This window comes from Streptomyces sp. NPDC088747, from assembly GCF_044751025.1.
Lineage (GTDB): Bacteria > Actinomycetota > Actinomycetes > Streptomycetales > Streptomycetaceae > Streptomyces.
Map to the genome: position 1 here is coordinate 1 of NZ_JBIVKZ010000014.1, position 82,121 is coordinate 82,121.

72 protein-coding genes and 1 tRNA gene are annotated in these 82,121 nt (G+C 70.7%); 42 read left to right on the plus strand and 31 right to left on the minus strand.

What is annotated here, in order from left to right:
- The first annotated feature begins 290 nt into the window (after window positions 1-290).
- Complete coding sequence (locus tag ACIP79_RS28675; RefSeq protein ID WP_401227726.1) at window positions 291-1,646, plus strand: pyridoxal phosphate-dependent decarboxylase family protein; 1,356 nt, start codon at window positions 291-293, stop codon at window positions 1,644-1,646.
- Window positions 1,643-3,076 (plus strand): lysine N(6)-hydroxylase/L-ornithine N(5)-oxygenase family protein, encoded by a 1,434-nt coding sequence (locus ACIP79_RS28680; RefSeq protein WP_401227728.1) that lies wholly within the window; start codon window positions 1,643-1,645, stop codon window positions 3,074-3,076. The genes ACIP79_RS28675 and ACIP79_RS28680 overlap by 4 nt, the downstream gene beginning before the upstream one ends.
- 4 nt (window positions 3,077-3,080) lie before the next feature.
- On the opposite strand, the gene ACIP79_RS28685 is transcribed toward ACIP79_RS28680, so the two are convergent.
- The gene (locus ACIP79_RS28685; RefSeq protein WP_401227730.1) at window positions 3,081-4,886 is read right to left on the minus strand and encodes a bifunctional metallophosphatase/5'-nucleotidase; all 1,806 of its coding nucleotides are present in this window, start codon (window positions 4,884-4,886) and stop codon (window positions 3,081-3,083) included.
- 137 nt (window positions 4,887-5,023) lie between these two features.
- Here ACIP79_RS28685 and ACIP79_RS28690 point away from each other — a divergent pair, with 137 nt between their 5' ends.
- Together ACIP79_RS28690 and pyk are read left to right on the plus strand one after the other, a co-directional pair.
- Window positions 5,024-5,737 (plus strand): SIMPL domain-containing protein, encoded by a 714-nt coding sequence (locus ACIP79_RS28690; RefSeq protein ID WP_401227732.1) that lies wholly within the window; start codon window positions 5,024-5,026, stop codon window positions 5,735-5,737.
- A gap of 176 nt (window positions 5,738-5,913) precedes the next feature.
- Entirely contained in the window at window positions 5,914-7,350 is a 1,437-nt protein-coding gene (pyk, locus tag ACIP79_RS28695; RefSeq protein WP_383684271.1) for a pyruvate kinase, read from the plus strand.
- Window positions 7,351-7,391: 41 nt separating this feature from the next.
- Here the strand turns inward: pyk and ACIP79_RS28700 are convergent, their stop codons facing one another.
- Together ACIP79_RS28700 and ACIP79_RS28705 are read right to left on the minus strand one after the other, a co-directional pair.
- Complete coding sequence (locus ACIP79_RS28700) at window positions 7,392-8,156, minus strand: transcriptional regulator (RefSeq protein ID WP_401227734.1); 765 nt, start codon at window positions 8,154-8,156, stop codon at window positions 7,392-7,394.
- A gap of 106 nt (window positions 8,157-8,262) precedes the next feature.
- Window positions 8,263-8,335, minus strand: a tRNA-Leu gene (locus ACIP79_RS28705).
- Window positions 8,336-8,436: 101 nt separating this feature from the next.
- Between ACIP79_RS28705 and ACIP79_RS28710 the strand changes: the two genes are divergently transcribed.
- Complete coding sequence (locus ACIP79_RS28710; RefSeq protein ID WP_387188496.1) at window positions 8,437-9,093, plus strand: ANTAR domain-containing response regulator; 657 nt, start codon at window positions 8,437-8,439, stop codon at window positions 9,091-9,093.
- A 79-nt stretch (window positions 9,094-9,172) separates the two neighbouring features.
- On the opposite strand, the gene ACIP79_RS28715 is transcribed toward ACIP79_RS28710, so the two are convergent.
- The 7 genes from ACIP79_RS28715 to ACIP79_RS28745 form a co-directional block, all read right to left on the minus strand.
- On the minus strand, window positions 9,173-9,889 hold the full coding sequence (locus ACIP79_RS28715) for an ABC transporter ATP-binding protein (RefSeq protein ID WP_401227736.1): 717 nt from the start codon (window positions 9,887-9,889) through the stop codon (window positions 9,173-9,175).
- Entirely contained in the window at window positions 9,886-10,794 is a 909-nt protein-coding gene (locus ACIP79_RS28720; RefSeq protein ID WP_401227737.1) for an ABC transporter ATP-binding protein, read from the minus strand. The genes ACIP79_RS28715 and ACIP79_RS28720 overlap by 4 nt, the downstream gene beginning before the upstream one ends.
- Before the next feature lie 5 nt (window positions 10,795-10,799).
- The gene (locus tag ACIP79_RS28725; RefSeq protein ID WP_401227739.1) at window positions 10,800-12,626 is read right to left on the minus strand and encodes a branched-chain amino acid ABC transporter permease; all 1,827 of its coding nucleotides are present in this window, start codon (window positions 12,624-12,626) and stop codon (window positions 10,800-10,802) included.
- A gap of 5 nt (window positions 12,627-12,631) precedes the next feature.
- Window positions 12,632-13,564 (minus strand): branched-chain amino acid ABC transporter permease, encoded by a 933-nt coding sequence (locus ACIP79_RS28730; protein ID WP_401227741.1) that lies wholly within the window; start codon window positions 13,562-13,564, stop codon window positions 12,632-12,634.
- 118 nt (window positions 13,565-13,682) lie between these two features.
- Entirely contained in the window at window positions 13,683-14,915 is a 1,233-nt protein-coding gene (locus ACIP79_RS28735) for a branched-chain amino acid ABC transporter substrate-binding protein (RefSeq protein ID WP_401227743.1), read from the minus strand.
- A gap of 276 nt (window positions 14,916-15,191) precedes the next feature.
- The gene (locus tag ACIP79_RS28740; RefSeq protein WP_401227745.1) at window positions 15,192-15,824 is read right to left on the minus strand and encodes a Tat pathway signal sequence domain protein; all 633 of its coding nucleotides are present in this window, start codon (window positions 15,822-15,824) and stop codon (window positions 15,192-15,194) included.
- Between the two features lie 94 nt (window positions 15,825-15,918).
- A complete protein-coding gene (locus ACIP79_RS28745; protein WP_401227747.1) occupies window positions 15,919-16,359 on the minus strand; it encodes a hypothetical protein in 441 nt (146 codons plus the stop codon).
- Window positions 16,360-16,449: 90 nt separating this feature from the next.
- Between ACIP79_RS28745 and ACIP79_RS28750 the strand changes: the two genes are divergently transcribed.
- The gene (locus ACIP79_RS28750) at window positions 16,450-17,196 is read left to right on the plus strand and encodes a ceramidase domain-containing protein (protein ID WP_401227749.1); all 747 of its coding nucleotides are present in this window, start codon (window positions 16,450-16,452) and stop codon (window positions 17,194-17,196) included.
- 388 nt (window positions 17,197-17,584) lie between these two features.
- Here the strand turns inward: ACIP79_RS28750 and ACIP79_RS28755 are convergent, their stop codons facing one another.
- Together ACIP79_RS28755 and ACIP79_RS28760 are read right to left on the minus strand one after the other, a co-directional pair.
- Complete coding sequence (locus tag ACIP79_RS28755) at window positions 17,585-18,046, minus strand: PaaI family thioesterase (RefSeq protein WP_401227751.1); 462 nt, start codon at window positions 18,044-18,046, stop codon at window positions 17,585-17,587.
- 84 nt (window positions 18,047-18,130) lie between these two features.
- Complete coding sequence (locus ACIP79_RS28760; RefSeq protein WP_401227753.1) at window positions 18,131-20,410, minus strand: FdhF/YdeP family oxidoreductase; 2,280 nt, start codon at window positions 20,408-20,410, stop codon at window positions 18,131-18,133.
- Window positions 20,411-20,554: 144 nt separating this feature from the next.
- Between ACIP79_RS28760 and polA the strand changes: the two genes are divergently transcribed.
- Together polA and ACIP79_RS28770 are read left to right on the plus strand one after the other, a co-directional pair.
- On the plus strand, window positions 20,555-23,284 hold the full coding sequence (gene polA, locus ACIP79_RS28765; protein ID WP_401227754.1) for a DNA polymerase I: 2,730 nt from the start codon (window positions 20,555-20,557) through the stop codon (window positions 23,282-23,284).
- A 366-nt stretch (window positions 23,285-23,650) separates the two neighbouring features.
- A complete protein-coding gene (locus tag ACIP79_RS28770; RefSeq protein WP_401227756.1) occupies window positions 23,651-24,613 on the plus strand; it encodes a serine hydrolase in 963 nt (320 codons plus the stop codon).
- Here the strand turns inward: ACIP79_RS28770 and ACIP79_RS28775 are convergent.
- A complete protein-coding gene (locus ACIP79_RS28775; protein WP_401227758.1) occupies window positions 24,534-25,388 on the minus strand; it encodes a DUF4184 family protein in 855 nt (284 codons plus the stop codon). The genes ACIP79_RS28770 and ACIP79_RS28775 overlap by 80 nt on opposite strands.
- A gap of 217 nt (window positions 25,389-25,605) precedes the next feature.
- Between ACIP79_RS28775 and ACIP79_RS28780 the strand changes: the two genes are divergently transcribed.
- The 3 genes from ACIP79_RS28780 (at window position 25,606) to ACIP79_RS28790 (ending at window position 28,682) form a co-directional block, all read left to right on the plus strand.
- Entirely contained in the window at window positions 25,606-27,339 is a 1,734-nt protein-coding gene (locus ACIP79_RS28780; RefSeq protein WP_401227760.1) for a lytic transglycosylase domain-containing protein, read from the plus strand.
- Window positions 27,340-27,484: 145 nt separating this feature from the next.
- A complete protein-coding gene (locus ACIP79_RS28785; protein WP_401227762.1) occupies window positions 27,485-27,619 on the plus strand; it encodes an SPW_0924 family protein in 135 nt (44 codons plus the stop codon).
- 70 nt (window positions 27,620-27,689) lie between these two features.
- Window positions 27,690-28,682, plus strand: a complete 993-nt coding sequence (locus ACIP79_RS28790) for a DUF3068 domain-containing protein (protein WP_401227764.1) — start codon at window positions 27,690-27,692, stop codon at window positions 28,680-28,682.
- Here the strand turns inward: ACIP79_RS28790 and hrpB are convergent.
- Complete coding sequence (hrpB, locus tag ACIP79_RS28795; RefSeq protein WP_401227766.1) at window positions 28,672-31,188, minus strand: ATP-dependent helicase HrpB; 2,517 nt, start codon at window positions 31,186-31,188, stop codon at window positions 28,672-28,674. The two genes, ACIP79_RS28790 and hrpB, sit on opposite strands and share 11 nt — an antisense overlap.
- 4 nt (window positions 31,189-31,192) lie before the next feature.
- Window positions 31,193-32,101 carry a class I SAM-dependent methyltransferase gene (locus tag ACIP79_RS28800; protein WP_401227768.1) on the minus strand — a complete coding sequence of 303 codons (909 nt, stop codon included), beginning with the start codon at window positions 32,099-32,101 and terminating at the stop codon, window positions 31,193-31,195.
- Between the two features lie 337 nt (window positions 32,102-32,438).
- On the opposite strand from ACIP79_RS28800, the gene rpsA reads away from it, so the two are divergent.
- The 5 genes from rpsA (at window position 32,439) to ACIP79_RS28825 (ending at window position 37,981) form a co-directional block, all read left to right on the plus strand.
- The gene (gene rpsA, locus ACIP79_RS28805) at window positions 32,439-33,944 is read left to right on the plus strand and encodes a 30S ribosomal protein S1 (protein WP_383689150.1); all 1,506 of its coding nucleotides are present in this window, start codon (window positions 32,439-32,441) and stop codon (window positions 33,942-33,944) included.
- 303 nt (window positions 33,945-34,247) lie between these two features.
- The gene (locus ACIP79_RS28810; protein WP_401228129.1) at window positions 34,248-35,774 is read left to right on the plus strand and encodes a flavin monoamine oxidase family protein; all 1,527 of its coding nucleotides are present in this window, start codon (window positions 34,248-34,250) and stop codon (window positions 35,772-35,774) included.
- 114 nt (window positions 35,775-35,888) lie between these two features.
- Window positions 35,889-36,827, plus strand: a complete 939-nt coding sequence (locus ACIP79_RS28815; RefSeq protein WP_383683865.1) for a PAC2 family protein — start codon at window positions 35,889-35,891, stop codon at window positions 36,825-36,827.
- Between the two features lie 66 nt (window positions 36,828-36,893).
- Complete coding sequence (gene coaE / locus ACIP79_RS28820; protein WP_401227771.1) at window positions 36,894-37,550, plus strand: dephospho-CoA kinase; 657 nt, start codon at window positions 36,894-36,896, stop codon at window positions 37,548-37,550.
- Between the two features lie 50 nt (window positions 37,551-37,600).
- The gene (locus ACIP79_RS28825) at window positions 37,601-37,981 is read left to right on the plus strand and encodes a tetratricopeptide repeat protein (RefSeq protein WP_383683868.1); all 381 of its coding nucleotides are present in this window, start codon (window positions 37,601-37,603) and stop codon (window positions 37,979-37,981) included.
- 92 nt (window positions 37,982-38,073) lie between these two features.
- Here the strand turns inward: ACIP79_RS28825 and ACIP79_RS28830 are convergent, their stop codons facing one another.
- Window positions 38,074-38,340: a DUF6343 family protein gene (locus ACIP79_RS28830; RefSeq protein ID WP_401227773.1), complete on the minus strand. Its 267-nt coding sequence runs from the start codon at window positions 38,338-38,340 to the stop codon at window positions 38,074-38,076.
- An 86-nt stretch (window positions 38,341-38,426) separates the two neighbouring features.
- Between ACIP79_RS28830 and ACIP79_RS28835 the strand changes: the two genes are divergently transcribed.
- Together ACIP79_RS28835 and ACIP79_RS28840 are read left to right on the plus strand one after the other, a co-directional pair.
- Window positions 38,427-39,413, plus strand: a complete 987-nt coding sequence (locus ACIP79_RS28835; RefSeq protein WP_401227775.1) for an acyltransferase domain-containing protein — start codon at window positions 38,427-38,429, stop codon at window positions 39,411-39,413.
- A gap of 100 nt (window positions 39,414-39,513) precedes the next feature.
- Complete coding sequence (locus tag ACIP79_RS28840) at window positions 39,514-39,975, plus strand: DoxX family protein (RefSeq protein WP_401227777.1); 462 nt, start codon at window positions 39,514-39,516, stop codon at window positions 39,973-39,975.
- A 132-nt stretch (window positions 39,976-40,107) separates the two neighbouring features.
- On the opposite strand, the gene ACIP79_RS28845 is transcribed toward ACIP79_RS28840, so the two are convergent.
- Window positions 40,108-40,638, minus strand: a complete 531-nt coding sequence (locus ACIP79_RS28845) for an RNA-binding S4 domain-containing protein (protein WP_401227779.1) — start codon at window positions 40,636-40,638, stop codon at window positions 40,108-40,110.
- Between the two features lie 153 nt (window positions 40,639-40,791).
- On the opposite strand from ACIP79_RS28845, the gene ACIP79_RS28850 reads away from it, so the two are divergent.
- The 3 genes from ACIP79_RS28850 (at window position 40,792) to ACIP79_RS28860 (ending at window position 44,574) form a co-directional block, all read left to right on the plus strand.
- Window positions 40,792-42,144, plus strand: a complete 1,353-nt coding sequence (locus tag ACIP79_RS28850) for a M20/M25/M40 family metallo-hydrolase (RefSeq protein WP_401227781.1) — start codon at window positions 40,792-40,794, stop codon at window positions 42,142-42,144.
- The gene (locus ACIP79_RS28855; protein WP_401227782.1) at window positions 42,141-43,670 is read left to right on the plus strand and encodes a YfcC family protein; all 1,530 of its coding nucleotides are present in this window, start codon (window positions 42,141-42,143) and stop codon (window positions 43,668-43,670) included. Before ACIP79_RS28850 ends, ACIP79_RS28855 begins: the two co-directional genes overlap by 4 nt.
- Before the next feature lie 118 nt (window positions 43,671-43,788).
- Complete coding sequence (locus ACIP79_RS28860; RefSeq protein ID WP_401227784.1) at window positions 43,789-44,574, plus strand: uracil-DNA glycosylase; 786 nt, start codon at window positions 43,789-43,791, stop codon at window positions 44,572-44,574.
- Window positions 44,575-44,586: 12 nt separating this feature from the next.
- Here the strand turns inward: ACIP79_RS28860 and ACIP79_RS28865 are convergent, their stop codons facing one another.
- Window positions 44,587-45,246 carry a GntR family transcriptional regulator gene (locus tag ACIP79_RS28865; RefSeq protein WP_401227786.1) on the minus strand — a complete coding sequence of 220 codons (660 nt, stop codon included), beginning with the start codon at window positions 45,244-45,246 and terminating at the stop codon, window positions 44,587-44,589.
- Between the two features lie 160 nt (window positions 45,247-45,406).
- On the opposite strand from ACIP79_RS28865, the gene ACIP79_RS28870 reads away from it, so the two are divergent.
- Window positions 45,407-46,870, plus strand: a complete 1,464-nt coding sequence (locus ACIP79_RS28870; protein ID WP_401227788.1) for an NCS1 family nucleobase:cation symporter-1 — start codon at window positions 45,407-45,409, stop codon at window positions 46,868-46,870.
- A 2-nt stretch (window positions 46,871-46,872) separates the two neighbouring features.
- Complete coding sequence (locus tag ACIP79_RS28875; RefSeq protein ID WP_401227790.1) at window positions 46,873-47,712, plus strand: aspartate/glutamate racemase family protein; 840 nt, start codon at window positions 46,873-46,875, stop codon at window positions 47,710-47,712.
- 102 nt (window positions 47,713-47,814) lie between these two features.
- Here ACIP79_RS28875 and ACIP79_RS28880 read toward each other — a convergent pair whose 3' ends face one another.
- Window positions 47,815-48,237 (minus strand): RidA family protein, encoded by a 423-nt coding sequence (locus tag ACIP79_RS28880; RefSeq protein WP_401227792.1) that lies wholly within the window; start codon window positions 48,235-48,237, stop codon window positions 47,815-47,817.
- 71 nt (window positions 48,238-48,308) lie between these two features.
- Here ACIP79_RS28880 and ACIP79_RS28885 point away from each other — a divergent pair, with 71 nt between their 5' ends.
- From ACIP79_RS28885 to ACIP79_RS28910, 6 genes are all read left to right on the plus strand, one after another.
- Window positions 48,309-49,040: a hypothetical protein gene (locus tag ACIP79_RS28885; protein ID WP_383683886.1), complete on the plus strand. Its 732-nt coding sequence runs from the start codon at window positions 48,309-48,311 to the stop codon at window positions 49,038-49,040.
- A gap of 1,015 nt (window positions 49,041-50,055) precedes the next feature.
- Window positions 50,056-51,507, plus strand: a complete 1,452-nt coding sequence (locus ACIP79_RS28890; RefSeq protein ID WP_401228131.1) for an FUSC family protein — start codon at window positions 50,056-50,058, stop codon at window positions 51,505-51,507.
- 78 nt (window positions 51,508-51,585) lie between these two features.
- Entirely contained in the window at window positions 51,586-52,977 is a 1,392-nt protein-coding gene (locus ACIP79_RS28895) for an amidohydrolase (RefSeq protein ID WP_401227794.1), read from the plus strand.
- Between the two features lie 23 nt (window positions 52,978-53,000).
- Window positions 53,001-54,185: a cytochrome P450 gene (locus tag ACIP79_RS28900; RefSeq protein WP_401227796.1), complete on the plus strand. Its 1,185-nt coding sequence runs from the start codon at window positions 53,001-53,003 to the stop codon at window positions 54,183-54,185.
- Window positions 54,186-54,348: 163 nt separating this feature from the next.
- Window positions 54,349-55,035, plus strand: a complete 687-nt coding sequence (locus tag ACIP79_RS28905; RefSeq protein WP_401227798.1) for a DUF899 domain-containing protein — start codon at window positions 54,349-54,351, stop codon at window positions 55,033-55,035.
- A gap of 157 nt (window positions 55,036-55,192) precedes the next feature.
- Window positions 55,193-55,366: a hypothetical protein gene (locus ACIP79_RS28910; protein WP_387186217.1), complete on the plus strand. Its 174-nt coding sequence runs from the start codon at window positions 55,193-55,195 to the stop codon at window positions 55,364-55,366.
- A gap of 26 nt (window positions 55,367-55,392) precedes the next feature.
- Here ACIP79_RS28910 and ACIP79_RS28915 read toward each other — a convergent pair whose 3' ends face one another.
- From ACIP79_RS28915 to ACIP79_RS28925, 3 genes are all read right to left on the minus strand, one after another.
- On the minus strand, window positions 55,393-57,255 hold the full coding sequence (locus ACIP79_RS28915) for an ABC transporter ATP-binding protein (RefSeq protein ID WP_401228133.1): 1,863 nt from the start codon (window positions 57,253-57,255) through the stop codon (window positions 55,393-55,395).
- Window positions 57,256-57,541: 286 nt separating this feature from the next.
- Complete coding sequence (locus ACIP79_RS28920; protein ID WP_401227800.1) at window positions 57,542-57,991, minus strand: hypothetical protein; 450 nt, start codon at window positions 57,989-57,991, stop codon at window positions 57,542-57,544.
- The gene (locus ACIP79_RS28925; protein WP_401227802.1) at window positions 57,988-58,713 is read right to left on the minus strand and encodes an ATP-binding protein; all 726 of its coding nucleotides are present in this window, start codon (window positions 58,711-58,713) and stop codon (window positions 57,988-57,990) included. Before ACIP79_RS28925 ends, ACIP79_RS28920 begins: the two co-directional genes overlap by 4 nt.
- 175 nt (window positions 58,714-58,888) lie before the next feature.
- On the opposite strand from ACIP79_RS28925, the gene ACIP79_RS28930 reads away from it, so the two are divergent.
- Complete coding sequence (locus ACIP79_RS28930; protein WP_401227804.1) at window positions 58,889-59,749, plus strand: helix-turn-helix domain-containing protein; 861 nt, start codon at window positions 58,889-58,891, stop codon at window positions 59,747-59,749.
- Window positions 59,750-60,013, plus strand: coding sequence for a DUF397 domain-containing protein (locus ACIP79_RS28935; RefSeq protein ID WP_383683900.1), 264 nt, complete (start codon window positions 59,750-59,752; stop codon window positions 60,011-60,013).
- A 348-nt stretch (window positions 60,014-60,361) separates the two neighbouring features.
- Here ACIP79_RS28935 and ACIP79_RS28940 read toward each other — a convergent pair whose 3' ends face one another.
- A complete protein-coding gene (locus tag ACIP79_RS28940) occupies window positions 60,362-61,771 on the minus strand; it encodes a PLP-dependent aminotransferase family protein (protein WP_401227806.1) in 1,410 nt (469 codons plus the stop codon).
- Between the two features lie 119 nt (window positions 61,772-61,890).
- On the opposite strand from ACIP79_RS28940, the gene ACIP79_RS28945 reads away from it, so the two are divergent.
- A complete protein-coding gene (locus tag ACIP79_RS28945) occupies window positions 61,891-62,376 on the plus strand; it encodes a carboxymuconolactone decarboxylase family protein (protein WP_401228135.1) in 486 nt (161 codons plus the stop codon).
- A 136-nt stretch (window positions 62,377-62,512) separates the two neighbouring features.
- Here the strand turns inward: ACIP79_RS28945 and ACIP79_RS28950 are convergent, their stop codons facing one another.
- Window positions 62,513-64,003 (minus strand): glutamate synthase subunit beta, encoded by a 1,491-nt coding sequence (locus tag ACIP79_RS28950; protein ID WP_401227808.1) that lies wholly within the window; start codon window positions 64,001-64,003, stop codon window positions 62,513-62,515.
- Between the two features lie 441 nt (window positions 64,004-64,444).
- Entirely contained in the window at window positions 64,445-64,924 is a 480-nt protein-coding gene (locus tag ACIP79_RS28955) for a DUF1772 domain-containing protein (protein WP_401227810.1), read from the minus strand.
- A 274-nt stretch (window positions 64,925-65,198) separates the two neighbouring features.
- Between ACIP79_RS28955 and ACIP79_RS28960 the strand changes: the two genes are divergently transcribed.
- From ACIP79_RS28960 to ACIP79_RS28970, 3 genes are all read left to right on the plus strand, one after another.
- Window positions 65,199-65,840, plus strand: coding sequence for a uridine kinase (locus ACIP79_RS28960; protein WP_401227812.1), 642 nt, complete (start codon window positions 65,199-65,201; stop codon window positions 65,838-65,840).
- Window positions 65,840-65,977 carry a hypothetical protein gene (locus ACIP79_RS28965; RefSeq protein ID WP_401227814.1) on the plus strand — a complete coding sequence of 46 codons (138 nt, stop codon included), beginning with the start codon at window positions 65,840-65,842 and terminating at the stop codon, window positions 65,975-65,977. Before ACIP79_RS28960 ends, ACIP79_RS28965 begins: the two co-directional genes overlap by 1 nt.
- A 125-nt stretch (window positions 65,978-66,102) precedes the next feature.
- Entirely contained in the window at window positions 66,103-66,543 is a 441-nt protein-coding gene (locus ACIP79_RS28970; protein ID WP_401227815.1) for a CBS domain-containing protein, read from the plus strand.
- A gap of 134 nt (window positions 66,544-66,677) precedes the next feature.
- Here ACIP79_RS28970 and ACIP79_RS28975 read toward each other — a convergent pair whose 3' ends face one another.
- Window positions 66,678-67,805 carry a magnesium and cobalt transport protein CorA gene (locus tag ACIP79_RS28975; RefSeq protein ID WP_401227817.1) on the minus strand — a complete coding sequence of 376 codons (1,128 nt, stop codon included), beginning with the start codon at window positions 67,803-67,805 and terminating at the stop codon, window positions 66,678-66,680.
- A 200-nt stretch (window positions 67,806-68,005) separates the two neighbouring features.
- On the opposite strand from ACIP79_RS28975, the gene ACIP79_RS28980 reads away from it, so the two are divergent.
- A complete protein-coding gene (locus tag ACIP79_RS28980) occupies window positions 68,006-68,800 on the plus strand; it encodes a methyltransferase domain-containing protein (protein WP_401227819.1) in 795 nt (264 codons plus the stop codon).
- A gap of 165 nt (window positions 68,801-68,965) precedes the next feature.
- On the opposite strand, the gene ACIP79_RS28985 is transcribed toward ACIP79_RS28980, so the two are convergent.
- The 3 genes from ACIP79_RS28985 to fdhA all read right to left on the minus strand — a co-directional run bounded on the left by ACIP79_RS28985 (window position 68,966) and on the right by fdhA (window position 72,291).
- A complete protein-coding gene (locus tag ACIP79_RS28985) occupies window positions 68,966-69,925 on the minus strand; it encodes a carbohydrate kinase family protein (RefSeq protein ID WP_401227820.1) in 960 nt (319 codons plus the stop codon).
- Window positions 69,922-70,830: a pseudouridine-5'-phosphate glycosidase gene (locus ACIP79_RS28990; protein WP_401227822.1), complete on the minus strand. Its 909-nt coding sequence runs from the start codon at window positions 70,828-70,830 to the stop codon at window positions 69,922-69,924. Before ACIP79_RS28990 ends, ACIP79_RS28985 begins: the two co-directional genes overlap by 4 nt.
- A 234-nt stretch (window positions 70,831-71,064) precedes the next feature.
- Window positions 71,065-72,291, minus strand: coding sequence for a formaldehyde dehydrogenase, glutathione-independent (fdhA, locus tag ACIP79_RS28995; protein ID WP_387186184.1), 1,227 nt, complete (start codon window positions 72,289-72,291; stop codon window positions 71,065-71,067).
- Window positions 72,292-72,460: 169 nt separating this feature from the next.
- Here fdhA and ACIP79_RS29000 point away from each other — a divergent pair, with 169 nt between their 5' ends.
- A complete protein-coding gene (locus ACIP79_RS29000) occupies window positions 72,461-72,823 on the plus strand; it encodes a cupin domain-containing protein (protein WP_383682247.1) in 363 nt (120 codons plus the stop codon).
- A gap of 118 nt (window positions 72,824-72,941) precedes the next feature.
- On the opposite strand, the gene ACIP79_RS29005 is transcribed toward ACIP79_RS29000, so the two are convergent.
- Together ACIP79_RS29005 and ACIP79_RS29010 are read right to left on the minus strand one after the other, a co-directional pair.
- Window positions 72,942-73,496, minus strand: a complete 555-nt coding sequence (locus ACIP79_RS29005; RefSeq protein WP_383682248.1) for a methylated-DNA--[protein]-cysteine S-methyltransferase — start codon at window positions 73,494-73,496, stop codon at window positions 72,942-72,944.
- A 62-nt stretch (window positions 73,497-73,558) separates the two neighbouring features.
- Window positions 73,559-74,446 carry a glycerophosphodiester phosphodiesterase gene (locus tag ACIP79_RS29010; protein WP_401227824.1) on the minus strand — a complete coding sequence of 296 codons (888 nt, stop codon included), beginning with the start codon at window positions 74,444-74,446 and terminating at the stop codon, window positions 73,559-73,561.
- Between the two features lie 345 nt (window positions 74,447-74,791).
- Between ACIP79_RS29010 and ACIP79_RS29015 the strand changes: the two genes are divergently transcribed.
- The 5 genes from ACIP79_RS29015 (at window position 74,792) to ACIP79_RS29035 (ending at window position 81,998) form a co-directional block, all read left to right on the plus strand.
- Window positions 74,792-75,658, plus strand: coding sequence for an MHYT domain-containing protein (locus ACIP79_RS29015; RefSeq protein ID WP_401227826.1), 867 nt, complete (start codon window positions 74,792-74,794; stop codon window positions 75,656-75,658).
- A 40-nt stretch (window positions 75,659-75,698) separates the two neighbouring features.
- Window positions 75,699-77,828: an excinuclease ABC subunit UvrB gene (uvrB, locus tag ACIP79_RS29020; RefSeq protein WP_387186173.1), complete on the plus strand. Its 2,130-nt coding sequence runs from the start codon at window positions 75,699-75,701 to the stop codon at window positions 77,826-77,828.
- A 165-nt stretch (window positions 77,829-77,993) separates the two neighbouring features.
- Window positions 77,994-78,608 (plus strand): TerD family protein, encoded by a 615-nt coding sequence (locus tag ACIP79_RS29025; RefSeq protein WP_383682253.1) that lies wholly within the window; start codon window positions 77,994-77,996, stop codon window positions 78,606-78,608.
- 47 nt (window positions 78,609-78,655) lie between these two features.
- Entirely contained in the window at window positions 78,656-80,680 is a 2,025-nt protein-coding gene (locus tag ACIP79_RS29030) for a TerD family protein (RefSeq protein WP_401227829.1), read from the plus strand.
- Between the two features lie 286 nt (window positions 80,681-80,966).
- Window positions 80,967-81,998: a TerC family protein gene (locus ACIP79_RS29035; RefSeq protein ID WP_401227831.1), complete on the plus strand. Its 1,032-nt coding sequence runs from the start codon at window positions 80,967-80,969 to the stop codon at window positions 81,996-81,998.
- Window positions 81,999-82,121: the final 123 nt, after the last annotated feature.

Genomic DNA, 82,121 nt, shown 5'->3' on the forward strand with positions numbered 1-82,121 from the left:
CCCCAGACCCCCGCATCGCGCTGACGCGCTCGTCCTCAATCGCCGGACGGGCTAGAAATAGCCCCTCCGGCGTTTGAGGAGCGGGGGTTCGGGGGCGGAGCCCCCGAGAGACGGGACGGGAAGGGGCGGAGGGGGCGAAGAACCGCCTAGCACCTGCGCCGCTCCGACACATTTCCTCCGTACGGCAGTACCCCCTTTTGGGTCGGATCGTTGGGCTTCACGGGCGCGGCGGGTCGCGTCGCGTACAGGGTGGGAGTCCATCCAGCCGCGCGCCCACCGGAGGACACCCCATGAGTACGCCGCCCCTCGCCTCAGGCCCCGAAGGCCCGGACGCACTGCGGCCATTGCTCGACACCGTCCTCGACGCCCTGCACGAGGGCGCCGAGGCGAGAGGCGGCCCCCTGCCGGCCGGGGGACCGGAGGAGGTGGCCCGGCGGGTACGGGACGCGGTCGGGGACGTACTGCCGGAGCGCGGGAGCGAAGAGGCCCTGCACATTCTGGTGCGGGCACTGGCCGAGGGCGCCGCGGACCCCGCGCACCCCTTGTGCGCGGCCCACTTGCACTGCCCACCCCTCGCCGTGGCCGTCGCCGCGGACCTCGCCGCCTCCGCCCTCAACCCCTCCCTGGACTCCTGGGACCAGGCCCCGGCCGCCTCCGAACTGGAGTCGCTGGTCACCCGGGCGCTGGCACGGGAAACCGGCGCGGCGGACGCCCTCGTCACCACCGGCGGCACCGAGTCCAACCAACTCGCCCTGCTGCTGGCCCGGGAGGCCCACGGCGGGGTACGGCTCGTGCACGGGGCCAACGCCCACCACTCGCTGCCCCGCGCCGCCTGGCTGCTCGGCCTCCCCGACCCGGTCGTCGTCCCCGCGCCCGCCGGCACCATGGACCCCGCGGCGCTCTGCGAAGCCCTCACCGAAGTGCACGGACCGCTGCTCGTCGCCGCCACCGCCGGCACGACCGACGCCGGGCTCATCGACCCGCTGCCCGAGATCGCCGACCTGTGCGCCGGCCGCGGCGCCCGCCTCCACATCGACGCCGCCTACGGCGGAGGCCTCCTCTTCAGCGACCGGCACCGCGGAAAACTCGACGGACTCGACCGCGCCGACACCGTCACCCTCGACCTGCACAAACTGGGCTGGCAGCCCGTCGCCGCGGGCCTCCTCACCGTCCGCGACAGACATGACCTCGCCGCAGTGGCCCACCACGCCGACTACCTCAACGCCGACGACGACACCGAGGCGGGACTCCCCGACCTCCTCGGCCGCTCCCTGCGCACCACCCGGCGGCCCGACATCCTCAAGATCGCCGTCACCCTCAGGACCCTGGGACGGGCCGGGATCGGTGAACTCGTCGACCAGGTCTGCGCGCACGCCGCCGAGTTCGCCGAGCTCATTGCCGCCCACCCCCGCTTCGAGCTCTACGACCGGCCAGTCATCAGCACCGTACTGTTCCGGCCCGCCGAAGCCACCGACGACGACGTCGCCGCCGTACGCCGCACCCTCCTGCACGAAGGACGCGCCGTCCTCGGACGCGCCACCCTCGACGGCCGGCGCTGGCTCAAAGCCACCCTCCTCAACCCCCACACCCGGCAGGGCGACCTGGCCGAACTCCTGAAACTGGTGGAAGGACACACCCCCCGATGAGCGCGACCCCCCACCCCCCACGCCCAGCCGCCGAAGCACCCCGCGACCTGGTGGGCATCGGCATCGGCCCCTTCAACCTCTCCCTCGCCGCCCTCGCCCAGCCCCTCGCCGAACTCGACGCCGTCTTCTACGAACAGCGCCCCGGCTTCGACTGGCACCCCGGCCTCCTCATCGACGGCACCACCCTCCAAGTGCCCTTCCTCGCCGACCTGGTGACCCTCGCCGACCCCGCGAGCCCCTGGTCCTTCCTCAACTACCTCAAGGCCCGCGACCGGCTCTTCCCCTTCTACTTCGCCGAGCGCTTCCACATCCAGCGCGCCGAATACGACGCCTACTGCCGCTGGGTCGCCGAGAGCCTGCCCGGACTCCACTTCGGCCACCAGGTCGACGCCGTCCGCTGGAACCCCGAACGCGCCCTGTTCGAGGTCGACTTCAGCCGGCTCGACACCGACGGAGAAGCCGAGTCCCTCGGCCGCACCTACACCCGAAACATCGTCCTCGGCGTCGGCACCGCCCCGCACATCCCCGAACCGCTCAAACCCCTCGTCGCGGCCCCCGGCGTGCCCGTCATCCACGCCGCGGACTACCTCGAACACCGCGAGCGGTTCCTCACCGCCGAACACATCACCGTCGTCGGCGCCGGACAGTCCGGCGCCGAGGTCTTCCTCGACCTGCTGCGCAACCGGCCCGTCGGACAAGAGAAGATCCACTGGCTGGCCCGCTCCGAGGCCTTCGCGCCCATGGAGTACTCCAAACTCGGCCTGGAACACTTCACGCCCGACCACACCCGCTACTTCCACGCCCTCACCGAACCCGTACGCGACCGGCTCGTCGCCGCCCAATGGCAGCTCCACAGAGGCATCGACGCAGGCACCATCGCCGCCATCCACGACGAGCTCTACCGCCGCAGCCTGCAAGGCGGCTGGCCCGACGCCGTACTCACCCCCGCCGTCACCGTCCGCACCGCCGGACGCGTCGCCACCACCAAGGTCGAACTCCACCTCGAACACGTCCAGCAGGGCGTCCGCTCCCGCCTCACCACCGACGCCGTCGTCCTCGCCACCGGCTACCGCGAACGCCCCCTCGACCGCGTCCTCGCCGGCCTCGACCCCTACCTCCGCCGCGACAGCGCCGAACGCCCGCGAGTCGACGACCAATTCCGCCTGGTCCTGGACCCCTCCGTCACCGGCCACGCGCACGTCCAGAACGCCGAACTCCACAGCCACGGCGTCGGCGCCCCCGACCTCGGCCTCGCCGCCTGGCGCAGCGCCACCATCCTCAACTCCCTGACGGGCAAAGCCCCCTACCCGCTCCCCGAGCGCACGGCCTTCACCACCTTCGGACTCGAACAACGGGCCAAGATCCCGTCCGCCCGCCAGGAACGCGTCCTGACCCCCCTGACGGACGGGATCCGCAACAGCCCAGCCTGACCCGTCAGAAGACCGGCGTGCCCTCGCGCGTCAGCTTCCAGTCCACCGACGCGAACTCCGCCGGGTCCAGCGCGCCCTTCGCCGTCACCCACTCCGCGATCCGCGTCCGGATCTCCGTCGACTCCGCCCACAGCTCCGTCGCGGACGCCACGTGCGGGAACGCGCCACCGCCATTGGCCCGGTAGTTGTTCACCGCCATCACGAACTGCTGCGCGTCGTCCAGCGCCGCACCGTTGTAGGTCAGGTTCTTGATCCGCGAACCCTCCGCCTGCGCGATGTCGATGTCGTACGCCAGCCCCGACACATAGTCGTAGTTGTAGTCCGGCCGGTTGTTCGCGTTCGTCAGCTTCTCCGTGTCGATCGCCGCGCCCGCCGCCGTCCGCACGAAGTAGTTCGCCGAGTACTCCAGGTACGCCCGCACCTGAGCACCCGTCAGCAGCTTCGCCACCAGTGTGTTGTCGTACACGTACAGGCTCGACAGGTCCCGGATCGTCACGTTCCCGGCCGGGATCTCCGACGTACGCGAGAACGGCGAAGCCTGCGCGATCACCGGCAGCGACGCGTACTCCGTCCCCACCAGTGCCGCCTTGACCACGTCCTCCTGCACCTTGGTGATCAGGTCGATGATCGGAGCGTCCTTGTACCGCGCCTCGACCGTCGTCAGGGTCTCCGTCGCCGTACCGACCACCTGGTTGACGTACGCCACGACCACGTCGTGCTCGGCCTTCAACAGCCGGGTGATCTTCGGGTCGTCGGCGACCGAGTTCGAGTTGCGGACCGACGCCGCTACCGACTCGACCGTCCACTTCCCCTTCTCGAAGACCAACTCGAAGTCGAACAGCGACAGCCGCTCCGCGTAGGCCAGCGGCTCCGAAAGGACCACCGTCCTGCCCGTCGCCGTGTTCGTGACCTTCAACTCCGGTATCTCCACGTGCGCGTGCCCGACCAGAATCGCGTCGATACCGGGCACCTGCTGCGCCACCAGCGCCGCCGAGTTCTCCACGTACGGCAACTGGTCACCGTACGACGACGTACCCGACGAACCGGAGTGCGCCGACACCACGACGACATCCGCGCCCATCGACCGCAGCTTCGGCACCCACTTCGCGGCCTGCTCCTCCAGACCCGGGAACACCAACTTGCCCTGCACGTACGCCTTGTCCCAGATCGCGATACCCGGGTTCGTCAGACCGAGCACCGCCACCTTCACCGGCGGCGCACCCCGCACCTGGAACTTCTTGATGAAGTACGGCGGGAAAGCCGGCTTCAGCGTCTTCGCGTCCAGCGCGTTCGCGCCCAGCAGCGGGAAACGGCACTGCTCCTCGAACTTCCGCAGCGTCTCGATGCCGTAGTTGAACTCGTGGTTGCCGAGCGCCACCGCGTCATAGCCGATGGCGTTCATCGCCTGCGCCATCGGGTGGACCGGACCGTGCTTCGCGGTGATCGGGTCGACCTTCGCGTAGTAGTACGTCAGCGGAGTGCCCTGAATCGTGTCACCCGCGTCCAGGAGCAGCGTGTTCGAGCGGCCCTTCTCCTTGCGCACCGCGTTCACCAGCGTCGAAATCCGGGCCAGGCCCTGCGCGTTGCCCGCCGTGTCCTGGTACTCCGCGTCCTTGAAGTAGTCCCAGTTGAAGACGTGGCCGTGCAGGTCCGTCGTGCCCATCACCGTCAGCGAGTACCGCTTCACGTGCTTGCCGCCCTTCTTCGACTCGGCGGCCTGCGCGGCCGGAGCCGCCACCGCCCCGGCGAGCGCGACCCCCGCCCCCGTCACGGCGGACTTCTTCAGGAACTTGCGGCGGTTCAGCGACATCTCAGCGACTCCTCAGGAAACGGTCCACAACGCGCGTAGATTCTGGCCCACGCGCCACCACCGCAACAGGTCCAGGACGTTTCGATCTGGTGACCTGTGGACACCACAACAGGGTCCCCGGTGACAGAGTGGGACGTATGGCACCCACCGCAGAGGAACCCGCCCCCGCCCTCCCCTACGGCACCCCCGACTCGCCCCGCATCGCCGTCCGCGGTGAGGCGCACCTGGAGGTCGACCCCGAGATCGCCCGCATCGGCATCACCGTCAGCGCCCGCGGCACCGACCGCCGCGACGCCCTCGCCGACCTCACCCGCCGCAACAACACCGCACTCGACCTCGTCAAGACCTACGGCGACGCCGTCGAACGCCTGGAGACCGGCGCCTTCTCCATCAGCCCCGAACTCACCAAGCACGGCCGGGGCGAACGCGTCCGCGCCTACCACGGCAGCGTCCACATCACCGCCGAACTCACCGACTTCACCGCACTCGGCGAACTCACCACCCGGCTCGCCGACCTCGACCTCACCCGCGTCGACGGCCCCTGGTGGGCCCTGCGCCCCACCTCCCCCTCCCACCGCCAGGCCCGCCAACAGGCCGTCCGCGAAGCCGTCCAGCGCGCCCGCGAATACGCCGAAGCCCTCGGCACCACCCTCGCCGCCCTCGTCGAACTCGCCGACATCGGCGCCGAGAACGCCCAGCCGTACCCCCAGGCCCCCGGCCGCGCCATGCGCTCCATGGCCTACGCGGAAGCCGCCGCCGACGAAACCGCCGCCCTCGACCTCGAACCCCAACGCCAGCACGTCTACGCCCAGGTGAACGCCCGGTTCACCATGGCGCCGCCCCGGCTCTAGCCACCGCGAGGACCTATTCGGAATTGTGCCCGAGGGGGCACGGAAAGCGACCTTCCGCGCTCATCGGAGCACCCCCGCGCACAATTCAACGTTTGGCAATAACCCTTCACGCAAAGGTTGTTGAGTAGTCATGCGGCGCCAATTACCTACCCGTCGGTAAGGCCTACGCTCGAAACATGCGCCGAGCAAAAATCGTCTGTACATTGGGCCCCGCCACCGACTCGTACGACCAGATCAAGGCACTGGTCGACGCCGGAATGGACGTAGCCCGCTTCAACCTCAGCCACGGCACCTACGCCGACCACGAGGAGCGCTACCACCACGTACGCAAGGCCTCCGACGAGTCGGGCCGCAGCGTCGGCATCCTCGCCGACCTTCAAGGCCCGAAGATCCGACTCGGCCGCTTCGCCGAAGGCCCCGTACTCCTTGAACGCGGAGACGCCTTCACCATCACCGTCGAAGAGGGCGTGCAGGGCGACCGCCAGACCTGCGGAACCACCTACGAGGGACTCGCCGGCGATGTCACCACCGGCGAACGCATCCTCGTCGACGACGGCAAGGTCTGCCTCGAAGTCACCTCCGTCGACGGCCCTCGCGTCCACACCACCGTCATCGAAGGCGGCATGGTCTCCGACAACAAGGGCCTCAACCTCCCCGGCGTCGCCGTCTCCGTCCCCGCCCTCTCCGAGAAGGACGAAGCAGACCTCCGCTGGGCCCTGCGCATCGGCTGCGACGTGATCGCGCTGTCCTTCGTGCGCAGCGGAAGCGACATCGAGGACGTCCACCGCATCATGGACGAGGAGGGCCGCCGCCTCCCCGTCATCGCCAAGGTCGAGAAGCCGCAGGCCGTCGACAACATCGACGGCATCGTCGCCGCCTTCGACGGCATCATGGTCGCCCGCGGCGACCTCGGCGTCGAGATGCCCCTGGAGCAGGTGCCGATCGTCCAGAAGCGCGCCGTCAAGCTCGCCAAGCGCAACGCCAAGCCGGTCATCGTCGCCACCCAGATGCTCGACTCGATGATCGAGAACTCCCGCCCCACCCGCGCGGAGGCCTCCGACGTCGCCAACGCGGTCATCGACGGCACGGACGCGGTGATGCTCTCCGGCGAGACCAGCGTCGGCAAGTACCCGATCGAGACGGTCCGCACGATGAGCCGCATCGTGGAGGCGGCCGAGGAGGACATCCTCGACAAGGGTCTCCCGCCGCTCACCGACCGCAACAAGCCCCGCACCCAGGGCGGCGCCGTGGCCCGTGCCGCCGCCGAGATGGGCGACTTCCTCGGCGCCAAGTTCCTCGTCGCCTTCACCCAGTCCGGCGACACCGTCCGCCGCCTCTCCCGCTACCGGTCGCCGATCCCTCTCCTGGCCTTCACCCCGGCGCCGGAGACCCGCTCCCAGCTGAACCTCACCTGGGGTGTGGAGACCTTCCTCGGCCCGCACGTCGACTCCACCGACGCCATGGTCGAGCAGGTCGACGAGCTCCTCCTCAAGTACGGCCGCTGCGAGAAGGGCGACATCGTCGTCATCACGGCCGGCTCCCCGCCCGGAGTCTCCGGCTCGACCAACCTCGTACGCGTCCACCACATCGGCGAGGACGACAGCCCGAAGTAGCCGCCGGGGCCCCTCTCGATCGGGAGTCAGAGGGGCCCTGTTCAGTACTTGGGGCCTACGTGGGTGTCCATGAGGGCCACGGACACGCGGCGGGCGACTGAGATGTTTTTCGAGTTCGCCTGTTTCCAGTCGACGCCGACTGCGTCGAGGGTGGCCGTGCAGAGCCGGATGATGTCGGGCGACTTGTTGGTGAAGAAGTACCGGGGGTACTCGTAGCGCTTGCGCTCACCGCCGACGAGACGGGTCGTCCAGTTGGTGACGCGGCAGCCGTCGGAGTGGATGAGCCCGCGGATGAACTCCCAGGGCTGTGCGTCGACGATCTCTTGCTGCCAGGGTTCGAGGACGATCCGCCGCTCGTGCTTCTTGCCGGGACCGTGCTGGGGGAAGAGGCAGGGCCAGTGTCGGCTGTAGCCGACGACCGAGACGTAGCCCACTGCCTGAACTCGGTTCGACCTCTCGCTGGGGTTGATGGCCTCGATGGCGGCAGCGCAGGCTTCGATGAGGCCCGGCCAGTCGTTGGCGCACGCGATACGCAGGACGTACGTCGTGCGCAGGCCACGGCTGATGCAGCCGTCGCCGAGGTAAAGCCCCAGGAGGTAGCTGTACGCCGCCTGATCGGCAGGCGGCTCGGCCACTGGACCGCATCTCGCGCACGGCTCGTGCTGCATGCGCGGTGACGGGTCGATCTGCGACTGCCAGGAACGGATCGCTGCTCGGGAGACCCCGGTCTCCTTGCTCACCGAGTTCATGCTGCGCCCTTGGACGATCAGGGCCAGCGCCCGCTTACGTGTACCCATGTCGTACATATGGCCACCCTGCGCGACTGATCGTCACGGGGTGCAGCAAAAAGCGGATGTTCACGAGAACGGGAACATCCGCTTTTCGATGGTGACCTTGGAATGTAAGGAAAAGTGCCCCGAGTCGGATTCGAACCGACGCTGTATGGGTTTTGAATCCATCGTCTCTACCGCTGGACTACCGGGGCATCCTCTGAAACAAAGGCTGGCGGTCACCCGCCGTGTCCTTACTTTACCGCAGCTAGGTAGGCTCTTGTCAGCAGTACCCCGCCCCGAACGAGGAGCCCCCGTGACCGCCCCCGAGTCGCCCCAGCCCGTAGACGCGCCCGACGACGACAAGTCGCACGTGCCTCCGCTGACGACCCGTGTCGTCATCGCCGAGGACGAGGCGCTGATTCGTCTTGACCTCAAGGAGATGCTGGAGGAAGAGGGTTACAGCGTCGTGGGCGAGGCGGGCGACGGTGAGCACGCCGTCGAGCTGGCCCGGGAGCACAAGCCGGACCTCGTCATCCTCGACGTGAAGATGCCCAAGCTCGACGGGATCTCCGCCGCCGAGAAGATCGCCCAGGAGGGCATCGCCCCCGTGCTGATGCTGACCGCGTTCTCCCAGCGCGACCTGGTCGAGCGGGCCCGCGACGCCGGCGCGATGGCGTACCTGGTGAAGCCGTTCAGCAAGAGCGACGTGGTGCCGGCCATCGAGATGGCGGTGTCGCGGTTCACCGAGCTGAAGCAGCTGGAGCAGGAGGTCGCGGACCTCAGCCAGCGCCTGGAGACCCGGAAGCTGGTCGACCGGGCGAAGTCGGTTCTCCAGACGCAGTACGGACTGACCGAGCCCGCCGCGTTCCGGTGGATCCAGAAGACGTCGATGGACCGCCGCATGTCGATGCAGCAGGTCGCCGAGGCGGTCATCCAGGACGCCGAGGAGAAGAAGTCCGCGAAGGGCTAGAGACCGGCCCCCACGTACGAGAAGGCCCGCGGCCCCTGACGGACAGGGGGCGCGGGCCTTCTCGTACACGCGGCGAGGGCTAGTCCTCGCCCAGGTACGCCTTCCGGACGGACTCGTCGTGCAGGAGGTCCTGCCCGGCGCCGGACAGGACGATGCTGCCGACCTCCATGACGTGGCCGTGGTCGGCGAGGGAGAGCGCCGCCTGGGCGTTCTGCTCGACGAGGAGGATCGTCGTGCCCTGGGACTTGAGCTCGGCGATGGTCGACATGATCTTCTGCATCATGATCGGCGAGAGGCCCATGGAGGGCTCGTCGAGCATGAGCAGTTTCGGCTGGGACATCAGCGCGCGGCCCATGGCGAGCATCTGCTGCTCACCGCCGGAGAGGGTTCCCGCGGCCTGCTTCCTGCGTTCCCCGAGGATGGGGAAGAGGTCGTAGGCGCGCTGGATGTCCTTCTCGATGCCCGGCCTGTCGTCGCGGAGGAAGGCACCGAGCCGCAGGTTGTCCTCGATGGTCATGCGGGGAAAGATGTGCCGGCCCTCGGGGGAGTGGGCCAGTCCCAGCGAGACGATCTGGTGCGCGGGGATCTTCTTCAGCGACTTGCCCTGGAACTTGATCTGGCCGCCGACGGGTTTGAGGAGGCCGGAAAGGGTGCGCAGGGTGGTGGTCTTGCCGGCGCCGTTGGTGCCGATGAGGGTGACGACCTCGCCGGCCTCGACCTTGAAGGAGATGCCCTTGACGGCCTCGATCTTGCCGTAGGCGACCCGGAGGTCCTCGACTTCGAGCAGTGCGGTCATCGGTCGGTCTCCTTGCCGGGCGCGTCCTTCGTGGTGTCGGCGTTGGCCTCGGCCGCTTCCACTTCGGCGACCTCTTCGTCGCCCGGGGCGTCCTCGAAGGGCTCGCCGAGGTAGGCGGCGATGACGCGTTCGTCGCCCTGGACGGTCGCGCTGTCGCCCTCGACGAGCTTCTCGCCCTGGACGAGTACGGCGACGCGGTCGCAGAGGTTGAAGATGAACCGCATGTCGTGCTCGATGACGAGTACGGCGATGCCCATGTCGCGGATGGCGAAGACGAGTTCCTCGGTGGCCCTGGTCTCCTGCGGGTTCATGCCGGCGGTGGGCTCGTCGAGGAGCAGCAGGCCGGGCTCGCTGGCCAGGGCTCGCGCGATCTCGAGCTTGCGCTGCTCGCCGTAGGGGAGGTTCCTGGCGAGGTGGTCGCGCTTGGCGGCGAGGCCGATGAACTCCAGGAGTTCCATGGCGCGTTCCTCGGAGGCCTTCTCGGCCTTCTTGAAGCCGGGGCCGCGCAGGAGTGCGGACCAGAGGCCTTCCTTGGTGCGGGTGTGCCGGCCGACGAGGACGTTCTCCAGGACCGTCATGTTGGCGAAGAGACGGATGTTCTGGAAGGTGCGGGCGACGCCTGCCGCGGTGACCTTGAAGGACTTGGGCGGCAGGACGGTGCCCTTGTAGCGGACCTCTCCCTCGGTGGGGATGTAGAGGCCGGTGAGGCAGTTGAAGAAGGTCGTCTTGCCGGCGCCGTTGGGGCCGATGAGTCCGACGATCTCGCCGCTGTTGACGGTGAGGTCGACGTTGCGTACGGCGGTGAGGCCGCCGAAGCGCATGGTGACGCCGCGGGCGTCGAGGACGACCTCGCCGGGGGCGTTGGCGCCCGAGGAGGCTGCGGGTGTGGTGGTCTCGGTGGTCATGGTGGTCAGACCCCTGCCTTGCTGAGGACTGTGGGTGCTTCGGCGTCTTCGTGGAATTCGAGCTGGCGGCGCCGGTTCGGGATGAGGCCTTCCGGGCGGAAGCGCATCAGCAGGACGAGTGCGAGGCCGAAGGCGAGGAGCTGGTAGTCGTCCAGGAACTGGAGCTTGGCGGGGATGAGGTAGAGCAGTGCGGCGCCGATGAGCGGTCCGCTGATGGTGCCCATGCCACCGAGGACGACCGCCGCGAGCAGGAACGCCGAGTTGGGCGGGACGACGTTGGCGAAGGTGTACTGCTCGGGGGTCACGGTGTAGGTGACGTGTGCCTGGACCGTACCGGCGAGGCCGGCGAGGGTGGCGCCGAGGGCGAAGGCGATGAGCTTGACCTTGAAGCCGTTGATGCCCATGGCGAGAGCGGCGGTCTCGTCCTCGCGGATGGCGACCCAGGCGCGGCCGATGCGGGAGTCGCTGCTGCGCCGGAAGACGACCACGACGATCAGCGTGATGATGAGCATCAGCAGGAAGTAGTTGGCGAAGCGGGCGATGGTGAATCCGCCGAAGCTGTGTTCCGCGCCGAAGTCGAAGCCGAAGATGTTGAGGTTCGGGATCGACGCGATGCCGTTGGAGCCGTTGGTGATGTCCGGGCCCGAGGTGCCGTCCATGTTCAGGACGCCGATGCGGAAGATCTCACCGAAGCCGAGGGTCACGATGGCGAGGTAGTCGCCCCGGAGCCGCAGGGTGGGGGCGCCGATCAGGACGCCGAAGACCATGGCGACGGCCGCGCCGAGCAGGGCGGAGGCCCAGAACGGGAACTGGACGTCGAACGGGGAGGACGGGGAGCCGGAGACCATGGCCGCGGTGTAGGCGCCGACGCCGAGGAAGGCGACGTATCCGAGGTCGAGGAGGCCGGCGAGGCCGACGACGATGTTCAGGCCGAGGGCGACGGTGGCGAAGATCAGGATGTAGACGCCGATGGTCGCGTACTGGTCGTCGGACTGGGTGAAGGGGAAGGCGGCGGCGGCGACGAACGCGCCGAGCATCGTCACGTTGCGGTGCTTCGCGGTGATGGCGGAGATCCTGCTGACGAGGCCGGCCTTGGCGGCGGCGGCGAAGCCGAAGCCCGTGATGATGAGGAAGCCGACGAAGAGCTCGTCGTACTCGGTGCCGATGCCGTAGGTGAAGACGATCAGGCCCAGGGCGAGCGCCGCGACGATGATCAGGATCTCGGCGTAGGCGGGCAGCTTGCGGGTCGGGGCGGCGGTGCCGGAGGCGAAGGCTCCCTTGACCACGCTGACGCGGTTGCGTATGTCGAGGAGGAGCCGTTCGCGGGGGGTGTCCTCGGGGTCGCCGATGTCGGGCTCCGGCCGCTGGAACGGCAGGGCGAGGGCGCCGAGGAGGGCGCCGAGGGTGGCGACGGCGGCGATGTAGCCACCGGGTTCGAGGTTGACGACGCCGCCGAGCTGGACGGTGATCGCGATGACCGTGAACCAGGCGGTGGCGAAGGCGCCGAGCGCGGAGAGCTTGAGGGCACTGTCGGCGCCCGCGGGTACCAGCCAGCCCAGACCCTTGACGCCGTAGGAGGCGAGGCCGAACAGGGTGGTGAGGGCGCCGCCGATGAGGACAAGGACCTGGAGGCCGCCCGGGTAGCCGTAGACGGTGAGGTCACCGGGGAACTCGGAGGTCCAGGTCCAGGCGAGGAAGGCGGAGACGACGGTGAGGGCGCCGCCGCCGGTCGCGAGGGCGCGGCCGATGGCCGGAGGGATGGCGACGAGGCCCGTCGGCTTTCCCTGGGTGGGGGTGCCGGGCGTCTCGGGAGCGGTGGTCTGTGTGGTCATCGGTGTCACGCCCTGTCCGCCACGCGCTCACCGAGCAGGCCCTGTGGCCTGAACAGGAGCACGAGGATGAGGAGTACGAAAGCCCAGACGTTGGCCCAGGACTGGCCGCCGAGCTGCGACATGCCGGGGACGTCGGCGATGTAGGCGGTGGCCATGGTTTCGGCGAGGCCGAGGACGAGGCCGCCGATCATGGCTCCGTAGATGTTGCCGATGCCGCCGAGGACGGCGGCGGTGAAGGCCTTGAGGCCGAGGAGGAAGCCCATCCGGAAGTCGATCTGGCCGTACTTGAATCCGTAGGCCACGCCCCCGATGGCGGCGAAGGCGGCGCCGAGGGCGAAGGCGACCACGATGATGCGGTCGGTGTTGATGCCCATGAGCTTTGCCGTGTCGGGGTCCTGGGCGGTGGCCTGCATGCCGCGGCCGGTGCGGGTCTTCATCACGAAGTAGGCGAGGATCGCCATGCTGATCGGGGCGGCGACGAAGAGGAACACGTCGCCCGTCTGGATGGTGACGCTGCCGATCTCGAAGGGTCCGCCGGGGATGGCCGGGAACGTGATGGCGGACTTCGCGTTCGGGTACCAGGCCCAGACCGCCTGCTGGAGGGCGAGCGAGAGACCGATCGCCGTGATGAGGGGGGCCAGCCGTGGTGCGCCGCGCAGAGGGCGGTAGGCGAACCGCTCGGCTCCCACGGCGACCGTGGTGGAGACGAGGATCGCGCCGATGAGCATGAGGGGCAGCGCCAGCCACATCGTGGTGCCGTCGGGCAGGATGTAGAGGTAGACCGTGAGAGCGCCGAAGGCCCCGGTCATGAAGATCTCGCCGTGGGCGAAGTTGATGAGCTGGACGATGCCGTAGACCATTGTGTAGCCGATGGCGACGAGCCCGTACATGGATCCCAGTAGCAGGCCGTTGACCAGCTGCTGCGGCAGTTCGTTCACCGCATGTCCTCCGAGACGTTCGGATGTCGGATGTTCCACGGATGTGGCCGGATGCGAGTCCGCGCGGGGCGCCTGTGGTGCGGCGCCCCGCGCGGCTCGTTCGGTGTGCGGGTGGGGATCAGCCTGTGTAGGTACCGGACTTCACGGGCTTCCAGGCACCGTTCTCGACCGCGTACACGGTGAGCTGCTTGTTGGTCGCGTCACCGAACTCGTCGAAGGAGACCTTGCCGGTCACGCCGTCGAAGGAGACGTTCTGCATGGCCTCGGTGACCTTGGCGCGGGCGTCGTCCGGGAGCTTGCCGTCGTTGTCCTCGACGACCTTCTTCACGGCTTCGATGATCGCCCAGGCCGAGTCGTAGGAGTAGCCGCCGTACGCCTCGTAGGCGTCCTTGTAACCGGCTTCCTTGTAGTTGGCGACGAACTCCTTGGCCGAGGGCAGTTCCTCGACCGGGGCGCCGACGGAGGTGGCGAGGTCGCCGGTGGCGGTGGCGCCGGCGAGCTTGATGAAGTCGGCGCTGTAGATGCCGTCACCACCGACGACGGGGATCTTGGCACCCGCGGCCTTGATCTGCTTGCTGAGCGGGCCGGCCTGCGGGTACTCGCCGCCGTAGTAGACGACGTCCGCGCCGGAGCTCTTCACCTGGGTGGCGACCGCGGAGAAGTCCTTGGTGTCGGGGTCGATGTGCTGGGTGCCGACCACCTTGCCGCCGAGCTTCTCGAACTCCTCGGTGAAGGTGGCGGCCAGACCGGCGCCGTAGGTCTTCTTGTCGTCGATGACGAAGACCTTCTTCTTCTTGGAGTCGTTGTAGACGTACTGCGCGGCGAACGGGCCCTGGATGGCGTCCGTGGTCGCGGTGCGGAAGTACGACTTGTACGGGCGGACCTTGGTGCCGCCGTTCCACTCCGTGCCCTGGGTGAGCGCCGGGTTGGTGTTGGCGGGGGAGACCTCGACGAGCTTGGCGTCGTCGAAGACCTTCTGCATGGACTCGGCCACGGAGGAGTTCAGCGGACCGACCACGCCGAGGACCGCCTTGTCGGCGACGAGCTTGGTGGCGTTCTGCTGGCCCGAGGCGGGCTGCGCCTGGTCGTCGAGGGCCTCGATCTTGAAGGTGACACCGTCGACGAACTTCTGCTCGTTGGCCTGCTTGGTGGCGAGGTCGACCGAGTTCTTGATGCCCTGACCCAGAGCGGTCAGGTCGCCGGTCAGCGGGGCGTCGACGCCGATGGTGACGGTGATGCCACCGTCACCGGAGCTCGAGTCGCCGTCGTCGTCGCGCGAGCCGCAGGCGGTAAGGGTCAGTGCCCCCGCCGCCAGCGCGGCGGTGATGGCGATGAACGAACGTTGACGCACGGTCAGTCCTTTCCCTGGCGCGGCCCTCCCCCATGGAAGCGGCCGAGTCGAGCGCTGAGCCGAAATAGTTTCGAATCCTTGGCGCGGTGACTGGGCGTGACTCTAAGCGGGTGATGGGAACAACGAGGAGGGTCTGGGGAAGGCTGTGACGCTCTTGTTATGACACGAGGTAATGCAGAGCGGTACTGAGTGGGTGGAACAGTTGAATTCAGGCTGATTCGCCCTGTCCGCATGCTGAGAACGCGCAGGACTCGGCGGGGTGTGTTCAGGAGTGTTTCAGGACTTTGGTGATGACCCGGAATTGTTGCCGCAGGCTACCTGGAGGGCTTCCGAGAGGTCTTGGGCGTATAGCTCACCCAGGATGAAGCTGTGCACTTGTATTGCGCTCGTATTACGCAGAGTTACGTCCAGGAAAGGGAGTCCGGCGTTCCGGGGCACTTTCGCGCATTCGCCCACGTGCACCGTGAGCGTGATCCGGCGGGGAAATCCTGTCCTCGTCCGGAACGGCGGGCGCGGAACCGAGGTGAGGGAGAGGCCGGCCGAGGGCTGTCCGATCCGCGTCACGGTGACCGCGGGGCCGGAACTCACGGTGAGCTCCACCGCGAAGGTGAACGCTCCGAGCGGCCCGTTCCGCGGCGGCTCCGCCCTGCCCGCGTAGGCGACATCGGTCACCTGGGAGGGGAACGGCGGTGCGGGTGGCGGTGGTTGGCGGGGCCGGGTGACATACAGGTACCCGCCGCCGGCGAGGACGGCGCCGGACACCGCTACGGCGAGTACGGCACGGCGGTGCCGGACGTACCACTGGGTGAGCGGGCCGTGCGGGGCCTTGGCCGGCGGCGGGACGCCCGGTGCGGGGACGTCCCGCGCGCGGGTGCCCTCACCCGGCTCGACGGGGCCGATGCCGGTCACGGCCAACCGCCTTGGGTCGGGGGGCCGTTCACCGCGGTGGGCGCTTGGTCCGGCCGGCTGTCCGCTGCCGTGGGTCTCTGTTCCGGGTGGCCGTTCACTGCCATGGACCTCCGCCGGGGGTGCCGTCGCGATAGCGCTCCGCGCACAGGTCGTGTGCCCGGCGGTCGATCAACTGCTCGGCCGCTTCGGCACCTTGGTGCTTCTCCTCGGTCCGGGCGGCGTCCACGACCTTCATCAGGATCTCGTACTGCCCGTTGGACAGGCCCATCGACTGGTAGTCGCCGTAGGTGTCCTGGTCCAGCGCCTCCCGCGACCAGTGCGCGACGAGCCGGGCGCACAGTTCCTCGGAGGGCGTGGACGCCGACGGCGTGGCGGTGGCGGTGGCGGGGCGGGCGGCACTGCCCGCGCCCTCGGCTCCGGGCTCCCCGCAGCCGGTGAGCGGGCCGACGGCCAGGAGCGTCAGCCCGATGCCGAACCCGAACCCGAGCCGGAACCCGCGCGCCGTCCGCGCCCAAGGTGCTCCCGCCGTTCGCATAGGTTGACGCTAGGCCGCCGGGTGCCCGGGATCAACGGATGCGGCCGTCAAAGGGCGAGGACGGGACGGGACGAGGGCGGGGCGCGGACGGTGAACTGGGGCGAGCACCTCGACGAGTACTGCGAGCGGAGTTCGGCCGCCTTCTGGGCCGAGCCCGTCAACGCGGTGAGCAACCTCGCCTTCCTCGTGGCGGCGCTGGCAATCTGGCGCGCCCTGCGCCCCTTCCCCCGGGTGCCGACGAGCATCGCGCTGCTGGCCCCGGGTATCGCGCTCATCGGCATCGGCAGCTTCGCCTTCCACACGCTGGCGACGCGCTGGTCCCAGGTACTGGACGTCCTGCCCATCACCGTGTTCGTGCTCTTCTGCCTCGCGGGCTTCCTGCGCTGGTTCCACGGTCTCGGGTGGCGGCGGTGCGCGCTGGGCGTGGCCGCCTTCGTGGCTTTCACCGCCGTGTTCGGCGCGCTGGTCGGCGACTTTGTCCCGAACCGCTCCGGCATGTACGTGCCGGTGCTGCTGCTGTTGACCGGGCTGGCGGTGACCCTGCGGGCGTCGAGGGAGCCGGGTCGGGCCCGGCAGTGGCGGGAGTTCGCCGCGGCGGCCGTGGTGTTCGCGGTCGCCCTGTGCGCCCGCACGGTGGACGAGGCGATCTGCACCCCGTTCCCCCTGGGCACCCACTTCCTGTGGCACACCCTCGACGCCGTACTGGTCTTCCTGGTGTCCCACGCCCTGATCCACCGCTGGCGCCACCTGACGGACCCCGACGGCGCGACGGCCGTGGGGGAGCGCCGGGCGGGGGCGGGGGCTGAGGAACCTCGGGCTCCGAGGGGGAGCGGTTGAGGGCTTCGGGGTGCCGGGGGGTGGGTGGTTGAGGGCTTCGGGGTGCCGTGGGGCGGGTGGCTGAGGTCTGAGGGCTCCGCGGGGTGGTCGGATCCTCGGCAGGGGCGACCCGCCGGAGCGATCCGTCTCCTCGGCTCACCGGCCCCTGGCCTCCGGTCTCCGGCCCCCGGTCCTTGGTCCGCGAGTTGCGGCCTCGCCCCCCGGCACTCAGCCGGTAGGCGCGTCCATGGGTCCGTGGGACGGGCGGCTGAGGTCTTGGGGCGCTCCGCGGGGCGGCCGGATCCTCGGAGAACCGGCCCCTGGCCTCCGGTCTCCGGCCCCCGGGCTCCGGCGTCCCCCCTCAGGTCCCGGGCCCCGGCCTCTCGCGTCCGGTCCCCGCCCCCCACCCTCACCCAGCCGGCGCGTCCTTAAGCATGCACGTCAGCCGTGCGGTGCAGACGCGCTTGTCCGTCTCGTCGGTGATGACGATCTCGTACGTCGCCGAGGACCGGCCCCGGTGCACAGGCGTGGCCACGCCGGTCACGAGACCGGAGCGGACCCCGCGGTGGTGTGTGCAGTTCAGGTCGACGCCCACGGCGATCTTGGAGATGCCGCCGTGCAGCATCGCCCCCACGGACGCCAGGGTCTCGGCGAGGACCGCGGAGGCGCCGCCGTGCAGGAGGCCGTAGGGCTGGGTGTTGCCCTCGACCGGCATGGTGCCGACCACGCGGTCCGCGGAGGCCTCGACGATCTGCACGCCCATCCGGGAGCCGAGGTGGCCCGCGGAGAAGAGGGCGGCCAGATCGATGCCCAGCGCGGCGTACTCGGCGATGACCTCTTGCGGGAACTTCACGGTGTGCTGCTCGCCCATGGGGCCCGACTCCGTCCGTCGTGGATCACTGTGGGGTGGCCGGTCCCTGTGCGGACCGGGCTCACCGACTCGCTGAGCGAACGCTCAGTCGGTCGCCGATTGTTCCAGACGCACGACGACGGATTTGCTGGCGGGGGTGTTGCTGGTGTCGGCGGTCGCGTCCAGCGGGACCAGGACGTTGGTCTCCGGGTAGTAGGCCGCCGCGCAGCCCCGGGCGGTGGGGTAGCGCACGACACGGAATCCGGGGGCGCGGCGCTCGACGCCGTCCTTCCACTCGCCGACCAGGTCGACGTAGGAGCCGTCCGCGAGGCCGAGCCGCTGGGCGTCCTCGGGGTTGACGAGCACGACCCGGCGGCCGTTCCTGATGCCCCGGTAGCGGTCGTCGAGGCCGTAGATCGTGGTGTTGTACTGGTCGTGCGAGCGCAGGGTCTGCAGGAGCAGCCGTCCCTCGGGGAGCTTCGGGTACTCGACGGGCGCGGCCGTGAAGTTGGCCTTGCCGGTGGCCGTCGGGAAGCGGCGCTCGTCGCGCGGGGCGTGCGGGAGCGCGAAACCGGCGGGGTTCGCCACGCGGGCGTTGAAGTCCTCGAAGCCGGGGATCACGCGCGCGATCCGGTCGCGGACGGTCGCGTAGTCCTTCTCGAACTCCTCCCAGGGCGTACGGGATTCGTGGCCGAGGACACGGCGCGCGAGACGGGCGACGATGGCGGGCTCGGACAGCAGGTGCTCGCTCGCCGGCTCCAGTCGGCCGCGTGAGGCGTGCACCATGCCCATGGAGTCCTCGACGGTCACGAACTGTTCGCCGCTGCCCTGGAGGTCACGCTCGGTGCGGCCGAGGGTGGGCAGGATCAGGGCACGCGCGCCGGTGACCGCGTGCGAGCGGTTCAGCTTCGTCGACACGTGCACGGTGAGGCGGGCGCGGCGCATGGCCGACTCGGTCACCTCGGTGTCGGGCGACGCCGCCACGAAGTTGCCGCCCATCGCGAAGAAGACCTTCGCGTCGCCGTCGCGCAGCGCGCGGATGGCCCGTACGACGTCGTAGCCGTGCTCGCGCGGCGGAGTGAACCCGAACTCCCGCTCCAGGGCGTCCAGGAAGGCCGGTGCGGGCCGCTCGAAGATGCCCATCGTGCGGTCGCCCTGCACGTTCGAGTGACCGCGGACCGGGCACACGCCGGCGCCGGGACGGCCGATGTTGCCGCGCAGCAGCAGGAAGTTGACGACCTCGCGGATCGTCGGCACGGAGTGCTTGTGCTGGGTGAGGCCCATCGCCCAGCACACGATGGTGCGTTCGGAGGCGAGTACCAGACGGAGGGCCTCCTCGATCTCCTCCCGGGTGAGGCCGGTCGCGGTGAGCGTCTCCTCCCAGTCGGCCGCGCGGGCGGCGTCGGCGAACTCCTCGTAACCGTGGGTGTGTTCGCGGACGAAGTCCTCGTCGACCGCGCCCTCTGTGTCGAGGATCAGTTTGTTCAGGAGGCGGAAGAGAGCCTGGTCGCCGCCGAGCCGGATCTGCAGGAACAGGTCGGTGAGGGCGGCGCCCTTGAGCATGCCCTGGGCGGTCTGCGGGTTCTTGAAACGCTCGAGTCCCGCCTCCGGCAGCGGGTTGACCGTGATGATCTTCGCGCCGTTGGCCTTGGCCTTCTCCAGCGCGGACAGCATGCGGGGGTGGTTCGTGCCGGGGTTCTGCCCGGCGACGATGATCAGGTCCGCCTGGTACAGATCGTCGAGCAGGACGCTGCCCTTGCCGATGCCGATGGTCTCGTTGAGCGCGGAACCCGACGACTCGTGGCACATGTTGGAGCAGTCCGGCAGGTTGTTCGTGCCCAGCTCGCGGGCGAACAGCTGGTAGAGGAAGGCCGCCTCGTTGCTGGTGCGCCCCGAGGTGTAGAAGAGCGCCTCGTCGGGGGAGCCGAGCGCGGCGAGCTCCTCGGCGACGATGTCGAAGGCGCGCTCCCAGGTGACCGGTTCGTAGTGGTCGGCACCCTCCGCCAGGTACATGGGGTGGGTGAGGCGGCCCTGCTGGCCCAGCCAGTAGCCGCTGCGGGTGGCGAGGTCGGCAACGGTGTGCGCGGCGAAGAAGTCCGGCGTGACCCGGCGCAGGGTGGCCTCCTCGGCGACCGCCTTCGCGCCGTTCTCGCAGAACTCCGCCGCGTGCCGGTGCTCGGGCTCGGGCCAGGCGCACCCCGGGCAGTCGAAGCCGTCCTTCTGGTTGACCCGGAGCAGGGTGAGCGCGGTGCGGCGCACGCCCATCTGCTGCTGGGCGGCGCGCAGGGTGTGCCCGATGGCGGGCAGTCCGGCCGCGGCGTGCTTGGGCTCCGTGACCTGCGGCGCGTCCTGAACCGGATCGCTCGTGGGAGGCTTGCTGGCCATCGCGGGGCCCCTTCGGACGCATGTGTGATGTGCGTCTCCGATCTTCGCACGCGGGACCGACAGCGCCTCCGCCGACCCGTGCGGGCTCTCACCGCCGGGCCGTGCGGGCTCTCACTGTCAGTGCCACGTGGCAGGATCGGGGTCGTGGCAGAGAAAGCAGCGAAGAAGACCGACAAGACCTCCGGCGAGACGCGTCCGCGGCTGATGCTCATGGACGGGCACTCGCTGGCGTACCGCGCGTTCTTCGCGCTGCCCGCGGAGAACTTCACGACGGCGACGGGCCAGCCGACGAACGCGATCTACGGCTTCGCGTCGATGCTGGCGAACACGCTGCGCGACGAGGCGCCCACCCACTTCGCGGTGGCGTTCGACGTCTCGCGCAAGACGTGGCGCTCCGAGGAGTTCACCGAGTACAAGGCGAACAGGTCGAAGACCCCGGACGAGTTCAAGGGGCAGGTCGAGCTGATCGGCGAGCTGCTCGACGCGATGCACGCGGACCGGTTCGCGGTCGACGGCTTCGAGGCGGACGACGTCATCGCGACGCTCGCCACCCAGGCCGAGGCCGCCGGCTTCGACGTGCTCATCGTCACCGGTGACCGGGACTCCTTCCAGCTGGTCTCCGAGCACACGACGGTGCTCTATCCGACGAAGGGCGTCTCGGAGCTGACCCGGTTCACTCCGGAGAAGGTCTTCGAGAAGTACGGGCTGACGCCGGCGCAGTATCCCGACTTCGCGGCGCTGCGCGGCGATCCGTCCGACAACCTGCCGGGCATTCCCGGGGTCGGCGAGAAGACCGCGGCGAAGTGGATCAACCAGTTCGGTTCGTTCGCGGAGCTGGTCGAGCGGGTCGACGAGGTCAAGGGCAAGGCCGGGCAGAACCTCCGCGACCACCTGGAGGCGGTGAAGCTCAACCGCCGCCTCACCGAGATGGTGAAGGACGTGGAGCTGCCGAAGGAGGTCACCGACCTGGAGCGCGTCCCGTACGACCGCAAGGCGCTGGCGATGGTCCTGGACACCCTGGAGATCCGCAATCCTTCGCTGCGCGAGCGGCTCCTCGCCGTCGACCCGGGGGCCGAGGTGCCCGAGGAGGCCCAGCCGGTCACGGCGGGTGTCGAGCTCGACGGCACGGTGCTGGGCGCCGGTGAGCTGAAGCCGTGGCTCGCCGGACACGGCACGGAGATCCTGGGGCTGGCCACGGTCGACACCTGGGCGCTCGGCGTGGGCTCGGTGACCGAGGTCGCGCTCGCCGCCGCCGACGGCACCGCCGCCTGGTTCGACCCGACGACTCTCGACGAGGCCGACGAGAACGCGTTCCGGAAGTGGCTCGCCGACCCCGGCAGCCCCAAGGTCCTGCACAACGCCAAGGGCGCGATGCGGGTCTTCGCCGAGCACGGCTGGACCATCGAGGGCGTGTCCATGGACACCGCGCTCGCCGCCTACCTCGTCAAGCCGGGGCGCCGTTCCTTCGCCCTGGACGCGCTGTCCCTGGAGTACCTGGGCCGGGAGCTCGGGCCCGCCGCCGCGGCGGCCGACGGACAGCTCGCCTTCGGTACCGACGACCGCGCCGAGGCCGACGCGCTGATGGTGCAGGCCCGCACGATCCTCGACCTGGGCGAGGCGTTCGGCGAGAAGCTCGCGGAGGCCGGCGCCGCGGATCTGCTGCGTGACATCGAGCTGCCGACGTCCGCGTTGCTGGCCCGCATGGAGCGGCACGGCATCGCGGCCGACCGGGCGCACCTGGAGGCCATGGAGCAGATGTTCGCGGGCGCCGTGCAGCAGGCGGTGAAGGAGGCGCACGCCTCCGTCGGGCACGAGTTCAATCTCGGCTCGCCCAAGCAGCTCCAGGAGGTCTTCTTCGGGGAGCTCGACCTGCCCAAGACGAAGAAGACGAAGACGGGCTACACGACGGACGCGGACGCGCTGGCCTGGCTGGCCAAGCAGACCGACCACGACCTGCCGGTGATCATGCTCCGCCACCGTGAGCAGGCGAGGCTCCGGTCGACGGTCGAGGGCCTGATCAAGACGGTCGCGGTGGACGGCCGTATCCACACCACCTTCAACCAGACGGTGGCCGCGACGGGCCGTCTGTCGTCCACGGACCCGAACCTCCAGAACATCCCGGTCCGCACGGACGAGGGCCGGGCGATCCGCCGGGGGTTCGTGGTCGGCGAGGGCTTCGAGTCGCTGATGACGGCGGACTACAGCCAGATCGAACTGCGTGTGATGGCCCACCTCTCCGAGGACGAGGGCCTGTTGGAGGCTTTCACGTCGGGTGAGGACCTGCACACCACGGTCGCCTCGCAGGTGTTCTCCGTCGAGGGGTCCGCGGTCGACGCGGAGATGCGCCGCAAGATCAAGGCGATGTCGTACGGCCTGGCGTACGGACTGTCGGCGTTCGGCCTCTCCCAGCAGCTGAACATCGACGCGGGCGAGGCACGCGGGCTGATGGACACGTACTTCGAGCGTTTCGGCGGCGTACGCGACTATCTGCGCCGTGTCGTCGACGAGGCCCGTGCCACGGGTTACACGGAGACGATGTTCGGCCGCCGCAGGCACCTCCCCGACCTCAACAGCGACAACCGGCAGCGGCGTGAGACGGCCGAGCGGATGGCGCTCAACGCCCCCATCCAGGGCACCGCCGCCGACATCGTCAAGATCGCCATGCTCGACGTGGACCGCGCGCTGACCGAGGCCGGCCTCAGGTCGCGGATGCTTCTCCAGGTCCACGACGAAATCGTGCTGGAGATCGCCCCGGGGGAGCGCGACCGCGCCGAGGAACTGGTCCGCCGCCAGATGGCGTCCGCCGTCCGGCTCCGGGCTCCGCTGGACGTCTCCATCGGTTCCGGGGACGACTGGGAGTCGGCGGCGCACTAGGTCCTGTCGTTTGGATCACGCCGCGGACGCGGGGCCTGGCACGCACGTCTGCGGCGTTGTCGTCAGTCGCCGACGCTCCGCGTCGACTCCCTCCTCCGCCTTGCAGCCGCACGCACCAGGCCCCGCTCAGGGCGCAGACAAGGCACCGTCGATGCCCTGCGACCTGATCCAAACGACAGGCCCTAGTCGTCCGCAGCTCCGCCGGGCCGGGGGCCCCGGGTCCGTGCGAAGGGGAGGCCGGGAGCGAGGGGAGGCCGGGAGCGGTTCACCCCGGGCGCGGGCGCGACGAAGGTCCCCGGAACGGCCGTCACCCGCGTGGCCCACGCAAAGACGCCCGTGCCCGGGGGTGCCCGCAAGGATTCGGGCATGGGTATACGCATGCTCGACCGACGCACGGTCATCGCCACGGCCGTCGTCTCGGCGCTGCTGGCGCCGATACCCCCGGTCGCCGCGCAGGCGAGCACCGCTCAGGTCCCCGCGGCCTGCCGTTCCGTCCGTGACCCCGACCTCGCCGCCCGGATGTCCCGCGACATCCGGGCGGCGCTGTCGTCACGCGAGGGCACCGTCTCCGTCGCGGTGCGCGACGACGACACCGGCCTGACCTGCGCACTCGCCAGCACACGCAAGTACGACTCGGCGAGTGTCGCCAAGCTCGTGATCATGGAGGGTGCGCTGCGCCGGGCGGAGGAGCTGGGGCGCGGACTCACCAAGTGGGAGCGGACCAACGTACGGCCGATGATCATCAGGTCCGACAACAGGTCCGCGGTGCGGCTGTGGAGCGACCTCGGCCACGCCCGGCTGAGCCGCTTCCTGAGCCGCGCCGGAACGACGAGCACCGCCCTGGGCCCCAAGGGCTACTGGGGTCTGACCCGCACCACGGCCGCCGACCAGATGCGGCTGCTGGGGGTCCTCACCGACACCCGCTCCTTCCTGAAGAGCCGCGCCTACGGCCTGAAGCTGCTCAGCCAGGTCCGCCGCGACCAGCGCTGGGGGGTGCCCGCGGGCATGCCGAGAGGCATGAAGGCGCACGTCAAGAACGGGTGGCTGCCGCGCGCCACGCACGGCTGGCGGGTGCACAGCGTCGGCGCGTTCACCGGCCGCGGCCGGACGTACCGCATCGTCGTCCTGTCGCACGACAACCCCACCATGGCGTACGGAGTCCGCACCATCGAGCGCATCGCGCAGGCCGTGCACCGGGGCCTGGGCCGTGGGCACGGTCCGGTGCGGAGTCTCACGCCGGAGAGCGCGGTCAGCGAGGTGCCGGACGGCTCGGCTCCGAGTGAACCGCTGCCGGGCCGGGACGAGCCGGAGCCGGACGCCATGTCCTGACCCCGGCCGCGTACAGCGCGAGGCCGAGCACGAGCCCGGCGCCCGCACCGAAGCACAGCGTCGGAATCCACTCCCAGGGCCGCGCGTCGGCTCCCTGGTGGGACAGCCGGTACGAGGCCCGCTGCACCGCGCCCGCGAGCGCGCACCCCCCGATGACGGCACCGGCCGTCCACCGGTCGGAACGGGACAGCGCGGGCACCCCCACGGGCTCGCCCGGAGGAGTCCGCCGCAGCGCGACGGCCACGAAGAGGACAAGGACGACGGCCGCCACCGCCGAACTGCCGTACTGCGCGTACCGGTACACCGGCGAACCGGCCATCTCCCGTCCCAGCACGGGCAGCAGCTCCACACCCCAGCGGTCGTGGTGCGTGAACGCGTCCCACACGACATGGGTCAGCGCGCCGAGCGCCGCCGAGAGGTACCACCACGCCGCGGTCGACGGGCGCGGACGCGCACGTGCCGCCCCGCACCGCAGCTGACCCGCGACCCGTCCCTGCCGGGCCCGCGGCAGCAGCGCCACCAGCGGCTCGCGCGCCACCAGCCACGCGCCCACGAGCGCCCAGGCGGCGAGCACGTCGAAGGTGAGGACCCCGGTGAAGGAGTGGGTGAAGGCGCCGAACTCCATGGCGCCCGGCACCACATTCGCCGCGTAGTAGGTCAGATCGGGAGCGAACGAACCGGCCACGAGAACCGCCGGCACCAGCCGGCCGCGCCCGCTTCCGTCGCCGCGCACGGCGGGAAGCACGGCGGCCGCGTGGCTGAGAGTGAAGGGCAAGTCGACCTCTTGTGGCTAACGTTGGCCGGGTACGGCCGACTACCTGCCGCACAAGCGGACATGGCCAACTGGTGAAAATGGGGCACGAACGGGTGCCCGCGTCACAGGAGTTGTCGTAGGGTCGCCTGGGTCGTCGTGACGGGGAAACGGTCGGACGCCAGAAGGAAACCACAGCACCAAGTCGCGTAAGCGGTCGTCCACGGGAGGGACTCACTCAATGGTGGCGCATTTCGGCACGAGGCTGCGCAAGGGGGCGATGACCACGGCTGTCGCCGCGGTCGCGGTCGCGGCTCTGTCCGCCTCCCAGGCCCCTGGAGCGACCACCGACGACGCGGGCAGACAGACCACCGGCGCCGACGCCGAGTCCACGCCCGACGCGAACAGCGACGGCAGCGCGACCGGCAACTCGCCGTACTACACGGACCTTCCGCCGCTGAACACCCCCAGCCCGGCGCCGACCATAGGCACCCCGGTCTCCGTCGGGGAGGCCGAGGCGGGCATACCCGCGACCGTCCTCGCCGCCTACAAGCAGGCCGCGGCCTCGCTGCGCGCGTCCAAGGCCGGCTGCAACCTCCCCTGGGAACTCCTCGCCGCCATCGGCAAGGTCGAGTCGGGCCAGGCGCGCGGCGGCAACGTCGACGCCCAGGGCAACACGATCACCGCGATCCTCGGCCCGGTCCTGAACGGCGAGGGCTTCGCGAACATCGGTGACACCGACGGCGGCGCGTACGACGGCGACAGCACCTACGACCGCGCGGTCGGCCCGATGCAGTTCATCCCCTCCACCTGGGAGTGGGCGGGCCGCGACGGCAACGGCGACGGCAAAAAGGACCCGAACAACATCTACGACGCGGCGCTCGCCGCGGGCGGCTACCTCTGCCGGTTCAACTGGGACCTGGCCGACGAGGCCGACCTGCACACCGCGATCCTCAGCTACAACAACTCCACCGAGTACCTCAACACGGTCCTGTCGTGGCTGGAGTTCTACCGCGAGGGCACCCACGAGGTACCGGACGGCACCGGCACGCTGCCCTCCAACCGCAGCGACAGCTCCGACGGGGTCACCACCACGCCGAGCGCGACTCCCACCACACCGAACACCCCGTCGCCGAACACCCCGTCGCCGAGCACACCGCCGAAGGGCGACAGCTCCCCGGGGACCAAGCCGACACTGCCCGCCACGCCCATCCCGAGCCCCACGCCCACCGAGACGGTGGACCATCTGGAGGACGCGGGCACCGGGACGCTCACCGCGACGGCGGGCGACGCCTTCGGCGAGCGGGTCGCCGTGCGCACCGAGACCTCGGCGGGCAAGGCCGTCGCGAAGGTCCGAGTGCGCTTCACGATCGTCGGCGACGCCACGGACGCCACCTTCACCGGCGGCGAGAGGGTCGCCACGGTCGTCACCGACAGCAAGGGCACGGCCACCGCGCCCGCGCTCGTCGCGGGCGAGAAGACCGGCTCCTTCGTCGTGCGCACCAGCGTCGTGGGCCGCACGCTGACCGGCCTCGACTTCACCGCGAACGTCACCGCCCGTCAGGCCGACGCCCTCGCGCGCACCACCACGACCGCGCTGACCTGCGTGCCGGGCGGCGCGTTCGCGGAAGCGGTCGAGGTGAAGGCCACCCTGAACGGCGCCGTCGCCGACAAGGTCGCCGCCACCGCCACCCTGATCACCTCGGCGGACGACGCGACCGTGAACGACAAGGGCCCGTACTTCAAGGACGCGGCCGGCAACCCTGTGCGCACCCTCACGGACCTCACCACGGACGCCGACGGCCTGCTGAAGCTCCCGGCGCTCTTCGCGGACGACACCACCGGCACGTTCCTGCTCCGCGTCACCACCACGGGCGGCGCGACGCTCACCGTCGAACTGACGGTGGCCGCGGCGACCACCCCGGAGCCGACCCCCTCGACCACCTCCGAGCCGACGGCCTCGGCCACCCCGTAGCGGACACCCGCACTGCCTTGGCGCCCCTCCGCTTCCCGCGGAGGGGCGCTTTCGTTGTGTGTGCGACGTGTTCTCATCTCGCCCCGCCGTTGCTACGGTGCCGGACCTGACGATGTATCAGCTCCTGGCCCCCGGGGAGGCCCGCATGCGCGCCCTCATCGCCGCCGCGACCGGTCTCGCCGCGGCGCTCGCCCTGGTGCTCACCGTCACGGCCATGGGCTCCCCGGCCGGCGAGACCTCGCCGAAGCCGCTGCTCACCACCGTGCCCTCGCACCCGTAACGCACCGGTTCCACGCCACCGGAAACGCACCCGCCCCACGCACCCGGCCAGGCACAGGGAGGACGCCACCATGCGCCGCAAGGTCAGCCTGATCCTGCTCGCCTTCGCCGTGTTCTTCGCGGCGATGTCCCCCCTGCTGCGCTGGTACGCCTTCCCGCGCGTCGCCAAGGTCCCCGCCGACCAGTACCAGGACATGGTCCTGGAGGCGAAGGACGCCACCCTCCTCGACTACGGCACCATGACCGCGAAGAAGGTCCCCCAGGTCACCGTCGTACAGACCCTGAAGGGCAACGTCGAGGCCTCCGAGAAGATCGAGAGGACCGCCGGCCGGGACGTCGTCGTCTGGGACTCCCTCTCTTACATCCAGGGCCCTGACGGCGAGATGGTCTCCAAGCTCCCCGAGCGGTACATCTTCGACGCGCACACCCAGGAGCCCGTCCACGCCACCGGTGAGTCGGTCGACGGCGAACCCGTCACCCGTGAGGGCATCGAGTTCAAGTGGCCCTTCATGACGGAGAAGAGGGACTACGAGTACTTCGACGCCCAGACCCGCACGTCGGCCCCCATCCACTACGAGGGCACCCAGGACTTCCGGGGCGTGGACGTCTACTACTTCGAGCAGACCATCCCCTGGACCGAGGTCGAGTTCCCGAAGATCCTGCCCGTGGAGGGCGTCACCCTGGACTCGATCGCCGAGTCGGGCACCACCCGCTGGTACACCACGGTCCGCAGGTTCTGGGTGGAGCCGGTCACCGGCGCACCCGTGTACGGCGAGGAGATCCACCGGGAGGAACTGCGCGGCGGCACCCTCCTCGGGGACCGCGACAAGGTGACCGCCTTCTCCGGGCACGTGAAGATGCGCGAGGACTACATCGATCACACCGTCGACCTGGTCAGGTCGAACCGCACCCTGGTCCTGCTGATGACGACGTACCTCCCCTGGGGCTTCCTGGTCCTGGGCGCCGGCCTCCTGACGCTCTCCCTCTACCTGGAGGCCCGCGGTCGTCGCCCGCGTGACCCCGCGCGCGCGGACGCGGTGGAGCCGGATCCGGTCAGCGCCTGAGCCGCGCGTTCGTGAACCGCGTCGGCTCGGCGGTCGCCGGGTCCTCGGGCCACGGATGCTTCGGATAGCGCCCGCGCAGTTCGGCTCGCACGGCCTTGTAGCCGTCCCGCCAGAAGGACGCCAGGTCGGCGGTGACGGCGGCGGGCCGCCCCGCGGGCGACAGCAGATGCACGAGCACGGGCACCCCGGCGACGGCCGGGGAGGCGTGCAGGCCGAACATCTCCTGCAACTTGACGGCGAGGACCGGCTGTTCGGGGTCGCTGTAGTCGATCCGGATCCGCGATCCGCTGGGTACCCCGATCCGCTCGGGCGCGAGTTCGTCGAGACGGGCCGCGTCCCCCGTCGCCCAGGGCAGCAGCCGGTTGAGCGCCTGTCCGGCGTCGACGCGCGCCAGATCGGCCCGCCGCCGGGCGCGGCTCAGCTCCGGTTCCAGCCACTCGTCCACGCGCGCGTGCAGCGCGTCGTCACCGACATCGGGCCACGGGGCGCCGAGGTGCAGCCGCAGGAACGCGAGCCGCCGCCGCAGGACCTCCGCGTCCTGCGACCACCGCAGCAGACCGAGCCCGTCCTCCCGCAGCCCTTCCAGCAGCGCTTCCCGTACGAGACCGGGGTCGGCCTTCTTGAGCGGCCGCACCGCCAGCTCGACCGCCCCGAGCCGCTCGACGCGCCGTGCGACGACGTCGCCGTCGGCCCAGTGGACCTCCTCGCCCGCCGAGCGCAGGGGCGCCGCGGCCCGTGTCGCCGTCTCCTCGTCGATGACGGCGGCGAGCCGCACGCGCGCGTGCCCGGCGCCCACCGGACGGTCCGCCACGGCCACCGCGAGCCAGGGCGCGCCGCGCAGGGCCGAGCCGTCCGCCGGCTCGGCCCGGGTCCCCGACACCATGAGGTAGGAGCCGCCCTGGGCCCGCGCGACCCGCTCGGGGAACGCCAGGGCCGCGACGAGCCCGGCCGCCTGGTCGTCCCCCGCGACCGGGCGTGGGCCGGCGGCGGGCGGACCCGAGACGGAGGCGGACGACGTGCGCAGCCGGCGGGACTCCGTGCGCCAGCGGGCCGCGTAGGAGTCGCCGCCGCGCCGGGCGGTCCGCCAGGCCGCCGCCAGATCGTCGCCGTACTCCCGCGGCGGTTCCTCGCTCAGGAGGGCGACCACCTCGGCCGCCCGGCCGGCGCCTACCTCGGGCGCCGCGTCCAGCAGGGCCCTGGCGAGCCGCGGGTGCAGGCCGAGCCCGGACATCCGCACACCCCGCTCGGTCGCCCGGCCCGCGGGGTCGACGGCGCCCACCGCCGACAGGACCGAGCGCGCCGCGGCCATCGCCCCGGCGGGCGGCGGGTCCAGGAGCGCGAGTCCACTCGCGTCCGGATCGCCCCAGCAGGCCGCCTGGAGGGCGAACGCCGTCAGGTCGGCCACCTTGATCTCCGGCGCGGGAAAGCGGGTGAGGCGGGCGTCCTCCGCCTCGGACCAGCAGCGGTACACCCGGCCCGGCGCCTCACGCCCGGCCCGCCCCGCCCGCTGCCGCCCGGCCGCCTGCGAGGCCCGTACGGTCGCCAGCGCGCTCAGCCCGCGCGCGTGGTCCACCCGCGGCTCCCGGGCGAGCCCGGAGTCGACGACCACCCGCACCCCGGGAACCGTCAGCGACGACTCGGCCACCGAGGTCGCCAGGACCACCCGGCGTCCAGCACCGCCCGACAGCACCGCGTCCTGCACGGCGGCGGGCGCCCGGCCGTGCACCTGGAGCACCTCGGCACCGCCGAGATCCCCCAACTGCCCGGCGACCCGCGCGATCTCGCCGACCCCGGGCAGGAAACACAGGACGTCCCCCTCTTGCTCGGCCAGCGCCCGGCGCACCACCGACGCCACATGGGCGAGCAGCACGGGGTCCACCCGCATCCCGTGCGGCGGCCGCACCGGGCGCGCGGGCGGCGCCCACACCACCTCCACCGGATACGAGACCCCCTGGGCCTCGACCACCGGCGCCCCGCCCATCAGCCGCGCCCACCCCTCGGCGTCGGTGGTCGCGGACGCGGCCACGAGCCGCAGCTCGGGGCGGAGCGCGGCCCGTACGTCCAGCAGGAAGGCGGCCACCGTGTCGGCGTCCAGGTGCCGTTCGTGGCACTCGTCGAGCACGACCACGTCGACGCCCGCCAACTCCTGGTCCCGCTGGAGCCGTTGCAGCAGCACGCCGGTCGTGACGACCTCCACGCGCGCGCGTGGACCCACCACCCGCTCACCGCGCACGGTGAAGCCGACGCTCTCGCCGACCTTCTCCCCGAGCAGCCACGCCATCCGCCGCGCGGCGGCGCGCGCTGCGATGCGGCGCGGCTCGGCGACGACGACACGGCGCCGCGGACCCTCGTCCAGCAGCCCGGCGAGCGCCAGCGGCACGAGGGTCGTCTTGCCGGTGCCGGGAGGCGCGACGAGGACCGCCGTGCCGTGCGCCTCCAGGGAGTCGCTCAGGGCCGGCAGCGCGCCGCGTACGGGCAGGGGGTCCAGGGCGTCGTATCGGATCACCCGCTCAGTCTCTCCCCCGGCCTCCGGCCGGGGGTGCCCCCGTCTCGCTCCGCTCGCACACGAAGATCGCCGTGCCCGGGATCAGGTTCCCGCGCAACGGCGACCAGCCGCCCCATTCCTGGGTGTTCCAGGCGGGCCACTCCGGTTCGACGACGTCGAGGAGACGGAAACCGCCCGCCACGACGTCGCGGACCCGGTCGCCGACCGTCCGGTGGTGTTCGACGTAGACCGCGCGGCCCTCGTCGTCCTGCTCCACGTACGGGGTGCGGTCGAAGTAGGACGAGCCGACGGTCAGACCGTCGGGGCCCGGTTCGTCGGGGAAGGCCCAGCGGACCGGGTGCGTCACGGAGAAGACGAAACGGCCGCCGGGGCGCAGCACCCGGCGCACCTCGCGCAGCACCCGGACCGGCTCGGCGACGAACGGCAGCGCGCCGTACGCCGAGCACGCGAGGTCGAAGGAGCCGTCCGCGAACGGCAGGGCGCTCGCGTCGGCCTCCACCAGGGGCACGGTCCCGCCGATCCGCAGCGCGTGCTGGAGCTGGCGGTGGGAGAGGTCGAGGGCCACCGGGCGCGCACCCTGGCCGGCCAGCCAGCGCGAGCACTGGGCCGCGCCCGCGCCGATCTCCAGGATGTCCTTGCCCTTGAGGTCCTCGGGCGGGCCCAGGAGCTCGGCCTCCACCTCGTCGAGGCCCTCGGGGCACCACACGAAGCGGTCGTCCCCCAGGAAGGTGCCGTGCTCGGTCTGGTAGTCGTCCGCGTTCCGGTCCCACCAGCCGCGATTGGCGCGGGAACTCTCCGTGCCGTCCGCGTCGCGTCGGGTGGCTTCGGGTTCGAACGGTTCGGGCTCTTGGATGATCGGCTCCCTCGTATTAGTCTGCGGGCTCTTCCGCCCAACCGGTCTCGGGAACGTCACGGCAGGGGCCGATTACGGCCCGCGTGGCCTCGTGAGACAGGTCTTGTGCCGGGTATGCGGCGATCCGCCCCGGGTGTGCGCCTTCGCGCATTGACCCTGTCCGGCTGCCCCCGTATGCTACAAGTTGCGCTGCGGGCCTGCGCACCTCAGACGTAGCAGGTCGCGCTCGCATCTGTATGAATGACCCCTCGGTTGTCGAGGCGCCACCGGCGGTGTTTGTCACAAACACTCTCCGGATTCGGCGCTTCCTTGGCTGTCCGGCCGTCTGCAGAGCGAAACGGGCTCCCGGCGCAAGCAGTACCTACGACTCACTGTCCGTACCGGAGCCCTTTCCCACATGACGAGCAGCACCGAGACCACCTCTACCACGCCGCAGGTAGCGGTCAACGACATCGGTAACGAGGAAGCCTTCCTCGCCGCGATCGACGAGACGATCAAGTACTTCAACGACGGCGACATCGTCGACGGCGTCATCGTGAAGGTCGACCGGGACGAGGTCCTGCTCGACATCGGTTACAAGACCGAAGGCGTGATCCCGAGCCGCGAGCTCTCGATCAAGCACGACGTCGACCCGAACGAGGTCGTCGCCGTCGGCGACGAGATCGAGGCCCTGGTTCTCCAGAAGGAGGACAAGGAAGGCCGCCTCATCCTGTCCAAGAAGCGCGCTCAGTACGAGCGGGCCTGGGGCACGATCGAGAAGATCAAGGAAGAAGACGGCATCGTCACCGGTACCGTCATCGAGGTCGTCAAGGGTGGTCTCATCCTCGACATCGGCCTCCGTGGCTTCCTGCCGGCCTCCCTCGTCGAGATGCGCCGCGTCCGCGACCTCCAGCCGTACGTGGGCAAGGAGCTCGAGGCCAAGATCATCGAGCTGGACAAGAACCGCAACAACGTGGTCCTGTCCCGCCGTGCCTGGCTCGAGCAGACCCAGTCCGAGGTCCGCCAGACGTTCCTCACGACCCTGCAGAAGGGTCAGGTCCGCTCCGGCGTCGTCTCCTCGATCGTCAACTTCGGTGCGTTCGTGGACCTGGGTGGCGTCGACGGTCTGGTCCACGTCTCCGAGCTTTCCTGGAAGCACATCGACCACCCCTCCGAGGTTGTCGAGGTCGGCCAGGAAGTCACCGTCGAGGTTCTCGACGTCGACATGGACCGCGAGCGTGTCTCCCTGTCGCTCAAGGCGACGCAGGAAGACCCGTGGCAGCAGTTCGCCCGTACGCACCAGATCGGTCAGGTCGTCCCGGGTAAGGTCACGAAGCTCGTTCCGTTCGGTGCGTTCGTCCGCGTGGACGAGGGCATCGAGGGTCTGGTCCACATCTCCGAGCTGGCCGAGCGCCACGTGGAGATCCCGGAGCAGGTCGTCCAGGTCAACGACGAGATCTTCGTCAAGGTCATCGACATCGACCTCGAGCGCCGCCGCATCAGCCTCTCGCTGAAGCAGGCCAACGAGGCCTTCGGTGCCGACCCGGCTTCGGTCGACTTCGACCCGACGCTGTACGGCATGGCCGCGTCGTACGACGACCAGGGCAACTACATCTACCCCGAGGGCTTCGACCCCGAGACCAACGACTGGCTCGAGGGCTTCGAATCCCAGCGCGAGGTGTGGGAGACCCAGTACGCCGAGGCGCAGCAGCGCTTCGAGCAGCACCAGGCGCAGGTCATCAAGTCCCGTGAGGCGGACGCGCAGGCCGAGGCCGAGGGCGCTGCCGCCCCCGCCGCCGGTCCTGCCGCGGGTGGCGTCTCGGGTGGTTCGTACTCCTCGGAGTCGGACGACACCTCCGGCGCCCTGGCGTCGGACGAGGCGCTGGCCGCCCTCCGCGAGAAGCTGGCCGGAGGCCAGAGCTGATCGCTTGATTCGGCTTCAGCCGAATACCGCGGGCCCGCACCCTTCTGGGTGCGGGCCCGCGGTGCGTTCGCCGTGCCCCGGATTCCGCGGCGCTCAGCGGCGCGATACCTGCCGCGCCGCTGAGCTCACGGAAACGTGGTGGATACACCAGCAACGGACCCGCCGTAACGGGGCGTTGGGAGGCTTCCTCGGTCGTTCAAGATCGAAAGAGGAGGCGGAGTCATGGCAGAACCTCTCGGGGGGCCGGGCGCGAGCCGGCGTTCGTTCCTGCGCAACGTGGGTCTCACCGGTGGCGCGGGCGCGATGTTCGCGACCATGGGAGCCCTCGGCCTCGCGCCCACCGCGCAGGCCGCCCAGCGTGAACAGCCCTTCCGTGCCCCGAAACCGAGCGACTTCACCCTCACCGGACGCGGCGCCGCCAAGGTCGTCATCGTCGGTGGCGGCATCGCCGGACTCGCGGCAGCCTACGAACTCGGCAAAGCCGGCTACGACTGTACGGTCCTGGAGGCCAGGGACCGCACCGGCGGCCGCAACTTCACGGTCCGCGGCGGCGACTCGACCACCGACCTCTACGGCAACACCCAGAAGGCCCGGTTCAGCGAGGGCCAGTACATGAACGCCGGGCCCGCCCGGCTCCCGCAGTGGATGGTCACCCTCGACTACTGCCGCGAACTCGGCGTCCCCGTCGAGGTGTTCACCAACACGAACGCCGACGCGTACATCTACAACGAGTCGGCCGGCATGACCGGGCCGACGCGGTACCGCACCGCGAAGGCGGACGTCTACGGCTATGTCTCCGAACTCCTCGCCAAGGCCACCGACAAGGGCGCCCTCGACAAGGAGCTGACCGCCACCGACCAGGAGCGGCTCGTCGAGTTCCTCAAGGACTTCGGGGAGTTGGGCGACACGCTCGCCTACGAGGGCGGTGAACGCCGTGGCTACACCACCGTCCCGGGCGCCGCCGGCACCCCCGGCGTGATCCTCGGCGACGTCCCCACCGCCTCCGAGGTCTTCGCCAGCGGGGTGGGCCGCTACTTCTCCTTCGAGTTCGGCTTCGACCAGGCGATGCTGATGTTCCAGCCGGTGGGCGGCATGGACCGGATACCGCGCGCGCTCACGAAGGCGATCGGCGCCCACCGCATACGCACCGGGGCGGCCGTTTCCAGAATCACCGACAAGGGGAGCGGCGTCACGGTCACCTACACCCAGGGCGGCCGCACCAGATCCCTCGACGCCGACTACTGCATCGGCGCCCTGCCGCCCAACATCCTCGCCAAGATCCCGCACAACCTCGGCACGGGAGTGCAGACGGCCCTGGAGGCGATCACTCCCTCGTCGGCGGGCAAGATCGGACTTGAGTACCGTTCCCGCTGGTGGGAGCTCGACCACCGGATCTACGGCGGCATCACTGAGACCGACCAGGACGTCTCGCACATCTGGCATCCGTCGTACGGCTTCCACGGCGAGCGCGGCGTGATGATCGGCTACTACAACTACGGCGGCGACGCGGACTCGTACGCGAAGCTCACCCCCAAGGGGCGCGAGGAGCGCGCGGTGGCGGTGGGCGTGAAGATCTACGGCGAGAAGTACCGCACCGAGCTCGCCTGCTCCTTCTCGCACCACTGGCGCCAGACACCCCACCTGGAGGCCGCCTGGCACAGCACCCCGGGCGGCCCCGACCACGTCCGCTACAAGCCCCTCACCGAGCCGACCGGACGCGTCCTGTTCGCGGGCGACTGGCTCAGCTACACCGATGCCTGGCAGCACGGCGCGTTCACATCCGCCAGGAACGCGGTCACCGCGCTGCACGCGCGCGTGCTGTCGGCCTAGGGGATGTCGAAGGGGCTGAGAAGTCGGTAAGAGGTCCCCGTGTGGAGCGCGAGCGGGGAATGCCCGCGCTCCACACCATGTTGTGAAGTACGAACACGAGGAGGAGCGGTCACAGTGCTTGATCCGCAGGGTTTGTACGCATGGGAGCCGAAGGGCTTGGCTGTTGTCGACATGGCGCTCGCCCAGGAGTCGGCAGGACTGGTCATGCTCTACCACTTCGACGGATACATCGACGCGGGCGAAACCGGCGACCAGATCGTCGACCGGCTGCTCGACTCGCTGCCCAACCAGGTCGTGGCCCGCTTCGACCACGACCGGCTCGTCGACTACCGGGCCCGGCGTCCGCTGTTGACGTTCAAGCGCGACCGCTGGAGCGACTACGAGGAGCCGACGCTCGACGTACGGCTCGTACAGGACGCCACCGGCGCGCCCTTCCTGCTGCTGTCCGGCCCCGAGCCCGACGTCGAGTGGGAGCGCTTCGCCGCCGCCGTCCAGCAGATCGTGGAGCGGCTGGGCGTGCGCCTCGCCGTGAACTTCCACGGCATCCCGATGGGCGTTCCGCACACGCGCCCCGTGGGCCTGACCCCGCACGGCAACCGCACCGACCTGGTGCCGGGCCACCGCAGCCCCTTCGACGAGGCGCAGGTGCCCGGAAGCGCCGAGGCGCTGGTGGAGTACCGCCTCATGGAGGCCGGACACGACGTCCTCGGCGTCGCCGCCCACGTGCCGCACTACATCGCACGCTCCGCGTACCCCGACGCCGCGCTGACCGTCCTGGAGTCGATCACCGCCGCGACGGGTCTGGTGCTCCCCGCGATCGCGCACTCGCTGCGCACCGAGGCGCACCGCACGCAGACCGAGATCGACCGGCAGATCCAGGAGGGCGACGAGGAGCTCGTCGCCCTCGTCCAGGGCCTTGAGCACCAGTTCGACGCCGCTGCGGGCGCCGAATCGCGCGGCAACATGCTCGCCGAGCCGGTGGACATCCCGTCCGCGGACGAGATCGGGCAGGAGTTCGAACGGTTCCTGGCGGAGCGGGAGGGTGAGGGCTGATCTCGCGCTCGGGGGCCTCGCAGCCCCTCTGCCCTGCTGTCAGAGGCAGGCCCTAAGCTGCTCGGCATGCTGAAGGTGGGCCTGACCGGTGGAATCGGCGCCGGCAAGAGCGAGGTGTCGCGGCTGCTCGTCGAGCACGGCGCGGTGCTGATCGACGCGGACAGGATCGCGCGTGAGGTCGTCGCGCCCGGAACTCCCGGGCTCGCGGCGGTCGTCGACGCCTTCGGCGCGGACGTGCTCGCGCCGGACGGGAGCCTGGACCGCCCCAAGCTGGGCTCCATCGTCTTCGCCGACCCGGAGAAGCTCGCCCTCCTCAACTCGATCGTGCACCCGCTGGTGGGCGCCCGCTCCAGAGAGCTGGAGTCCGCCGCCTCCGAGGACGCCGTCGTCGTGCACGACGTGCCACTGCTCGCCGAGAACGGCCTCGCGACCCTCTACGACCTCGTGATCGTCGTCGACGCCGCCCCGGAGACCCAGCTCGACCGGCTCGTACGACTGCGCGGCATGACCGAGCAGGACGCCCGCGCCCGCATGGCCGCCCAGGCCACCCGCGGCAAGCGCCTGGAGATCGCGGACGTCGTCATCGACAACGACGTACCTTTGGAGGAGCTGGAGCGGCGCGTACGGGAAGTATGGGCCGACCTCGTGCGACGAGCTGAGGGGTGCACGGGAGTGACGTCACCACCGCGGGCCGACGACCAAGGAATGACGACCATGGAATAGGGTCCGCCGATCCGCGCGTTGAAACCGTGTAGTGAGGGAAGGACTCAGCCGTGCCCGAGACCAGCGGTTCCGCCGGACGTACTCCGGAGACGCATGTCATCGACTTCCGTGCCGCCGAGCAACTGCTCGCCGCCCGTGACCCGCGGGGCGCGGTGAAGCTGCTCGACTCCGTCATCGACGCGCATCCGGAGAACACCGCCGCGCGGCTGCTGCGCGCGCGAGCCTTCTTCGCCGCCGCGCAACTGCGCCCCGCCGAGCTGGAGTTCACGATCGTCCTGGAGCGCGAGCCGGACAACGCGTTCGCGCACTTCGCGCTCGCCCGTACCTACGAGCGTCAGCTCCGCCCCGAGCAGGCGAAGCGGCACTTCAGGCTGGCGGCGGCGCTCGACCCGAACCCGCAGTACCTGGAAGCGGCGCGTTTCGACTCGTAGGCAGCCTCGTAGGCAGCCTCGTAGGCAGCTCGGACTCCTCGGCCCGCTCGGACTCGTGGACAGGGCATGGGGCACGGATCACGGATCTCGGATCACTGATCGCTGTGGTCCGGCGGGCGGTACGGGGGTACGTCGCGGCCCGGCTGGTAGTGCGGTCCCTGGCGGATGTGCCGCAGGACCACGACCATGTCCACGGTGACGATCAGCCACAGCACGCCGCACGCGGCCGCCCAGCCGGGGCGCCCGGCGAGAGCGAACCCGGCGGTCCCGGCGGTCGCCCAGATCAGCCCCCAGGCACTCAGCCAGAACCGCATCCGCAGCGCACTGCGCGCGGTCGTCGGTTCACTGCCTGTACGCATTCCGATCACCACTCCTATCGGAAAAACGTACTCTTCGTCGTGCATGTTCACCATGGGACAGCGGTCGGAGGGCGGGAGAGGCGGAGATGCTGCTGGACGCGCTGCGGGCGGACGCGAGGCTGTCCGAGTGGCTGAGGGACCTGGATAACGAGAACGCGCCACAGGTGGAGGTGCTGCTCCCGGACGCGGACGAACTGCCGGACGTCCTGCTCGACCTCACCGTGGCGCACGAGCACATCAACGAACTCGTGGCCCTGCGTGCCCGGTTGGTGACGGACGCGGACGCGATGGCGCTTCTCACGCGGTGCGTCAGCCGCCTCGTACGGAACCTGGGGGAGGTCGGCAGCGCGTGGGCGCCGCCCCAGTTCCCGGCGTCGGCGGGTGCGCTGGGGCGTTGTTTCCAACTCTTCGTCTTCGTCGCGGCGTTGCCGTTCGTGCGCGCCCACCACCGTTCCCGCGGTGTCCCGGACGACGTGTCCCGGCGTACGCTCGCCGACCTCGGACGGCAGGTGGCCGTGCATCACCGGAGACTCGGTACGCCTGGACTGCTCTTCCCGGAGTGGATGGCCCTGCACTTCCACGGTGAGCTGTTCCAGCTGGGGCGGCTCCAGTTCGAGCGGGCTCGGCTCGGCCGGCGGATGGGACGGGCCCTCGCGGCGGCCGGTTCGGGATCCGGGCCGGGCGATCCCTGTCTGAGCCTGCACATCAGCGACTTCCGCGGCCCCTTGTCGCCCGCCGCCTGTGACCGTTCGCTCGCCCTGGCGCGGGAGTTCTTCGCGCTGCACTACCCCGACGAGCGGTACGAGGTCGCCGTCTGCCACTCGTGGCTGCTCGACCAGCAGCTCAAGCGGTATCTGCCGCCGTACTCCAACATCGTCCGTTTCCAGGACCGGTTCGACGTCGCCTACCAGGAGACCACCCCGGACGACGGGATGCCCGTCGGCTTCGTCTTCGGCGATCCGGAGCTGCCGGTCGCGGAACTGCCGCGGCGCAACGGCGTCGAGCGGGCGGTGGGGGACCATCTGCGAGCGGGCGGGCACTGGTACGGAGGGCATGGCTGGTTCGCGCTGTGACCGGGGTGGGTCAAACCCCGTCCGGCGCCGATGAGTTCCGAACCGCGGCTCGGTCTACCTCTGTGAAAGCAACAGCGACCGCTTCACACAGGAGACCCCGATGTCCGAGACCGCCATCCCCGCCGCCTCCGCCACCTCCGTCCCCCGCACCACGTCCGCCGCAGCCGGCACGCCCCGCAGCCGTGACGCCCGGATCTCCCTCGGCGCCCTGCAGATCACGCTCGCTCTCTTCTACGCCTTCGCGAGCGCGCTGCCCAAGCTGATCGCGCACCCGTCGGCGGCCGAGAGCTTTGACAAGCTCGGGTGGGGCAGCACGGGGATGTACACCATCGGCGCCCTCGAACTCGCCGGAGCCATAGCGCTGTTGATCCCGCTGCTGTCCTCGGTGGGGGCGGTGGCGCTCAGCGCGTTGATGGTCGGCGCCTTCATCGTGAACGTCACCGTCGTACAAGGGTCGTACGTGGCGACACCCCTCATCCTGATCCTGCCCCTCGCGCTGATCGCCTGCGCCCGCAGGAGTCACACCACGGAGCTGCTCCGCCTGGTGCGACGACGGGCGTGACCGGCTGGTCGCTCGGCCGTCCGCGGTCCGTTCGACCGACCGACCGCCGCCGTACGACGCCGAGGGCGCCCCAGCACGACCGGGGCGTCCTCTTCCCGGTGCTCGGTCCGGACCTCGGTGCCCGTCCGGAGCTCAGTGCCCGTCCGGGCCGGGCGGTGGGCCGGGGAAGCCGCGGAGGCGTTCCAGCTCGCGGCGGTCGCGCTTGGTGGGGCGGCCGGCGCCGCGGTCCCGGATGCCCGCGGGGGCGACGGCCTCGCGCGGCGGTGGCGGCGGGCTGTTGTCGACGAAGCACTCGGCGGCGACGGGCGGCCCGACCCGTTTGCGGATCACGCGCTTCACGATGACGACCCGTTCCCGGCCGGCGTGCCGCAGGCGCACCTCGTCACCGACGTGCACGGCGTAGGCGGGCTTGACGCGCTCGCCGTTCACCCGCACGTGCCCACCGCGGCAGGCCGCGGCGCCCATGGAGCGGGTCTTCACGAGACGTACCGACCAGATCCAGACGTCGACCCGCACGCTCTCGCCAACGCGAGGACCGGCGGCCCTGGCCTCGGCGACGACGGCGTCGCCCGAGTCGCCCGAGGCGCTCGCACTGCCCGTCCCACCCGCGCTTCCCGTACCGCCCGCGCCGTCCGTGTCGACATCCGCACCCTCAACAGCCATACGTCGACTTTAGTCCCCCGAGCCCGGTGGCCCCGGGGGAATATCCGTCGCACGGCTCACCCCGGATGCGACCGCCCCACCGAGCCGAGAGGCTGATCCCTGTGGTCGTCCGGGGAGCAGCAGGCAGACAGAACTACAGGTGAGGGGCCCGTCGTGGAGACAGCAGCCAAGGTCGACGCCCTGATGGACGGCCTCCGCGCCGACCTGGTGAGGCTGGCCGAGATCCCCTCCGTGGCGTTCCCCGGATTCCCGGGGGAGCCGGTCCAGGAGGCCCACGATCTCCTCGTACGACTGCTGCGGGAGGCCGGTGTCGAGCGGATCGACCGTATCGACCTTCCCGGCACCGCCCCCGTGATCCTCGGTGAGATCGCGCCGCCCACTCCGGACGCGCCGACCGTGCTCCTCTACTCGCACTACGACGTCCAGCCGCCCGGCGACGAGAAGCTGTGGCTGTCGCCGCCCTTCGAGCCGACGCCGGTCGAGGGCGGCCTCAGGGCGCGCGGGATCGCCGACGACAAGGCGAACGTGATCGCGCATCTGGGGATGCTGCGGGCGTACGAGGGGCGGCCGCCGGTCGGGGTGAAGATCGTGTTCGAGGGCCAGGAGGAGTACGGCAGCCCTTTCGACGATTATCCGCCGAGCGATCCCGAGCGGTTCGCCTGCGACGCGATGGTCATCGCCGACCTGGGGAACCTGCGGCCCGGCACGCCGACGCTGACCACCGGGCTGCGCGGCGCCTGCGAGGTGATCGTCGAGGTCCGCACCCTCGAAGAGCCGCGCCACAGCGGGGAGTTCGGCGGCGCGGCACCGGACGCGCTGCTCGTCCTGCTGAAGGCCCTGGCCACGCTGCACGACGTGCACGGCGACGTGGCCGTGGCGGGACTCAGGCGGGAGGAGTGGACGGGGACGACTTACACGGAGGAGGAGTTCCGCGGCCTCGCCGGTGTGCGGGAAGGGCTGCCGCTGATCGGGAGCGGGAGTCTCGGCGAGCGGTTGTGGAGCGGGCCCGCGATCACCGTGATCGGACTGGACGCGCCGAGCGTGGAGCACGCGGCGTCGGCCGTCGTCCCCTACGCGCGTGCCAAGCTCAACCTCCGTTTCCACCCCCGGCAGGACGCCGAGGAGGCGCGGGCGAAGCTCGTCGACCACCTGTGCTCGCTGCGGCCCTTCGGTGTCCCGCTCACCGTCACCCCGGGCGACACCGGCCCCGGCTACGAGGCCTCGACCGGTGGTCCCGCCTACCGCGCCGCCCGCACCGCGCTGCGCGAGGCCTGGGGCGAGGAAGCGTCGTACGTGGCCACGGGCGGCTCGATCCCGCTGGTCAACGGGCTCGCGCGGGCCGCCCCGAACGCCGAGGTGCTGCTCTTCGGCGCGCAGGACAGCATGTGCAACCTGCACGCGCCCAACGAGCGCGTGCTCCTGTCGGAACTGCGCAACACGGTCGTGGCGATGTGCGCGTTCGTACGGGAGTACGCGGCCGACTTCCGGGCCGAGGGGGCGTCTTGACCGCCGGCACGACCGAGGAAGCGCGGCACGAAGAGCCGCCGCCCAAAAGGAAGTTCACCTTTCCCAGCGCGCTGACCGTGCTCGCCGTCGTGACGATCGCGGTCTGGGCGCTGGCGTTCCTGATCCCGGCCGGGCAGTACGACCGCGACGAGGCCGGCGCGCCCGTCCAGGGGACCTACCACCGGGTCGACTCCGGCCAGAGCTTCGTCGACCGGCTCAACGACCTCTTCCTCTCCCCGGTCAACGGCCTCTACGGCATCCAGGACGACAGGAGCGGCCAGGTCGGACCCGACCTGAGCGGTGAACTGTACGGCAGCGCCGGGGTGTTCCTCTTCGTGCTGGCGATCGGGGCCTTCATCACCGTCGTCTTCGCCACCGGCGCGCTCGACCGGGGGATCGGACGGCTGGCGCACCGGCTCCGGGACCGCGGGGCGTTGCTCATCGCGGGCGTGATGGTGGTGTTCTCCGTGCTCGGCACGGTGGAGGGCTTCGCCGAGGAGACGCTGGGCTTCTACGGGCTGATCGTGCCCCTGATGCTGGCACTGGGGTACGACCGGATGGTGGCCGTCGGCACGATCATCCTCGGCGCCGGTGTCGGGGTGCTCTGTTCGACGGTGAACCCGTTCGCGACGGGCGTGGCCTCCTCCGCCGCCGACATCTCGCTCGGTGACGGCATCGTGCTGCGGTTCGTGATGTGGGTGGTGCTGACGGCGGTGACGGTCGCGTACGTGGTCCGCTACGCGCGGCGGGTGCGGCGGAATCCCGAACGGTCGCTCACCGGGTTCCTGCCCGGGGACCGTGAGCACGCGAGTGAGGCCGCGGGCGAGGTGCCCGAACTGACCGGCCTGCACAAGGCGGTGATCATCGCGACGGCGCTGGTCTTCGCCTTCATGATCTTCTCGGTGGTGCCCTGGGCGAGCGCGCTCACCGGCGACGCGGACGCGACGCCGTACGGCTTCGAACTCGGCTGGTCCTTCCCGCAGTTGGCGGCGCTTTTCCTGTGCGCGGCGGTGCTCGTCGGGCTGGTGGCGCGGATGGGCGAGCAGAAGCTGAGCGCGACGATCATCCAGGGCGCGGCTGACTTCATCTCCCCGGCGCTGGTGATCGTGCTGGCGCGCGGAGTGACTGTGATCATGAACAACTCGAAGATCACCGACACCGTGCTGCATTCCATCGAGGGCGTCGTGAAGGGCACGTCCTCCAGCGTCTTCGCGATCATCGTCTTCCTCGTGAACCTGCCGCTGGCCTTCCTCATCCCCTCCACTTCCGGCCACGCGACCCTCGCGATGCCGATCCTGGCGCCGCTCGCCGACTTCGCCGGGGTCTCCCGCGCGGTCGTCGTCACGGCCTGGCAGTCCGCCAGCGGCTGGATGAACCTCTGGGTGCCCACCACCGCCGTCACCATCGGAGGCGTCGCCCTCGCGAAGGTCGGCTACGACAAGTACCTCCGCTTCGTCTGGCCGCTCCTCGCCATCCTGCTCCTGCTGATCTGCGGGTTCGTGGCGGCGGGCGCGGCGATGACGTAGCCGTTTCCGGGGGTGCGGCAGCCTTCCCGGCCGTGCGGAAGCCGTCATGGCTGTCCGGGAGCCGCCCGGGAGCCGCCCGGGAGCCGCCCGGGGGCCGTCCCGGTCGTACGGTGGGGGCATGGACAGCGGCGGCCTGGCGGAACTGGACGGGCGGATCACCGAGTGCCGGGCCTGTCCGCGGCTCGTCGAGTGGCGCGAGGAGGTGGCCCGCACCAAGCGCGCGGCCTTCGCCGATCAGACGTACTGGGGCCGGCCCGTCCCGGGGTTCGGACCCGCCGACGCGTCCCTGCTGATCGTCGGACTGGCCCCCGCCGCGCACGGCGCCAACCGCACCGGGCGGATGTTCACCGGCGACAGGTCGGGCGACGTGCTGTACGAGGCGATGTACGACGTGGGGCTCGCGTCGCGGGGTACGGCCGTGAGCGCGGACGACGGACTGACCCTGTACGGCGTACGGATCACCTCGCCGGTGCGCTGTGCCCCGCCCGCCAACAAGCCGACCCCGACCGAGCGGGACACCTGCCGACCCTGGCTCGTACAGGAGTTGGAGCTGCTGCGGCCCTCGCTGCGAGCGGTGGTGGTGCTCGGCGCGTTCGGATGGCAGGCCCTGCTGCCGGCGTTGGCGGGTGCGGGGTGGGCGGTTCCGCGGCCCCGGCCGGTGTTCGGGCACGGAGTGCGGGTGGTGATCGGTTCGGAGTCGGGCCGCGCGAAGTCGGGCCGAGTGGAGTCGACCCGCGTGGTGGGGGCCGACTCGACCCCCGCCACCCCCATCGACCTCTTCGGCTGCTTCCACGTCAGTCAGCGCAACACCTTCACCGGGCGCCTCACCCCCGCGATGCTGCGGGACGTGCTGAGTACGGCGGCGCGGGCGGCGGGGCTGCCGACGAGGGCGTACGGGGGATAGCGCGGCGCCCGCTCAGAGGGTTCCCCGTTCGTCGCCGAAGAGGTGGCGCACCGTCGAGCGGTAGTTGGCCTGGACGTGGGCGAGGGCGTGCGCGCGGGCGCGGTCCGGGTCGCCGGATGCGATGGACTCGTACAACTCGCGGTGTTCGGTGAGGAGTTGTGGCCACTCCTCGTTCTGCCGGGTGAGCCAGCGCAGCCGGCCGTCGACCGGTTCCATGACCGAGATCAGCAGGCTGTTGCCGGCCATGGCGAGGATGCGGTCGTGGAAGCGGGTGTTGATGTCCGTGATCGCTTCGGCGTCGTCCGCCAGGGTCGCGGCCTCCGCCAGGTCCAGCAGACCCGCCAGTTCGGCCAGGGACTCCGGCGTGGCGCGGGTCGCGGCGAGCCCGGAGGCGTACACCTCCAGTGCCTCGCGCAGCTCGAAGAGTTCCGCGACGTCCGTCGGGGTGAGCCGGCGCACCACCGTGCGGCGCGGTGTCTCGAAGTGCACGAACCCCTCGCCGACCAGGGAGCGGATCGCCTCACGCACCGGGACCCGGGAGACCCCGAAACGCTCGGCGAGTTCACGCTCGACCAGCCGGTCGCCGGGGCGCAGCCGGCCGGCGATGATCTCCTGCCGCAGCGTGGCGAGAACCCGCTCCCGTACCGCGCCCAGGGGTTCGATCTTCGTCATGGGTCCATGTTCGCCGATTCCGGGGGCGGTTTACGGAGTTGTAACTGCGAGGACATGGCGGTGCGTCATCGGCGGCGGGACCATGACGTCAGTTTGGTATACCAAAGATGCCGAACGAGTCCGCAAGGCCGCCCTCCGTCCCCTCGCCCATGGAGGCCCCGTGTCACTCGCCGACCGTGCCGAAGCCACCGGCGCCACCGAGTTCGTCCCCGATCCCCGGCTCACCAACGAAGACCTCGCGCCCGCCGAGAAGCGCAACTGGAAGGTGTTCGACCTCTTCGCCATGTGGATGTCCGACGTCCACAACCTCGGCAACTACACCTTCGCCGCGGGCCTGTTGGTCCTCGGCATGAACGTCTGGCAGATCTTCACGTCGCTGCTCGTCGGCTTCGTGATCATCTACGTCGGCATGAACCTGATGGGCCGGATCGGGCAGCGCACCGGCGTGCCCTTCCCCGTCGTCAGCCGCATCAGCTTCGGGGTCTGGGGCGCCAACATCCCCGCGCTGATCAGGGCGGTCATCGCCATCATGTGGTACGGCATCCAGACCTACCTGGCGTCGGTCGCGGTCAACGTGATGCTGCTCGCGGCCTGGCCCGGCCTGGAGTCCTGGACCCACCACTCCTTCCTCGGCCTGGACGCGCTCGGCTGGCTGTCGTTCGTCGCGCTGTGGCTGGTCCAGGCGATGATCATCAGCCAGGGCATGGAGTCGGTCCGCAAGTTCCAGGACTTCTGCGGTCCCGCCATCTGGCTCGTGATGATCGCGCTCGCCGTCTGGGTGCTGTCCAAGGCGGGCTGGACGATCTCCCTCACCTCGACCCCGCACCCGGTCTCGGTCGGCGAACAGTGGCGGCAGTGGTTCGGCGCGATCGGGCTGATCCTCGCCACGTACGGCACCCTGATGCTCAACTTCTGCGACTTCTCCCGCTTCGCACCCAGCTACAAGACCGTCAGGCGCGGCAACTTCTGGGGCCTGCCCATCAATTCGACGGCCTTCGTGATCGTCTCGGTCATCGTGACGGCCGGTTCCATCGAGGTGTTCGGCGAGGCCATCACCGACCCGGCGCTGCTGGTGGCCAAGGTCGGCAACACCTGGGTCCTGGTCCTCGGCGCCCTGACCTTCGCCATCGCCACCATGGGCGTCAACATCGTCGCCAACTTCGTCTCACCGGCGTACGACCTCGCCAACGTCTGGCCGCAGAAGATCACCTTCAAGATCGGCGGCATGATCAGCACGGTCGCGGCGCTGCTGGTGACCCCGTGGAACCTCTTCTCCAACCCCACGGTCGTCAACTACTTCCTCGGCGGCCTCGGCGCCTTCCTGGGACCGCTGTTCGGCGTGATCATGCTCGACTACTACTGGGTCAAGCGCGGCCGGGTCGACATCGACCAGCTCTTCAACGCCCGGCCGGGATCGCCCTATTACTACCGCAAGGGTGTCAACCCCAAGGCGCTGTGGGCGTTCCTGCCCTCCGCGGCCGTCGCGGCGGTCCTCGCGCTGGTGAAGGACTTCCACGACGTGGCCCCGTACTCGTGGTTCATCGGGACGGCGCTGGCGGCCGGTCTCTACGCCGCTCTGTGCCGCTCGGAGCGCGCGGCCGTCCCCGCGTCCGCGGCGGTCTGAGCGTGCGGATCGTCGTCACCAACTGCAACACCACGCGGGAGATGACCGAGGAGATCGTAGGAGGTGCCCGGGCCGCCGCTGGCCCGGGCACCACCGTGACCGGACTGACCCCGGCCTGGGGGCCCGAGTCCGCGGAGGGCTGGCTCGACAGCTACCTCTCGGCCGCGGCCGTCCTCGACACGCTGCGGACGTACGAGGGCCCGTACGACGCCGTCGTCATGGCCGGGTTCGGCGAACACGGCCGCGAGGGTGCCCGCGAACTGGTCGACGTACCCGTCGTCGACATCACCGAGGCCGCCGCCCATCTCGCCTGCCTGCTCGGCCGGCGGTACGGCGTCGTCACCACCCTGGAGCGCTCGCGCGGCCAGATCGAGGACAGCCTCCACACGGCCGGGGTCGCGGCGCACTGTGCCGCCGTCGTCGGCACCGGCCTCGGCGTCCTCGACCTCGGCGACGCCCGCCGCACCGAGGAAGCCTTCGTGACCGCCGCCGAACGTGCCCGGGAGGCCGGGGCCGAGGTCCTCGTCCTGGGCTGCGCCGGCATGACCGGCTTGCAGCGCGCGGTGGGGGAGAGGCTGGGGATGCCCGTCGTGGACGGGGTCGCCGCCGCGGTCAAGCTCGCGGAGTCGCTGGTCTCGCTGGGGCTCGGGACGAGCCGGGTGGGGGGTTACGCACGGCCGTTGGGGAAACGGCGGGTGTGGGGGTCCCCGGGGTCCCCGGGTCCTGTGGGGTCCCCGGGTTCTGTGGGGTCCGTGGGTTCCGTGGGTTCTGGTTCTGTGGGTTCCCTGGGATCCTCCGCCGAGACCGCCCCGGGGACCTCGCCCCCGGCCCGCCCTCGGTGATCACGGCAGGGCTCATCCGGGTCCTGCCTCCGTGATCAGGCCCGGGGCCTCTCCCGGTCCGCCGTCCGTGCTCAGGGCGGGCCCCTCCGGGCACTCCCATGATCACGACGGGGACCCCTCGGACCGCTCGGGCACCACCGCGGTCGCCGTGATCTCCACGAGCTGGCCGGTGTACCCCAGGCAGGCCACCCCGAGCAGCGTCGAGGAGTGCGGGCCGAGGCTCAGCCCGGAGGCCTCGACCACCGCCCAGACCGCGGACAGCACCGCGGGTTCACTGCCCACGACGTACACGTCGGTCGACACGACGTGCCCCATGTCGCTGCCGACGGCGCGCAGTTGCTCGTCGAGGTTGGCGAGCACCTGCGCGGTCTGCCGTACGGGGTCACCCTCGCCGACGATGTTCCCCGCGGCGTCGAGCGGCACGGACCCGGCGAGGAACGCCAGCTTCGCCCCCGCTTCCACCACGGACGCGTGGGAGTAGCGCGGCGGGGTGAAGAGGCCGGGCACGGTGGAACGCTGGATCATGGGAACTCCTGTTGCACGGTTGTCGAATAACCCTTCGAGATCGCCCAGTTGACACTGCTAGCGTTCGTGACGTGGCGAAACTCAATCAGATCATCGCAGTGGAGAAGGGCATCAAGTCCAAGTCCCACCAGGACCTGACGTCCGCGCATCACGGGCTGCAGAAGCCCGCGTTGCTGGCCGGAATCTCGCGGACGTACCAGCCGAAGGACGAGGAGGGCGAGCAGTTGCCGCCCGAGTCGACCCGGGTGCAGGTGCAGGCCGAGGACGTGCTGCGGGACACGGCCGCGACCCTTACGCGGCTGTTCGATGTGACCGCCACCAAGGACTGGGCGAACTGCACGGCGCGGGCGGACGTGACGGTCGACGGGCGGGTGCTGGTTCCCGAAGTGCCCGTGGCCTACCTGCTGTTCCTGGAGAAGCAGCTCACCGACCTCAACACCTTCGTCCGCAAGCTGCCGCTCCTCGACGCTTCCGAGTCGTGGGTGCAGGACCCCTCCACCGACGCGTGGAAGACCGAGCCGGTACGCACCCTCCGTACGAAGAAGGTGCCGCGGAACCACGTGAAGGCCGAGGCCACCGAGAAGCACCCCGCCCAGGTCGAGGTGTACTACGAGGACATCCCGGTCGGTTACTGGACGACCGTGAAGTTCTCCGGAGCCCTCCCCGCCCGCCGCGTGAACGAACTCCTCGACCGGGTCGAGAAGTTGCAGCAGGCCGTCAAGTTCGCCCGCGAGGAGGCGAACGGCGCGGAGGTCGTCGACCAGCGCGTCGGCGACGCCGTGTTCGGCTACCTGTTCGGGTAGCCTCAAGAACTCCCCGGCCACCACGAGACACGGCCGGGGTGCGCGAGGAGCGCAAACTGAAACTGAAGCTTGTCGTGACGGATCGGTCAGGACCCTCAATCCTGCCGTGATCAATCTCAGACTCTCGCTCCAGACTCAGTATTCGCCGCCGATCGCCGGATCGACCGGACTCAGGCCCCGGGACGTCGAAATGCCGGTTCAAGTCCGGCCCGCACAGCTCGATGTGTGGTGGTCCAAAGGCAGGACGCGGCGACATGACGACTGACCTGGGTCCTCAAGCGTGCCGGCGTGTGATTTCGGTGGCTTCACAGGGTCCGGGGGCAGGCTACGCCCTCGGACCCGCTCCCTTTCCCGCTCCCTTTCCCGGCCTCTCCGATGTCGGGCGGCATCCACCCGGGTGAGCCCGCTACGGATGGCGGCCCCCGCTCCGCACACCCGTTGCGTTCATGAAGAACCCCGCGCCCCGGAGAAGCGTCACACCGCTGAAACCCTCGCGTTCCCTTCCCCACAGCAATCCGATCTACGCTGGAGAACACCACAGCCCGGCCGATGTCGCCCGAAGGCAGCCCCGCCCTCGCCCGACAGGAGCCCCGTGCCGCAGCTTCCCAGCTTCGCCGTACCGCCCTGGCTCGCCCACGCCCTCCGTACCCAGCGCGGCCCCGTTCCCTGGAACGCCGTGCTCCGGGGCGCGCTGGCCGCCGGACCCCTGCTGCTCGTGGCGGTGCTCGCCGGACAGCCCTCCGTCGGAGTGGTCGCCGCGCTCGGGGCCATGTTCGCCGGGATCAACGACCGGCCGGGGAGCCGCCGGGCCGCGGTCAGGAGGCTCGGGGCACCAGCCCTCGCGGGGGCCGGCGGGCTGCTCGTCGGGTCGTACGCCGGACAGCACGTCGGGGCGGTGACGCTCACGCTGCTCCTCACCGGGCTCGGGCTCGTCGCGGGCGGCGTGAGCGCGGTGGGACCCGTCGCCTCGGGAGCCGGGACCCAGCTGCTGGTGGCCACGGCCATCGGCGCCGGGATGCCGCTCCCCGAGCCCGGCTGGCAGCGCGCGCTCTTCTACCTCGTCGGAGCCGGTTGGCTGCTCGCCCTGCGGCTGGCGCTCCCCACCACCGCGCCCACCGCCGGTGACTACCGCTTCGACGGGGAACGGGACGCCGTCGGCGCCGTGTACGACGCGATCGCCGGGCTGCTGGCCGCCGCCGGGGGACCGGACGCGACTGCCCGCCGGGTCGCCCTGACCGCCGCCCTCGACCACGCGCAGGACGCGCTGGCCGGCCCGCGGCTGCGGAGGTACGCCAGTTCCGGGGCCGAACGCCGGCTGCACGCGCGGTACGCCGCCGCGCTGCCGCTCGCCGAGGCCGCGACCGCCCTGGCCTGGGCCGGAGAGGCGGTGCCCGCGCGGGCCGCGGAAGGACCCCGGCTGCTCGCCGTCGCCGTACGGACCGGTGCGCACACCGGCCCCCTGCCCGCGCCCGCCCGCTCCGCCCCCGCCCTGCGCGCCCTCGACGACGCCCTGCTGCACGCCGCCGCCGCGTTCGACGGCGGCGGCACCGGGAAGGCCCTGCACACCCGGCGCCGTACCGCCCTGTCCGTCGCGCGCACCGCCTTCGGCGCCGGAGGCCGGGAGTACGGCCTCCGGGTCGCGCTCTGCTTCGGCGCCAGCGCGGCCGTGGCGCAGGGACTGCTGCACGCCCAGTGGTACGGGAACCACTCCCACTGGTACTGGCTCCCCGCGACCGCCGTCTTCCTCGTCAAGCCCGATCTCGGGCCGCTCGCCTCACGCGTGCTGTGCCGGGCGGCGGGAACCGTGCTGGGCGCCGTCGTCTTCGCCGGGCTCGCGCTGCTGCTGCCCCAACCGGCCGGGCTCGTCGCCGTCGTGGCCGTCTGCGGCGCCCTGATCCCCGTCGCCACCCGGCACTTCGCCGCCCAGACCGCCGTCGTCACCGTGCTCGTACTCGCCCTCGTCATGGTGGCGGGGGAGCCGCCGGCCGCCTGGAGCCGGATCGGCGAGACCCTGCTGGCCTGCGCGATCGTGCTGCTCGTCGGTCATCTGCCGGCGATCGGGCAGCGCGGCGGAACGGTACGGGCCCGGCTCACCCGCGCCGTGGAAGCGGCGGACGTCTACCTCACCCACGTACTGAACGACGCCACCACGGACGACCGGCCGGGCCGGTGGGCCCTGCGGCGCGAGGCCTACCGCGCGCTCGCCGAGGCCCGCGCCGCGATCGATCTCGCCGCCGCCGAACTCCCCGCTCTCGCCCGGCACACGGAGGGCACCGGCGAGGTCGCGGCCACCCTCGGCCGACTCGTCGACACGACCACCGCCTGCGCCGTCCAACTCGACGACTCCGGACGGCTCACACCCCGCCACACCGAACGGATCGCCGAACTCCTCGACGAACTGGCCGAGCGGCAGGGACGCACCCGGCCACGCGGGGGACAGCGGCGGGGAGTCGCCGTCCCCGTATGACGGCCGGGCGACACCTCGGCGGCCACGGTTCCCCGTTACCTACGACCCGGCGCCGCGACCCCGTCGTACGGTGACGCCATGACGCCGCCTCCCGCGATCCCGTCCCCGCCGCCCGCCCCGTCCGAGCGGGGCCCCGCGGACCTCGTCATCACCGGGTGCACGGCACTCGTGCACGACGAACACGAGGTGGCCGCCTTCGTCGAGGACGCCTCGATCGTCGTACGGGCAGGGGTCATCGAGGCCGTCACCGGCGGCGGGACGGAGGTGGACGCCGTCGAGCGGATCGACGGCCGCGGGCAGGTGGCGATGCCCGGCCTGATCAACTGCCACACCCACTCGCCGATGGTCGCGCTGCGCGGAATCGCGGAGGACCTGCCCGCCGAGGAGTGGTTCAACGACGTCGTCTGGCCGATCGAGTCCAACCTCACCGAGAAGGACGTGGAGTTGGGCGCGCGGCTCGCCTGCGCCGAGATGATCAGCGGCGGGGTCACCTGCTTCGCCGACCACTACTTCTCGATGGACACCGTCGCCGCCGTGGTGGCGGAGTGCGGGCTGCGCGCGCATCTGGGAGAGGCGTACTTCTCCTCGCAGGGTCCCGAAGGCCGGGAGAGATCAGTGGAGTTCGCCCTGCGGCAGCGGGGTTCGGCGGACGGGCGCATCACCACCGCGCTGGCTCCGCACGCCCCGTACACCGTGAACGACACCGACCTCGCCGCGACCGCCGAACTCGCCCGAACCCACGGCCTTCCCGTGCACCTGCACGCCTCCGAGAGCCGCGACCAGACCGACAACAGCCTTGCCCGGTACGGCCGTACACCCATCGAGACCCTGGAGCGCACGGGCATCCTCGGCACCGGCACCGATGTGCTCATCGCGCACGGCACCGGCATCGTCGAGCGGGACCTGCCGGTGCTGGAGCGCGCCGCGGGAACCGTCGCCGTCGCGACTGCGCCCCGCGGCTACCTGAAGTTCGGGTGGGGTCCGACACCCGTACGTGCCCTGCGGGGGATCGGCGTGCCGGTCGGTCTCGCCACGGACGGAGCCGCCTCGAACAACTCCCTGGACGTGTGGGAGGCCATGGCGCTCACCTCGCTCGTCCAGAAGTCGGCCGAGGGCGACCCACGGTGGCTGACGGCCCGTCAGGCCCTGCACCATGCCACGCTCCAGAGCGCGCGGGCCGTCGGACTCGGCGAGCGGATCGGCAGCCTCGCTCCCGGCCGACGGGCCGACATCGTCCTCGTCGACCTCACCGGGCCGCACACCCAGCCCGTGCACGACCTCGCGGCCACACTCGTGCACAGCGCCCGTTCCGCGGACGTACGGACGACGATCGTCGACGGGCGGGTGCTGATGCGGGACCGGGAGCTGCTCACGCTCGATCTGCCCTCCACCGTAAGGGAGTTGGGTGAACGGCTGGCCGCCCTGACCGACCGGAGCCATGGGAGGCGGATCCAGGAGTACGACACCTGATCGGCTGTGCCTAGGCTGAGTCCATGCCGACGCCACTGGACCCCGCCGCAGGCCTTGTCGACCACCCGTACACCGTCTACGAACGGCTCCGCGACAGCGCCCCCGTGCACCGCGTCACCGGCACCGACGGCAACCCCGCCTGGCTCGTCACACGGTACGAGGACGTGCGTGAGGCGCTCGCGAACCCGCTGCTCGTGCTGGACAAGAGGCATGCGCTGCCCGGGAGTTACCAAGGGCTCTCGCTGCCCCCGGCCCTCGACGCCAACCTCCTCAACATGGACCCGCCCGACCACACGCGCATCCGGCGCATGGTCGTACGGGTCTTCACGTCACGCCGGGTCGAGCAACTGCGCACGCCCATCAGGGAGACGGCCGACCGGCTGCTGGACGCGCTCGGAACGCACGGCAGGGCAGACCTGATCGCCGCGTACGCCGCGCCGCTGCCCATCACCGTCATCTGCGACCTGCTCGGCGTGCCGGGCGAGCACCGCCGGGACTTCCGGGTCTGGACGGACGTCCTCGCGGCACCCGACCCGGCACGTCCCGGCGCCGCGCGGGAGGCGGTCGGCGCGCTGCACGCGTTCTTCACCCGGCTCCTCGCGGACAAGCGCAAGGAGCCCGCGGACGACCTGATGTCGGACCTGATCGCGGTACGCGACGAGGGCGACCGGCTCAGCGAGGACGAGCTGATGTCGCTCGTCTTCCTCATCCTGTTCGCCGGGTACGAGAACACGGTGCAGCTCATCGGCAACGCCGTCCTGGGGCTGCTCACCCACCCCGGTCAGCTCGCGCTGCTGCGGGCGGACCCGGGCCGACTCCCCGCGGCCGTCGAGGAGTTCGTCCGCCACGATGGTCCCGCGCTGCTCGCCATGCGGCGCTTCCCCGTACAGGACCTGACGATCGGCGGCGTCACCGTGGCCGCGGGCGAGACCGTCCTGCTCTCCCTGTCCGCCGCCAACCGCGACCCCCGCCGCTTCCCCGACCCCGACCGGCTCGACCTCGACCGCGACGCCGCCGGCCATCTCGCGCTCGGCCACGGCATCCACTACTGCGTGGGCGCGCCGCTGGCCCGGCTGGAGACGGAGATCGCCCTCGGAGCGCTCCTTGAACGCCTCCCGGACCTCGCGCTCGACATCGACCCGGCCGAGCTGCGGTGGCGGCCCTCCATGCGGGCCCGCGGCCTGCTCGCCCTGCCGGTGACGTACTGAATCCGGTGGCCCGGCCTGAAACCGGTGGGGCCGGCCCGAATCCGGTGGGCCCGGCCTGAATCCGGTGGCCCCCGGACGGATTTCAGAAATTCCGCGTCCCGCCGATGAGTTCCGCCGCCCCCTCCGGTCCACCCCCGAAGGCACCGTTTCGTAGGAGGGGCACATGACGCTTCCGCAGATCGTCTCGCGCACCGAGTGGCGCGCCGCGCGCGAAGAGCTGCTGGCCGAGGAGAAGGCCGCCACGCGTGCACGGGACGCGCTCAACGCGGAGCGCCGTGGGCTGCCGATGGTCGAGGTCGACACGGAGTACGTGTTCGAGGGCGGTGACGGGAAGGCGACGCTGCTCGACCTCTTCGCCGGGCGGGACCAGCTGATCGTCTATCACTTCATGTTCGCGCCGGAGTGGGCCGCCGGCTGCCGCAGCTGCTCGGCCTTCCTCGACCAGATCGGGCACCTCGCGCACCTGCGCGCCCGGAACACCGAGTTCGCCGCGGTGTCGCGCGCGCCGCATACGAAAATTCTGCCGTTCAAGGCACGCATGGGATGGACGATCCCGTGGTATTCGGCGTATGAGAACGAATTCAACTACGACTTCCAGGCATCCTTCGGCGGTGCACAACCCTACGAGCGACCGGGCATCAGCTGCTTCCTGCGGGACCGGGACCGCGTGTTCCACACGTACTCGACGTACGAGCGTGGACTCGACGGGATCGGTTCCACGACCAGTCTGCTGGACCTGACCGCGCTGGGAAGGCAGGAGGAGTGGGAGGAGCCCAAGGGGCGCTCAGCCGCGCTGGGAGCGCCCGCCGGAAGTGAGCGGATCCGGTATCACGACGAGTACGAGGACTGACGCGCACGCCCGCGAGAGGTGCGGACTGTACGGCAGCCCTCCTCCCGTCGAACCTGCGACGAAGTGTCGACTACGTCTCAGTACCGTTACGTCCCGAGCCGTTCACCCCATGATGGGCGTTTAACTCTACGAGAGCAGCGCTACATGGAGGTGCTAGGTGAACGGGCGAACGGTGCTTAAGCGCTTTCCCGCAGGTGGGCCGCGTGGTTCCTGGCCCGCGGAGGAGTTCGCGCAGGCGCGGCGGCTGGAAGGCCAGGCCGCCGAGGTGGTCATGGATCTCACGTCCGACGCCTTCCTGGTGGTCGTGTGGGCCGGAGAACTCGTCGAGTGACGCCGGCTGTCCTCCACCCCGGCGCTTCAGCGGGCCTCCCTGCTGGGGACCGCCGACGTGAACTGACCGGCCTGCAGCGAATACAGCTCCGCGTAGACACCCCCGGTGGCCAGGAGCTCCTCCGGGCTGCCGGACTCCACCAGGCGGCCCTGGTCGAGGACGTGCACGAGATCGGCGTGCCGTACGGACGCCAGCCGGTGCGTGATGAGGATGACGGTCTGGCCGGTGCCCGCCAGCGCCCTGATCTTCTCGAAGACCTCCAGCTCGGCCCGGGCGTCGAGCGCGGCGGTCGGTTCGTCCACGATCAGGATGGCGCCGCGCCGGTAGGCGGCCCGGGCGATGCCCAGCCGCTGCCACTGGCCGCCGGACAGCTCGTGCCCGCCGCTGAAGCCGCGGGCCAGGAGCGTGTCGAGGCCGCGGGGCAGGTCCGCCACGACGTCCTGAGCCCCGGCCTCGGCCACCGATGAGGCGAGCCGCTCGTCCGTGAGCGGCGCCGAGGTGCGGCCGACCGCGACGTTGACGCGGGCCGTGAACGGCCACCGCTTGAAGTCCTGCGCCACCATCGCGATCCGCTCGGCGAGCTGATGCCGGTCCGCGGTCGCCGCGTCGACGTCGTCCCACAGGATCCGGCCGCGCTCGGGCGCGTACAGACCCGCGAGCAGTTTCACCAGGGTCGTCTTGCCGGAGCCGTTCTCGCCGACGAGTGCCACGATCTTGCCGAGCGGTACGCGGAGGGTGACGTCCGCGAGCGCGGGCCGCGTCGAGGTTCCCGGATAGGTGAACGTGACGTTCTCGAAGCGTATTTCGCGCGGGTCGTCGGGCAGCGGAGCGCCGCCCCGCGGGATCGCGCGCTCGGCGGCCTCGACGTACAGGCGCTGCAGATCGCCCACGAACAGGCCCTCCTCGTGGAGGGAGTTGACCTCCAGGACGAGTGTGCCGAGGCTCGCGGAGCCGGTGCGGATCGCGATGACCGCCGTACCGGCGACGGAGAGTGCCATCGCGCCGGCCAGCAGCAGTCCTGCGAGGGTCGCGTACGTCGCCACGGTGGCGATCCCCGTCCAGGCCGCCGCGATCAGACCGGTGCGGGCGGAGAGCCGGGCCAGCCGTGCCTGTTCCGCCTCGGCGGACTCCGCCATCGAGCGGAAGTGGCGCAGCAGGAAGGGGCCGACGCCGTGCACGCGGATCTCCGGAGCCGCCGCGGGCTCGGTGAGCAGGCTGCTGATCAGGTGCCCGGCGCGGGCGTGCTGCACCCAGGTGTGGAACGAGGCGTAGCGGCGCCGGGCGATCGTCAGCGCGCTCCAGGCGCTCGGCAGCGTCATCGTCACGAGCAGCGGCAGCAGGGCGGGGTGCAGCACGGTCAGCACGCCCGCCGCCGCGCACAGCGAGATCAGCGCGTTCACGACCCGGGTGGCGATCGTGATCATGCGGCGGGCGGACGCCGCGCCGTACTGCGCGGTGTCCAGCAGCTTGTGGAAGGCGTCGTCCTCGATCGCGGCCAGTTCGACCGCCGCCGCCCGCTCCAGGTACAGCTCGGTCGCGACCCGCTCGACCTTCGGTTCCAGCCGTCCGGTCGCGTAGGTCGACGCGGCCCGCAGCAGGGCCGCCAGCAGCATCATGACGGCGACGGTGACCAGTGCGGGGAGCGCGCCGCGCAGCCGGTCCTCGACCGGGCCGCTCGTCATCAGCCGGCCCAGCACGCTGTTGACGGCCAGCAGGCTCACCGCCTGCGCGGCGCCCCGGGTCAGCTCGGCGGTCAGCACGATGTGGGCGGCGCGCCGGTCCGCCGTCCAGGCGAGCCGGAAACTCGACGCGAGCAGGGACGGCAGTCGCCTCACCATGGCGCGGAAGTTCAGTTCCAGGAACGCGTCGGCGTGCTGGGACCAGCCCATGTCGTAGCGCAGCGGGCCGCCGAAGAGCAGGTACTCAGACTCGGACGGCGCCGGTTCGTCGTCGTGCTTCCTTCTGATCCGTTTCCGCACTGTTCGCCTCCCCCAGGAGTGGACGAACGGTGCCTTCCCGGGGAACGAGGCGCTCCACCCGGGGCGGACGCGGGGATTCACGCCACCTGATGCACTTCGGGCACCTCCGGCGTACGCGGGGGTGCTTCCGGCGGGGTCCCACGCGCCGACTCGGACACCTCCGGCGCACCGGGGTGATGCCAGTGGCGGAGTGGTCCTACGCGCTGATCGGACGCGACCAGACGGGTGTCGTTCCCACCACTTGGCAGACGGCCAGGAAGAGGGGGATCGGCGGGGTGTACGGCACGGTGCCGACGGGCTTGTGGATGAGTCCCGGGGTGCCGGCGGGAGCGTCGGCCACGACCGCGCCCGTCGTGTACTGCGCGGGCGTCGGCCAGGCCAGGGCGACGTCGGAGTCGGCGGGCACGATCCACCACCAGTTCGCCTGGTCGGCGTAGACACAGCCGACGCGGGGCAGCAGCGGCAGCACCAACGGCCCGAACCGGGCGGGCACGGACACCGCGTCGCAGCCCAGCGGCACGGTCATGCCCTCGGGCACGGGGAGACGTCTGACCGCTCCGGGCGCCCGCAGACCGCGCTTGAGGCGGACCACCGTGTCCAGGCTCAGCACCCGCGCTCCGGCGGCCGACGTACCCCGCACGCTCATTCGATCCCCGTTCCCCAGGAAGCTTCCGTCCCGGTGCCGCGGCCCTCGGGCGGCGGCTTCTTCGCGCTCCACCCCAGGTCGGACCGGGCCCCGATGTCCGCGCCGGCCCCTTCGGCCCGGTGCTGGTCCGTCTCTTCGGCCCGGCGCTGGTCCGCCGAGTGCTCCAGCTCCGCCCAGACGAGCAGCCCCGGACCCGTCTCCTGGGCTCCCCAGGCCCTGCACATGGCCTCGACGAGGAGCAATCCCCTCCCGTGCTCCTCCTCGGGCCGCTGGGGCCACGGACGCGGCTGACCGGGAGCGCATCCCTCGTCACGCACCGCTATCCGCACCAGGTCGTCGTCGTGGTGCAGCTCGCAGACGACACGCTCACCGGCGGTGTGGACTATGGCGTTGGTGACCAGCTCGGAGATGACGAGGGTCGCCGTGTCGCAGGTGTCCTCGCACACCGCCCAGCCCGACAGCCACGCGCCGGTCAGACGTCTGGCCTGGGCCACGGAGCCAGGGTGCGCGGCCAGCTCGAAGCGGAACCGGCGGTCTGCGGCCACGCCGGGGCGGGGCCCCGCGACGGCGCGCAGGCCGGTTCGGTCTTCGGCGGCACCGGGACCGAGCAGGTCCTGGGCGGCGGCGGCGCCGGGACCGAAGCGGTCCCCGGCGGCGTCTGTTCCTAACGGCACGGACGGAATCACGCTTGCCACTATCGCCCCGCCGTGAACACTTGGCAAGAGTCACTATGAAAAATGCAGAGTGCTGTGTGACTCCGTGAAGGCGCGTGGCACACTGCTCGCAACAGCACGACGCGCGGCGCCAGTTGGGATTGTCGAAAAGGACCCCGAACGGCGCCGTCCGGGCTGTCAGGACTCTGTCAACCGACTGTCAGTCATTCTGTGGAGGTGGGACGTGAGTGAACCGCGGTCCGCACCGACGGTCGGCCAGGTAGTTCTGGGGCGCCGCCTGCTTGACCTGCGGGAACGCGCGGGTCTCAAGCGGGAGGAGGCCGCCCGCGTCCTGCGCGTCGCACCTGCCACGGTCCGCCGGATGGAGATGGCGGAGGTCTCCCTCAAGATTCCCTACCTCCAGCTCCTCCTGAAGTCCTACGGCGTCTCCGACGAGGAGGCCGAGTCCTTCGTCCTGCTCGCGGAGGAGGCGAACAAACCCGGCTGGTGGCAGCGGTTCCACGACATCCTGCCGGGCTGGTTCTCGATGTACGTCAGCCTGGAGGGCGCCGCGGCCCTCATCCGGCAGTACGAGCCCCATTTCGTGCCCGGAATCATGCAGACCGAGGACTACGCGCGCGGCGTCCTGAAATCGGGTGCGATCGGCCAGACCAGACCCGAGGACATCGAGCGCCATGTGGCACTGCGCATGCAGCGCCAGGACCTGCTCACCCGTCCGGACGCCCCGCGGATCTGGGCCGTGATGGACGAGACGGCCCTGCGCCGCCCGATCGGCGGTTCCGAGGGGATGCGCGCCCAGATCGACAAACTGCTCGAAACCATGAAGCTGCCCAATGTGACGCTCCAGGTGATCCCGTTCTCCTCGGGACCGCACCCGGGCACGTACGGGCCCTTCGTGCTGTTCCGATTCGCCGTGCCGGAGCTTCCGGACATGGTCTACAGCGAGTACCTGACCGGTGCCGTCTACCTGGACGCGCGCTCTGAGGTGGCGACCCACCTCGAGGTCATGGACCGTATGGCGGCTCAGGCCGCTACTGCACATCGCACGAAGGAGATCCTTGAGGATCTCCGCAAGGAGCTGTGAATGGAACGTATGAAGCCGCGGGTACGCCACGCGCGCATCTACAACGGTATGCCCGCCCGTGAACTGGGCAGCGAGGGCTGGCACAAGCCGTGGAGCGGCGGCAACGGCGGCAACTGCCTGGAGGCGATGAAGCTCGCGGACGGGCGCATCGCGGTCCGCCAGTCGGCGGATCCGGACGGTCCCGCCCTGATCTATACGCCCGGTGAGATGACCGCGTTCATCCAGGGCGCCAAGGCCGGGGAGGCGGACTTCCTCCTGTCCTGATCCGCCTGCGCTTCCTTTGTGCTCCTCTGGCTCGACTTCCTAAATCTGACGCTCACTTGATCACTTGCCCGTCTGTCACCGTGCCGGCCCCGGCACCTGCCCCGAGACCTTCGACCAGCACCCTCGACCGCACACCTTCGACCGAGCACCCCCGACCAGCGCTCTCGACCGGCGCTTTCGACCAGCCCCTTTCGACCAGCCTCTTCGACAGGACGGACCTCCGGAGACCGGCATGGCCGGAGAGGGCCCGTGCCGTGGGCTGCCGTCGTCGGCGGCGGCGGGGTGGGGCGGGGCGGGGCGGGGCGGGTCCGGCGCGGTGACACGGTGACGGCCGTGCCGGGATCGGCGTCAGACCGGCGGCAGCACCCCGCACAGCGCGTCGACCGCCGCCGCGTAGGCGTGCTCGGCAGGGGTCGCGTACCCCACGACGAGTCCGTCCGGGGCGGCCGTCACCGCTTCCGGATGCCGGAAGTCGCCCAGCCCGTCGAGCGCCACGCCCTGCCAGACGGCGGCCTTGACGGCCGACTGCTCGGTGCCCGGCGGCAGCCGCAGCACCGCGTGCAGGCCGGCCGCGATGCCGGTGACCTCGATGTGCGGGGCCCGCTCGGCGAGCGCGGCGACGAGACGGTCACGGCGCCGGCGGTACCGCTGCCGCATACGCCGCACATGTCGGTCGTAGGACCCGGAGACGATGAAGTCGGCGAGCGCGAGCTGGTCTGGCACGCCCGCCCACGCCTCCCGCTCGCCCTTGACCGCGAGCACGGCGTCGACGTATCGCTCCGGAAGGGCCATCCAGCCCAGCCGCAGCGCGGGCGACAGACTCTTGCTGACCGAGCCGATGTGGATGACCCGCTCCGGGTCCAGGCCCTGTACGGCGCCGACCGGCTTGCGGTCGTAGCGGAACTCCCCGTCGTAGTCGTCCTCCAGGATCACCCCGCCACGCGCGCGTGCCCAGTCGATCACCGCGGCACGCCGCTCGGGATGCAGCGGACCGCCGGTGGGGAACTGGTGCGCGGGCGTGAGCAGTACGCCCCGCTCCCGGCCCAACTCGCCCACCCGGGCGCCGTCTTCGTCCAGGGACAGCGGCACGGTCCGTACGGACGCGGCGGCCAGGAGCTCGCGGTGGAAGCCGAGGCCGTACGACTCGACGGCCAGCGGGCCCCGTAGAACCGCGGGGAAGAGCAGCCGCAGCGCGTGCGCGAAACCGGAGCAGACCACGATCCGCCCCGGCTCCGTACGCACCCCACGCGCGCGTGCCAGGTATTCGGCGAGCGCCTGGCGCAGTTCGATCCGGCCGGCCGGATCGCCGGGCCCGAAGGCCTCGTTGGGTGCCTGCTGGAGAGCCCGCCGGTAGGAGGCGAGCCAGGCGGCGCGCGGGAAGGAGGACGCGTCCGGCGTGCCCTGCCGCAGGTCGTGCCGGGGTCCACGCGCGCGTGCAGGCGCCTTCACGGGTACGCGCGCGGGGGCGCCCAGGGGTTCGGCGCGCGCGGCGACCCGGGTGCCCGAGCCCTGCCGGGCGGTCAGCCAGCCCTCCGCGACGAGCTCGGCGTACGCGTCGGCCACCGTGTTGCGCGCGACGCCCAGATCCGCGGCGAGCGAGCGGTACGGGGGCAGTCCGGTGCCCGGCGCGAGCCTGCCGCCGCGTACCGCCTCGCGCAGGGCGTCGATCAGCGCCGCCCGGCGGCCACCGGATCCGGCCAGCTCCAGATGGAGGTCCGCACCGATCCGCTCCGCGGAATTGACCCATGATTCTGCCACGGAAATGCACCCTACAGCGGGTCTTTCCGGCTCGTAGATTCATGGTCATGACGACGAACACGAACATGAACCCGAACGCGAATACGGGCACGGGCGCGGGCGCGGGCGCGGGCCTGGACATGGTCCCGAACCCGCACGCCGTTGAGGCCGTCGGCCAGGCTCGCGTCGACTTCGCGAAGTCCGCCCCGAAGGTCTTCCGGGCGCTCATCGGCTTCGACGCGGCGGCCCGTGACGGACTCGACCCCGCCCTCGTCGAGCTCATCCAGATCCGCGCCTCGCACCTCAACCGCTGCGCGTACTGCCTCCACATGCACACCAACGACGCCCGCAAGGCCGGCGAGAGCGAGGACAGGCTGCACATGGTCGCGGTGTGGCACGAGGCCCTGCACTTCTTCACTGAGCGGGAGCGCGCCGCGCTCGCCCTCACGGAGGCGGTCACCCTGATCGCCGACTCAGGCGTCCCGGACGATGTCTACGCGCGGGCCGCCGCCGTCTTCGACGACCAGGAACTCGCCCACGTCCTGGCCCTGATCTTCGCCATCAACACCTGGAACCGGGTGGCCCTCTCGACGGCGAAGGCGGCGGGCACGGACGAGCGGGGCTGACACGCGCAGGGGTGTGGGGCCGGTGGATCCGGGGGGTGTGACGGCTTCGGGGTGGGGTGGCCCCGGGGTGGGGTGGCTCTGGGTTGCGGTGGCCGGTCGGCCGGCTGTTCGGCCGGCTGTTCTGGTTCCGTCGGGGTCACACCGTCATGGGGCGGTCGTACGGTCCGATCGGCGCCGGCAGCGGCGAGTCGCCGTCCGTCAGCCAGTTGTCCACCGCCGCCGCCACCGAGCGGCCCTCGGCGATGGCCCACACGATGAGGGACTGGCCGCGGGCCGCGTCCCCGGCGGCGTACACGCCGGGAACGTTCGTCGCGAACCGCGCGTCGCGGGTGATCGTGCCTCGCGGGTCGAGGTCCAGGCCGAGCTGGTCGATCAGGCCGTCGTGGCGGTCCGGCCCGGAGAAACCGAGCGCGATCAGCACCAGGTCGGCGGGGAGCGTCTGCTCGGAGCCGGGCACCGGGCGGCGCGCCGCGTCCACCTCGACGAGATGCAGCGAGCGGACGTGCCCGGCCGCGTCCCCGGTGAAGCGGAGTGTGGACGCCGCGAAGAGCCGCGCGTCCGCGTCGGCCGCGGGCGCCGTCTCCAGCGTGCCGGCCTCCTCGTGGGCGGCCGACAGCCGGTAGATCCTCGGGTACGTCGGCCAGGGCTCGGCGTCCTCGTCGCGGTCCGCCTCCGGCAGCGGATAGATGTCGAGCTGGGTCACGGACGCCGCGCCCTCTCGCACCGCGGTCCCCAGACAGTCGGCGCCGGTGTCACCGCCGCCCACGATCAGGACGTGCTTGCCCGCGGCGGACAGCGGAGACGTCTCCAGGTCGCCCTCGCAGACCCGGTCGGCCAGCGGAAGGTACTCCATCGCCTGGTGGACGCCGCTCAACTCGCGCCCCGGCACGGGGAGTTCACGCCAGGCCGTCGCGCCCACGGCCAGTACGACCGCGTCGTGGCGTGCCCGCAGCTCCGCCGCTCCGATGTCCCGCCCGACCGCGGTCGACGTACGGAACTTCGTTCCCTCCGCCCGCATCTGCCCGAGCCGTCGGTCCAGCTGCCGCCGCTCCATCTTGAACGCCGGGATCCCGTACCGCATGAGCCCGCCGATCCGGTCGGCCCGCTCGTACACGACGACGGTGTGCCCGGCCCGCGTCAACTGCTGCGCCGCGGCGAGCCCGGTGGGCCCCGAACCGATGACCGCGACCGTCCGCCCGGAGAGCCGGTCCGGCGGACGCGGCGGCGTGAGGCCGTCCTCCCAGGCACGGTCGGCGATGGCGACCTCGACGTTCTTGATGGTGACCGCGGGCTGGTTGATCGCGAGCACACAACCCGCTTCGCACGGCGCGGGGCACAACCGCCCGGTGAACTCGGGGAAGTTGTTCGTCGCGTGCAGCCGCTCGCTCGCCGCCGCCCAGTCCTCGCGGGAGACGAGGTCGTTCCACTCGGGGATCAGATTGCCCAGCGGACAGGCGGCGTGGCAGAACGGGATCCCGCAGTCCATGCACCGGTCGGCCTGCCTGCTGATGATCGGCAGCAACGCCCCGGGGACGTACACCTCGTCCCAGTCCCGCACCCGTTCCTCGACGGGCCGCCGCGGGTGCTCCTCACGCGGCGTGGTCATGAATCCCTTGGGATCCGCCATGACCGTCTCCCTTGCGTACGCGACGGCGACGGGAACGGGGCCGCGGCCGCGGGGCGTCATCGACCCACGGCCTGAAAGCGGCGCTCCTTTTCGGCCACGATACGTCGCCGCCGCGAGCCTCGCCGCTCAGCGCGGGTCGGCTCGACGGGGTCGGCTTGGAGGGACCGGGTTGGCGGGGCTGGCTTGGTTGGGCCGGGTGGGGGTCGGCTTGGCGGGGCCGGTTTGGCCGGTTTGGCTGGGTCGGCTCGGCAGGGCCGACTTGGCGGGTCGGTTCGGCGCGGGCTACCCCGGTGCGGGCCATGCAGTGCGGGTCACTCGGGGAGGGCCACGCAGTGCGGGTCACTCGGGGAAGGCCACGGCGCGGTCAGATCGGCGCGGTCGACTCCGCGTAGTCGGCACCGCGCGGTGAGATCCGCGCGGCGGCCCGGCTACGGTCGTCGCTCAGGCCAGGCCGATCACGTACAGGATCGACGCGACGGCCGCGGCGGCGGTGCGGACGTGGTTCCACACCATCCACTCCCGCACGTACGTGGGCCAGTAGGCGGCGGCCTCGGGGCTGCCGGGGTCAAGCTTGGCGAGCGCCTCGTTGCGGGGGACGTTCGCGGCGACGGTCACCCCGAAGCACCCGAACAGATACAGCGCGCTGCCCAGCAGCAGCTCCACCGTCCCCTCGTCGGGCAGCAGCACGAACGTGACGACCGCGAGGACCGCGCACAGCAGCGCCGACCCGATGAACACGATCATGAACGGAGGGCGCAGCACGACCACGTTGATCGACTTCATCGCGGCGACGCCCTGCGCGGCCGGCAACTCCGCGAGTGCCTTCAGCACGAACGTCGAGAACCCGTAGAAGACGCCGGCCACCAGCCCACAACCGAGCACGCCCAGCACCGTCAGCACGAAGTACGGCCCATCGATCATGTCCACTCCCACATCGATCCCAAAGCCCAAGATCCTGCACGTCACGAACCCTCACCACAAGTGAAATCCCGCCCGGCCCCGGCGACCATGGCCGAGCCCCGCACGGCCATGCGCGAGAGTCCACGCGACGGGAGTTCGCGCCTCCGGACACCTCCTTGGCGGGCGCCTCGGTCCTCCCCGCGACGGGGAACCCCACACCCGGCCCCCGCCCCGGCCCCCGGACCCCGCCCCGCGGTCCACCTCGCCCGCGAGAAGGCCTCCCGGCCGCGGCATCATGGGCCGTGTGCGACTCCAAGCGATCACCTGGGAACGGCTCGGCGACCTCCTCGCCGAGCGACTGCTCGACCTGGAACCGTCCGACGGCAGCCCCTGGCCACGTGTCGCTTTCGACGGAGCCCCGGCCGCCCGCCCCGGCGAACTCGCCCTGCACGTCTCCGAAGCGCTCCGCACACGAGGCCGGTCCTCGCTCGTGGTCGGTACGGAGGGCTTTCTGCGTCCCTCGTCGGTGCGGCTGGAATACGGCCGTGAGGACGTGGACTCCTATTACGACGGCTGGTTCGACACCGGCGCCTTGTGGCGTGAGGTCTTCGGCCACCTCGAACCCGGCGGCGACGGCCTTGTCCTGCCCGACCTCTGGGACCCGGCAACCGACCGCGCCACCCGTACCCCGTACACCCAACTCCCGCCGGGCAGCCCCCTGTTGATGCACGGACCCTTCCTTCTTCGCCACTGGTTCCCCTTCGACCTCAGCGTCCATGTGCTCCTCTCCCCGGGCGCCCTGCGCCGCCGTACCCCCGAGGCCGAGCACTGGACGCTCCCCGCCTTCGCGCGCTACGAGACCGAGACGGATCCGGCCGCCACCGCCGACGTCCTGGTGCGCGCCGACGATCCACGCCATCCCGCGTGGAACGGCTGATGGCGAGCGTTCACTCGAAGGACCTCGCCGATCCCTACACCTCGGCGGCGTTTCGCGGCACCGCCGAGATCCTCCCCGACGAGGTCCGCGTGATCATCCGCGTCGTCCCCGAGAAGGTCGTCGGCTTCTCGGCCTGACGCGAGGTCGCGCGGTGCGGGGAAGCTCCGGGTGCGGTTCCCGGTGGACCCGGCAAGAATGTAGGGCGCCGGGACTAGCGGTGTGTTTCGCGCCGCGCCGGCCGTCCGGCACCGGGAGGTACCTCATGACCACCGCCGGAGACATCATGCACCGTGGGGCCCAGTGGATTCCCGCCCACGAGACCCTGGACCGCGCCGCCCAGCTGATGCGCGAACTCAACGTGGGAGCCCTGCCCATCAGCGACGAGAACGAACGGCTCTGCGGCATCCTCACGGATCGCGACATCGTCGTCGGCTGTGTCGCCATGGGGCACGACCCGGCACGGGTGACCGCGGGCGAGATGGCCCAGGGCACGCCGCGCTGGATCGACTCGAACGCCGACGTCGGCGACGTGCTCCAGGAGATGCAGGGCCACCAGATCCGCCGGCTCCCCGTGATCGAGGACAAACGCCTGGTCGGCATGATCAGCGAGGCCGACCTCGCCCAGCACCTGACGGACGAACAACTCGCCGCCTGGGCCGAGAAGGTCTACGCGACGAGCGCGACGAGCAGTTCGATGGGCTGATCCCCGCGATCCCCGCGATCCCCGCGATCCCCGCGTCAGCGGTCGAGGTGCGTCAGGCCTGCGGTCGTGTGGTGCCCTCCGTGCCCTCCTTGCTCAGGTCCTGTCAGACATCCCGTCAGGCGCTCCTCGGCCCCTCACAGCCAGCCGTTGCGTCGGAACCCCCGATACAGGACGAGACAGGCCGTGGCGATCACGCCGAGGACCAGGGGGTAGCCGAACGTCCAGCCCAGTTCCGGCATGTGCTCGAAGTTCATGCCGTACACGCCGCAGACCATCGTCGGTACGGCGATGAGGGCCGCCCACGCCGTGATCTTCCGCATGTCCTCGTTCTGCGCCACCGTCACCTGTGCGAGGTGTGCCTGGAGGATGGAGTTGAGCAGTTCGTCGAAGGCGGCGATCTGCTCGGTGACGCGCAGCAGATGGTCGGCGACATCGCGGAAATAGGCCTGTATCTCCGGGTCGACCACCCGTATCGGCCGGGTGGCGAGCTCCTGCACGGGGCGGGCGAGCGGCACCACCGCCCGCTTCAGTTCCAGCAGTTCACGCTTGAGCTGGTAGATGCGGCCCGCGTCGGCCCGAGCGCCGTTCTCGGCGAAGACGTCCGCCTCCACCTGGTCGATGTCCGCCTGGGCCGAGTCCGTCACGCTCACGTAGTCGTCGACGACATGGTCCGCGATCGCGTGCAGTACCGCGGCCGGGCCCTTGGAGAGCTGTTCGGGGCTCGCCTCGAGTTCCTCGCGCAGCGGACCCAGGGACCCATGCCGGCCGTGCCGCACGGTGATGACGAAGTCGGGACCGACGAAGACCATGATCTCGCCGGTGTTCACCACCTCGCTGGTCGCGGTGAGTTCGGAGTGCTCGACGTAGCAGACCGTCTTGAACACGGCGAACAGCGTCTCGCCGTACCGTTCGAGCTTCGGGCGCTGGTGGGCTTCCACCGCGTCCTCGACGGCCAGCGGGTGCAGGTCGAAGAGGTCGGCGACGCTGGCGAACTCCTGGTCCGTCGGCTCGTGCAGGCCGAGCCAGACGAAGCCCGCGTCCTTCTTGCGGACCCGCTCCACCGTGTCGACCAGATCGCGGCCGCCAGGGATTCTGGCGCCGTCCTGGTAGGCCACGCAGCTCACCACCGCCGAGCCCAGCGGGGACCGGGCGGGGTGGCTCAGGTCGACCCGGGGGCGTCGCCGTGCCAGCCGCGCGACCTTGCGGAGACCGCCGACCTTGTCGAGGCCGGTGACCTTCCGCAGATTCCCTGCCATGGACATCTGGATCTCCTTGCGTGGATCCCCTCGCGCCGCACTTTGCGCCTTGGCGTGCCAGTTTGCCAGGCCGGTTCGATCGCCGGAAAAGCCTGTGGGAACGGAGCGTTCCGCTCCGGTTGATGGAGCCGTGTGGGCTCGATGCCGGGTCGATGTCGGGAGCGTCGAGGATTCAGGACAAGGCGATCAAATGGGAAGATCCCCCCATGACGCGAACCGACGGGTACCTCCTCGACAACCGGCAGACCGAGGCGAAACAGCGTTTCGACACCTTCGCCGATCTCTTCGACCCCACGACGTTCCGGCACATGGAACGCCTCGGTATCGGCTACGGCTGGCGCTGCTGGGAGGTAGGCGCGGGCGGCACGTCCGTGGTGTCCTGGCTCGCGAAGAAGGTCGGCCCCACCGGACGGGTCGTCGCGACCGACATCGACACGTCGTGGGTGTCCGCCGCCGGCCGGCCACCGGTCGAGGTGCGTGTCCACGACGTGGGCGCCGACGAGCCGCCGGGGGAGGGCTTCGACCTCGTGCACGCCCGGCTCGTCCTGGTCCATGTGCCGGACCGGGAGCGGGCGTTGCGGTCGATGATCAAATCCCTGCGGCCCGGCGGCCGACTCCTCGTCGAGGACGCCGATCCCGCCCTCCAGCCCCTGTGCTGCCTGGACGAGTACGGCCCCGAGCAACAGCTCGCGAACCGGCTGCGCCAAGGTATGCGCAGCCTGCTCGCGGAGCGCGGCGCCGACCTCGGGTACGGCCGCAAACTCCCGCGTCTGCTCCGCGATTCGGGGCTGCGCGGTGTGGAGGCCGACGCGTACTTCCCGGTCGCCTCGCCCGCCTGCGCCGCCCTCGAATCCGCGACGATCCGCCAGATCCGGGAACAGCTCGTCACCGCGGGAATCGCCACCGACGAGGACATCGACCGCCACCTGGCCAATGTCGCCTCCGGCTCGATGGACCTGGCGACGGCGCCGATGATCTCGGCGTGGGGGCGGAAGGCGTAGGCAGGGAGGGGAAGGGCTGAGCGGGGGAGGCGACGCGGTCGTCGCCAGGGTGGCCGCGGCGATCGCCCGCCGGGGGAGTCCGTCGGCGGGCGGGACCCTTCGGCGTCCTCTGCCGACACGCGTCGGCCGGCGCCGGGGAGACCGCCACCGCCCGCGACGTACGCCTCACCGGGTGCCGTCAGGCGTGCGTGCCGGTGGCCTCCCCCCGATCCGCTCCACCGCCATCGCCCCGGCCACGCATCCGTCCACCGCGGCCTCCTCGGGCTCCGCGCCCCTGAGCAGGGCGGCGAGAAACGCTCCGGTGAAGGCGTCGCCCGCGCCCGTCGTGTCGCGGGGAGTGGCGCGTGACGCCGGGACACGAGCGTGGACGGCGCCCCCACGGGCCACCAGAGCACCGTCGCCGCCCTGTTTGGCGACGACCAGGGGAACATGGCGGCTCAACTTGGCCGCCGCGTCCGCCGGATCGGGCAGCCCGGTCAGCAGGCAGGCCTCGTCACGGCTCGGCAGCAGGATGTCGACGCCCTCGGCGAGCGCGAGGAAGCGGTCCACACCCAGCCGCTTGAGGAACCCGGCGGACGCCGGGTCGAGGCTCACCGGTACTCCACGCGCGCGTGCCGACTCCAGAGCCACCGACACCAGGGCCCGGCCCGATTCGGAGAAGAGCAGATAACCCGACAGGTGCAGCCGTGCGACCCCGTCGAGCAACGCGGGCGACCAGTCGGCCGGTTCGAGCCGCAGGGCCGCCCCGCTGTCCGTGAGGAAGGTGCGCTCGGCCGAGGCGCCCGTGTCCACCAGGCAGATGACCGTCCCCGTCGGCGCCTCCGGATCGACGACCAGGAGAGGACGTACGCCGCAACCCGTCAGTTCACGCTCGTGCCAGTCGACCGCGTCCAGACCCACCCGTCCGAGCAGCCGCACGTCCGCGCAGCCCCGGTTCGCCGCCCAGCACGCGACGTTGGCGCCCGCTCCGCCCGGCAGGGTCCGGATCACGGCGGCTGTGTCGGTGCCCGCGGCGAGCGGATCGCGGTGCCGTGCGACGACGTCCGTGACCACGTCACCGACGACGAGCAGGGCACCCGTGGCCGCGTCCCCCCTTCGCCCGGCGGCGTGATCCCTCCCGCTCACACCGCCCCGGCCCAGGCCGCCGCGATCCGCCCCGCGAGGCGTACGTTGCCGCGTACCGCAGCGAGGTTGGCGCTCAGCGAGGCGCCGTCCGTGTGCCGCACCAGATAGCCGAGCAGGAACGGAGTCACGGCCTGCCCCGTCACACCCTCCGCCTCGCACGCGTGCAGCGCGTCGGCGAGCACGCGCGCGTGGAGCGCGGGATCGAGCTGCTCCTCCTCGGGGACGGGATTCGCGACGATGAGCGCCGACTCGGGGCCCTCAAGCGTGTCCTGCGCGCGCATGACATCCGCCACCTGTCCCGGCGACCGAAGCGTCCACTCCACCGGATGCCCGGAGTCGGACAGATAGAAGCCCGGGAACCGTTCCGTGCCGTACCCGACCACCGCCACGCCCAGCGTCTCCAGGCGCTGGAGCGTCGCGGGCACGTCCAGGATCGACTTGACGCCCGCGCACACCACCGTGATCCGGGTCCGCGCCAGAAGACCCAGATCCGCGGACTCGTCCTGCGTCACCGTCCACTCCCGGTGCACCCCGCCGAGCCCACCCGTCGCGAACACCCGCAGACCCGCGCGGGAGGCCAGCAGTGCCGTCGCGGAGACGGTCGTCGCGCCGCTCGCCCCCGACGCCACCGCGAGCGGTAGATCACGGTGCCCCAGCTTGCGGATCCCGTCCTCGTTGGCGACCCGCTCCAACTGCTCCTTGTCCAGCCCGACCAGAGGCTTCCCGTCGAGGACGGCGATCGTCGCGGGGACGGCGCCCTCCCGCCGTACGACCTCCTCCAGCTCCAGCGCGACCTGTAGGTTGCGCGGGCGTGGCAGCCCGTGCGCGATGATCGTCGACTCCAGGGCCACCACCGGCCGACGCGCGTCGAGCGCCTCCCGCACCTCTTCGGACACCAGGATCACGCGTCTGCCTCCTCGGTCGGTCGTCTTTCCTCATCTCTGGCGAGCGGCACGCCAGGTCAAACCCCCGCGACCGGCGCCGCGGCCCCAAGGCGGGGGGCATGCCGGGCAACTCGGCAAGAACTCGGCAGCGCAAAGGGGTGCCCACGCGCGTGGGCACCCCTGTCAGCCGGCTGGGTCGTGTGCCTTTCCGTACCTGGGATCCGTACCTACGGATCCGTACCTGGGATCCGCACCTCAGACGGGTCGTACGCCGTCCAGGGCTCCATGTGGATTGATCACGTACTTGCGGCTGGCGCCCTGGTCGAACTCGGCGTAGCCGCGCGGCGCGTCCTCCATGCTGATGACCGTGGCGTTGACCGCCTTGGCGATGTGCACCCGCTCGTGCAGGATCGCCTTCATCAGGCTCCGGTGGTAGCGCATGACCGGGCACTGGCCCGTGGTGAACCGATGGCTCTTGGCCCATCCGAGGCCGAGCCGCACCTTCAGGGTCCCCGTGCGGGCGTCCTGGTCGATCCCTCCCGGGTCGTCCGTGACGTACAGCCCGGGTATGCCCAGCGCGCCGCCCGCGCGCGTGACGCCCATCAGCGAGTTGAGGACCGTCGCGGGCGCCTCCTGGGCGTCCGGGCCGTGGGCCCGGGCCTCGAAGCCGACCGCGTCCACGGCCGCGTCGACCTCGGGCTCTCCGAGGATCTGCGCGATCTGGTCCTCCACGCTGCCACGTGACACGTCGACGGTCTCGCAGCCGAAACTCCGTGCCTGGGCGAGGCGTTCGGTGTTGAGGTCCCCGACGATGACGACCGCGGCGCCGAGGAGCTGCGCGGAGGCCGCCGCGGCGAGACCGACCGGGCCGGCTCCGGCGACGTACACCGTCGAACCGACCCCGGCGCCTGCGGTGACCGCACCATGGAATCCCGTCGGGAAGATGTCCGACAGCATGGTGAGGTCGAGGAGCTTCTCCCGTGCCTGGTCCCGGTCGGGGAACCGCAGGAGATTGAAGTCCGCGTACGGGATCATGGCGTACTCGGCCTGCCCGCCGACCCAGCCGCCCATGTCCACATACCCGTAAGCGGCGCCCGGCCGCGCCGGGTTGACGTTGAGACAGATGCCGGTCTTCCGCTCCTTGCAGTTGCGGCACCGCCCGCACGCGATGTTGAACGGCACCGACACGATGTCCCCGACCTCGATGAACTCGACGTCCGGGCCCCGTTCCAGTACCTCTCCGGTGATTTCGTGTCCGAGGACCAGTCCCTCGGGCGCGGTCGTACGACCGCGCACCATGTGCTGGTCACTTCCGCAGATGTTGCTGGCGAGCACCTTCAGGATGACCCCGTGCCGGCACTTGCGGCCGACGTTCTCGGATGCCACTCCCGGCCCGTCCTGCAGTTCAAGCGTCGGGTGGTCGATGGTCCTGACCTCCACCGCACCCGGCTTGAGATACGCGACTGCCCTGTTTCCGCTCATGCCTGATCGCCGTCCCTTCGGCCCCGTTGCTTCGGACGCCAGCGGCTGTGCGCATGGCGGAGTCTGCTACCAGCGGTGCCGTCCGGCCACCCTCCGCGCCAGGGCCATTTCCGAGGAGGGCCGACCCCTCGTCGCCCGCGGCGCCCGCCTGCCCTTAGGGTGACCGCTCATGACCACGAACTCCCAGGCCACGCCCTCCTTCGCCGTGCACATTCCCGATGCGGAGCTCGAACCGGAGCCGCTCGACCCGGCCCAGATCGTCTCCGGCGACCCGGTCGTGACGGGCAAGGTGCTGTGGGAGTCGGCCGACGGCAAGCAGGTGCGCGGCATCTGGCAGATCACGCCCGGCGTCGTGACAGACACCGAGGCGAACGAGCTCTTCGTGGTCGTCAGCGGTCGAGCCACCATCGAGGTCGAGGGAGGCGACGTCATCGAGGTGGGTCCGGGCGACGCGGCGATCCTGCGCGAGGGCGACCGTACGACCTGGACGGTCCACGAGACGCTCCGCAAGGCGTATCAGATCGGGCTCTGAGGACCGGTCGGCCGGCCGTGGAATCGCGTCCACCGGGCCTCCGTGATCGTCGCGGAGCTTCACCGACGAACCGAGCCGTGCCTCATCGGTGGGCCACCCGGCGATCGGCCGAGGGCGGTCAGAACAGCGGCTCCGGAAGCACCCCTTCCAGCGCGAGCAGCTGCCGCTTGGTCTCAAGGCCGCCCCCGAAGCCCCCTATGCCGCCGTCGCGTTCCACGACCCGGTGGCACGGCACGACGACCGGCAGCGGGTTGGAGCCCATGGCCACGCCCACGGCCTGTGCCGCGCCCGGCTGGCCGACCCGTCCGGCCAGGTCGCCGTAGCCCACGACCGCGCCGTACGGAACGCCCGCCGCCAGTTCGCGCAACACCTGGCGGTTGAAGCCGGAGATCAGCGACCAGTCCAACGGCAGCTCGAAGTCGCGCCGCTCACCCGCGAAGTACGCGGTCATCTGACGTATCGGCTCGGCCAGGAGCGGGGAGTCGGGTGCCTCCACGGGCGTGCTGCCCAGCCGTGCGGCGAGCCGGTCGAGCGTCTTGTCGCGCACCTCGTCCGTGGCGTGGAAAACGACGTTCACCAGGCCCTCCGGAGTCGCCGCCAGCAGCAGCGGACCGATGCTCGTGCCGACGACGGCCCACACGACCTGCTGCTCGTACTGCCCGTGGCTGTTCATGCGATCCACCGTACGGCGAGCCACTGACAACACCCGCCGCACGGCCGCCGGTCACCACCGCGTCAGCCTCGGGGGAGCAGCCGAGGCAGAGCCCGCCGGATCACGTCGGGTGTGTTGGTGATGATGCCGTCCACGCCGTACCCCGCCGCCCTCCGGGCGTCGTCCGCGTCGTCCACGGTCCAGGTGAAGATCTCCAGCGGCCTGCCGTGAGGACCCCGGAGCGCGCGGACCGCCGCGATGTAGCCGACGGAGAGGGAGGTGTAGGCCGGGTTGATCTGGTCGGCGAATCGCGCGCACTCGGAGAGCTCGCCGAAGGAGGGCGTGCCCAGGAGGGCCGTCTTCACGCCGGGGTGCAGATCGTGGACCGTCCGCACGCTGTCGGCGCTGAAACTCTGGATGATCAGCCCGCCGTCCACGTGTGCCGGGTCGAGCCAGCCATCGTTGCTCAGGAGCTTGAGGGTCTGCCGTTCGATGCCCGGGTGCAGCTCGGGATTCTTGATCTCCAGGAGGAGCTTCTGGTGGTTGCGTGAGACCCGGTCCACGAATTGCCTCAACGTCGGCACGCGCGCGCCCGCGTACGAGGGGCCGAACCAGCTTCCCGCGTCCAGGAGAGCGATCTCCGCGGCGGTGAAGTCCGCGACCCTCCAGGGAGCGCGGCCGGGATGGACCCTCTCGACATTGGTCGTGCGCTCCAGCGTGTCGTCGTGGAGGACGACGAGCTCACCGTCCCTGGTGCGCTGGACGTCGGTCTCGACCCAGTCGAACCCCAGCTCGGCGGCCTTGTCCACGGCGGCCAGGGTGTTCTCGGGCGCGTAACCGCTGGCGCCCCGGTGGGAGACGATCACAGGAACGGTGCCCGGGGACCCGAGCTCGGCGTGCCGGCCGGGGAACATGAGGACGGTGCCCCCTAGGAGTGCGGCGGTCGTGATGGCGGCGACGCGCGCGTGCATGCGTACCCCTCGCGTCGTGCGGTCGCAGACGGAGTGAGAGTGACGACGGACGGCGGACGGGATGCGAGTGACAACGGACGGCCGACGGGAAAGACCGGTCCCACGCTGACACCACGAGGCCAACGGAAGAGGGGCGCGGGATGACCACACATTGAATGGAGATGCCCAAGTCCGCACACCCGTGCCACACAAGTGGGGCGAGGCCGTAATTCTTTGCCGGAAAATCGTTCGACCATTCCGGTGCGGGTCATACTCTCTGCCTCGGCCCTGACCGTTCTCACGGTCCCGAGGGTGAGGGCATTCCAGAGATTTTCGGGCAAAACAGGGCGGGAAGGGCAGTCGCGCATGCAGGGCACGGTCGACGACTTCAGCTACGGACTCGTCACGCCGGTAGTGGCATATCTCATGGCCTGCCTTGGTGGAGCCCTCGGACTGCGCTGCACCACCAGATCCATGCTCGTCACCCGCTCCTGGCGCGGGGGCTGGCTCGCCCTCGGCTCGGCCGCGATCGCCTCGGGCATCTGGACCATGCACTTCGTCGCGATGATGGGCTTCACGGTCGAGCAGACCCCGGTCCGCTACGACAAACCGTTGACGTTCGCGAGCCTCGGCGTGGCCATCCTGATGGTCGGCATCGGGATCTTCATCGTCGGCTACCGGGGAGCCACTGGAACGGCGCTCTTCACCGGGGGCACCATCACCGGCCTGGGAATCGCCTCGATGCACTACCTGGGCATGGCCGGCATGCGCCTCAACGGGAAGCTCGAGTACAACACCCTCACCGTCTCCGCCTCGGTCGTCATCGCCGTCATCGCCGCCACCGCCGCCCTGTGGGCGGCGGCACAGGTCCGCGGATTCCTCTGGAGCGTGGGCGCAAGCCTCGTCATGGGGCTCGCCGTCAGCGGGATGCACTACACGGGGATGGCCGCCCTCAGCGTCCACCTGCACAACGCCTCCGGCACCCCCGCGGGGGACTCGCCCGCCGCCCTGCTCGCACCGATGATGATCGGCCCGCTGGTCTTCCTCTGCCTGGCGGGCGTGGTCGTGCTGTTCGACCCCCTGATGGTCATGGGGAAGCCGGACTGGACACCCGTGGAGAACAGACCCGGCGTCCCCGCCCACCCCGTCGTCCAGCACCCCGGACGCCGCCCGCCCCTCCGGGCCGGCCGTGACCGCGGAAGGCGCAGGGCCCGCACCCGCCAGAGCTGGTGATCCGGCCCCGTTGTCAGTGCGGGGTCGTACGGTTGATTCCATGCGGCCCGTATCCAAGATCGAACGTTCGGTGGCGCCCTTCGAGGTCGTCAGCCCCTACCAGCCGAGTGGTGACCAGCCCGCGGCCATCGCCGAGCTGGAAAAGCGCATCCTCGCAGGTGAGAAGGATGTCGTCCTGCTGGGCGCGACCGGCACAGGCAAGTCCGCCACCACCGCCTGGATGATCGAGAAGCTCCAGCGCCCCACGCTCGTCATGGCACCGAACAAAACCCTGGCCGCCCAGCTGGCCAACGAGTTCCGCGAGCTGCTCCCGAACAACGCCGTCGAGTACTTCGTCTCGTACTACGACTACTACCAGCCCGAGGCCTACGTCCCGCAGTCGGACACCTACATCGAGAAGGACTCCTCGGTCAACGAGGAGGTGGAGCGCCTGCGCCACTCCGCGACCAACTCGCTGCTCACCCGCCGCGACGTCATCGTGGTCGCCTCGGTCTCCTGCATCTACGGCCTCGGCACGCCGCAGGAGTACGTCGACCGGATGGTGCACCTCAAGGTCGGCGACGAGATCGACCGCGACGACCTGCTGCGCCGTTTCGTCGACATCCAGTACACGCGCAACGACGTGGCCTTCGCGCGAGGCACCTTCCGGGTCCGCGGCGACACCATCGAGATCTTCCCGGTCTACGAGGAGCTGGCCGTCCGCATCGAGATGTTCGGTGACGAGATCGAGGCCCTCTCCACGCTCCACCCGCTCACCGGCGAGGTCATCACGGACGACACCTCGCTGCACGTCTTCCCGGCCTCCCACTACATCGCGGGCCCCGAGCGACTGGAGCGCGCCGCCAACGACATCGAGAAGGAGCTGGAGGAGCGACTCGCCGAGCTGGAGAAGCAGGGCAAGCTCCTGGAGGCCCAGCGCCTGCGCATGCGGACGACGTACGACCTGGAAATGCTCCGCCAGATCGGCTCCTGCTCCGGCGTCGAGAACTACTCGATGCACTTCGACGGCCGGCAGCCCGGCTCCGCGCCCAACACACTGATCGACTACTTCCCGGACGACTTCCTGCTCGTCCTCGACGAGTCGCACGTCACGGTCCCGCAGATCGGCGCCATGTACGAGGGCGACGCCTCCCGCAAGCGCACCCTCGTGGACCACGGCTTCCGGCTGCCCTCCGCGCTGGACAACCGACCGCTCAAGTGGGAGGAGTTCCAGAAGCGCATCGGACAGACGGTCTACCTGTCGGCCACGCCGGGAAAGTACGAACTCTCGCGCGGCGACGGCTTCGTCGAGCAGATCATCCGCCCCACCGGCCTCATCGACCCCGAGGTCGTCGTCAAGCCCACCGAGGGCCAGATCGACGACCTGGTGCACGAGATCCGCAAGCGCACCGAGAAGGACGAGCGCGTCCTGGTCACCACGCTCACCAAGAAGATGGCCGAGGACCTCACGGACTACTTCCTGGAGCTCGGTATCCAGGTGCGCTATCTGCACAGCGACGTCGACACCCTGCGCCGCGTGGAGCTGCTTCGGGAGCTGCGTGCCGGCGAGTTCGACGTCCTGGTGGGCATCAACCTCCTCCGCGAGGGCCTCGACCTGCCCGAGGTCTCCCTGGTGTCCATTCTCGACGCCGACAAGGAGGGCTTCCTGCGCTCGGGCACCTCACTCATCCAGACCATCGGCCGCGCGGCGCGCAACGTGTCGGGACAGGTCCACATGTACGCCGACAAGATCACCCCGGCGATGGAGAAGGCCATCGACGAGACCAACCGCCGCCGGGAGAAGCAGGTCGCCTACAACAAGGAGAGGGGCATCGACCCGCAGCCTCTCCGCAAGAAGATCAACGACATCGTGGCCCAGATCGCCCGCGAGGACGTGGACACGGAGCAGCTGCTCGGCTCGGGCTACCGCAAGGGCGGGGACGGCAAGAGCGCCAAGGCACCGGTGCCCGCCCTCGGGGGCAAGGCGGCCAAGTCCGCCAAGGGCAAGGCCAAGGAGACGGTCCCGACCGACCGCCCCGCGGCCGAACTCGCCGGGCAGATCGAGGAGATGACCACCCGGATGCGTGCCGCGGCGGCCGACCTCCAGTTCGAGATCGCGGCCCGGCTGCGCGACGAGGTCTCCGAGATGAAGAAGGAGCTTCGGCAGATGAGGGAGGCGGGACAGGCCTGACGACGTTCTGCCGGTGCTGTGCCCGACGCCGGTCAATACGCACTGTGTTGCAAGACCGACACAAAGTTCGTCCCAGGGTTCGGCACTGTCAGTGCCGCTGCGTAGGGTTCTGGTCATCCGCGGATTCTGCGGAAACAGGGGACAGTTCGAGAGGGGAAACAGCGCGTGGTCGACGTATCCAAGGGCGGTACGCCCGGTGGGCCTGGCGTCAACCTGACCAAGGGTCAGGCCATCAGTCTGGAGAAGAGGGGCGGGGGAACCCTCACCGCCGTGCGGATGGGGCTCGGCTGGCAGGCGGCCCCCCGGCGCGGCCTGTTCGGTTCGCGCACGCGGGAGATCGACCTCGACGCCTCCGCCGTGCTGTTCGCGGACAAGCAGCCCGTCGACGTCGTGTTCTTCCGTCACCTCGTCAGCGACGACGGCTCGGTGCGGCACACCGGTGACAACCTCGTGGGCGGTGCGGGCCAGGGCGGGGACGACGAGTCGATCCTCGTCGACCTCCAGCGCATCCCGGTCCACATCGACCAGATCGTCTTCACCGTGAACTCCTTCACGGGCCAGACGTTCCAGGAGGTGCAGAACGCGTTCTGCCGTCTGGTCGACGAGACCAACGGACAGGAACTGGCCCGCTACACGCTGGCAGGCGGTGGGCAGTACACGGCTCAGATCATGGCGAAGGTGCACCGGGCGGGCACGGGCTGGCAGATGACGGCCATCGGCACACCGGCCAACGGCCGCACGTTCCAGGACCTGATGCCCGCGATCCTGCCGCAGCTGTAGGCGACTGGGCGCAAGGTACACGAAAGCGACTCAGGGGGGACAAGGCGATGACGACTGAGCTGGTCCGGGGGCAGAACCATCCGCTCTCGCAGGTCCGTCTCGAGGTCCGCGTTTCGGCCGGCAAGCCGCTCGTGGCCGGTGCCACGCTCAGCGACGAGCAGGGCAGGGTCCGCGGTGTCGAGTGGGTGGCCCATCCGGGTGCGCCCACTCTCCCCGGACTCGAGGTCTCCCGGCAGGCCGCGGCCGACCACCGCCTCGCCTTCGACCTGGGCGCCCTGTCCGCGGAGGTGCACCGGGTGAGTGTGCTGCTCGCGCTGCCGTCCGGCGTCGGCGGTCCGGTCCGGTTCGGAGCCGTCGCCGCCCCCTTCGTCGCGGTCACCGGCCTCGACGGCTCCGAGGTCGCCAGCTACACCGTCACCGGTCTGGACGCCGAATCGGCCGTCATCGCCCTGGAACTCTACCGCCGCAAGGACGCCTGGAAGGTCCGCGCGGTCGGTCAGGGATACGCGGGAGGTCTCGCCGAACTCCTCGCCGACCAGGGCCTGCCCGAGGCGCGGCAGCTCGCGGGCACCATCAACGAGGCGGTGGCGCAGGGACTGGCCCGCTCGGTGGCGGCGCCGCCGTCCCGTACACCCGACGCGGACCGCTCACGACAGGCGGCCGCGTCGGCGACGGCGGGGGACCAGCCGTACGCCGCACCGCCCCAGGACGCCCCGGGCGACGTGCCGCCTCCGCAGTCGCCGTACGACGTGTCCGGTGCGCAGGGCGGCACGGCACCGCAGACGAACTTCCCCGCGGGCCCCGCGCAGGGCGACCCCTCCGCCGCCACGCAGCCGTCCGCCGGTGTGTCCGGCGGCCCGGTCGACTACAGCCACCCCGGCAGGCAGAACACGCCGCCCCCGCCCCCGCCGGCCGCTCCGCCGACTCAGCCGGGGCAGTCCGCCACACCGGTCGCGGGCGACGCGACCGGCTGGTCCATGGACGAGCGCCTCTACAACCAGGTGTGGGGCATGTTCGAGGACCTGGCACGCAGCGCCGCCGCCTATCGCAGTGCCGTCGACTTCGCCGACTCGCGCATGGAGCAGGAGCTCGACAAGGTCCTGTCCGATCCCCGCAGCCGGATCGGCGGCCTGGGCGACGCGGCACGCGAGGCGGCCCAGGCCAAGCACGCCCAGCTCGTCGACCAGGCACGGGCGGCCCTCGACCGCGACCTCGCGCAGCTCGGGGCCGAGGCCGACGTCGTGGAGCCCGCGCTGCCCGCGGCGTTCGCGCGCTGGGACAACCCGGTCTGGCACGGCTACCGGGTTCCCATGGAGGTCCCGATGGCCCTGCGCCTGGGTGACCTCCGGCTGCCGGAGAGCGAGCGGCTGAGCATTCCGATGCTGGTCAGGCTGCCGCTGGAGCGCGGCCTGTGGATCGACAGCGGCCGGGCCGGTCTGAGCGACTCGTTCGCCGACTCCGACGAGCTGCGGCGCCTCGCCATGGACGCGGCGGTGTCGCATGCCGGGCGCCTGCTCGCCGTCCATCCGCCGGGCGAGTTCAGCGTGCACGTCATAGACGCGGCCGGTTCGGGCGCCTCGTCCCTCGCGCCGCTGGTGCGGTCCGGGGTGCTCAACGGCCCGCCCGCCGTGGGCGCCACCGGTGTGGCCGAGGTCCTGGCCCGGCTCACCCAGCGTGTCGACCTGGTGCAGATGGCGGTGCGCGGTGGAGTGGCCGACTCGCTGCCCGCGGACCTGGACACCGCTGAGCAACTGCTGATCGTCAACGACTTCCCGCACGGCTTCGACGACCGTGCCGTGACCCAGCTGCGCTATCTCGCCGACGAGGGACCGGCAGTCGGCGTCCACCTGATGATGGTGGCCGACCGCGAGGACGCGGAGGCGTACGGGCCCCTGCTCGATCCGCTGTGGCGATCGCTTCTGCGACTGACCCCGGTGCCCGACGACCACCTCGCCGACCCCTGGGTCGGACATGCCTGGACGTACGAGCCCGGCCTCGTCCCGCCGGGCAGCCAGATCCTTCAGCAGGTGCTCACGCAGGTTGCGGCGGCCCGTCGCTCCTGGAACCGCTGACGCTCCGCGCGCTTTCCTCAAGCATCAGTAAAGTGCTCTGACCTGCACACTTGGTCTTTCTTTTACTAATCGCTTTACCTTTCCTTGGTGATTCAGGTACTGTTTTTCCAACGGAGGGGAGTACTCCCTACCTACTACTGCGACGTACCCGTCAATACGGATCAGGCCAGATCCCGGGGCGTCGGCCCGCAGGCACCGGCGCACCACGCGTCCGGCCGCCACGGGTGGAAGAGACCTCCGGCAGCGACGACGCTGAAATTTGCCGTTACGAACTGCCGGAGGCGCAGTGGATGTTTCCGTGGCCCTATGGGTCCTGACGATCGCGGGCCTGGCGGCCCTCATCGCCGTCGATTTCTTCATCGGCCGCAAGCCGCACGACGTTTCGATCAAGGAAGCCGGAATCTGGACGGTCGTCTGGATCGCCCTGGCCGCACTGTTCGGACTCGGGCTGCTCATCTTCTCCGGCGGTCAGCCCGCCGGAGAGTTCTTCGCCGGCTTCATCACCGAGAAGTCACTGAGCGTCGACAACCTCTTCGTCTTCGTGCTGATCATGGCGAAGTTCGCGGTGCCCACGCAGTACCAGCAGCGAGTGCTCCTCGTCGGTGTGCTCATCGCCCTGGTTCTGCGCGCGATATTCATCGCCGCCGGAGCCGCGGTCCTCGCGAACTTCGCGTGGGTCTTCTACATCTTCGGCGCGTTCCTCATCTACACCGCCTGGAAGCTGATCCAGGAGGCCAGGACGGACGCCGACGACGAGGAGTTCGAGGAGAACCGGCTGCTCAAGGCCGCCGAGCGACGCTTCGGCGTGGCCGACCGCTACCACGGCACCAAGCTGTGGATCCAGCAGAACGGCAAGCGCGTCATGACGCCGATGCTGGTCGTGATGCTCGCGATCGGCACCACCGACGTGCTCTTCGCGCTCGACTCGATCCCTGCGATCTTCGGCCTCACCCAGGACCCGTACATCGTGTTCACGGCCAACGCGTTCGCGCTGATGGGTCTGCGACAGCTGTACTTCCTCATCGGCGGCCTGCTCAGGAAGCTGGTCCACCTCAGCTACGGCCTCTCCGTCATCCTCGGATTCATCGGCGTCAAGCTGGTGCTGCACGCGCTGCACGAGTCGGGTGTCCATGTCCCGGAGATCTCGATCCCGGTCTCCCTCGGCGTGATCTGCGGCGTCCTGGTCGTCACGACGATCACCAGCCTCATCGCCTCCAAGAAGCAGGCGGCGCGGGAAGAGACCGAGGGCGCCCCGAAGGGCGTCGGCGGTACTCCGAAGGACAGCGACGACGCTCCGAAGGACAGCATCGACGTCTGACCACGCCGGCCGTAGGAACGAGTAGTCCTGGAGCGGTGGGGGGGGGGGGGGCGGGCGCCCCCCCCCCCGGAACGAGGGACGGCCAGGGGCGGAGGGGCGAAGGCCTCTCCACCCCTGGCCCCA

Bases quoted from the DNA above. Each gene is read 5' to 3' on its own strand.
- ACIP79_RS28675 (WP_401227726.1), top strand. From the start codon at position 291: ATGAGTACGCCGCCCCTCGCCTCAGGCCCCGAAGGCCCGGACGCACTG.
- ACIP79_RS28680 (WP_401227728.1), top strand. From the start codon at position 1,643: ATGAGCGCGACCCCCCACCCCCCACGCCCAGCCGCCGAAGCACCCCGC.
- ACIP79_RS28685 (WP_401227730.1), bottom strand. From the start codon at position 4,886: ATGTCGCTGAACCGCCGCAAGTTCCTGAAGAAGTCCGCCGTGACGGGG.
- ACIP79_RS28690 (WP_401227732.1), top strand. From the start codon at position 5,024: ATGGCACCCACCGCAGAGGAACCCGCCCCCGCCCTCCCCTACGGCACC.
- pyk (WP_383684271.1), top strand. From the start codon at position 5,914: ATGCGCCGAGCAAAAATCGTCTGTACATTGGGCCCCGCCACCGACTCG.
- ACIP79_RS28700 (WP_401227734.1), bottom strand. From the start codon at position 8,156: ATGTACGACATGGGTACACGTAAGCGGGCGCTGGCCCTGATCGTCCAA.
- ACIP79_RS28715 (WP_401227736.1), bottom strand. From the start codon at position 9,889: ATGACCGCACTGCTCGAAGTCGAGGACCTCCGGGTCGCCTACGGCAAG.
- ACIP79_RS28720 (WP_401227737.1), bottom strand. From the start codon at position 10,794: ATGACCACCGAGACCACCACACCCGCAGCCTCCTCGGGCGCCAACGCC.
- ACIP79_RS28725 (WP_401227739.1), bottom strand. From the start codon at position 12,626: ATGACCACACAGACCACCGCTCCCGAGACGCCCGGCACCCCCACCCAG.
- ACIP79_RS28745 (WP_401227747.1), bottom strand. From the start codon at position 16,359: ATGCGAACGGCGGGAGCACCTTGGGCGCGGACGGCGCGCGGGTTCCGG.
- ACIP79_RS28755 (WP_401227751.1), bottom strand. From the start codon at position 18,046: ATGGGCGAGCAGCACACCGTGAAGTTCCCGCAAGAGGTCATCGCCGAG.
- ACIP79_RS28760 (WP_401227753.1), bottom strand. From the start codon at position 20,410: ATGGCCAGCAAGCCTCCCACGAGCGATCCGGTTCAGGACGCGCCGCAG.
- ACIP79_RS28770 (WP_401227756.1), top strand. From the start codon at position 23,651: ATGGGTATACGCATGCTCGACCGACGCACGGTCATCGCCACGGCCGTC.
- ACIP79_RS28780 (WP_401227760.1), top strand. From the start codon at position 25,606: ATGGTGGCGCATTTCGGCACGAGGCTGCGCAAGGGGGCGATGACCACG.
- ACIP79_RS28785 (WP_401227762.1), top strand. From the start codon at position 27,485: ATGCGCGCCCTCATCGCCGCCGCGACCGGTCTCGCCGCGGCGCTCGCC.
- ACIP79_RS28790 (WP_401227764.1), top strand. From the start codon at position 27,690: ATGCGCCGCAAGGTCAGCCTGATCCTGCTCGCCTTCGCCGTGTTCTTC.
- rpsA (WP_383689150.1), top strand. From the start codon at position 32,439: ATGACGAGCAGCACCGAGACCACCTCTACCACGCCGCAGGTAGCGGTC.
- ACIP79_RS28810 (WP_401228129.1), top strand. From the start codon at position 34,248: ATGTTCGCGACCATGGGAGCCCTCGGCCTCGCGCCCACCGCGCAGGCC.
- coaE (WP_401227771.1), top strand. From the start codon at position 36,894: ATGCTGAAGGTGGGCCTGACCGGTGGAATCGGCGCCGGCAAGAGCGAG.
- ACIP79_RS28830 (WP_401227773.1), bottom strand. From the start codon at position 38,340: ATGCGTACAGGCAGTGAACCGACGACCGCGCGCAGTGCGCTGCGGATG.
- ACIP79_RS28835 (WP_401227775.1), top strand. From the start codon at position 38,427: ATGCTGCTGGACGCGCTGCGGGCGGACGCGAGGCTGTCCGAGTGGCTG.
- ACIP79_RS28840 (WP_401227777.1), top strand. From the start codon at position 39,514: ATGTCCGAGACCGCCATCCCCGCCGCCTCCGCCACCTCCGTCCCCCGC.
- ACIP79_RS28845 (WP_401227779.1), bottom strand. From the start codon at position 40,638: ATGGCTGTTGAGGGTGCGGATGTCGACACGGACGGCGCGGGCGGTACG.
- ACIP79_RS28860 (WP_401227784.1), top strand. From the start codon at position 43,789: ATGGACAGCGGCGGCCTGGCGGAACTGGACGGGCGGATCACCGAGTGC.
- ACIP79_RS28865 (WP_401227786.1), bottom strand. From the start codon at position 45,246: ATGACGAAGATCGAACCCCTGGGCGCGGTACGGGAGCGGGTTCTCGCC.
- ACIP79_RS28880 (WP_401227792.1), bottom strand. From the start codon at position 48,237: ATGATCCAGCGTTCCACCGTGCCCGGCCTCTTCACCCCGCCGCGCTAC.
- ACIP79_RS28890 (WP_401228131.1), top strand. From the start codon at position 50,056: ATGCCGCTCCCCGAGCCCGGCTGGCAGCGCGCGCTCTTCTACCTCGTC.
- ACIP79_RS28895 (WP_401227794.1), top strand. From the start codon at position 51,586: ATGACGCCGCCTCCCGCGATCCCGTCCCCGCCGCCCGCCCCGTCCGAG.
- ACIP79_RS28900 (WP_401227796.1), top strand. From the start codon at position 53,001: ATGCCGACGCCACTGGACCCCGCCGCAGGCCTTGTCGACCACCCGTAC.
- ACIP79_RS28905 (WP_401227798.1), top strand. From the start codon at position 54,349: ATGACGCTTCCGCAGATCGTCTCGCGCACCGAGTGGCGCGCCGCGCGC.
- ACIP79_RS28915 (WP_401228133.1), bottom strand. From the start codon at position 57,255: ATGGGCTGGTCCCAGCACGCCGACGCGTTCCTGGAACTGAACTTCCGC.
- ACIP79_RS28920 (WP_401227800.1), bottom strand. From the start codon at position 57,991: ATGAGCGTGCGGGGTACGTCGGCCGCCGGAGCGCGGGTGCTGAGCCTG.
- ACIP79_RS28935 (WP_383683900.1), top strand. From the start codon at position 59,750: ATGGAACGTATGAAGCCGCGGGTACGCCACGCGCGCATCTACAACGGT.
- ACIP79_RS28945 (WP_401228135.1), top strand. From the start codon at position 61,891: ATGGTCCCGAACCCGCACGCCGTTGAGGCCGTCGGCCAGGCTCGCGTC.
- ACIP79_RS28950 (WP_401227808.1), bottom strand. From the start codon at position 64,003: ATGGCGGATCCCAAGGGATTCATGACCACGCCGCGTGAGGAGCACCCG.
- ACIP79_RS28955 (WP_401227810.1), bottom strand. From the start codon at position 64,924: ATGATCGATGGGCCGTACTTCGTGCTGACGGTGCTGGGCGTGCTCGGT.
- ACIP79_RS28960 (WP_401227812.1), top strand. From the start codon at position 65,199: ATGGGCCGTGTGCGACTCCAAGCGATCACCTGGGAACGGCTCGGCGAC.
- ACIP79_RS28965 (WP_401227814.1), top strand. From the start codon at position 65,840: ATGGCGAGCGTTCACTCGAAGGACCTCGCCGATCCCTACACCTCGGCG.
- ACIP79_RS28970 (WP_401227815.1), top strand. From the start codon at position 66,103: ATGACCACCGCCGGAGACATCATGCACCGTGGGGCCCAGTGGATTCCC.
- ACIP79_RS28975 (WP_401227817.1), bottom strand. From the start codon at position 67,805: ATGTCCATGGCAGGGAATCTGCGGAAGGTCACCGGCCTCGACAAGGTC.
- ACIP79_RS28980 (WP_401227819.1), top strand. From the start codon at position 68,006: ATGACGCGAACCGACGGGTACCTCCTCGACAACCGGCAGACCGAGGCG.
- fdhA (WP_387186184.1), bottom strand. From the start codon at position 72,291: ATGAGCGGAAACAGGGCAGTCGCGTATCTCAAGCCGGGTGCGGTGGAG.
- ACIP79_RS29000 (WP_383682247.1), top strand. From the start codon at position 72,461: ATGACCACGAACTCCCAGGCCACGCCCTCCTTCGCCGTGCACATTCCC.
- ACIP79_RS29005 (WP_383682248.1), bottom strand. From the start codon at position 73,496: ATGAACAGCCACGGGCAGTACGAGCAGCAGGTCGTGTGGGCCGTCGTC.
- ACIP79_RS29010 (WP_401227824.1), bottom strand. From the start codon at position 74,446: ATGCACGCGCGCGTCGCCGCCATCACGACCGCCGCACTCCTAGGGGGC.
- ACIP79_RS29015 (WP_401227826.1), top strand. From the start codon at position 74,792: ATGCAGGGCACGGTCGACGACTTCAGCTACGGACTCGTCACGCCGGTA.
- uvrB (WP_387186173.1), top strand. From the start codon at position 75,699: ATGCGGCCCGTATCCAAGATCGAACGTTCGGTGGCGCCCTTCGAGGTC.
- ACIP79_RS29030 (WP_401227829.1), top strand. From the start codon at position 78,656: ATGACGACTGAGCTGGTCCGGGGGCAGAACCATCCGCTCTCGCAGGTC.